General features: G+C 65.5%; 97 protein-coding genes, 5 tRNA genes and 2 pseudogenes (1 of these 104 cut by a window edge). 40 read left to right on the forward strand and 64 right to left on the reverse strand.

From position 1 onward, the window contains the following. The 4 genes and pseudogenes from NTCA1_RS14480 to NTCA1_RS14495 form a co-directional block, all read right to left on the reverse strand. Positions 1-528 (reverse strand): hypothetical protein (locus tag NTCA1_RS14480; RefSeq protein WP_159831039.1); only part of this gene is annotated, 528 nt, incomplete at its 3' end. Between the two features lie 57 nt (positions 529-585). Then, positions 586-1,530, reverse strand: a complete 945-nt coding sequence (gene thyA, locus NTCA1_RS14485; protein WP_255490484.1) for a thymidylate synthase — start codon at positions 1,528-1,530, stop codon at positions 586-588. Positions 1,531-2,186: 656 nt separating this feature from the next. Continuing rightward, positions 2,187-2,882, reverse strand: a pseudogene (gene thyA / locus NTCA1_RS14490) (thymidylate synthase); the annotation flags it as partial. 134 nt (positions 2,883-3,016) lie between these two features. After that, a tRNA-Pro gene (locus NTCA1_RS14495) sits at positions 3,017-3,093 on the reverse strand. Positions 3,094-3,459: 366 nt separating this feature from the next. Here NTCA1_RS14495 and NTCA1_RS14500 point away from each other — a divergent pair. Beyond that, a complete protein-coding gene (locus NTCA1_RS14500) occupies positions 3,460-4,083 on the forward strand; it encodes a hypothetical protein (RefSeq protein WP_159831040.1) in 624 nt (207 codons plus the stop codon). A 121-nt stretch (positions 4,084-4,204) separates the two neighbouring features. Here NTCA1_RS14500 and recG read toward each other — a convergent pair whose 3' ends face one another. Then, entirely contained in the window at positions 4,205-6,262 is a 2,058-nt protein-coding gene (gene recG / locus NTCA1_RS14505; protein ID WP_159831041.1) for an ATP-dependent DNA helicase RecG, read from the reverse strand. A 109-nt stretch (positions 6,263-6,371) separates the two neighbouring features. On the opposite strand from recG, the gene NTCA1_RS14510 reads away from it, so the two are divergent. The 3 genes from NTCA1_RS14510 to mfd all read left to right on the forward strand — a co-directional run bounded on the left by NTCA1_RS14510 (position 6,372) and on the right by mfd (position 10,861). Then, positions 6,372-6,797, forward strand: a complete 426-nt coding sequence (locus NTCA1_RS14510; RefSeq protein ID WP_086493603.1) for a host attachment protein — start codon at positions 6,372-6,374, stop codon at positions 6,795-6,797. Positions 6,798-7,005: 208 nt separating this feature from the next. After that, complete coding sequence (locus tag NTCA1_RS14515; RefSeq protein WP_086493634.1) at positions 7,006-7,287, forward strand: succinate dehydrogenase assembly factor 2; 282 nt, start codon at positions 7,006-7,008, stop codon at positions 7,285-7,287. 103 nt (positions 7,288-7,390) lie between these two features. Next, the gene (gene mfd / locus NTCA1_RS14520) at positions 7,391-10,861 is read left to right on the forward strand and encodes a transcription-repair coupling factor (RefSeq protein ID WP_159831042.1); all 3,471 of its coding nucleotides are present in this window, start codon (positions 7,391-7,393) and stop codon (positions 10,859-10,861) included. Positions 10,862-11,014: 153 nt separating this feature from the next. Here the strand turns inward: mfd and NTCA1_RS14525 are convergent, their stop codons facing one another. From NTCA1_RS14525 to NTCA1_RS14535, 3 genes are all read right to left on the reverse strand, one after another. After that, complete coding sequence (locus tag NTCA1_RS14525; protein ID WP_133083785.1) at positions 11,015-12,307, reverse strand: ATP-binding protein; 1,293 nt, start codon at positions 12,305-12,307, stop codon at positions 11,015-11,017. 189 nt (positions 12,308-12,496) lie between these two features. Further along, positions 12,497-12,571 (reverse strand) — tRNA-Asn (locus NTCA1_RS14530). Positions 12,572-12,704: 133 nt separating this feature from the next. Beyond that, on the reverse strand, positions 12,705-13,499 hold the full coding sequence (locus NTCA1_RS14535; protein WP_159831043.1) for an NAD kinase: 795 nt from the start codon (positions 13,497-13,499) through the stop codon (positions 12,705-12,707). A 151-nt stretch (positions 13,500-13,650) separates the two neighbouring features. Between NTCA1_RS14535 and NTCA1_RS14540 the strand changes: the two genes are divergently transcribed. After that, positions 13,651-14,991 carry a GGDEF domain-containing phosphodiesterase gene (locus NTCA1_RS14540; RefSeq protein WP_159831044.1) on the forward strand — a complete coding sequence of 447 codons (1,341 nt, stop codon included), beginning with the start codon at positions 13,651-13,653 and terminating at the stop codon, positions 14,989-14,991. Positions 14,992-15,160: 169 nt separating this feature from the next. Here NTCA1_RS14540 and secA read toward each other — a convergent pair whose 3' ends face one another. After that, complete coding sequence (secA, locus tag NTCA1_RS14545) at positions 15,161-17,899, reverse strand: preprotein translocase subunit SecA (protein ID WP_133083783.1); 2,739 nt, start codon at positions 17,897-17,899, stop codon at positions 15,161-15,163. Between the two features lie 104 nt (positions 17,900-18,003). Continuing rightward, positions 18,004-18,282, reverse strand: coding sequence for a hypothetical protein (locus NTCA1_RS14550; RefSeq protein WP_086493609.1), 279 nt, complete (start codon positions 18,280-18,282; stop codon positions 18,004-18,006). A 133-nt stretch (positions 18,283-18,415) separates the two neighbouring features. Between NTCA1_RS14550 and argJ the strand changes: the two genes are divergently transcribed. Genes argJ through NTCA1_RS14565 form a run of 3 tightly spaced genes read left to right on the forward strand, consistent with a single transcriptional unit; the run spans position 18,416 to position 21,119 of the window. After that, entirely contained in the window at positions 18,416-19,642 is a 1,227-nt protein-coding gene (argJ, locus tag NTCA1_RS14555) for a bifunctional glutamate N-acetyltransferase/amino-acid acetyltransferase ArgJ (RefSeq protein WP_159831045.1), read from the forward strand. 2 nt (positions 19,643-19,644) lie between these two features. Then, positions 19,645-20,283 (forward strand): glutathione S-transferase family protein, encoded by a 639-nt coding sequence (locus NTCA1_RS14560; RefSeq protein ID WP_159831046.1) that lies wholly within the window; start codon positions 19,645-19,647, stop codon positions 20,281-20,283. 23 nt (positions 20,284-20,306) lie between these two features. Next, a complete protein-coding gene (locus tag NTCA1_RS14565; RefSeq protein ID WP_159831047.1) occupies positions 20,307-21,119 on the forward strand; it encodes an inositol monophosphatase family protein in 813 nt (270 codons plus the stop codon). Between the two features lie 132 nt (positions 21,120-21,251). Here NTCA1_RS14565 and NTCA1_RS14570 read toward each other — a convergent pair whose 3' ends face one another. The 15 genes from NTCA1_RS14570 to NTCA1_RS14640 form a co-directional block, all read right to left on the reverse strand. Next, on the reverse strand, positions 21,252-22,031 hold the full coding sequence (locus tag NTCA1_RS14570; RefSeq protein WP_236549334.1) for a DUF4019 domain-containing protein: 780 nt from the start codon (positions 22,029-22,031) through the stop codon (positions 21,252-21,254). A gap of 96 nt (positions 22,032-22,127) precedes the next feature. Then, positions 22,128-22,763 carry a hypothetical protein gene (locus NTCA1_RS14575; protein WP_159831049.1) on the reverse strand — a complete coding sequence of 212 codons (636 nt, stop codon included), beginning with the start codon at positions 22,761-22,763 and terminating at the stop codon, positions 22,128-22,130. 171 nt (positions 22,764-22,934) lie between these two features. Continuing rightward, entirely contained in the window at positions 22,935-23,255 is a 321-nt protein-coding gene (gene trxA / locus NTCA1_RS14580) for a thioredoxin (protein ID WP_086493615.1), read from the reverse strand. Between the two features lie 81 nt (positions 23,256-23,336). After that, entirely contained in the window at positions 23,337-26,852 is a 3,516-nt protein-coding gene (addA, locus tag NTCA1_RS14585; protein ID WP_159831050.1) for a double-strand break repair helicase AddA, read from the reverse strand. Beyond that, a complete protein-coding gene (gene addB / locus NTCA1_RS14590; protein WP_159831051.1) occupies positions 26,849-29,875 on the reverse strand; it encodes a double-strand break repair protein AddB in 3,027 nt (1,008 codons plus the stop codon). The genes addA and addB overlap by 4 nt, the downstream gene beginning before the upstream one ends. Next, positions 29,868-30,593 (reverse strand): nucleotidyltransferase family protein, encoded by a 726-nt coding sequence (locus NTCA1_RS14595; protein ID WP_086493618.1) that lies wholly within the window; start codon positions 30,591-30,593, stop codon positions 29,868-29,870. Before NTCA1_RS14595 ends, addB begins: the two co-directional genes overlap by 8 nt. Continuing rightward, positions 30,590-31,579 (reverse strand): aminoglycoside phosphotransferase family protein, encoded by a 990-nt coding sequence (locus tag NTCA1_RS14600; protein WP_159831052.1) that lies wholly within the window; start codon positions 31,577-31,579, stop codon positions 30,590-30,592. Before NTCA1_RS14600 ends, NTCA1_RS14595 begins: the two co-directional genes overlap by 4 nt. 98 nt (positions 31,580-31,677) lie before the next feature. Next, on the reverse strand, positions 31,678-32,139 hold the full coding sequence (gene tsaE / locus NTCA1_RS14605; protein WP_133083773.1) for a tRNA (adenosine(37)-N6)-threonylcarbamoyltransferase complex ATPase subunit type 1 TsaE: 462 nt from the start codon (positions 32,137-32,139) through the stop codon (positions 31,678-31,680). Continuing rightward, entirely contained in the window at positions 32,136-34,502 is a 2,367-nt protein-coding gene (locus tag NTCA1_RS14610; protein WP_159831053.1) for a PAS domain-containing sensor histidine kinase, read from the reverse strand. Before NTCA1_RS14610 ends, tsaE begins: the two co-directional genes overlap by 4 nt. Before the next feature lie 206 nt (positions 34,503-34,708). Continuing rightward, complete coding sequence (gene ahcY, locus NTCA1_RS14615; protein WP_201282493.1) at positions 34,709-36,127, reverse strand: adenosylhomocysteinase; 1,419 nt, start codon at positions 36,125-36,127, stop codon at positions 34,709-34,711. Between the two features lie 148 nt (positions 36,128-36,275). Then, the gene (gene katG, locus NTCA1_RS14620; RefSeq protein ID WP_159831054.1) at positions 36,276-38,492 is read right to left on the reverse strand and encodes a catalase/peroxidase HPI; all 2,217 of its coding nucleotides are present in this window, start codon (positions 38,490-38,492) and stop codon (positions 36,276-36,278) included. Positions 38,493-39,002: 510 nt separating this feature from the next. Beyond that, a complete protein-coding gene (locus tag NTCA1_RS14625) occupies positions 39,003-40,538 on the reverse strand; it encodes an L-lactate permease (RefSeq protein ID WP_236549335.1) in 1,536 nt (511 codons plus the stop codon). Positions 40,539-40,547: 9 nt separating this feature from the next. After that, the gene (locus NTCA1_RS14630) at positions 40,548-41,558 is read right to left on the reverse strand and encodes a 2-hydroxyacid dehydrogenase (protein WP_159831055.1); all 1,011 of its coding nucleotides are present in this window, start codon (positions 41,556-41,558) and stop codon (positions 40,548-40,550) included. Positions 41,559-41,690: 132 nt separating this feature from the next. Next, positions 41,691-42,710 (reverse strand): L,D-transpeptidase, encoded by a 1,020-nt coding sequence (locus NTCA1_RS14635; protein WP_086493624.1) that lies wholly within the window; start codon positions 42,708-42,710, stop codon positions 41,691-41,693. 45 nt (positions 42,711-42,755) lie between these two features. Beyond that, on the reverse strand, positions 42,756-43,019 hold the full coding sequence (locus tag NTCA1_RS14640) for a GlsB/YeaQ/YmgE family stress response membrane protein (RefSeq protein ID WP_086493625.1): 264 nt from the start codon (positions 43,017-43,019) through the stop codon (positions 42,756-42,758). A gap of 427 nt (positions 43,020-43,446) precedes the next feature. Between NTCA1_RS14640 and NTCA1_RS14645 the strand changes: the two genes are divergently transcribed. After that, positions 43,447-46,158 carry an HAD-IC family P-type ATPase gene (locus NTCA1_RS14645; RefSeq protein WP_306439292.1) on the forward strand — a complete coding sequence of 904 codons (2,712 nt, stop codon included), beginning with the start codon at positions 43,447-43,449 and terminating at the stop codon, positions 46,156-46,158. Positions 46,159-46,320: 162 nt separating this feature from the next. On the opposite strand, the gene fabI is transcribed toward NTCA1_RS14645, so the two are convergent. The 5 genes from fabI to NTCA1_RS14670 are packed head-to-tail and all read right to left on the reverse strand — an operon-like array spanning position 46,321 to position 51,935. Further along, positions 46,321-47,097, reverse strand: coding sequence for an enoyl-ACP reductase FabI (gene fabI, locus NTCA1_RS14650; protein WP_159831056.1), 777 nt, complete (start codon positions 47,095-47,097; stop codon positions 46,321-46,323). Positions 47,098-47,125: 28 nt separating this feature from the next. After that, positions 47,126-48,334, reverse strand: a complete 1,209-nt coding sequence (locus tag NTCA1_RS14655; protein WP_159831057.1) for an ABC transporter permease — start codon at positions 48,332-48,334, stop codon at positions 47,126-47,128. Continuing rightward, the gene (locus tag NTCA1_RS14660; protein ID WP_159831058.1) at positions 48,334-49,086 is read right to left on the reverse strand and encodes an ABC transporter ATP-binding protein; all 753 of its coding nucleotides are present in this window, start codon (positions 49,084-49,086) and stop codon (positions 48,334-48,336) included. The genes NTCA1_RS14655 and NTCA1_RS14660 overlap by 1 nt, the downstream gene beginning before the upstream one ends. A gap of 11 nt (positions 49,087-49,097) precedes the next feature. Then, positions 49,098-50,426 (reverse strand): efflux RND transporter periplasmic adaptor subunit, encoded by a 1,329-nt coding sequence (locus NTCA1_RS14665; protein WP_159831059.1) that lies wholly within the window; start codon positions 50,424-50,426, stop codon positions 49,098-49,100. Next, positions 50,427-51,935 carry an efflux transporter outer membrane subunit gene (locus tag NTCA1_RS14670; protein WP_159831060.1) on the reverse strand — a complete coding sequence of 503 codons (1,509 nt, stop codon included), beginning with the start codon at positions 51,933-51,935 and terminating at the stop codon, positions 50,427-50,429. A gap of 174 nt (positions 51,936-52,109) precedes the next feature. On the opposite strand from NTCA1_RS14670, the gene NTCA1_RS14675 reads away from it, so the two are divergent. Next, positions 52,110-53,006 carry a LysR family transcriptional regulator gene (locus NTCA1_RS14675; protein ID WP_086493631.1) on the forward strand — a complete coding sequence of 299 codons (897 nt, stop codon included), beginning with the start codon at positions 52,110-52,112 and terminating at the stop codon, positions 53,004-53,006. Between the two features lie 191 nt (positions 53,007-53,197). Here NTCA1_RS14675 and NTCA1_RS14680 read toward each other — a convergent pair whose 3' ends face one another. Next, positions 53,198-54,187, reverse strand: a complete 990-nt coding sequence (locus NTCA1_RS14680) for an aldo/keto reductase (RefSeq protein WP_159831061.1) — start codon at positions 54,185-54,187, stop codon at positions 53,198-53,200. 308 nt (positions 54,188-54,495) lie between these two features. Between NTCA1_RS14680 and NTCA1_RS14685 the strand changes: the two genes are divergently transcribed. Beyond that, positions 54,496-55,350 (forward strand): aldose 1-epimerase, encoded by an 855-nt coding sequence (locus NTCA1_RS14685; RefSeq protein WP_159831062.1) that lies wholly within the window; start codon positions 54,496-54,498, stop codon positions 55,348-55,350. A gap of 4 nt (positions 55,351-55,354) precedes the next feature. Here the strand turns inward: NTCA1_RS14685 and NTCA1_RS14690 are convergent, their stop codons facing one another. The 4 genes from NTCA1_RS14690 to NTCA1_RS14705 all read right to left on the reverse strand — a co-directional run bounded on the left by NTCA1_RS14690 (position 55,355) and on the right by NTCA1_RS14705 (position 58,997). Beyond that, positions 55,355-55,909, reverse strand: coding sequence for a nuclear transport factor 2 family protein (locus NTCA1_RS14690; protein WP_133083764.1), 555 nt, complete (start codon positions 55,907-55,909; stop codon positions 55,355-55,357). An 11-nt stretch (positions 55,910-55,920) separates the two neighbouring features. Next, on the reverse strand, positions 55,921-56,787 hold the full coding sequence (locus NTCA1_RS14695) for an SDR family NAD(P)-dependent oxidoreductase (protein WP_159831063.1): 867 nt from the start codon (positions 56,785-56,787) through the stop codon (positions 55,921-55,923). 111 nt (positions 56,788-56,898) lie between these two features. Next, positions 56,899-57,615, reverse strand: coding sequence for a UTRA domain-containing protein (locus tag NTCA1_RS14700; protein WP_159831064.1), 717 nt, complete (start codon positions 57,613-57,615; stop codon positions 56,899-56,901). After that, the gene (locus NTCA1_RS14705; RefSeq protein ID WP_159831065.1) at positions 57,612-58,997 is read right to left on the reverse strand and encodes a formimidoylglutamate deiminase; all 1,386 of its coding nucleotides are present in this window, start codon (positions 58,995-58,997) and stop codon (positions 57,612-57,614) included. The genes NTCA1_RS14700 and NTCA1_RS14705 overlap by 4 nt, the downstream gene beginning before the upstream one ends. A gap of 84 nt (positions 58,998-59,081) precedes the next feature. Between NTCA1_RS14705 and hutI the strand changes: the two genes are divergently transcribed. The 4 genes from hutI to hutU are packed head-to-tail and all read left to right on the forward strand — an operon-like array spanning position 59,082 to position 64,289. After that, on the forward strand, positions 59,082-60,281 hold the full coding sequence (hutI, locus tag NTCA1_RS14710; RefSeq protein ID WP_159831066.1) for an imidazolonepropionase: 1,200 nt from the start codon (positions 59,082-59,084) through the stop codon (positions 60,279-60,281). Further along, positions 60,278-61,807, forward strand: coding sequence for a histidine ammonia-lyase (gene hutH, locus NTCA1_RS14715; protein WP_159831067.1), 1,530 nt, complete (start codon positions 60,278-60,280; stop codon positions 61,805-61,807). The genes hutI and hutH overlap by 4 nt, the downstream gene beginning before the upstream one ends. Next, positions 61,807-62,610 (forward strand): N-formylglutamate deformylase, encoded by an 804-nt coding sequence (hutG, locus tag NTCA1_RS14720; RefSeq protein WP_159831068.1) that lies wholly within the window; start codon positions 61,807-61,809, stop codon positions 62,608-62,610. Before hutH ends, hutG begins: the two co-directional genes overlap by 1 nt. 14 nt (positions 62,611-62,624) lie before the next feature. Next, positions 62,625-64,289: a urocanate hydratase gene (gene hutU, locus NTCA1_RS14725; protein WP_159831069.1), complete on the forward strand. Its 1,665-nt coding sequence runs from the start codon at positions 62,625-62,627 to the stop codon at positions 64,287-64,289. Between the two features lie 200 nt (positions 64,290-64,489). On the opposite strand, the gene NTCA1_RS14730 is transcribed toward hutU, so the two are convergent. Both NTCA1_RS14730 and NTCA1_RS14735 read right to left on the reverse strand, forming a co-directional pair. Next, positions 64,490-65,533, reverse strand: coding sequence for a patatin-like phospholipase family protein (locus NTCA1_RS14730; protein ID WP_159831070.1), 1,044 nt, complete (start codon positions 65,531-65,533; stop codon positions 64,490-64,492). 88 nt (positions 65,534-65,621) lie between these two features. After that, positions 65,622-66,371: an SDR family oxidoreductase gene (locus NTCA1_RS14735; protein WP_159831071.1), complete on the reverse strand. Its 750-nt coding sequence runs from the start codon at positions 66,369-66,371 to the stop codon at positions 65,622-65,624. A gap of 103 nt (positions 66,372-66,474) precedes the next feature. Here NTCA1_RS14735 and NTCA1_RS14740 point away from each other — a divergent pair, with 103 nt between their 5' ends. Continuing rightward, positions 66,475-66,855: a helix-turn-helix domain-containing protein gene (locus NTCA1_RS14740; RefSeq protein ID WP_086493464.1), complete on the forward strand. Its 381-nt coding sequence runs from the start codon at positions 66,475-66,477 to the stop codon at positions 66,853-66,855. Between the two features lie 122 nt (positions 66,856-66,977). Beyond that, entirely contained in the window at positions 66,978-67,646 is a 669-nt protein-coding gene (mtgA, locus tag NTCA1_RS14745; RefSeq protein WP_374705193.1) for a monofunctional biosynthetic peptidoglycan transglycosylase, read from the forward strand. Here the strand turns inward: mtgA and NTCA1_RS14750 are convergent. Further along, positions 67,637-68,035, reverse strand: coding sequence for a DUF1801 domain-containing protein (locus NTCA1_RS14750; RefSeq protein WP_159831072.1), 399 nt, complete (start codon positions 68,033-68,035; stop codon positions 67,637-67,639). The genes mtgA and NTCA1_RS14750 overlap by 10 nt on opposite strands. Positions 68,036-68,151: 116 nt before the next feature. Continuing rightward, a complete protein-coding gene (locus NTCA1_RS14755; protein ID WP_159831073.1) occupies positions 68,152-70,677 on the reverse strand; it encodes a TonB-dependent receptor in 2,526 nt (841 codons plus the stop codon). A gap of 346 nt (positions 70,678-71,023) precedes the next feature. On the opposite strand from NTCA1_RS14755, the gene NTCA1_RS14760 reads away from it, so the two are divergent. Beyond that, positions 71,024-72,016, forward strand: a complete 993-nt coding sequence (locus NTCA1_RS14760) for a cation diffusion facilitator family transporter (protein WP_159831074.1) — start codon at positions 71,024-71,026, stop codon at positions 72,014-72,016. Here the strand turns inward: NTCA1_RS14760 and NTCA1_RS14765 are convergent. After that, the gene (locus tag NTCA1_RS14765; RefSeq protein ID WP_159831075.1) at positions 72,013-72,870 is read right to left on the reverse strand and encodes a VOC family protein; all 858 of its coding nucleotides are present in this window, start codon (positions 72,868-72,870) and stop codon (positions 72,013-72,015) included. The genes NTCA1_RS14760 and NTCA1_RS14765 overlap by 4 nt on opposite strands. Before the next feature lie 184 nt (positions 72,871-73,054). Here NTCA1_RS14765 and NTCA1_RS14770 point away from each other — a divergent pair, with 184 nt between their 5' ends. Next, positions 73,055-73,636, forward strand: coding sequence for a nuclear transport factor 2 family protein (locus NTCA1_RS14770; protein WP_159831076.1), 582 nt, complete (start codon positions 73,055-73,057; stop codon positions 73,634-73,636). Between the two features lie 73 nt (positions 73,637-73,709). Here the strand turns inward: NTCA1_RS14770 and clpX are convergent, their stop codons facing one another. From clpX to NTCA1_RS14795, 5 genes are all read right to left on the reverse strand, one after another. Continuing rightward, a complete protein-coding gene (gene clpX, locus NTCA1_RS14775; RefSeq protein ID WP_086493470.1) occupies positions 73,710-74,972 on the reverse strand; it encodes an ATP-dependent Clp protease ATP-binding subunit ClpX in 1,263 nt (420 codons plus the stop codon). Positions 74,973-75,154: 182 nt separating this feature from the next. Beyond that, on the reverse strand, positions 75,155-75,823 hold the full coding sequence (gene clpP, locus NTCA1_RS14780) for an ATP-dependent Clp endopeptidase proteolytic subunit ClpP (protein WP_086493471.1): 669 nt from the start codon (positions 75,821-75,823) through the stop codon (positions 75,155-75,157). Between the two features lie 91 nt (positions 75,824-75,914). Next, a complete protein-coding gene (locus tag NTCA1_RS14785; RefSeq protein WP_159831077.1) occupies positions 75,915-76,565 on the reverse strand; it encodes a DJ-1/PfpI family protein in 651 nt (216 codons plus the stop codon). A 103-nt stretch (positions 76,566-76,668) separates the two neighbouring features. Next, positions 76,669-78,240, reverse strand: a complete 1,572-nt coding sequence (tig, locus tag NTCA1_RS14790; protein ID WP_086493473.1) for a trigger factor — start codon at positions 78,238-78,240, stop codon at positions 76,669-76,671. A 75-nt stretch (positions 78,241-78,315) separates the two neighbouring features. After that, positions 78,316-78,399, reverse strand: a tRNA-Leu gene (locus NTCA1_RS14795). A gap of 175 nt (positions 78,400-78,574) precedes the next feature. On the opposite strand from NTCA1_RS14795, the gene NTCA1_RS28495 reads away from it, so the two are divergent. Next, the gene (locus NTCA1_RS28495; protein WP_167381926.1) at positions 78,575-78,736 is read left to right on the forward strand and encodes a hypothetical protein; all 162 of its coding nucleotides are present in this window, start codon (positions 78,575-78,577) and stop codon (positions 78,734-78,736) included. A 149-nt stretch (positions 78,737-78,885) separates the two neighbouring features. Here NTCA1_RS28495 and sppA read toward each other — a convergent pair whose 3' ends face one another. Further along, positions 78,886-80,769, reverse strand: coding sequence for a signal peptide peptidase SppA (gene sppA / locus NTCA1_RS14800; protein ID WP_159831078.1), 1,884 nt, complete (start codon positions 80,767-80,769; stop codon positions 78,886-78,888). A 226-nt stretch (positions 80,770-80,995) separates the two neighbouring features. Here sppA and NTCA1_RS14805 point away from each other — a divergent pair, with 226 nt between their 5' ends. Continuing rightward, positions 80,996-81,976 carry an aspartate carbamoyltransferase catalytic subunit gene (locus tag NTCA1_RS14805; protein ID WP_086493474.1) on the forward strand — a complete coding sequence of 327 codons (981 nt, stop codon included), beginning with the start codon at positions 80,996-80,998 and terminating at the stop codon, positions 81,974-81,976. After that, positions 81,973-83,214 carry a dihydroorotase family protein gene (locus NTCA1_RS14810; RefSeq protein ID WP_159831079.1) on the forward strand — a complete coding sequence of 414 codons (1,242 nt, stop codon included), beginning with the start codon at positions 81,973-81,975 and terminating at the stop codon, positions 83,212-83,214. Before NTCA1_RS14805 ends, NTCA1_RS14810 begins: the two co-directional genes overlap by 4 nt. Positions 83,215-83,375: 161 nt before the next feature. Here NTCA1_RS14810 and NTCA1_RS14815 read toward each other — a convergent pair whose 3' ends face one another. Continuing rightward, positions 83,376-84,665 carry an SPOR domain-containing protein gene (locus NTCA1_RS14815; RefSeq protein WP_159831080.1) on the reverse strand — a complete coding sequence of 430 codons (1,290 nt, stop codon included), beginning with the start codon at positions 84,663-84,665 and terminating at the stop codon, positions 83,376-83,378. A 5-nt stretch (positions 84,666-84,670) separates the two neighbouring features. Further along, positions 84,671-85,396 carry a ParA family protein gene (locus NTCA1_RS14820; RefSeq protein ID WP_086493476.1) on the reverse strand — a complete coding sequence of 242 codons (726 nt, stop codon included), beginning with the start codon at positions 85,394-85,396 and terminating at the stop codon, positions 84,671-84,673. A gap of 303 nt (positions 85,397-85,699) precedes the next feature. Between NTCA1_RS14820 and NTCA1_RS14825 the strand changes: the two genes are divergently transcribed. From NTCA1_RS14825 to NTCA1_RS14845, 5 genes are all read left to right on the forward strand, one after another. Then, a complete protein-coding gene (locus tag NTCA1_RS14825) occupies positions 85,700-86,746 on the forward strand; it encodes an SPOR domain-containing protein (RefSeq protein WP_306439293.1) in 1,047 nt (348 codons plus the stop codon). A gap of 83 nt (positions 86,747-86,829) precedes the next feature. Then, entirely contained in the window at positions 86,830-88,152 is a 1,323-nt protein-coding gene (locus tag NTCA1_RS14830) for a DUF418 domain-containing protein (RefSeq protein ID WP_236549337.1), read from the forward strand. Between the two features lie 69 nt (positions 88,153-88,221). Next, the gene (locus NTCA1_RS14835) at positions 88,222-88,416 is read left to right on the forward strand and encodes a bacterioferritin-associated ferredoxin (RefSeq protein WP_086493477.1); all 195 of its coding nucleotides are present in this window, start codon (positions 88,222-88,224) and stop codon (positions 88,414-88,416) included. A gap of 113 nt (positions 88,417-88,529) precedes the next feature. Beyond that, positions 88,530-89,009, forward strand: coding sequence for a bacterioferritin (gene bfr / locus NTCA1_RS14840; RefSeq protein ID WP_086493478.1), 480 nt, complete (start codon positions 88,530-88,532; stop codon positions 89,007-89,009). 35 nt (positions 89,010-89,044) lie between these two features. Beyond that, positions 89,045-90,103 (forward strand): nitronate monooxygenase family protein, encoded by a 1,059-nt coding sequence (locus NTCA1_RS14845; protein WP_159831081.1) that lies wholly within the window; start codon positions 89,045-89,047, stop codon positions 90,101-90,103. Here the strand turns inward: NTCA1_RS14845 and NTCA1_RS14850 are convergent. Beyond that, complete coding sequence (locus NTCA1_RS14850; RefSeq protein WP_159831122.1) at positions 90,100-92,205, reverse strand: S9 family peptidase; 2,106 nt, start codon at positions 92,203-92,205, stop codon at positions 90,100-90,102. The genes NTCA1_RS14845 and NTCA1_RS14850 overlap by 4 nt on opposite strands. Positions 92,206-92,500: 295 nt before the next feature. Between NTCA1_RS14850 and NTCA1_RS14855 the strand changes: the two genes are divergently transcribed. Further along, positions 92,501-93,655, forward strand: coding sequence for an AI-2E family transporter (locus tag NTCA1_RS14855; RefSeq protein ID WP_086493480.1), 1,155 nt, complete (start codon positions 92,501-92,503; stop codon positions 93,653-93,655). Positions 93,656-93,696: 41 nt separating this feature from the next. On the opposite strand, the gene der is transcribed toward NTCA1_RS14855, so the two are convergent. Then, a complete protein-coding gene (der, locus tag NTCA1_RS14860; RefSeq protein ID WP_159831082.1) occupies positions 93,697-95,073 on the reverse strand; it encodes a ribosome biogenesis GTPase Der in 1,377 nt (458 codons plus the stop codon). Between the two features lie 175 nt (positions 95,074-95,248). Between der and NTCA1_RS14865 the strand changes: the two genes are divergently transcribed. Beyond that, positions 95,249-95,866, forward strand: a complete 618-nt coding sequence (locus NTCA1_RS14865; protein ID WP_086493482.1) for a CHAP domain-containing protein — start codon at positions 95,249-95,251, stop codon at positions 95,864-95,866. Between the two features lie 189 nt (positions 95,867-96,055). On the opposite strand, the gene NTCA1_RS14870 is transcribed toward NTCA1_RS14865, so the two are convergent. Then, positions 96,056-96,343 (reverse strand): DUF3297 family protein, encoded by a 288-nt coding sequence (locus tag NTCA1_RS14870; protein ID WP_086493483.1) that lies wholly within the window; start codon positions 96,341-96,343, stop codon positions 96,056-96,058. Between the two features lie 90 nt (positions 96,344-96,433). Here NTCA1_RS14870 and NTCA1_RS14875 point away from each other — a divergent pair. The 5 genes from NTCA1_RS14875 (at position 96,434) to NTCA1_RS14895 (ending at position 101,111) form a co-directional block, all read left to right on the forward strand. Next, positions 96,434-96,508 (forward strand) — tRNA-Val (locus NTCA1_RS14875). A 132-nt stretch (positions 96,509-96,640) separates the two neighbouring features. After that, on the forward strand, positions 96,641-97,921 hold the full coding sequence (serS, locus tag NTCA1_RS14880; RefSeq protein WP_159831083.1) for a serine--tRNA ligase: 1,281 nt from the start codon (positions 96,641-96,643) through the stop codon (positions 97,919-97,921). Positions 97,922-98,083: 162 nt separating this feature from the next. Beyond that, positions 98,084-98,848: a 5'/3'-nucleotidase SurE gene (surE, locus tag NTCA1_RS14885; RefSeq protein WP_086493485.1), complete on the forward strand. Its 765-nt coding sequence runs from the start codon at positions 98,084-98,086 to the stop codon at positions 98,846-98,848. Beyond that, the gene (locus NTCA1_RS14890; protein ID WP_236549338.1) at positions 98,845-99,972 is read left to right on the forward strand and encodes a LysM peptidoglycan-binding domain-containing M23 family metallopeptidase; all 1,128 of its coding nucleotides are present in this window, start codon (positions 98,845-98,847) and stop codon (positions 99,970-99,972) included. The genes surE and NTCA1_RS14890 overlap by 4 nt, the downstream gene beginning before the upstream one ends. Positions 99,973-100,031: 59 nt before the next feature. After that, complete coding sequence (locus NTCA1_RS14895; RefSeq protein ID WP_133083739.1) at positions 100,032-101,111, forward strand: TrkA family potassium uptake protein; 1,080 nt, start codon at positions 100,032-100,034, stop codon at positions 101,109-101,111. On the opposite strand, the gene NTCA1_RS14900 is transcribed toward NTCA1_RS14895, so the two are convergent. Beyond that, complete coding sequence (locus NTCA1_RS14900) at positions 101,103-101,495, reverse strand: DUF1761 domain-containing protein (RefSeq protein WP_086493487.1); 393 nt, start codon at positions 101,493-101,495, stop codon at positions 101,103-101,105. The genes NTCA1_RS14895 and NTCA1_RS14900 overlap by 9 nt on opposite strands. A 187-nt stretch (positions 101,496-101,682) precedes the next feature. Here NTCA1_RS14900 and rimO point away from each other — a divergent pair, with 187 nt between their 5' ends. Beyond that, positions 101,683-103,065 carry a 30S ribosomal protein S12 methylthiotransferase RimO gene (gene rimO, locus NTCA1_RS14905; protein WP_159831084.1) on the forward strand — a complete coding sequence of 461 codons (1,383 nt, stop codon included), beginning with the start codon at positions 101,683-101,685 and terminating at the stop codon, positions 103,063-103,065. A gap of 253 nt (positions 103,066-103,318) precedes the next feature. Here the strand turns inward: rimO and NTCA1_RS14910 are convergent, their stop codons facing one another. Continuing rightward, positions 103,319-103,558, reverse strand: a complete 240-nt coding sequence (locus NTCA1_RS14910) for a hypothetical protein (RefSeq protein WP_159831085.1) — start codon at positions 103,556-103,558, stop codon at positions 103,319-103,321. Positions 103,559-103,675: 117 nt separating this feature from the next. On the opposite strand from NTCA1_RS14910, the gene NTCA1_RS14915 reads away from it, so the two are divergent. Next, complete coding sequence (locus tag NTCA1_RS14915; RefSeq protein ID WP_133083737.1) at positions 103,676-104,437, forward strand: molybdopterin-binding protein; 762 nt, start codon at positions 103,676-103,678, stop codon at positions 104,435-104,437. Next, positions 104,427-104,975, forward strand: coding sequence for a hypothetical protein (locus NTCA1_RS14920; protein WP_159831086.1), 549 nt, complete (start codon positions 104,427-104,429; stop codon positions 104,973-104,975). Before NTCA1_RS14915 ends, NTCA1_RS14920 begins: the two co-directional genes overlap by 11 nt. Positions 104,976-104,984: 9 nt before the next feature. On the opposite strand, the gene NTCA1_RS14925 is transcribed toward NTCA1_RS14920, so the two are convergent. The 3 genes from NTCA1_RS14925 to rplK form a co-directional block, all read right to left on the reverse strand. Further along, positions 104,985-105,833, reverse strand: coding sequence for a TauD/TfdA family dioxygenase (locus NTCA1_RS14925; protein ID WP_086493491.1), 849 nt, complete (start codon positions 105,831-105,833; stop codon positions 104,985-104,987). 175 nt (positions 105,834-106,008) lie between these two features. Next, positions 106,009-106,710: a 50S ribosomal protein L1 gene (gene rplA, locus NTCA1_RS14930; protein WP_086493492.1), complete on the reverse strand. Its 702-nt coding sequence runs from the start codon at positions 106,708-106,710 to the stop codon at positions 106,009-106,011. 4 nt (positions 106,711-106,714) lie between these two features. Beyond that, positions 106,715-107,146, reverse strand: a complete 432-nt coding sequence (gene rplK / locus NTCA1_RS14935) for a 50S ribosomal protein L11 (RefSeq protein WP_086493493.1) — start codon at positions 107,144-107,146, stop codon at positions 106,715-106,717. 139 nt (positions 107,147-107,285) lie between these two features. Here rplK and NTCA1_RS14940 point away from each other — a divergent pair, with 139 nt between their 5' ends. Continuing rightward, entirely contained in the window at positions 107,286-108,059 is a 774-nt protein-coding gene (locus NTCA1_RS14940; RefSeq protein WP_236549339.1) for a GNAT family N-acetyltransferase, read from the forward strand. A 68-nt stretch (positions 108,060-108,127) separates the two neighbouring features. Here the strand turns inward: NTCA1_RS14940 and nusG are convergent, their stop codons facing one another. The 4 genes from nusG to NTCA1_RS14960 all read right to left on the reverse strand — a co-directional run bounded on the left by nusG (position 108,128) and on the right by NTCA1_RS14960 (position 111,099). Then, the gene (gene nusG / locus NTCA1_RS14945; RefSeq protein ID WP_086493494.1) at positions 108,128-108,664 is read right to left on the reverse strand and encodes a transcription termination/antitermination protein NusG; all 537 of its coding nucleotides are present in this window, start codon (positions 108,662-108,664) and stop codon (positions 108,128-108,130) included. A 30-nt stretch (positions 108,665-108,694) separates the two neighbouring features. Continuing rightward, entirely contained in the window at positions 108,695-108,889 is a 195-nt protein-coding gene (gene secE, locus NTCA1_RS14950; protein WP_086493495.1) for a preprotein translocase subunit SecE, read from the reverse strand. Between the two features lie 384 nt (positions 108,890-109,273). Beyond that, complete coding sequence (locus NTCA1_RS14955) at positions 109,274-110,803, reverse strand: hypothetical protein (RefSeq protein WP_201282494.1); 1,530 nt, start codon at positions 110,801-110,803, stop codon at positions 109,274-109,276. A gap of 220 nt (positions 110,804-111,023) precedes the next feature. Then, positions 111,024-111,099 (reverse strand) — tRNA-Trp (locus NTCA1_RS14960). A gap of 264 nt (positions 111,100-111,363) precedes the next feature. Here NTCA1_RS14960 and aat point away from each other — a divergent pair. Then, positions 111,364-111,891 (forward strand): annotated as a pseudogene (gene aat, locus NTCA1_RS28710) (leucyl/phenylalanyl-tRNA--protein transferase); the annotation flags it as partial. A 44-nt stretch (positions 111,892-111,935) separates the two neighbouring features. Here aat and NTCA1_RS14970 read toward each other — a convergent pair. The 4 genes from NTCA1_RS14970 to NTCA1_RS14985 are packed head-to-tail and all read right to left on the reverse strand — an operon-like array spanning position 111,936 to position 114,102. Continuing rightward, positions 111,936-112,589, reverse strand: coding sequence for a DUF2155 domain-containing protein (locus tag NTCA1_RS14970; protein WP_236549340.1), 654 nt, complete (start codon positions 112,587-112,589; stop codon positions 111,936-111,938). Positions 112,590-112,597: 8 nt separating this feature from the next. Beyond that, the gene (locus NTCA1_RS14975; RefSeq protein ID WP_086493497.1) at positions 112,598-113,005 is read right to left on the reverse strand and encodes an NADH:ubiquinone oxidoreductase subunit NDUFA12; all 408 of its coding nucleotides are present in this window, start codon (positions 113,003-113,005) and stop codon (positions 112,598-112,600) included. Between the two features lie 52 nt (positions 113,006-113,057). Next, complete coding sequence (locus NTCA1_RS14980) at positions 113,058-113,555, reverse strand: DUF192 domain-containing protein (protein WP_236549341.1); 498 nt, start codon at positions 113,553-113,555, stop codon at positions 113,058-113,060. A 1-nt stretch (position 113,556) separates the two neighbouring features. After that, on the reverse strand, positions 113,557-114,102 hold the full coding sequence (locus tag NTCA1_RS14985) for a regulatory protein RecX (protein WP_086493498.1): 546 nt from the start codon (positions 114,100-114,102) through the stop codon (positions 113,557-113,559). A 151-nt stretch (positions 114,103-114,253) separates the two neighbouring features. On the opposite strand from NTCA1_RS14985, the gene NTCA1_RS14990 reads away from it, so the two are divergent. Then, positions 114,254-115,081: the beginning of a fatty acyl-AMP ligase gene (locus NTCA1_RS14990; protein ID WP_159831088.1), read on the forward strand. The gene runs 933 nt beyond the window's last position; the window shows 828 of its 1,761 coding nt (coding positions 1-828); the start codon lies at positions 114,254-114,256; its stop codon lies off the right edge, out of view.

Consider the following 115,081-nt stretch of genomic DNA (forward strand, 5'->3'; position numbering starts at 1 on the left):
CGCAAAGACGGCGTGAATCACAACATACTGGTATTGCTCAACAACTTTCGGATCGGGCTCTAAGGCTTCCAACTCCTTTCGGGTAACCTCAGGTAAATATTCGCCACTAGCCACGAGAGCATCGAATTCTTCGAACATCTCCCGGATTTTGTCATTACGAACAAGGAATGTTCCGCCTTTAACGCCAAACGCATGGCAGAATTCTTTCCGGTCTACTTTTCCATTGCGAACGCCCAGCGAACCATCTTGTATACGGCCTTCAAGCCAACTGCGGATGGCTGGCAATTTCGCTTCAATATTGCTGCTTACAGCGACTTCGACTTCATATCGATCGGTCACTTGCTTTAGTCCGCGCTTTTCGAAGACGAATGCGCTGCACCCAATTGCCGCAGCATAGTGCTTTATATTGATCCTCCCGCGCTGCCCTAGAACCACGCCACCAGCAGCGACGTCGCGCTCGAGGATTTCCTCAAGTTTGGCAGAGTCGCGGGCGCAGGAATCCCCGCCCTGAAGCTGCGTGGGCAACATGCGGATCATTCTCCAAGAAGATCGCCCGCCGACGGCGGGCAGCGCGCGATCGCGCGCTTAGACGGCCACGTCGGCCTTAATGGCTGGGTGCGGATCGTATCCCTCAACCTCGAAATCATCGATACCATAGCCATCGATACTATCGGGCCGGCGGACGAGCCGCATTTTCGGGAATGGACGGGGCTGTCGCGTCAACTGCTCCCGAGCCTGATCAAGGTGATTCAAGTATAAATGCGCGTCACCAGCCATCCAAACAAACTCACCAGGCTGCAAATCAGCTTGCTGAGCCAACATGAGTTGTAGCGCGGTGGCGCCAACGAGGTTGAAGGGTAAACCTAACAATACGTCGACTGACCGTTGAAACATGAGACAGTTCAGTCGGCCGTCCGAGGTGACATGATACTGGTAGACCATGTGACAGGGAGGAAGTGCCATCTCGCCAAGCTCTGCCACATTCCACGCATGGAAAAGCATCCGACGGCTTGACGGGTTTGTCTTGAGCGAAGTGACGAGCTGGGAAATCTGGTCATATTCTTGGCCATCCGAGCCGGACCAGCGTCGCCATTGCTTGCCATAAACAGGTCCAAGCTCACCCCAGCGTGCGGCGAATTCATCGTCCTCGACAATACGGCGCTCGAACGCATCCTGGTCGATATCCTCGCCGGTTTCTCTGCGATAAGTCGCGAGCGGCCAGTCGGTCCAAATCCGCACATTCTCGCGCAGCAGCGCCTGGATGTTGGTCCCCCCCGATAGGAACCAAAGCATCTCTTTCGTCGATGTCTTCCAATACACCCGCTTTGTGGTGATGATCGGGGCAGTGCCGTCCGAAAGGTCAAATCGAGCCGTTGCGCCAAAAACCGAGCGCGTGCCGACGCCCGTACGGTCGATGCGCTCATCGCCATTGTCCAGAATGCGTTGCATCAGGTCGAGATATTGACCTTCTGCATGCTCACTTTGCCCTACCAACTTAACGCCTCCACAACCGAACACCCATCCAAGCAAGGGACAACCCCTGCGAAGACACGCTATCAAACCACCACCCTTAAGCCCAACGTCCGATCAATTGCACGTCGAGATTAAATTCCTCAACATCGAGCCCAAAACATCGAGCGAAATAACCTAAAATCGAACTTCAAATCGCAACAACCTCCAATACAACGTCCAATAACGACGTATTTTTAATTAAATAAACACCTTTTTATCCGACTGTGACCTGTGGCAACTTACTACAATATCGAAATAAACTCAACATCGTCGAAAAGTGCCGCCAAAGTCGAGGCTATATCTAGGCGCAGAGCGGATTTCCGGGCAGCAATCTGATTCTGACAGCTTGAATACTGCCGCCTTCAGTTGACGAGTGACCGCCACATCGCGAATCACGAGGCCGCGAATTATCTGACCATCAATCGGACGTTGGAGGACTACGCTAACTCTGACGGCATAATGAGCGGTAACGTCCGATTGCTGACGATCCGCGAACCACATCAGGGTTGACAATTGAATAATCTATCAATGGCGGCATATGGGTATGTGGGCTCACTCACCGGGTGAAGCGCTACACCACTCCGGGAAAGATACTCGAGCAAGATTCCTGAACAATTTCAGGCCTGACAGACACTCACTCACTCACCGCCTTAGTGCACTTCACCGGAAAATATTGAGAACCCAAGGCCCAGATCGCAGCTGCGCTGATAGAGCGCGCAGGACAAACGGCCATCGGCGACGTGGAACTGGTAGCTCTTGTGGCAGGGCGGCAGTGCCATCGAATCGAGTTCGGCCACGTTCCAGCCTTCGATGATGTGGCGCCGACTGCCCGGATTGTTCTTCAGGCTCTCGATCACCTGGGCGACCTGGTTCACCCCTTCGGCCCGCTTGCGGTAGAGACCCTCGCCCGCGTCTTCGTAGACCGGCCAGTCCACCCATTGCTTGCCGTAGACCGGGCCGAGATCGCCCCACTTTTCGGCAAAGGCGGCATCCTCGACAATCCGGCGCGAGAAATCGGCGCGCGCGATCGCCTCGCCCGTTTCCCGGCGATAGCGGTCGAGCGGCCAGTCGGTCCAGATTTCCACGCCCTGCGCGCAGAGCGGGCGGATGTTGGTCTCGCCGGTCAGGAACCAGAGCAGTTCGCGGGTGGCCGTCTTCCAGTAGACACGCTTGGTAGTGAGCAAGGGCATGGCCCCGCCGGACAAGTCGAAGCGGATCGTCGCCCCGAAAACAGAGCGCGTGCCGATACCGGTGCGGTCCACGCGTTCATCGCCCTCTTCCCAGATGCGGCGCATGAGATCGAGATATTGCCACTCCCAGTGCGGAGCGGTGATCGAGGCGGTGGAATCGGCAGTCAGGATTTCGGTCATGTCCGAAACCTAGCCTATCGCGCGGCCCAAGCAAAAGGCTGTCGGCAAGAAAGCCGCAAGGCAAATCGCAAAAGCCGAAAAGCAAAAAACCCAGCGTTTCCGCTGGGTTTCTATGCCTCACCCGAGGGTGAAAATGGTCGGGGAAAGAGGATTCGAACCTCCGGCCCCTGCCTCCCGAAGACAGTGCTCTACCAGGCTGAGCTATTCCCCGACCGGGTGGGCGTTCCGAAGACCGCCCTGGGCAGGAGCGCGCCTATATAGGGCGACTCCGGGGGGCGCAAGGGCCCAATCCGATTTTTGTTGTCTCCGCTCTTATGACGGGGAGCGAAATGGCGCGAAGAGCACCGTAATTCCTCATAATTTCCTGAAAAAGCAAAGTTTTCCACAGGCCACCTTGGTTCGCGACCGGGACGGATCGAGCATGTCCGATGCTCCGCGTCCTGCCGGAAAATTCCGCGAATAGCGTCGAATCGGCTTGGGCGAATCCCCCCACTACCCCTTTCGGCGACCACCCTTGCCCGTCCCTCACCGCTCCGGCACAAGATCCGCGAGGGACGCACAGCCGCAGGGAAAGTCGATGCCCCTTGATCTCCGTCGCCGTTTCTTACTGCCGCTTGCCGCCTCAAGCGCGGCCCTGTTCCTCGCAGCCCACGGCACGAATGCGGCGGCTTCCCGCCCGTCGCCGGGAGAGCGGGAGGAAACGGCTCTGGTCCCGATCACGCTTTCCGCAGGCATGAACCCGATCTCCGACATCGCCGGCACGGGGCGGGACGGCTCGATCGCGCAGCTCTGGCGGCAGAACAACAAGGTGCGCGGCCAGCATGTCTTTCTGGTCAAAGTGGGCGACGTGGCCGCGACGCTGGAAGGCCGGGATCAGATCATCGACGCGCCCGACGTGGGCGATGACATGATTCGCTCCGTCCGCTTCGCGCGCGGGAACCATGCCGGCCGCGCGACTCTCTATATGCTGATCGCCAGTCGCGACATCGGCCCCTCTCCCTATGACGCGGCAGTCACGCACATCCAGACTTTCGCGCTGGTGCCCCGTGGCAGTGGCGGCGGCGATGCCTTTGCCTTCGCGCCGGTGCGCGCGTTCGTCGCTGCGGCGAAGTATTGCCATGCGGATGCGGCGCTGCTGGCGGAACTGAATTTTCCGCTGTCGCCGCTCTATGCCGGGAGAGTTACGCCAACGGGGTGCTGAGGAGCGTGGCTACCGTCGTCCCGGACTTGCTTCGGGACCGCTGTCAGTTCTTTAGGCGCAAGCTCGCGGGCAAGGTGGGCCACGCCAGCGGTCCCGGATCAAGTCCGGGACGACGCAGGACTTACCCGCCGCGCAGCAATTGCACGCCCCAGTCGCGCTCGAACAGATAGAGCAGCAGCCGCGCGGCATCTCCGCGCGGTCCGGCCAGCCCGCCGTCGCGTTCGATCAGCAGGCGGGCATCGTCATGGGCGAGCGGCAGCAGCTTGGTGATCTGCTCCAGGCTGGCGATACGGAACGGCGTGTCGCCCGATTGCCGGGTGCCGAGCAGTTCGCCCCCGCCGCGCAGTTGCAGATCCTCTTCCGCCAGACGGAAGCCATCCTGCGTTTCCCGCATGAGGGCAAGGCGCTGGCGGGCGGTTTCGCTGAGTTGCTGGCCCCGCAGCAGGAGGCAGGTGGATTTCTCGCTGCCACGCCCCACGCGCCCGCGCAGCTGGTGAAGCTGGGCGAGGCCGAAGCGCTCGGCCTGTTCGATCACCATCAGCGTGGCATTGGGAACGTCCACCCCGACCTCGATCACCGTGGTCGCCACCAGCACCGAGGCCTCGCCACTGGCGAAGCGCTCCATCCCGGCATCCTTGGCATCGGGCTTCAACTGGCCGTGGACCAGCACGACGGTATCGCCGAACCGCTCCTTCAGCGTAGCATAGCGCGCCTCGGCTGCGGCCAGGTCGTCGTTTTCGCTTTCGCTGACCATCGGGCAGACCCAGTAGGCCTGCTGCCCCGTCTCGATATGCCGGGCGATGGCGCCGACCACGTCGCCCATCCGCTCCACCGAGACGACGCGGGTGTCGATCGCCTGTCTTCCCGGCGGCAGTTCGTCCAGCTTGGAGACTTCCATCTCGCCGTACTGGGCCAGAGTCAGGGTGCGCGGGATCGGCGTTGCCGTCATCGCCAGGGTGTGCGGGGTGCGCCGTCCCTTGCGGGCCAGCATAAGCCGCTGCCCGACGCCGAAGCGGTGCTGCTCGTCGATCACCACGAGCGCGAGATTGCGATAGGATACTGAGTCCTGAAAGATCGCATGGGTGCCGACGACGATATCTATGGAGCCGTCCACCAGCCCCATCAGGATCGCCTCGCGCGCCTTGCCCTTGTCGCGCCCGGTCAGCAGCGCGATCTCCACGCCGGTGCCCGCCAGCATCCGCGCCAGAGTTTCATGATGCTGGCGCGCGAGAATTTCCGTCGGCGCCAGCATGGCGGCCTGCGCTCCGGCCTCCACCGCGATCAGCATGGCGTTGAGTGCCACAACGGTCTTGCCCGCGCCGACATCGCCCTGAAGCAGGCGCAGCATCGGTGCCTGCTGCGCCACGTCGCCCTCGATCTCGCGGATCGAGCGCGCCTGGGCGCCGGTCAGGGCGAAAGGCAGCTTCAGCTTCGCCCGCAGCGACCCGTCGCCTTGCAGCGGCGTGCCGGACTGCTTGCGGTTGCTTTCGCGCACCAGCATCAGCGCCAGGGCATTGGCGAAAAGTTCGTCGTAGGCCAGCCGGTCGCGCGCCTGGGCGTGGACGCCGCGATGGACCTCGCGCACCGCCTCGTTCCAGGCCGGCCACTTCATCTTGTCGTAGAGGCCGGTCTCGATCCACTCGGGCAGCTCCGGCAAGGCCTTCAGCGCCTGCTGGACAAGGCCCGCCATGCGCCCCTGCGTGAGCCCCTCCGAGAGGGGATAGACAGCCTCGCAGAGCTGACCGACCGGGGCGGCGCTGCTTTCCGAGACATGTTCGGGATGCACCATCTGGAGCATCTGGCCGTACTGGTCCAGCCGCCCCGCAACCCATCGCGTCTCACCCACGGGAAGCTGTTTCTTCGCCGTATAGGACGCGCGGCCGAAGTAAGTGACCGTCAGGATATTGCCCGCGTCGTCCTCGGCGATCACGCGAAACGGCCCCCGCCCCGAGGGAGAGCGGTGTTCGCGCACGGTGAGCTTGACGATCACGTTCTCGCCCACGCTGGCATCGTCGAGATCGGTGACGGCGCGCCGCTCCACGAAGCGGTCGGGCAAGTGGTAGAGCAAGTCGCGGATGCGGGTGAGGCCGAGCTTTTCCAGCGGCCGCTTGAGCTTCGGTCCCACGCCTTCGAGGGAATCGGTCTCGGTGAACAGGCAATTCAGTGCTTCAGGCCGCATGGTCAGCCTCTTAGCGTGAGTGACACTCATTTCACCAGACTTGCCGGGAACGGATTTGCGGACAGCCACGTTGGCTTCAGTGTTCCCCACCCCAGCACAGGAGAAATGCATGCTTCTTCCGCACGGAACCGTGTTCGCGATCGTCGACGGTGAAAACTTCGAACTCTATCGCAACGCGGGTCGCGAAGCCGCCCCCAAGCTCACCGCGCTGGACACCCCCGATCTTGAGGCGACTAACTTCAGCGCGGGCTTCCGCCGCCGCGACGATGCGGTTTCACGCCATCAGGCCCGTACCGGCGACGGCAGCAACGATTCGCTGGACGAAAGCGCCCATGCCGCCGCCGTCGCGGGCTGGCTGAACCAGCAGGTGCTCGACCGGGAGATCGATCAGCTGGTCATCGTCGCCGATCCCCGCTCCCTAGGCGAGATGCGCCGTCACTATCACAAGGAACTGAAGAGCGCCCTGCTGACAGAAGTGCCCAAGACGATGACCGGGCGCCGCAGCGAGGAGATCATCAAGGTGTTCCAGAGGTAAGAGTCTGTTTGAAAATTCGCGAAATGCGAATTTTGCGGCACCGGCCCTCTCCCCCACCCTACCACCCGCAGGATACTACCGTTGGGTGGTAGGGTGGGGGAGAGGGCCGGTGCCGCACAAAAATGCCCCTCCGGGCATTTTTCAAACAGCCTCAGCCCAAAAACGCCAAAACTTGCTCATGACCGCGCCGCGCTGTAACGGCGCGGTCATGACCGAACTCACTCAACAGAGGCAGGCGCGGCTCGCCCGCCTGAAGTTCCGCGCCTGGCATCGCGGCACGCGTGAGGCCGACTATATGATCGGCTGCTTCTTCGATAAGTTCCACGCCCAGTGGTCCGAAGCCGAAATCGACCTTTTCGAAACGATGATCGAGGAGGAGGATGTCGATATTATGGCCTGGGCGCTCGGCACCCAGAGCATTCCCGAGACATATCGCGGCCCCCTTCTGGACCGCATGATGAAGCTCGATTACGTCGATATCCCGCGCTGATGCGTCGAGCTTTCGACAAGCCGGAAATCCGGTAGGCGCGGTGGATGACCCGATCTTTCAAACCCGCTCAGCCTGAGCTTGTCGAAGGCCCCGCAAGGCACGCATGACCGACTTCAACCGCATACTTTCGGCAACTTCGCCGCTTACCCTCGCCTCGGTAACGCGCGGCGCCCAGCCGCTGGTCATGGCGGACCTCGCCCGTGCTACGAAAGGCCGGGCGGTCTTCATTGCCGACAACGAAAGCGCCATGCGCGCCGTGGCAGAGGCCGCGCAGTTCTTCGCGCCGGAACTGGATGTCGTCGAATTCCCCGCCTGGGACTGTCTTCCCTACGACCGTGCCAGCCCCGCCCTTTCGGTCAGCGCCCGCCGTTTGGCCGCGCTGCACCGGCTCCAGCTGAAGCGTACCGGTCCACAGCTGCTGGTCACCACCGCCAATGCCGTGCTCCAGCGCGTGCTCACACCGTTCCGCATCCGCGAATCGGTGCGCCTGCTCAAGCCCGGCGCGGAAATCGGCCATGAAAGCCTGATCGCGCTGCTGCGCCGTCAGGGCTACCAACGCAGCGACACCGCGATTGACGCGGGCGAGTTCGCGGTGCGCGGCTCGCTGTTCGATATCGTGCCCTCGGGTCTGGAAGGCGGGTTGCGCCTCGACTTCTTCGGCGACGAACTGGAAACGCTGCGCCTGTTCGATACCGGCACCCAGCGCTCCACCGGCGTGGTGGCGGAGCACCTGCTTCTCCCCGCCAGCGAGGCGCTGGTGGACGAGGACAGCGTCAAGCGCTTCCGCAGCCGCTACCGCGAGATGTTCGGCGCCAATGCCACGGCGGACCCGCTCTATCAGGCCGTCAGCGACGGACGCCGCCTTGCCGGCATGGAACACTGGCTGCCGCTGTTCGAGGACCGTCTTGTCACGCTGTTCGACCACCTGTCGGACGACGACCTGCTGGTGATCGACAGCGCCGCGCTGGGCGCCACGGACGAGCGCTTCACCGACATTGCGGACTATCACAAGGCCCGCCTCGAAACTTCCGGCCAGAAGGCGGGATCCTACCGCCCGCTCGCCACCGACGCGCTCTATCTGGGGCGCGAGGAGTTCGAGCAGGCCGTTGCCGCCTTCCCGGTCCACCGCGCCGATCCCTTCGCGCAGCCGGAAAGCACCAAGGTCATCGACTTCGGCTTCGGCAATGCCCGCGATTTCACGCCCGAGCGCGCGCGCGGCGACAATGCCTATGAGGCCGCCGCCAAGCATCTCCACGCCGTCGCCAAGACCGGCCGCAAGGCGATCCTCGCCGCTTATTCGACTGGCAGCCGCGCCCGCCTCGTCTCGATTCTGGGCGAGGCACAGGGCCCGGAACCCAAGCTGGCCGAAACCTGGCAGGAAGCGCTCGGCCTTGCCGTCCAGGGCCGCTCCGCCGCGCTGGTGCTGCCGCTGGAGACCGGCTTCTCCAACGACTCCGTCGAAGTCGTCACCGAGCAGGACATTCTGGGCGACCGCCTTGTCCGCCGGAAGAAAAAGAAGAAGGATTCCGACGCCTTCCTCGCCGAACTGGCGGCGCTGACGCCGGGCGACCTGATCGTCCACATGGACCACGGCATCGGTCGCTACGAAGGTCTCCAGTCGATCCCGGTCGGCCAGTCGCCCCACGACTGCGTGATGCTGACCTATGCGGGCGGCGACAAGCTCTACATCCCGGTCGAAAACCTCGACGTGCTCTCCCGCTACGGCAGCGAGGCGGAAGGCGTCGCGCTCGACAAGCTCGGCGGCGAGGCCTGGCAGAAGCGCCGCGCGAAGCTGAAGGAACGCATCCGCGAGATCGCGGGCGAACTGATGAAGACTGCCGCCGCGCGCGCCCTGCGCGTCGCACCGGCGCTGCTGCCCGAAAAATCGAGCTACGACCAGTTCGTGGACCGTTTCCCCTGGCAGGAAACCGAGGATCAAGAACACGCCATCGACGACGTGCTCGGCGATCTGGCCGAGGGCAAGCCGATGGACCGCCTGGTCTGCGGCGACGTCGGTTTCGGCAAGACCGAAGTCGCCCTGCGCGCCGCTTTCGTCGCCGCCATGGCCGGCCAGCAGGTCGCCGTCGTCGCGCCGACCACCCTGCTCGCGCGCCAGCACTATTCGAGTTTCGCGGAACGCTTCAACGGCTTCCCGCTGGAAGTCGGCCGCCTTTCGCGCCTCGTGCCTGAAAAGGAAGCCAAGGCCACCCGCGAAGGCCTCACCGCAGGCACCATGGACGTGGTCTGCGGAACCCATGCGATCCTGGCGAAATCCGTCAACTTCAAGCGGCTCGGCCTGGTCATCGTCGACGAGGAGCAGCGCTTCGGCGTCAACCACAAGGAGCGCCTCAAGCAGCTTCGCACCGACGTCCACGTCCTGACGCTCACCGCCACGCCGATCCCGCGCACGCTTCAGATGGCGATGTCGGGCCTGCGCGAACTCTCGACCATCCAGACCCCGCCCGTCGATCGTCTTGCGGTGCGCACTTACGTGATGGAATGGGACGAGATGGTGATGCGCGAAGCCCTGCTGCGCGAACACCATCGCGGCGGCCAGAGCTTCATCGTCGTGCCGCGTATCTCGGACATGGCCGAAGTCGAGGAATGGCTGGCCAAGCATGTGCCGGAAGTTAAGGTCATCTCCGCCCACGGCCAGATGAGCGCGGGCGAAGTGGAAGAGCGCATGAGCGCCTTCTACGAGGGCAAGTACGAAGTCCTGCTGTCGACCACCATCGTCGAAAGCGGCATCGACATTCCGCGCGCGAATACGATCATCATCCACCGCGCCGACCGCTTCGGCCTGGCCCAGCTTTACCAGCTGCGCGGACGCGTGGGCCGGTCGAAGCTGCGCGCCTATGCCTACCTGACGACTCCTGCGGGCCGCGCTCTGTCGGAAGTCGCGGAAAAGCGCCTCAAGGTCCTGAGCGATCTCGATTCGCTGGGCGCGGGCTTCCAGCTGGCCAGCCACGACCTCGACATTCGCGGCGCGGGCAACCTTTTGGGCGACGAACAGTCCGGCCATATCCGCGAAGTCGGCTTCGAACTCTACCAGTCGATGCTGGAGGACGCGATCCTCGAAGCCCGCGCGGGCGGCGTCGGGCTGGAGAAGGATACCTCGGGCCTGTCTCCGCAGATCACGGTGGAAGCGCCAATCATGATCCCGGAGGACTATGTTCCCGATCTGGCCGTGCGCATGGCGCTCTATCGCCGCCTGAACGACGCGGACAGCAAGGACGAGATCGAATCGCTCTCGGCCGAAATGATCGACCGCTTCGGCCCGCTGCCGTCAGCCACGTCGAACCTCGTCCAGCTCATCCAGATCAAGCGGCAGGCGATCGAGGCACATATCGCCAAGATCGACGTCGGCCCGCGCGGCACGCTGGTCAGCTTCCACAACGACAGCTTCCCGAACCCGGCAGGCCTCATCGCCTATGCCGAACGCCTCCAGGGCACGGTCAAGCTGCGCCCGGACAACAAGCTGGTCCTGCAACGCGCTTGGGGCGATCCCAAGTCGCGCCTCAATGGACTGCTACAGCTTACGAAGGGTCTCGCGGCAGTAGCGCGAAAAGGCTGACATTGCGCCAATCCGCACCGTCATCCTGAACTCGTTTCAGGATCCATTTCCGACCATCAGCAGCCGTTTGATCGGCGAGATGGGTCCTGAGCCGAAGGCCAGCGAAGCTAAACGAGTTCAGGATGACGAGCGCTATTGGGACGCTTCCCCAGCCTACATCAACGGCACCTTGATCCGCGCGATCAGCCCACCACAGGGCGAAGTCGCGAAGGAAAGCTGTCCCCCGAAGCGCATCATCAGCCGGTGCGCGGTGGGAATGCCAAGGCCGAAGCCGGGCGTATCGCGGGTGCGCGCCTCATCCAGGCGGAAGAACGGCGTCAGCACGTCCTCGAAATGGCTGGGCGGGATGCCCGGCCCGGTATCCTCGACGTCGATGAACCAGTCCGCCCCTTCCCGCCGGACGGCGACTTCGGCGCGGCCGCCGAAGCGGATGGCGTTCTCGACCAGGGCGCCGGTCGCCAGGGCCAGCGGCTCAGGAAAGCTCTCGACCACGGCCTTTCCGGCCCCCGTCAGTCGCGCACGATCCTCATAGGGGGCGATGACACCGGCGACGAGTTCACCGAGATCGACTTTCTCGGCTTCGGAGGAAAGGTGCTGGGCGCGCAGATAGCCCTGCAGCGACGCGAGCAGCCCTTCCATTTCGTCGATGCTGGATTGCATGATCTCCGATATCTCGGGATCGTCGATCAGGTCCGTGGCGATCTGCTGGCGCGACAGCGGCGTGCGCAGATCGTGGCTGATCGCCTCGAACGATCGCGCCTGGTCCTCCAGCAGCCGGGCAATGCGCTCCTGCATGACGTTCATCGAATGGGCCAGGTTGCGCAGATCCTCCGGCCCGCTCTCGCGGATCTCGACCTGCTGGCCATGGCCGATGGCGTCGGCGGCCTGTGTCAGGCGCCTGAGGGGATTGGTGAGCAGGCGCAGCAGGACCAGCCCGATGGCGATGCAGGCCAGCGCCGTGCAGAGCATGAGGACGCTGGCGCGCAAGGCGATCGGCCACATCGAGGTTATGTCGCGCGAACGGAAATTCAGCCATTTGCCGTCGGCCAGACGCACAGAACCGACGAGATCGCTCTTGCCGCCCGAGGCATCCCTGGTGGCAAGGTTGAGCGGCCGCGTGGCGAGCGAAGGCTCCCACTCGATCACCTGCCCCGCGATGCGGCGCAGCGATTCGGAATCCATCATGCCGCGCACGGCCGGTTCAGGAGAGAATTCCGCCTTGAGGTGTCCCGTCGTCATGATCGGCGCGGCCAGATTGGGCTGGAGCGCGTGGATCCGATCGCTGACGACGATCAGCTCCGCGATTCGCCGCGCATGGTCGGCGCGAATCGTCTGCCGGTCGATCGATTGGTAGAACAGCAGGCTGCCGATCAGCTGCGCCACGCAAAGTGCGAGAAAGACGACGGCAGCCAGGACTGCCAGACGCGGGATGCTGATTCGGGCCACGTTTCCTCTCGCCGGATGCCCGATTGTTCTGTGCAATATGCCGGGGCGTCCTGAATGAGCGCTCTCACCGGATGAGGCGTTCGTCAATGCGCTGTCTGATCGGGAAACACTTTGACACTTGCGAAGTGTGTCAGGGCTCTCGCATCTAATGCGGAGCTACTTTCCCCTTCCGTTTAGGAAGGAAGAAAGTGGCTCCCCGAGTAGGATTCGAACCTACGGCCATTCGATTAACAGTCGAATGCTCTACCGCTGAGCTATCGGGGAGCAGCCTGTCAGTGTTTCCACCGCCGGGCAGGAGTGCGCCTATAAAAGGGGTCCTCAGGGTTGGCAAGCACTCTGTCATGAAAATGATGCAAAAACTTTTCCACAGGGTGGAGCCCTTGCCCGGCGCTTTTTCTCAAACCTGGAACTGCTCCGCGAAGATGCGCTCTTCCAGGGTGAAGCCCGGATCGAACAGCAGCGTCAGCTCCTTCTCGGCATTGGCGATGATGCGCACGGTCTTCACGTCGCGCACTTCCTTCTGGTCGGCCACGGCGGCGACCGGGCGCTTGCCGGGTTCCCGGATGCGGAATTCGACCTCGGCGCTTTCGGGCAGGATAGCCCCCTTCCAGCGACGCGGCCGGAACGGGCTGAGCGGGGTAAGCGCCAGCATGCGCGAGCCAAGCGGCAGGATCGGACCATTGGCCGAGAGGTTATAGGCCGTGGAGCCGACCGGCGTGGCGACCAGCACACCGTCTCCCACCAGTTCCTCCATCCGCACTTTGCCGTTGATCGTCACTTCCAGCTTAGCGGTCTGGCGCGTCTCGCGCAGCAGCGAGACTTCATTGATAGCGTAGTAAACGAAGCTGCGACCGTCATGACTGGTGGCGTGCATCTGCAGCGGGCGCACCGGCACCGGATGCGCCTCGGCGATGCGCTCGGCGATCGGCACCCCATCATGCGGCCCGTTCATCAGGAATCCCACGGTGCCCAGGTTCATGCCGTAGACCGGCTTGATCCTATCGCGGTCCAGCATCTCGTGCAGGACATGCAGCAGGAACCCGTCACCGCCGACCACCACGATCACGTCGGCTAGTTCGGGATCGACCCAGTCATGGGCGGCGCGCAGTTCGGCCGCGCCGCACTGCGCCTTGGCGCTGTCGGATACGATGAGGCCCAACCTTGGCTCGTCAGGCTTGGGCTCTTTAGTCATTGCAATCCCCGGCAAGAAGCGGCGCCTGCGCCCGGTGGCGAACGGGACGGAAGGAAATCTCCGGTTGCCGTCTCATTTTGAAGCCCTTTTCATGCCCCGGACCTTTCGAATTTTGCATCGTTTGGCAAGGCCTTTGGCTATAGCAGGGCCGATGGGCGAAAGACGCAAGAGCCTGCCGCGCGGCCATGCCCGGCGACTGGAAGACAGACTGACCGGCATTCCCGGGCTCGACGCCGTGCGCGAACGCATTGCCGGTTGGCGGAGCGATGCCGAAAGCGCGCCGCAGCAGGCCCATGTCCACGCCATGCTGCTGGCCCTGCGCCGCCTGGACACGATCAACATGGCCTACGGCGCCGAAGCCGGGGACGGCGCGCTGGAGGAAGTCGCGGGGCGGATTGCCCATTTTGCCGGAGAGGAACTCGACGGCCCCTGGCTGGTCGCCCGCGCCGGCGGCGGTTCCTTCGTGCTCGTCGCCAATGAGGCATGCAGCCGGGAGCGCTGGCATCTCGTGGCGGACCAGTTGGCCGACGCCATTTCCCGCCCGATCGCCCTGCCCACCGGCGTCCTGCGGCTCTCGCCCCGAATCGCCCTGATCCGCGCCCTCACCGACGAGAGCGTCGATTCGATGCTGGACCGCCTCGGCCATGCCCTGGCGGACTTGCAGGAGCAGTCCGCCACGCGCCTGGGCTGGGCGGACGGCGAGGTCACCGTGCCGGGCCGCTCCGCTGCGCAGCTCGAGGCCGACCTCCTCGGCGCCATCGACCGGGACGAGATCGAGATCCTGTTCCAGCCCCAGTTCAGCCTCTCCGACGACGCGCTGACCGGGGCGGAAGCCCTTGCCCGCTGGAACCACCCGGTGCTCGGCCGCATCGGCGCGGGCGCCCTCTTCGCCATTGCCGAGCGCGCCGATCACATCGGCCCGCTTTCACGCCATATCGCCGCGAAGGCGATGGCGGCGGCGGGCCAGTGGCCGGGCGAGCTTCGCCTTTCCATCAACGTCACCCCGGCCGACCTCGCCTTCGGCACTTACGTGCGCCAGATGCTCGACCTCGTGCGCGAGAGCGGCTTTCCGCCACGCCGCCTGACGCTGGAGATCACCGAGCAATCGCTGATCAGCGACATCAGCCAGACCGCGCAGATGATGGCGGAATTCTCCTCGCAGGGCATTCGCATCGCCCTCGACGACTTCGGCGCGGGGTTCTGCAACTTCCGTTATCTCAAGGTCCTGCCGATCCACTATCTCAAGCTGGACCGGACCATGATCGAAGGCGTCGGCACCGACCGCCGCGACGTGGCCGTGCTGCGCGCGATCGTGGCCATGGCGCGCGCGCTCGACCTTCAGGTCATTGCCGAGGGCATAGAGGAAGAGGAGCAGCGCGAAGTCGCCGCGCGCGAGGGCTGCGCCTATTATCAGGGCTTCCTGCGCGCGCAGCCGATGTCGGTGGCGATGTTCGCCAAGCTGGCGCGGGTCGGCGGCGAGAAGAGCGCATGACGTCGTCCCGGACTTGATCCGGGACCGCTGGCAGTTCTTCAGGCGCAACCTCTAGCGCGAGGCACTACTGTAAAAAGCAAAACGCGCGCTCCGGGCATTCCCGAAAGCGCGCGTTTCTCGGCCAGCGGTCCCGGATCAAGTCCGGGACGACGGCCTGTGTCAGGTGCCTTTACGCGAGAGCGCCGTGGCAGTGCTTGTACTTCTGGCCCGAACCGCAAGGGCAAGGTGCGTTGCGGCTGATCGGCAGGTCCGCGTAGGGATTCTCACCCGCGGCGCCTGCACCGACGGCGGCCTGCGGGCTGCCTGCCAGCGTGCCGAACAGTTCCGGCATGAAGGCCGAACCGTCGCCGTCGTTCGAATTGTCGAGGCCGGTCAGCGGATCGATGTGTCCGGTCAGGAAGTCCGGCAGTTCCGGGAGACCGGCAGGCTCAGGCATGCGCAGTTCGCTGACCGAGAGGATGCGGGTTACGTCCTCGCGGATCGAATCGAGCAGGCGTTCGAACAGGCTGAAGGCCTCGGTCTTGTACTCGTTGATCGGCGTCTTCTGGGCATAGGCGCGTAGGAACACCACCTGACGCAGGGCGTCGAGCGTGGAGAGGTGCTCCTTCCAGTAGTGGTCGAGGCGATCGAGCAGGATCGACTTCTCCACCTGGCGCCAGATCGCCGGATCGTCCTGCGCCATCTTCGCGTTCATGTGCTCGGTGGCCATGGCGGCGATGCGTTCCTCGACGAGTTCGGGATCGACCCCGTTCTCCTCGATCCAGGCCTCCAGCGGCACGTCGATCCCGAGGATATCCTGCGCCTTGGCCTTGAGCCCGTCGACATCCCAGTGTTCGGGATAGGAACCGGCCGGGCAGGCATCGGCCACCAGCGCGTTGACGGTGTCGTTGCGCATGTCGACGACGACTTCATCGACCGTTTCCGAATCCATGATGTCGGCGCGCTGCTCGTAGATGACCTTGCGCTGGTCGTTCATCACGTCATCGTATTCGACGACCTGCTTGCGCACTTCGTAGTTGCGCGCCTCGACCTTCTTCTGCGCGGTCTCGATGGCCTTGGACAGCCACTTCGAACCGATCGCCTCGCCATCGGCCAGATTGCTGTTCATCATCTTGGCGAACAGCGTGTCCGGGCCGAAGATGCGCAGGAGGTCGTCCTCCAGGCAGAGGTAGAACTTCGACAGGCCGGGGTCGCCCTGGCGGCCCGAACGGCCGCGCAGCTGGTTGTCGATGCGGCGACTTTCATGGCGCTCGGTGCCGATCACGCAGAGGCCGCCCGCGGCCAGCACGAGGCGCTTCTGCTCGGCCACTTCCAGCTTGATGCGCGCGATCGCCTCTTCACGCTCCGGCCCCTCGGGCATGTCGCGCAGTTCGTCCTCGACGCGGAATTCGACGTTGCCGCCGAGCTGGATGTCGGTGCCGCGACCGGCCATGTTGGTGGCGATCGTGACGGCACCCAGCGAACCCGCCTGCGCGACGATGTGGGCTTCCATCTCGTGGAAACGGGCGTTGAGCACCGAGTGCTTGACGCCTTCCTTGTTGAGGAAGTCCGAGAGCAGTTCCGACTTCTCGATCGAAACGGTGCCAACGAGGACCGGCTGGCCGGTTTCGTAGCGTTCGCGGATCAGCTTGGCGATGGCGCCGAACTTGTCATGCGTGTTCTTGTAGAACTCGTCTTCCTCGTCGATGCGCTGCACCGGCACGTTGGTCGGAATGGTGACGACGTTCATCTTGTAGATGTCGTAGAATTCCGGGGCCTCGGTGGCGGCAGTGCCGGTCATGCCCGAAAGCTTCGGATACATGCGGAAGTAGTTCTGGAAGGTGATCGAGGCGAGCGTCTGGTTCTCGGGCTCGATGCGGACGCCTTCCTTGGCCTCGACCGCCTGGTGCAGGCCGTTCGACCAGCGGCGACCGTCCATCATGCGGCCCGTAAACTCGTCGATGATGACGACCTTGCCGTCCTTGACGATGTAGTCGATGTCCCGCTTGAACATGAACACGCCCTTGAGGCTCTGGTCGAGGTGGTGGACCACCTGCGTGTTCTCGACGTCGTAGAGGTTCGAACCGACCAGCAGCCCGGCGGCTTCGAGCATGCGCTCGGCCTTCTCTACGCCGTCCTCGGTCAGGCTGATGTTCTTGGTCTTCTCGTCGGTCTCGTAGTCCTCGGGGAGGAACTGCTTAACGATCGCGTCGACCTGCATGTAGAGTTCCGACTTGTCGTCGGTCGGACCCGAAATGATCAGTGGCGTGCGCGCTTCGTCGATCAGGATCGAATCGACTTCGTCGACGATCGCGAAATTGAAGGGGCGCTGCACCATCTGGCTGCGCTCATGCTTCATATTGTCGCGCAGGTAGTCGAAGCCGAACTCGTTGTTGGTGCCGTAAGTGATGTCGGCGCCGTAAGCCTCGCGGCGTTCGTATTCGTTGAGGTTCGGCACGATCACGCCGATGGTCAGGCCGAGGAAATTGTGCAGCTTGCCCATCTGCTCCGCGTCGCGGCGGGCCAGGTAGTCGTTGACGGTGACGATGTGGACGCCCTTGCCCTCAAGCGCATTGAGGTAGGTGGCGGTGGTCGCGACCAGGGTCTTGCCCTCACCCGTGCGCATTTCCGCGATCTCGCCGCGATGGAGCACCATGCCGCCGATCATCTGCACGTCGAAATGGCGCATGCCGAACACGCGCTTCGAGGCTTCGCGCACGGTGGCGAAAGCTTCGGGCATGATCTGGTCGAGCGTGCTGCCGTTCGCCAGCATGTCGCGGAACTTGGCGGTCTGCCCGGCCAGTTCCTCGTCACTCATGGCCTCGAAAGCGGGTTCGAAGGCGTTGATCTGGGCGACGATCTTGTCGAGCGACTTGACGTAACGCTCGTTGGACGAGCCGAAAATGGACTTGGCGATGGCGCCGAACATGGCGGAAATCCCTGTTTTTCGTGAATGCGTATATCGGATGAGCGCGCCTGCGATACGCGCAGGCACGGGAAAGGTTTCGCGAACGTGCGAATGACGCAGCGCGCTTATTCGCGCGCGCGGTCTATCCCGGTGAGAACCGCGGGAAACACGCGCGAAACCGGCGCTGCTGCCAGAGGCGGCGCATGACGGCGGGTATTGCGCAATCCGGGTTCGGGGAGCTGGGCAAGGGCCACCGGGGCACGCGGCGCCTTGGCGGCGACGGCGGCTTCGGTCAGCACCACCTGCAGGCTGGACACCTGCGATGCGCGCGCGTCGGCAGGGCCGATTTGCGCGGCAAGACCCGTCAGGAGGGCCAGCAGGGTGAGTAGCAGGCGGTTTGCCATGGCGGATCAGATAAGGGGCCAAGGATGAATAGTCCACAACCCATCGCGCACCGTTGTATCTAGCGGCCGGATTTAGCTGGCCGCAGGGTCGTCCCGCGCTTGACCTGCCGCACCCACGCGCTACCCACCCGCCATGGCCTATACCACTTCCCCGCTCGCCTCGCCCTTCCCCGCCATGCCGCCGATCGCCGGCGTCACCCCGCACGTCGTGCGCGCCGGGTACAAGGACTGGGGCCGATGCGACCTGACTTATGTGGAGCTGGACGAAGGCACCGCCGTCGCAGGCGTGTTCACCAGGAACCTGTGCTGCTCCAGCGAAGTCGAACTCGGCCGTGACAACGTGAAGCAAGGCCTCGCCCGCGCGCTTGTGGTCAACGCGGGCAATTCCAACGCCTTCACCGGCTACCGGGGCCGGGAGGCTGTGGAGCAGATCATGGACCAGGTCGCCGCCCATATCGGCTGCCCGCGCGAACAGGTCTTCGTCTCGTCCACCGGCGTGATCGGCGTGCCCCTGCCCAAGGACAAGGCGCGCGAGGGCGTGGAGAAAGCCCTCACCGCACAGCCCTGCTCGTGGGAAGAGGTCGCCAACACCATCGCCACCACCGACACTTTCGCCAAGGGCGCGACGGCCACGGCGATGATCGGCGACACCAAGGTCACGCTCGCCGCCGTCATCAAGGGGTCTGGCATGATCGCGCCGGATATGGCGACCATGCTCGGCTACATCTTCACCGACGCCGCCGTGGAGCCTGCTTTCCTGCAGGAGTGCCTCTCCGCCGCGAACTTCCGCACGTTCTCGTGCATCACGGTCGATTCGGACACCTCCACCAGCGACACCGTGCTCGCCTTCGCCACCGGCAAGGCGGGCAACGCGCCGCTCTCGTCGATCGCCTCGCCCGGCGCCCATGCCTTTGCCGCCGCGATCCATGACGTCTGCCGCCAGCTTGCCCATCTCGTCGTGCGCGACGGCGAAGGCGCGCAGAAGTTCATCGAAGTGGCCGTCTCCGGCGCCGTCTCGGACGAAAGTGCCCGCAAGGTCGGCATGGCCATCGCCAACTCGCCGCTGGTGAAGACCGCCATCGCGGGTGAGGACGCCAACTGGGGGCGCGTCGTCATGGCCGTGGGCAAGGCAGGCGAACCGGCGGACCGCGACAAACTCTCCATCGGTTTCGGCGGCACCTGGGCCGCGCGCGAAGGCCTGCCGCTGGCCGACTATGACGAAGCCCCCGTCGCCGCCCACCTCAAGGGCCGGGACGTCACCATCGAGGTCGATCTCGGCCTTGGCGAAGGCGCCGCCACCGTGTGGACCTGCGACCTGACGCACGGCTACATCTCGATCAACGCCGATTACCGGAGCTGACGGTGGCCGGTCCGCAATTCACCATCTGGGGTCGCCTCAACTCCCACAACGTCAAGAAAGTCGCCTGGTTCGCCGAGGAACTGGAGCTGAACTACGTCCGCCACGATATCGGCGGCCAGTTCGGCTATACCGAGGAGTACCTCGCCAAGAACCCGAACCGGCTGGTGCCGATGATCGAGGACGGCAAGCTCGTCCTCTGGGAATCGAACGCGATCCTGCGCTACATGGCGGCCGAGTACGGCGGCGAGCGCTGGTTCCGGCACGACCCCATCGACCGCGCGCTGGCCGACCGCTGGATGGACTGGCAGATCACTTATGCCGACGCCCAGCGCCTGCCCTTCCTCTCGATGGCCCGTACCCCGCGCGAGCAGTGGGACATGCCCGCCATCGAACGCGACGTGAAAGCCTGCGCCGCCCACCTCGCCGTGCTGGAGCGCTACCTTTCCGAGAAGCCCTGGCTCTCCGGCGGACAGTTCGGCATCGGTGACATTCCCATGGGCGTCTATGCCTATACCTGGTTCAGCCTACCGCTCGATCAGTTCGGGCTGGAGCGACCGGAGTTCCCCGCGCTCACCGAATGGTACGCCCGCATCCGCGAGCGCAAGGGTTATGCCCAGCAGGTCATGATCCCTCTCACCTGACCCTTCGTTATAAGGCCTCCCGCATGATCACCCCTTCGCTCAATGCCGCAGTCGAAACGATCATGCGCGAGGTCTCACGCGATGTGATCCTGCCGCATTACCAGTCGCTGTCGAGCGAGCAGATCGTCAGCAAGGCGGTGAACGACGTCGTCACCGTGGCCGACCGCGAGAGCGAGGCGATCCTCACCGAACGCCTCACCGCCCTGCTGCCCGATGCCTCGGTGGTAGGCGAGGAAGCGACTTTCGCGGATGAAGGCGAACTGCTGAAGCTCAAGGACCGGCTCTGCTGGATCGTCGACCCGCTCGACGGCACCAACAACTTCGCCTCCGGCAAGGCCCCCTTCGGCATGCTCATCGCGCTGGCCGACAAGGGCGAAACGCTGGGCGGCTGGATCCTCGACTGCCTCACCGGCCGCTTCTGCCGCGCTTCCGCGAACGGCGGCGCCTGGGTGAACGAAGAACGCCTCACTGCCCGCGCCACCGGAGAACAGCCACCCGTCGCCGCGATCTCGCTGATCTTCACCGAGGAATCGCGCCGCGAGCGCCTGCGCGCCGAAGTCGCCCCGCATTACCGCATGGTCGACATCCCCCGCTGTGCCGCCGAGCAATACCCCCGCCTCGCGCTGGGCCAGAACGACGTCGCGGTGTTCGAGCGCACCCTGCCCTGGGACCACGCGGCAGGCGCCCTGTTCCTCAACGAAGCGGGCGGTAAATGCGCCCGCCCCGACGGCAGCGCCTACCGGGTGGACGAGATCGGCCGCACCGGGCTGATCGGCGCTGCTTCTCCGGCGCTGTTCGAAGACCTCGCCACGCGCCTGTCCGCGCTGGAGGATTGAGCACAATCGTCGTCCCGGACTTGATCCGGGACCGCTGGCCGTGAACAACCCATCACTCGGCAAGGCGCCCTGACGCGCTCTCGCGCCTAAAGTCTTGCCAGCGGTCCCGGATCAAGTCCGGGACGACGGAATTTATTCGATCGTAACACCCGCTACACGCCAACTGCCGTCCTGCCGCGAAAGAGAAACCGTCTCGACCGCATCTGCCTTGTTGGCGAAACTGGTGCGGAACTTCACCACCTCATAGCCGTAAGGGGGCGCAGGCAGGTTTTCCTGACGCAGAAACGTCCGCGAGATAACCGGCCCCAACGGCACGCGCACTTTCTCATTGGTCGCAGCCCATACCTGCAAGCTGTTCAGCTTCTGGAAGGCCGAGCCGGTTCCCTTGTAGCTTTCCTCCCAGCGCCCCTGATCGATGAGGGTCAGCCATTGGCGCGCCGTCTGCGCCACTTCCGAACTTTCCGCAGCGGCCGAAGCAGAACTGGGCACGGGCGGCGAGGTGGTCGAGACCTGAGACAGGGTGGTCAGCGCCAGAAGGCCAAGAGCGATCGACATGAGCAATACTCCGGTGATGATCCAGGGGCGGCGACGGGCTCGCCCCGCGCCGCCAGGCAGCGCCCCTGCCTGATCCACCTGAGAACGGGCCGCGTCTTCCCCGATTACCGTGTCCTCCAGAAAAATAGGGGGATGGGCCGGAACGCCTTCGCCTTCCGCGTCGAGCAGAAGGCGGGCTGCCTCGCGGCTGCTCGACACTGCCATCTTGCGCCGCGCTTCGCGCAGGCGTTCGTTGATCGTATGAACCGAAAGCCCCAGACTGCGCGCCGCAGACTTCGCATCATGACCGCGCACGATCAGGCGAAGGGTCTGCTTCTCCTTCTCGGTAAGCCCCCAGAGAAGTTCGTTCACCGGCATATTCATATCCGCTGGGCTAGGTTCGGCTCGGCGCCTTTGCTACCCCGAAAAATCTGTATCTCGGGGGAGAGAACGCCGGGATCGCGTCTCGCGGACCTAGGGCGCCTTGTCCGGCGCACAAGCGCCCGTCCGCTCGCCCTTGACCGACCACCGCATGATATCCGGCGCCGCCGTTGCCCGACCGTTCGACGTCGGAACAGGCATGCTTACCAGTGGTTCCCTGCGGTTCTCGAAATCGAGCTTCAGCGCCGAGGCGCCGTAACTTCCGGTAACCTGCATCTCAAGCCGCGTCTGGAAACTGCTTACCTTGCCCGTCGCCTCATCCCTGGAATTCGCATAGCCGCCCTGACAGGTCTGCGTCGCCCGCAATTGCCCGTCGCCAAAGCGGATCTTCAATGGGCGGCACAAAGTCGTTCCCGCAACCTGAGAACGACCGTCACCGACCAGCAGGCGCACGAAATCCTCGACTTGCGTATCGGCAAGGCAGAAGTGCCAGGCGCGATCCTTGCCCAATGCGACCGCGGTGTCGCCCAGGTCGATACTCTTGCCGGCCCGATAGGAGCGCGAAATCGTGACGAGCCAGTCCCCGCCCTGCATCGTCCTTCGCGCGCGAAGGCCTTCGACGACGATATCCTTCGGGGCGCCGCCATCCTTCGTTTCGGCGCCAACTTCCTGAGTCGACCAGACCGAAGCGGCCATGAGGAAAACCGGAACCGCACGGTACCACTGCATCGGCGGTCCTCCCTGCCGCTGCCTACGAACGGTTTGGAAATATGCGGGAATTGCCGACAATTGCAACGCTCTCACGCGCGGCGCGGCAAAAGCGCCGCGCAACGAAAAACCCCTCCCGCCTCGCGGCGGAAGGAGCTTTTGAATTCCGGCTCTAAAACCGGAAGCGAACCCTCAGAGTTCGCCTTCGATCCAGCCCTTGAGCGCGCTCTTGGGCGCGGCGCCGAGCTTCTGGGCGACCGGCTTGCCGTCCTTGAACAGGACCATCAGCGGAATCGACTTCACGCCGATCTCGGCCGGAATGCCGGTGTTGGCCATGATGTCCATCTTGGCGATGGTCACCTGTTCGGACAGCTCTTCGCTGATCTCTTCCAGGGCCGGGCCGATCATCTTGCACGGGCCGCACCAGTCGGCCCAGAAATCGACGAGCACCGGCTTGTCGGACTTCAGTACGTCCGCTTCGAAGCTGGCGTCGGTAACAGCGATAGTCGCCATGAATTGAAACTCCTCGGGTATCTCGGTTGAACGCAATCTAGGGACGAATTGCCCTGAGGCAACGCCTGCCCGGGCATAGCTTTACTGGGCCGGGGAAAAGTCCGGCTTGTGGGCGGCCAGCACGTCGGCAGGAACGGCGATCAGGCGGGGCACGGCGGTGTAGAGCAAGGCCACTTCCACGGTGCGGCCGGGAAAGGCCACTTCCAGCGCGGCGGCATAGGCCGCCATCTGGCGCAGCACCCCGCGCGGCACTTGCTCAAGCCGCTCGGGCGGACGACGCGCGGTCTTGTAGTCGACGAGGCGCACGCGCTCGGGCTCCACCACCAGACGGTCTATGGTACCCGCTACAACCTGCCCCCCGACAACTGCCGCCACCGGCACTTCGGCCAGGCTGGCAGGGCCGAACAGTTCGGTCCATTCGGGATGGGCAAGCACGGCCATGGCGCTGTCCAGCATGGCCTGACGCGACGGTTCCGGCAGATCGGCAGCATTGCGCGCCAGCCATTGCCAGCCCGCTTCCTCGCGTTCCTCCGCCGCGACTTGCGGCAGGCGTTCGAGCAGCTTGTGGACCAGCGTGCCGCGCCGCAGGGCATCGCGCCCGGCGCCGGGCGGAAACGGCGGATCGGGCGCATCGTCCTCGCCCAGCGCGGAAGGCGCCAGCGGTCGCGGCGGACGCGGTTCTGCAGGCGGCGTGCGCTCCAGCCAGCGCGGCAGCGGCTCGCGGAAGGGCAGTTCGACCGAGCGCACTTCGGCCGGCAGCGGCGGAGGCACGGGGCCGTTCTCGCAGCGCGTGCCCCAGATCGCGTCCTCGACCTCCGCTTCGGCCGGGAACAGGGCGCGCAGGCTGGCGTACCAGCTCTTTTCCGCCGGGCCGTCCCGGTCCCGCCGCCCAAGCGCGCCGCCCACGAACAGCGCTTCCTCGGCGCGGGTCATGGCGACATAGAGCAGGCGCCAGTGCTCCTGCTCGTCGCCCTCGCGATTGGCGGCGATCTGCGCGGCAATGCGGCCGACCTTCTCGTCCTTCGACAGCGGCGGCAGCGGCACCTTGCGGCGTTCCTCGCGCGGGTCGGCCAGATCGAAGCCGCGATCGCGCGCGGCCTCAGGGTTGCCAGTGGCATCGGCCAGAATGACGATCGGCGCCTGAAGCCCCTTCGAGCCATGGACCGTCATCACCCGGACCAGGCCCGACGCGGCATCCGCCTCGCGCTTCAGCTCTCCGTCTCCCGCATCGAACCAGGCAAGGAAGCCCGCGAGGCTCGGGGTATCGGTGGCGACATAGGCCTGCGCAGCATTGACCAGTTCGTCGATCGGGTCGTTCGCCTCGCTGCCGAGCCGCGCCACCAGCTTGCGCCGTCCCTGCCACGGACCGACCAGCAGCCAGTGCAGCATGTCCTGCGGCGGCGTGAAATCCGCGCGCCCCAGCAGGTCGCCAAGCTGTTCGAGCGCCGCGCCGATCTCCGGGCCGGACTGGGTGCGCAGATGCTCCCAGAGGCGCCGATGCCTGTCGCGGTAACCGAAGCGCAGCAACTGCTCCTGGCTCCAGCCCACCAGCGGCGAGACCAGCAGCGCGGCCAGATTGAGATCGTCGAGCGGCTGCACCGCGAAGCGCAGTGCCGCGATCAGGTCCTTCACCGCCAGCGGCGCGCCCAGGCGCAGGCGATCAACGCCCGCGACTGGCACGCCCGCCGCATGAAGCCGCGCAACGATCAGCCCGGCCAGTTCCTTGCGCTGGCGCACCAGCACCATGACGTCGCCCGCGCCCGCTCGGCGCTGCCCGCCCTTGCTCAGCGTGAAGCCTGGCCCCGAGGGATCGAGCCATTCGCGCACCTGCTGGGCGATACGCTCGGCCATCTGACGGTCGGGCCGGGAGAGCCAGTTTGGCTGCTGGCCGTCGTTGTCGTCGCCGTCTTCGAGCGGCTCGTCGTCATCCTCGCCGATCTGCTCGGATACCGGCTTCCACAAGGCGACATAGCCGGGGCGCTCCTGCCCAACGTGGCGCTCGGCGGGACGGTCGAGGCCGAAGCGGGCATGGCCGATCCCGGCAATGGCCTCGTCCACGAAATCGAGCACCGGCTGCGCGGTGCGGAAGCTGCGGTCCAGCCCGAGTTCCAGCAGCGGGCGCGCGGCGATCTCGCTGCGTAGCATGTCGGCATTGTCGGCGGCATCGCGCATCCGCCCCCGCACGCGGTCGGCGGCGCGGCGGAAATTTTCGGGGCTGGTGCCCTGAAAGCGGAAGATCGCCTGCTTGTAGTCGCCCACCACGAAGAGCGTGCGCAGCAGACTTTGGGGGTGGCCTTCGCGCTGCCCCTCACCCGCCCAGAACTCTTCCGCCATGGCGAAGACGATGTCCCACTGCGCGGCATTGGTGTCCTGCGCCTCGTCGACGAGAATGTGATCGAAACGGCGGTCGAGCTTGTAGCGGATCCAGTCGGCGGAGGCCTGCCCACGCAGCAGATCGGCGGCGCGGCGGATCTGGTCGTCGAAGTCGATCAACCCCTCGCGCTGCTTCGCCTCGTCCCAGGCGAGTGCAAAGGCACGGCCGAGGCGCAGCGCGGGAACCAGCCTCTCCGCCAACCCCAGCAGCGCCTTGGTCTCACGGATCTCCGCAAGACTCTCGCCTACGCGCAGGGCGTAGCCTTCGTAGTCGGGATCGCGCTTGGAAAGGTGGTTGAGGCTGCGGACGCTATCGTCCTTGGTGAAGAGCGCGGCGTGGAGATCGTCGATCCCCTCGGCCCGCTTCGCCGCACTCCAGGTGAGCCACGGCACCAGCACGTCGGTGGCCTTGTGCGCGGTGGCGGTGTTCCACTCGGCCAGCACTTCGCAGCATTTGCGCAGCGAACGCACGTCGAAGGCTTCATCGCCGCACATGTCCGCGAGCAGATCGTCGCCCGCCTCGTCCGGCAGCCCGAGCAGGCGCAGCACATGGCTGCGGATATCACCCGCCTGCCACGAGCCGGGGCCGAACCACGCCTCCCGCGCACCCGCGCAGCGTAGCAGGAAATCCACTACCGAATCCGGCCCGTGCCGCAGCGAAAGCTGGGCAATCGCGCCGAGCAATTGCGGGCCGTCGAAGGCATCCGTCTCGGCCGCCACAAGCAGGTCCGCGAGCACTTGCCGAGCCAGCAGGGCGCGTTCGCGGTCCTCCATCGGCCGGGTGCCGGGCACGAGCTGCGCTTCCAGCGGAAACGTCGCCAGCAGCCACTGCGAGAAGGCGTGGATCGTGTCGATCCTGAGCCCCCCGCCCGGACTGTCGAGCACGGCGGCGAACAGCGTGCGCGCGCGGGCACGGGTCTCGGGGTCGGTGGGCGCACCGATCGCATCGAGGCGCTGGAACAGCAGGGTGTCCTCCAGCCGCACCCATTCGGCCAGCGTGCCGTTGATGCGCGCGGCCATTTCCGTCGCGCCTGCCTTGGTGAAAGTAAGGCACAGTACCTGCGAAGGCTCGACACCCTCCTGCAACAGCAGGCGCAGCACGCGCGAGGACAGCACTTGCGTCTTGCCGGTCCCCGCCGAGGCCGAGAGCCACACGGTGTCGCGCGGGTTCACGGCCAACATCTGGTTGCCGTGCAGCGGATGGACGGCGGCCGGGCCGCTCATACCTCATCCTCCGCGCCCGCACGTTCCCCGCCCGCGTCTGGTCTGCTGCCGAGCGAGGTGATCCATTCGTCGAGACGCATCAGCTGGTCGTAGTCCGCATAAGAACCGAGTTCGGGATTGAGCCGCGCGGTGAACGGCTCGGTGCCGAGAATCCAGCGGTCGAGCGCGTCGTTCAGATAGCGCTCGGTCTCGGGCAGGAAGTCGTCCGGCTCGATCCCGGAGCGCCGCTTGCCGACCTTGAGCGGCGTGGTGGCATAGCCGAACCGGTTCTTGTCCTTGGCCATCGACCAGTATTCGAATTCGCCCGCCTCGCCCACGATCTCCCGGCCCTGCATGTCCTTGAAGCCCCCCGCCTGAGCGATCAGCGCGATCAGGCCGAGTTGCAGCGCGAAGCCTTCTTCCACGCGGCGCGGGGTCGGTGGCGAGCCTGTCTTGTAGTCGACCACTGCCAGCGAACCGTCAGGCAGGCGATCAATGCGATCGGCGCGGCCGTGGATGCGGATGTCGCGGTAGCGCATGTCGCCCCAGGCCTCGCTGGCCACGACCCGGCGGCCGGCGGTCTTGTGCGCCAGCACGAGTTCGCGGAACGTATCGAGCGCAGCGGAAAGGCGCGGCCACCAGAGCGCGCGCATCAGCGGATGCGCGTTCTTCTCAGTCAGCACGGCCTGTGCGATCGCGTGGAGCCCGTCCACCGGCTCGCCTGCCTTGTGCCAGTCCTCCAGGATCTTGTGCGCGACTTCGCCTTTCCACGCCGCGCTCGGCTCGGCATCCAGCGCGTCGAGCTTGCGCAGGCGCAGGATGGCATTGGCGTAGAATTCGTAAGGATCGCCGCGCAGGCGGTCCAGCCCGGTCACCGCCAGATCGACGCGGCGCTGGTCGGGCGAGGGCATGGGCTGCGGGCGCGGGTGGCCGGCCACCGGCGGCGCATCGTCGAGCATGCGCGCCAGACGCAGCACATCGCTTTCGACATGACGCTCCGCCTGTTCACCCAGCAGCGCCTTGACGCGCAGCACGAAGCGCGAGGGGATCACCGGCCCGCCCGCATCGCGCAAGGCCCAGCTCAACACGACTTCGGGCGCCCCCAGCGCGGCGGCAAGGTCGTGCGCGGCAAGGCCGATGCGGAAATCCGCGCCCGGTACCCCCAACGCGCGCAGCACGGCAGGCGGCAGCAGCGCGTCCTGCGAGGGCGAGGCAGGCCAGACGCCCTCGACGAGACCGCCGCAGATGACGAGATCCGCGCGGCTCATCCGCGCTTCCAGCAGGCCGTAGATCGATACGCGCGGATGGCCGCCCCAGGGTGGGCGCACCGAGACCCGGTCCATGGCGTCGCGCAGCATGGCGTGAAGCTCGCGCGGGTCAAACAGCGTCCCCGCCGAGCCTGCCGCGCCGCGCAGTTCCTCGACCATGGCGCTGAGGCTGCGGCCGTCGGCCTGCGCCCAGATCGCCTCGCCGCAGAGCGCTTCGGCGGCATCCACCAGCGCCGCGAGCATCGCTTCCAGCGGCTGACCTTCGGTGAGTGCGAAGAGCGGCGCCAGCACGGCCTCCACCGCACTCCACCATTCGCCCAGCTTCTCCTGCTCGGCGAGATCGGCCAGCGCCGCCAGACCCGCACCGGGGCGCGGACCGCGCAAGGCAAGATCGAGCTTGCGTGCGGACTCCAGCCAGCGAGCGCGGCCCTCGCCCCCACCTGCGAGCGGGTGAACCAGCAGCGCGATCAGCGGGACCGGCGCGGCCTGTTCGGCCAGCACTTCGGCCAAGAGCAGCATGAGCCGCCCCGCCGCCGTCTGAGCCAATGGGCGCCCTGCGGTATCGTCCGCCTCGATCCCCCAGCGCGTGAGGTGCGCGACCACGCGGCCCGCCAGACCACGATCCGGGGTGATAAGCGCGACGCGGCGCTCGGGCACTTCCAGCGCCTCGCGGATCAGCACCGCGATCGCCTGCGCTTCCTGTTCGGGGTGGGTGCTTTCCATCAGCCGCACGCCGGAAAGGCGCCGCTTTTCGGCAGGCAGTTCGACCCAGGCCGCCGAAGCACGCGGCGGCAGGAACAAGTTGGAGATCACCGTGCTGCGCTCGGCCGGCGAGGCGCCGTAGCCGGAGCGATGCCATGCGGAGACTTCCTCGCGAGCAATGCCCATCCGGTTCAGCAGCAGCTTGAGGTGGTACTGGGGATGCGTCACCGCATCGCCCCGGCCGAACGGCGGTTCGTCAGGGTTTTCCGGTTTTCCGGCAATGCCGAGTTCGTCCCAGACCTCGCCGGGAAGCGCCAGATCGAAGTCCGGCAGGACTACGGAACCACCCGGAAGTTCGCTGACCACGCGCAGCAATCTGGCCAGCGCGGGCGAAGCGCTGGTCACGCCCGCCGCAACCACGGGATATTGCGGCGGCACCGCGCGCCATTCCGCGGCGGCATGTTCGAATAGCCGGTTGCGGCGCTCCGGCGCGTCGATCTCGCCCCGCTCGGCAAGTTCCGCGATCCAGTATTGCTGCACCATCAGGAAGGTGCGGGTATTGTCGGTCCAGTGCCCGGCCAGGTCGCCGACGATGCCGATCACCCGCTCGCTCATCAGATCGATCGGGGCGATGCCTTCGACCAGCAGGCGGTCCATCGTGCGGCCTAGTTCCCAGGCCCGTCGCAGCAGGGCAGCACCCTTCCCCGCCTCCGCGCCTTCCACTTCGCGCAAGTAATGGGCAAGCCGCAGCCAGCGCCGGGTCAGATCGGCGGCGGGCGGAATATCGGCGGCCCCGAGCGGATCGAGCAGCGGCCCGAGCGTCTCGTCGAGATCGAGATCACCAACCACCGCCATGCGCGGCAGCAGCATGCCGGGCCTGTCGGTCGTGCCCGAATGGCGCACGAAAGCCTCGGTAACGGTGCGGACCGCGCGGCGACTGGGCAGCAGCAGGGTCAGCCGGGCGAGGCCCAGTTCACCTTCGGAATAGCGCGGCACCAGCCCCGCCACGAGGGCATCGGCGAAACCACGGTGCGCAGCAATGGAATAAACGCGCGGCCCGCCCCCTTCAGGCACGGGTCAGCCATTCCTCGGTGGGTCTGATGGCGGTCGGTTCGCCCACTTCGAACCACAGGCCGGTATGGGAAATGCCGAAGACACGGCCTTCCTCGATGGCGCGGTTCCACAGGATGTTGGTGGAGAACGGGCCTTCCGGCGCGTCACGCAGCAGGCGCTTCGAGACGATCTGGATGCCCGAAAAGATGAAAGGCGCAACCCGCCCCGGCTTGCGACGCGAGACGCGGCCCAGCGCGTCGAGATGGAAATCGCCCTCGCCGCGATAGTTCATCGCGCGCGGGTGCGAGACCAGCAGCAGCAGCGCGTCCATCGCCTCTGGATCCCAGGCGCGCGAGAGTTCGTGGAACACGTCCTCCGGCCCGTCGAGCCAGATATTGTCGCTGTTGAGGCAGAAGAAGGTATCGGGCAGCAGCGGCGCGGCCTTGACCATGCCGCCGCCGGTTTCGAGCAGCTGCGCGCGCTCGTCCGACACGGTGACCTCAGGGCCCTTGCGGCGCACCTTGAAATGGCCTTCCAGCGCATCGGCCAGGTAGTGGACGTTGACCACCGCCTTTTCCACCCCGGCGGCGTCCAGCTTGTCCAGCGCATGGTCGATCAGCGACTTGCCCGCCACGCGCACCAGCGGCTTGGGCTGGGTGGCGGTGAGCGGACGCATGCGCTTGCCGAGACCGGCCGCCAGCACCATGGCGGTGTCGCTGGCCAGTTTTCCCCCGTTCATACGGCGTAACTCCCGCCGTTGGCTTCGCGCAGATGGGCGGGGATATTCGCGTCGAACCAGCGCGCCACCGGCTCCAGCGCCGGGTGGGCGAGGTCGCGCTCGAGCAGAGCCCAGACGCGCGGGATCAGATCGAGATAGCGCGCCTTGCCGTCACGCCGCCAGAGGCGCACGAAAATGCCGATGATCTTGGTGTTCCGCTGCGCGCCGAGGCGAGCGTAGTCGGCCAGGAATGTCTCGGGATCGGCGCCGGTCGCCTGCAGGTAATGGTCGAACATTTCCGCTTCCAGTTCCGGCGAAACCTCGCGGCGGGCATCCTGAAGCAGGGACACGAGATCATAGGCGGGGTGGCCGATCAGGGCGTCCTGAAAGTCCAGCAGGCCCTGCTTTTCCAGCGCGCCGAGCAGCATGATGTTCTCGGCATGGTAGTCGCGCAGCACGGTCACTCCGGGGCGCTGGCGGGGCAGCAGCGCGCCCATCACCGATTCCCAGGCCGTCACGAAACCGGCAGTATCCACGCGCAGGTCCTGTGCCGAGCAGTACCAGTCCACGAACAGCCGCACCTCGCGCTGGTACTCGCTCATCGAATAGTCGAGGAAGGGACCGGGCGGCAATTCACGCAGCTGTGCCAGCACGTCTACGGCGCCGCGATAGACGGCGGCCTCGTCGTCCGGCCACTGGTCCAGATAGTCGCGCATGCGCGCATGGCCGAAGTCTTCCATCAGCACCAGGCCGCGCTCGGCCCGTTCTGCCAGGATGCGCGGGGCGCGGAGGCCATTGAGATCCAGCCAGTGCGCCGCGCGGAGGAAAGGCGTGGGATCCTCGGTGGGCGGCGGCGCGTCCATCAGCATGGCCGTTTCGCCATTGCCGCGCGTCACGCGGAAATAGCGGCGGAACGAGGCGTCCCCGGCCAGCGGTTCGACATGGGCGCCTGCCCAGCCGGCTTCGGCAAGGAAGGGTTCGAGATCGGCGGGAAGATTCGTGCTCATTTCGGCTCCCGCCCTAGAGCATTTTCAAGTCAGGTGGAAACACCTGACGACTGGGAAAATGCGACCAACAAACAACAGGGATCGCTGTTCTGATAAAATCAGAACGAAACGCGATCCCGCCAATCAGGGCCGGGCTCGACAATGGCGATCCGCCCCTCATCCGCAACTTCCAGCGCGATTGAGAGGCAGCCCGGCTCATGGGCGAACCCTCCGGCATGATCGGGCCACTCCGCGATCAGGGCCGCGCCCTGGCGATAGTCGTCGAGGCCGATCTCGTCGGCTTCTGACGGATCCTTCAACCGGTAGAAGTCCGCATGGACGAGCGGCAGGCGCACGCCCGGTCCGCCCGAGGCCGGGGGATCGTAGACTTCGATGATCGCGAAGCTGGGCGACGGCACTTCGCCCTCATGCCCGAGTGCGGCGATGATCGCGCGGGCGAGCGTGGTCTTTCCCGCGCCGAGGCCGCCGGTCAGCGCGATCACGTCGTCGGGGCGCAATTGGTCGGCAATGGCGCGGCCGAAGCGCTCCATCGCGGCGAGGTCGGGCAATGCAATGTTCACGGAAGCTCCACCAGAGCGCTGGTGCCCTTGCCGGGCTCGGAAACGAGACGCAGCGCACCGCCATGGGCCTCGACAAGCTGGCGGGCGAGCGGCAGGCCAAGGCCCTGGCTGCGCTCCACCGACTTGCCGTCGGCACTGGCCTTCATGCCGTCGAGCGCCAGCGCGATGCTGCGGCTGTCCATCCCCGCGCCCTGGTCCTGGACGAGGATCTGGAGCCATTCCCCCTCGCCCGACTTGCGGCGCCCGAGCTGGACGAGAATGTGCTGCCCCTGCCGCGAGGCCTCGATGGCATTGTCGACGAGATGGCCCAGCGCGCGCGCCAGCCGCTTGCGGTCACCCGAGATCGGCCGCAGCAGCCCATTGGCCTGGAGATCGAGCACCAGCCCCGCCTTCTGGAGACGCGCGGCGCGTTCCTCCACCACGGCGCGCACGAAAGGCATCGGATCGATTTCTTCGCGCTTGAGCGGCAGCAGCCCCGCCTCGCTCTGCGAAAGATCCAGCAGGCTGTCGATATGATCGCCCAGCGCCTCTACCGAAGTCAGGATCGCGCCGACATATTCGCGCCCGCTCTCGGACAGGTCGCCGCCGATGCCCGCTTCCAGCAGTTCCGCGAAGCCGCCGATCGACGTGAGCGGCGTGCGCAGTTCGTAGCTCATCTTGGCAAGGAAGCGCGTCTTGATCGTATCGGCCTCGATCAGGGCCGCATTGCTTTCACGCAGCGCCGCCTCGGCCTTCTGGGAATCGGTGATGTCGAGAACGGCGAGCAGCCCGTTCCCGTCCGGCAACGGAACGCCCGCGAATTCCAGCATGCGCCCGTCGGCCAGCGCGATGCGCCCGCCTTTCTGCCCCCGGTCGAGCGTGGCCGTGCGCACCACGCCGCCCACCGTCTCTGCCTCGGCCGGGCGCTTGAGGCGCGGCGCGATCTTCTTGAGCAGGTCCTGGATATGCGGATGGGTGTCGAGAAAGTCGCTGTCGAGCCCCCAATCGGCGGCAAAGCGGCGGTTCCAGATCTGCATGCGGCCGTCGGGCGCGAAGACTGCGATCGATTCGAACAAGCTGTCGAACGTCGCCGTCCGCGTGCGCAGCAGGGTGTCGCGCACGGCGGAAAGGCGCAGCTGCTCGGTGCGGTCCTCGGCGATGAGCATGAGGCCGCCGTCCGGCACCGGCTGGGCGACGATGCGCAAGTGCGTGCCGTCCGCGAGCGTCCAGGCCTCCTCGCTGGCGGTGCCTGCCGCGAACCAGGCCGCCTTCTCCCGCCGCCAGGCAGGAAAGTCCCGCGCTTCCGGCACGCGCCCGGCATCGCGGGCAGCGTCGAGCAGGCGCTCGAACGCGGGCAGATCCTGCAGGGCCTGGGCGGAGAGCTTGAACAGGCGCTGGAACGGCTGGTTGGCGAACGTGAGGCGCTTCTTGGCATCGAACTGGGCCACGCCTGCCGAAAGCTGGTCCTGAAGCGCGCGCTGGGTCTCGCGGAAAGCGCGGAACGAGCGCGACATTTCCTCAAGATCTTCGATATCGACGGCATAACCCGCCACCCCGTCCTCACCCAGCGGCAGGTCGCTGACGCGCATGGCGCGGCGCTGGCCGTTGATCGTGGTGGAGACGATGCGCTGGATCGGCGCGCCCTTGTCCGCCGCCACCCGCGCCACTTGCGCCGGGGTAAGGCCGTCGACGTTCTCGACCAGTTCGGTGCCGCTGGCGACCACGCCCTGGGCGCTGTCCCCTCCGACGGCGGCGACATAGGCCGAGTTCACCAGTTGCAACTCGCCGTCCGGGCGGCGGAACCACATCGGCATCGGCGCCGCCTCGATCAGCGAGACGAGCGCGGTGAAGTCCCCCCGCGCCCGCGAGGCTTCGTCGCGCAGGCGGGTGAGTTCGGTCTCGCTGTCGGAAAAATCGAAGACCCAGACCAGCGCCGCGCCGCCGGGCGAGACTTGCGGGTCGGCCAGATGGCCGCGCAGCGCCAGCGAGCGGGTCGAGCCGCGCGGCGTCAGCACCATGCGAAACGGCGTGGCGGTCTTCTGGGTGCGGCGCACCGCCTCGGTCAATTCTTCCAGCTTCTCCGTGGGAAGCCCGCGTTCGCCGCCGCGTTCGCCGGGATCGAGTTCGGAAAGGAACTGCGGCACGCCGTCCAGCCCCAGCCACTGGGTAAGGCGCGGACTGGCCTCGATTCGCCCGTCGGAGCGGACGAGCAGCGGCAGGGCGGGCGATTCCTCGACCATACGCCCGAGCCTGCGCGCCGAGCGAAGCTGGCTTTCCGCCCGCTTCTGGCGGCTACGCGCGGTGAGCACGGCCCAGGCCGCCGCCAGCATCCAGGCAGCGAGCAGAAGACCGATCAGGAGGGGTACGAGGCGATCCTGGTCCATTCACCCACGGCTATGAGGTGCGCAAGCCGTAAAGACAATGGGGAGAGCGCCATTGTCTGTGCGCTCGTCACATCCGTGACGAGCTTGCGGCACCGGCCCACGCCCCCACCCGACCTCCCGCTAGTGTATCCTGATGGGAGGTCGGGTGGGGGCGTGGGCCGGTGCCGCATCGGGAATGCCCGGATGGGCATTCCCGACCTGACAAATCAGTAGCGGTAGTGGTCCGGCTTGAACGGGCCGGCTTCCGGCACGCCGATGTAGTCGGCCTGCTTCTTCGAAAGCTTGGTGAGCTTCACGCCCAGCTTTTCGAGGTGCAGCGCGGCGACCTTCTCGTCGAGGTGCTTGGGCAGCACGTAGACGCGGTTCTCGTAGTCGTCGTTCTTGGTGAAGAGTTCGATCTGGGCGAGCGTCTGGTTGGTGAAGCTCGACGACATCACGAAGCTCGGGTGGCCGGTGGCGCAGCCCAGGTTCACCAGGCGGCCCTTGGCGAGGACGATGATCTGCTTGCCGTCCGGGAAAGTGACCAGGTCGGTGCCCGGCTTAACTTCCTTCCAGTCGTAGTTGTCGAGCGCCGAGATCTGGATCTCGCTGTCGAAGTGGCCGATGTTGCAGACGATCGCCTTGTCGCGCATGGCTTCCATGTGCTCGCCGGTGATGACGGCTTCGTTGCCGGTGGCGGTGACGAAGATGTCGCAGCGCTTCACGGCGTCTTCCATGGTGACGACTTCATAGCCTTCCATGGCGGCCTGAAGGGCGCAGATCGGGTCGATTTCGGTGACCATCACGCGGGCGCCGCCGTTGCGGAGCGAAGCGGCCGAACCCTTGCCGACGTCACCGAAACCGGCAACGCAGGCGACCTTGCCGGCCAGCATCACGTCGGTGGCGCGGCGGATCGCGTCGACCAGCGATTCCTTGCAGCCGTAGAGGTTGTCGAACTTCGACTTGGTGACCGAATCGTTCACGTTGATCGCGGGGAACGGCAGCTTGCCGTCCTTGGCGAGGTGGTAGAGACGGTGGACGCCGGTGGTGGTCTCTTCAGAAACGCCCTTGATGGCGTTGACCGAGCGCGAGAGGTAGCCCGGCTTGGCCTTGAGGAAGGCGTTGAGCGCGCGGACGAACTCGATTTCCTCGGCATTGGTGGGCTCGAACAGCGGCTCACCGGCTTCGACGCGCGCGCCCCAGAGCGCGAACATGGTGGCGTCACCGCCGTCGTCGAGGATCAGGTTGGCGGTGAGGTTGGGATCTTCTTCGGTCGACCAGTCGAAGATCTTGCCGACGTAGTCCCAGTAATCGGCCAGCGATTCACCCTTGATCGCGTAGACCGGGATGCCGGCGGCGGCGATGGCGGCGGCGGCGTGGTCCTGGGTCGAGTAGATGTTGCAGGTCGCCCAGCGCACGTCGGCGCCGAGCGCGACCAGCGTCTCGATCAGCACGGCGGTCTGGATCGTCATGTGGAGCGAACCGGTGATGCGGGCGCCCTTGAGCGGCTGCGACGCGCCGAATTCCTCGCGCAGCGCCATCAGGCCCGGCATTTCGGTCTCGGCGATGTTGATCTCGGTACGGCCGAAATCGGCGAGCGAGATATCGGTAATGGCGTAGTCGTGGGCGATCTGGGCAGTGGCCACGGGAAGCTCCTGGTACGTTGGACGTTACGCGAGACGCCGGACTGAGCCCGGCGCCTCGAATGCATCGTCCCTACCCCGTCAGCTTTCGCGAAGCAAATATAAAGATATCTTTATATGCTTCGCGAAAGTTGCGGTGAAGCACGCCCGCTCATGCCAGATCGAAGCGGTCCGCGTTCATCACCTTGCACCAGGCGGTCACGAAGTCCTTGAGGAATCGCGGCCCGGCATCCGATGCGGCATAGACCTCGCTGAGCGCGCGAAGCTGCGCGTTGGAGCCGAACACCAGGTCCGTCCGCGTCGCCGTCCACTTCGGCTGGTTGGATGCACGGTCGGTGCCGATGAAGGTCTCGTCCGCCTCGTCGTCCACCTGCTTCCACGCCGTGCCCATGTCGAGCAGATTGACGAAGAAGTCGTTGGTGAGTTGGCCCGGCCGGTCGGTAAGGACGCCGTCCGTCCGGCCGCCGTGGTTGGCGCCCAGCACACGCAGCCCGCCGACCAGAACCGTCATTTCCGGCGCGCTCAGGCCGAGCAGCTGGGCACGGTCGATCAGCAGCTCCTCCGTGGGCACCGTGAAGGAAACCTGGAGGTAGTTGCGGAAGCCGTCCACGCGCGGTTCGAGCACGGCGAAACCGTCCACGTCGGTCTGCTCCTGCGCGGCATCGGTGCGGCCGGGCACGAACGCGACGTCGAGCGGGGTTCCCGCGTCCGCCGCCGCCTTCTCGATGCCCACACTGCCGCCCAGCACGATCAGATCCGCAATCGAGACCTTTCGGCCCGAAGCACCGCCGTCGAAATCGGCCTTGATGCCCTCATATACCTCCAGGACTTTCGCCAGCTTCTCCGGCTCGTTGACGTCCCAGTCCTTTTGCGGCGCCAGACGCAGGCGGCCGCCGTTCGCGCCGCCGCGATGGTCCGACCCGCGATAGGTCGAGGCCGAAGCCCAGGCGGTGGAGACGAGCTGCGCGACGCTCAGGCCGGAATCGCGGATCCTGCCCTTGAGCGCAGCCACGTCCTCGCCGGTAATGACGGGGCCATCCGCCGCCGGTATCGGGTCCTGCCAGAGCAGGTCCTCCGCCGGGACTTCCGGGCCGAGATAGCGCGCCTTCGGCCCCATGTCGCGGTGGCAGAGCTTGAACCAGGCCCGTGCGAAGGCATCGCCGAAATAGTCGGGACTGGCGCGGAAACGTTCCAGGATCTGGCGATATTCGGGATCGACCTTGAAGGCCATGTCGGCCGTGGTCATCATCGTCGGCAGGCGGCGTTCGGGGCTGTGGGCGCCGGGGGCCAGGTCTTCCGGCCTCTGATCCACCGGCTGCCACTGCTGCGCCCCTGCCGGGCTGCGGACCAGTTCGTATTCGTAGTCGAGCAGCATGTGCAGATAGCTCATGTCCCACTTCGTCGGCGTCGGCGTCCAGGCGCCTTCGAGGCCCGAGGTGATCGTGTGATCGCCGAAGCCGCTTTCATGGCCGCTCTGCCAGCCAAGTCCCTGCTGGGCGATGTCCGCGCCTTCGGGCTCCGCACCCACCTTGGCGGCGTCGCCCGCGCCGTGGCACTTGCCGAAAGTATGGCCGCCCGCCGTAAGCGCGGCGGTTTCCTCGTCGTTCATGCCCATGCGCGCGAACGTCTCGCGAATGTCGCGGGCCGAGCCGATGGGATCGGGCTCGCCGCCCGGACCTTCGGGATTGACGTAGATGAGGCCCATCTGGATCGCCGCCAGCGGGTTTTCGAGCGCCATCTCCCGCTCCGGCTGGATGCGGGTTTCGGCACCCTGCCCCACCCATTGCTCCTCGGTGCCCCAGTAGACGTCCTTTTCCGGCTCGAAGATGTCCTCTCGCCCGCCGCCGAAGCCGAAAGTCGGCCCGCCCATGGACTCGATGGCGACATTCCCGGTCAGGATCAGCAGGTCCGCCCAGGAGAGCTTCGCGCCGTACTTCTGCTTGATCGGCCAGAGCAGGCGGCGCGCCTTGTCGAGATTGGCATTGTCCGGCCAGGAATTGAGCGGAGCGAAACGCTGATTGCCGGAAGAGGCACCGCCGCGCCCGTCACCGGTGCGATAGGTGCCCGCGCTGTGCCAGGCCATGCGGATGAAGAACGGGCCGTAGTGGCCATAGTCCGCCGGCCACCAGGGCTGGCTGTCGGTCATCAATGCGGTGAGATCGGCCTTGAGCGCAGCATAGTCGAGCGACTTGAAGGCCTGCGCATAGTCGAAGTGGCCACCCAGCGGGTTCGCGCCGCCCTGGGGCAGGATGTCGAGGGAAAGCTGGTTGGGCCACCAGTCGCGGTTGGTGCGGCCCAGGAGCGATCGTACCGGATCGCCATGCATCGGGCAGCCGCCCATGTTCCCGCTAGAGGTCTTCGCGTCCATGTCATTCTCCTTCCGGTCGGGTCCGCCCTGTTCTGCGGGCGGTTATTGTCATGTCGGCAGCATCTCCACGGGGCGGAGTCTCGCGCGATATGCTGCAACGATCAAGCGCAACCGCGCCTTCGGGGCGGCGCAAAATTCCGATCATCAATCGCGGCGAAAGTGATGAGAAAAAGCGGTGGTTTTTCCGCCTCCTGTCACTCTCGGTGGGCTGCTGGACAGGAGGCGGAAGTGGGATGGAAGATCGGAACCTTCCATTGCACGCCATGGGGGAAGGCTCGCGCCTTGCCGAATTCGCCGTTCGATCGCCCGGCGCAGGTGCGCCGTGATCATGCCGGAACCGCTATCACCCGAATTTATTACACAGGCAAGACACAATACTCAACATCATTTCATATTAATGCGCACTAATTAACCGCGCTATTATGACGCGAACAATTGCAGCATTGCACACAAGCACTGCAACACGGCTGAAATCGCGCAATAATTGCCCGCAGAATGCGGCACAATAATTCAGGATGGCCGCAAAGTACCGAGCGCCCAGTAGACGCCCAGCACGATCGCCCCGCCCGCCAGCGCGTAGGCCAGACAGATCGGCGCCGTGCGCGACAGGGCCTTGCCCTCGTGCCCCACCAGCCCCACCGTGGCCGTGCCCGCCACGATGTTGTGCGGCGCCATGATGTTGCCGATCGCCGATCCCAGGCTCTGTCCGGCCAATGCCAGCCAGTGGGGCAAGGTCACCGCATCGGCGGCGGCCACCTGGAAGTTGGCGAAGATGATGTTGGAAGCCGTGCCCGACCCGGTGACGAACGAGCCGAGCGCCCCCACCAGCGGCACCGCAAGCGGCCAGGCCTGTCCGAACAGCCCGGTGGCGCCGACCGCAAGGGCGTCGATCAACCCGCCATGCACCATGAAGCGCGCCAGCGTCAGGACCGAAACGAGCGCGATCGCCACTTGCGGCAGACGGCGCAGCGCCGCCCCCATCGACGCGGCGACAAGGCGCGGCCGCGACCGATTGCCCAAGGCCGTCAGGACGAAAGCCAGGAACAGCATGGTGCCGGGATGGTAGAGCGGCAGCATCTGGTCTCCGAAGGCCTGGCGGTAAGTCCATTCGATGTGGTGCGAACGCAGGGAGAGGCGCAGCGGATCGATCAGGCGGCTGGCCAGGATCAGCACGACCAGCACCATATAGGGCAGTCCGGCCCGCATCAGTGCCCCGGTGTCTGGCGCATCGTTGCCGCGCGCAGGCGGAGAGCCGCGCCGCAGCCAGACGACGAACAGCGCCCCGCCCAGCAAGGCGCCGCCCAGCGTCGGCAGTTCCGGCCCGGCCAGCCCGGCGATCAGTGCGGCGGCAGGAAAGAAGCAGGCTGCCGCCATGATAGCCACCTGCCACGAAGCCCTGGAACTGCCGGAAGAAACCGTCCGATCGGACCGCACCGTGCCCAGCTTCACCACGATCAGCGCCAGGGTCCAGCCGATGCAGGCGTGCAGCAGCAGGATCGCCAGCGACAGCCGCCGCTCGTCCACCGGCGCGGCGTCTGTCAGCGGGACCATCGGCGCGCCCACCGCGCCGAACGAGACGCCCACGACATGGCCGATCAGGGCCACCAGCAGCGCGCGCTCGGCAGGTACGCCCAGCGCCACCAGCATGGGCGCCACGATCGCCACCGGCGTCCCGAAGCCCGAGGCACCCTCCAGAAACATTGCGAAGAAATAGCCGACCAGCAGGGCGGTGGACGCCGGATCCGACGAGATCGAGGACAGCCAGTCGCCGATCACCCCGGTCGCTCCGGTACGGACCTGATATTCGTGAATGGACAGCGCCGGGAACACGATCCACAGGATGGTCGCCGCCGTGAACACCGCTTCCAGCAGCGGTCCGGCAAGGTCGGCGGGCGTATCTCCGAACTGGAAAGCGCCGACCGCCACGATCGCGGCAATCACTGCCGAAGCTGTGCCCGCCGCCGCCGCCGACCAGCGCAGCCCCGTCATCAGCCCGACGAGGGCCAGGATCGGCACGAGCGCGAGAACGGGAACCGTTGCCGCCACCGGGGCAGCCTATCCCCGGCGCTCTGACGGCACGGGATGAAGCGGCGCACCGCTCCGCTCGAAAGCGCTGATATTGTCGATCGTGGTTCCGGCGATCGCAGTCATCGCCTCGCGCGTGAAGAAGCCCTGATGCCCGGTGATGAGCACATTGGGAAAGGTCATCAGCCGCACGAAGACGTCATCGCGAATGACCTGGTCCGACAGGTTCTCGAAGAAGAGATCTTCCTCTTCCTCGTAGACGTCCAGCCCGACGTAGCCGACCTTGCCGCTCTTCAGGCCCGCGATGATCGCGCGGGCATCCATCACCGCGCCGCGGCTGGTGTTGATGAGCATGACGCCGCGCTTCATCTTCGCGATCGCCTCGCGGCCGATCATGTGGTGGGTTTCAGGCGTCAGCGGGCAATGGAGGCTGATCACGTCGCAGCGCGCCAGCAATTCGTCCAGCGGCACGTAGCGCCCGCCGATCGCGGCAAGTTCCGGCGTTTCGAAGGGATCGCTCGCCAGCACTTCGCAGCCGAAGCCCTTGAGGATGCGGGCGAGGTTGATGCCGATCTTGCCCGTGCCGATCACGCCTGCGACCTTGCCCTTGAGATCGAAGCCCAGCAGGCCTTCCAGGGCAAAATTGCCTTCGCGGACGCGGGCATAGGCCTTGTGGATCTTGCGGTTGAGCGTGAGGATCAGCGCCGCCGCATGCTCGGCAATGGCGTCGGGCGAATAGGCCGGCACGCGGCCGATCCGCAGCCCCAGTGCGTCGGCCGCGTCGAGATCGACATTGTTGAAGCCTGCGCTGCGCAAGGCGATCAGCCGGGTGCCACCCGCTGCGAGAATTTCCAGTTCCGCGCGCCCGAGCTGGTCGTTCACGAAAGCGCAGACACAGTCGTGATCCCTGGCAAGGTGCGCGGTTTGCGAATTGAGCCGGGACTCCAGATAGAACAAGGCATGTCCCGCCTTGGATTCATCGTTCGCACTGTCCAGGAATTCACGGTCGTATGGGCGGGTGCTAAAGACGGCAACTTTCAAGGAAGCACTCCTGATCTCAGGACAATTTCAGAGTATCACTGCATTTCGGCAGCACAACAGTCGCCGTCCGAATAGAAAGCCATGCCCGCTCCGGTCACCCCGGCGCTTGCACGATCTGTCCCGCAGGTAAGTTCAGGGGGTAGGCATGATGGCGTCGATCACCGTCAGGTGCTGCAAGGGTCCCTCGGACACCCGCGAGTTGGTGACGAGGATGGTCGTACCGGGCACCAGCTGCGCCTTCACCTTCTCGTAGAACGGGCGCGGCAGGCGCAGGCGGTTGATCACGGATTCGTCCACTTCCCGCCCTTCGTCATCGCCGTGCCCCGGCAGGCCGACGTAGATCCAGCGCGGCTTGCCGTCGCGCGTCGCCAGAGTGATGACATGCGATCCGGGATCGCTGTCGTTCACTTGCGCCACGCTGCGGCCGATCTCCACCCCGCCGCGCAGCACGACGATGCGCTGGTCGAGCTTGGAAACGATGATCGAGATCGGGCCGGAGGGCGAAAGCTGCGGGTTCCAGCGATATTGCTCGCCGCCGCTCAGCGGGGTGCGATCGACGGGCTTGCCCTGCGCATCGAAGGGCACGAGCAGGCTGTTGTCGCTGGAACGGACGTGGGTTTCGGCATCGCCTTCCACCACCACGGTAACGCCCAGTTTGGTGATGGCGAACAGTTCCTTCGCGAAACCGTATGGCAGGTGGACGCAGCCGTGGCTCTCGGGGTAGCCCGGCAGCCCGCCCGCATGGAGAGCGACGCCGTCCCAGGTCAGGCGCTGCTGATAGGGCATCGGCGCATTGTTGTACTTGCTCGACCGGTGCTTCGCGTCTTTCTGCAGGATGGTGAACACCCCGGTCGGCGTGGCGTGGCCCGCCTTCCCGCTGGACACCGTGGTCGCGGCGATCCTCACGCCGTTGCGGTAGACCACGCCGATCTGCCGCGACAGGTCCACATAGACCATGACCGGCCCGGAAGGAGAGACGTCCGGCGCCCAGACCCATTCGCCGGGCTTCAGATGCTCCATGCGCCGCGCGAATTCCGGCGGCGAGGTCGCCCGGGCGCCCTGCGCAACCGCCGGAGATGTTGGAAAGGCGCCGAGAAGCAGGCAAGACCCTAAGCACGACGCACCGAGCGCCGCCCGTTTGAATAGGCTCATCAAAAGTCCCGTAGAGCTTGGTTCAGCAAACTTCGGCCGATGTCTTCAGCGCACGCGGCCCCGCTGGACCAGATTGACGATCGCCAGGAGCACCACGGCGCCCAGAAACGCCACCAGCAGACCCACGATCGAGAATTCCTTCACCGAACCGGCGATCCCGAACTGGTTGGCGATCAGATTGCCGATCACCGAACCCACGCAGCCCACCACGATGTTCCAGAGTATGCCCATCGAGGCATCGCGGTTCATGACCAGACTGGCGAGCCACCCGGCAATACCGCCAACGATCAATGCAATAATCCAGCCCATGACGTTCTCCCGACCTGTTCCCGCAGATTACGGGAAAACTGCCCTGTAAGAATGACTGCTCAGAAATGACTGTGAAAATTCCGGCTTCGTATTCCGATTTCCAGAAAGTCTCTGGAACCGGCAACTCATCGATCATTTGCCTTGTGCGCGAAGAAAGCTGCGCCCGTCACTGCGAAAGGTCAACCTTTACATTCACGTCCGTTCCGGTCGGAAAGACGGTTCGAAAAATGGCGGAACCGGCATTCCATAAAACGAAACACAAGGTTGCGCTTGCCTTGGGCAAAGTCAAATGCCAAATCTTTTCACAGGATTAAGCCCATAGGCTGCGGGATTCGTTTCCACGCTTACTTGGAAACGGCGAATGCCGCCGCCCGAATTCAGATATCCGCCCGCAGATTCGGAGCGGACGCCGCGCGGTGACCGTCGCGTGACTGTCACCCTGTACGACGAACGCACGAAAACGGGGACCCTGATGCTATCCGAAGCCGCGCGCGACTGGCACGCCATGAGCAAGGACGCCGCCCTTGCCGCTCTCGATACTGCACCGGAAGGCCTTTCGGCAGGCGAAGCCGCGCTGCGGCTGGAGCAATACGGCCCCAATACCCTGCCCAGCCCCAAGGGGACGCCGCCGATCCTGCGCTTCCTGGCACAGTTCAACAATGCGCTGATCTATTTCCTGCTGGCCGCCGCGCTGGCGGCGCTGCTGCTGGACCATGCGGTGGACGCTGCGGTGATCGTGCTGGTCGTCGTGGTCAATGCCGTGGTCGGCTTCGTCCAGGAAGGGCGGGCCGAAAAAGCCCTCAGCGGCATGGAAAGCCTGCTTACCGACAAGGCCCATGTCCTGCGCGGCGGCATTCGCGACAGCGTGGATGCCGCCGCACTGGTGCCGGGCGACGTGGTCACGCTCGACGCCGGAGACCGTGTTCCGGCAGATCTGCGGCTGCTGCGCGTGCGCGGCGTCGCCGTCGAGGAAGCGGCGCTGACCGGCGAATCCGTCGCCTCGGAAAAGCACGAGGAACCGGCAGAGACCGCCGCATCGCTCGCCGACCGGGCTTCGATGGCCTATTCGGGCACGCTCGTCGCGCGCGGCCAGGCCACCGGCGTGGTGGTCGCCACCGGCAGCGCCACCGAGATCGGGCGCATCAGCAAACTGCTTCACGCCGTTCCCAGCATCACCACGCCGCTGCTGCGCCAGATCGACGCTTTCGCCAACCGGCTGACGCTGGCCATCTTCGCGGCGGGCGTCGCGCTTTACCTGTTCGCCATTACCTTGCGCGATTTCGACCGGGTGGACGCGCTGATTTCCGTGGTCGCGCTGGCGGTGGGCGCAGTGCCGGAAGGCCTACCCGCGGTCATCACCATCACGCTTGCCATCGGCGTGCAGCGGATGGCGGCACGCAAGGCGGTGATCCGCAAGCTCCCGGCCGTCGAGACGCTGGGCGCCACTTCGGTGATCTGCACCGACAAGACCGGCACTCTTACCCGCAACGAGATGATGGTGACGCGCGTGGTGGCCGGGGAAGACGAGTTCGCGGTCTCGGGCATCGGCTATGCCCCGGACGGCGTGATCACCGCGACCGCAGGCAGCGGCGATGCGGTTCCGCCGGACATCGTTCGCTGCGGCGCGCTCTGCAACGACGCGCATCTGAGACTCGTGGGCGGCATCTGGACGGTCACCGGCGACCCCATGGAAGGCGCCCTGCTCGCGCTGGCCCGCAAAGCGGGCATCGACGACGAGCGGCTCAGGCAGGAATGGCGGCGGATCGACGAGATCCCCTTCGATGCGACCTATCGCCTGATGGCCACGCTGTGCCGCACGGACGAGGGACGCTGCCTGGCCTTCGTCAAGGGCGCGCCGGAAGCCGTTCTCGCGCTCGGTGCCACCGACACACAGGCCTCGTCCTGGAATGCCGCGATCGACCGTGCCGCAAGCGAAGGCGAACGCGTGCTGGGCTTCGCCATGCGCGAGGTTCCCGGCGATACGCAGCGGCTCGACTTCGCGCTGCTGCAAGGCGCGACGATGCTGGGCGTCATGGGCTTCATAGATCCCCCGCGCGAGGAAGCGCGGCTGGCCATCGCCGAGTGCCGCTCTGCCGGGATCGCGGTGAAGATGATCACCGGCGACCATGCCGCCACCGCCCTCGCCATCGCCCGCCAGCTCGACCTCGCGGACGATCCCAAGGCGCTAACCGGCGCGCAGATCGAGGCGATGAGCGACGAGGAACTGGCAGAGGCGGTTCCCGCAACCGCCGTCTTCGCCCGCGCCAGCCCTGAGCACAAGCTGCGTATCGTGCGCGCGCAGCAGTCACGCGGCGCGATCGTTGCCATGACCGGAGACGGGGTGAACGACGCGCCCTCGCTCAAGCAGGCGGACGTCGGCACCGCCATGGGCGTCAGCGGCACCGAAGCGGCCCGTCAGGCTTCGGAAATGGTGCTGCTGGACGACAACTTCGCCTCGATCGTCGCCGCCGTGCGCGAAGGCCGCACCGTCTACGACAACATCCGCAAGGTCATCGCCTGGACCCTGCCGACCAATGGCGGCGAGGCGATCGCCGTCGTGCTCGCCATTCTCGTCGGCTTTGCGCTGCCGATGACAGCGACGCAGATCCTCTGGATCAATCTGGTCATGACCGTCACGCTGGGCCTCGTGCTCGCCTTCGAACCGCCCGAGCTCGGCATCATGCAGCGCCCGCCCCGCAAACGCGACGCGCCGCTGCTGTCCAGCTTCCTGCTTTGGCGGGTCGTGCTGGTATCGGTGCTGTTCGCGGCCGTCGTGCTCGCCGTATTCTTCGGCGCCCAGCGCATGGGCGACAGCGTGGAGGAAGCCCGCACGCTGGTCGTCAACATGCTGATCATCGCCGAGATATTCTACCTCTTCAACGTGCGCTACCTGCACATGCGCTCGCTGACGTTCGAAGGCACGAAAGGAACGCGGCCGGTGCTGATCGCCATCGCCTGCGTGATCGTGGCCCAGCTTGCCTTCACATATCTGCCGCCCTTGCAGGAGGTCTTCGAATCCCGCCCGATCTCCCTGCGCGACGGCCTGATCCTGCTGGTGATCGGCGCCGCGCTGTTCCTCCTGCTGGAGGCGGAGAAGATCGTGATGCGCAAGCTCGGCTGGTTCGAGGAACTGAATTAAAGGAGTCTTTGTTTGGTGCGCCTTCGACATCCGTCGAAGGCTAGCGGCACCGGCCCACGCCCCCACCCGACCTCCCATCAGGATACACTCGTGGGAGGTCGGGTGGGGGCGTGGGCCGGTGCCGCTAAAAATGCCCGAATGGGCATTTTTCAAACAAACTCCTTACCCGATGGTGTTGTAGCCGCTGTCGACGTAGACCGTCTGCCCGGTGACGAAGCGCGCTTTCGGCCCGAGCAGGAAAGCCGCCATATGGCCGATCTGCTCGATCGTCACCAGCCGGTGCAGCGGCGCCTTTTCGGCCGCCAGCCGGATCAGTTCGTCGAGATGGGACAGACCCGAAGCGGCACGCGTGCGCACCGGGCCGGTGGACAGTGCATTGACGCGAATGGCGGCAGGGCCGAGTTCGTCGGCCAGGTAGCGCACGCTGCTTTCCAATGCCGCCTTGACCGGCCCCATCAACCCGTAGCCCGGCACGACCTTTTCCGAGCCGTAGAAGCTCATCGTCAGGATCGAGCCGCCGCCTGTCATCAGCGGCTCGGCAAGGCGGGCCAGCCGGATCAGCGAATGGCAGGAGACGTCCATCGCCTTGGTGAAGCCTTCCACCGAGCTGTCCACCACGCGCCCGTGAAGATCCTGCTTGGGCGCGAAGGCCACCGAGTGAAGCACGAAATCCAGCCTGCCCCAGCGGGCTGCGATCTCCGCGAAAACGGCCTCCATCTCCTGCGGATCGGTCACATCCAGTGGCAGGAACAACGGGGCGTCCAGCGCCCGTGCCAGTGGCTCGACATGGGGGCGGGCTTTCTCGCCCTGAAACGTGATCGCCAGCTCCGCGCCTTCCGCGCGCAATGCCTCGGCACAGCCCCAGGCGAGCGACTGGTCGTTCGCCATGCCCACGATCAGTCCGCGCAAGGGCGCATCGGCATCAGTTCGCTCGGGCATTTGCCGCTCTCCTCATTCGTGACGGCCTTTATTCATGACGAAGCGCGTCGATCGGGTTGAGGCTGGCGGCGCGCCGGGCCGGGAAATAGCCGAAGATCACGCCGATCGCCGCCGAGACGGCAAAAGCGCCGAGGTTCACGGCGGGATCGAATATCCACGGCAGGTCCATCAGCGGTGTGGCGATGCCGACCACGACCTGGGCCAGCAGCAGGCCGATCACGCCGCCCAGGCACGATAGCACCACCGCCTCCACCAGGAACTGCAGCAGCACTTCGTTGGCGACGGCGCCGATCGCCAGACGAATGCCGATCTCGCGCGTACGCTCCGTCACCGAGACGAGCATGATGTTCATAATGCCGATACCGCCCACTACCAGACTGATCGCGGCCACGGCGGCCACGATCTGCGTGAGCATCGTCGTCGTCTGGGTCAGCGTATCGGAAATCTGCTTGGTATCGAAGATATTGAAGTCGTCGTCCTTGCCCTCGGTAACATGGCGGCGCTCGCGCAGCAGGCGGGTGAGCGTCTGCTGGACCTGCTCGCTGGAATAGTCGTCGTCCACGCCCACCAGGATCGTGCGGATCGAGGTGGAACCCAGGAAGCGGCGCTGCACCGTCTTGATCGGCATGATGACGATATCGTCCTGGTCCCCGCCGAACCCTGCCTGCCCTTTGGTGGTCAGGAGGCCGATCACGTCGCAGGAGACATCGCCGATGCGGAAGCGCTTGCCGATCGGATCGGCATTGCGAAACAGGTTGGTGCTCACCGTCGATCCGATGATGCAGACGGACTTGCCCGCCGATTCCTCATCCTCGTTGAACAGCCGCCCTTCCTGCAGCGGCCAGGGCTGGATCTTGAAATAGTCCGAGGTGGTGCCGTTGATCGTGGTGGACCAGTTGGCGCCCTCGTAGATCGCCGTGCCGCTGGACGAGGCCTGCGGCGCCACCGCCATGACTCCGCCCACCTGCTGGCGGATGGCGACGATGTCGGACGGGTCGAAATCGCGGGGAGACGGCCCGCCACCACCGCGCCCGAAGCCCTGTCCGGGGCGGACCTGGAGGATATTGGTGCCCAGCGCGGCGATCTGCTGCGTCACCGCCGCCGTCGTCGCCTTGCCCAGCGTCACCATCGAGACGACCGCGCCCACGCCGATGACGATGCCCAGCATCGTCAGCAGCGAGCGCAACATATGCCGCCGGATGGAGCGCAGCGCGAGAAGGAAGATCGTGCCCAGCATCAGCCCGTCACTCCCGCACCAGTATGGGCGCCAGTATGAGCACCATTGCCCTGTTCGATGCGGTCGATCAGGCCGTCCTTGAAGTGGACGATGCGCCGGGCATATTCGGCCATGTCCGGCTCATGCGTCACCATCAGCACAGTGATCCCGGAATCGCGGTTGAGCGCCGAGAGGAACTCCATGATCTCTACCGAGCGCTGGCTGTCGAGGTTGCCGGTAGGCTCGTCGGCCAGCAGGACTTCGGGATTGGTGACGATGGCGCGGGCAATCGCCACGCGCTGTTGCTGACCGCCGGAAAGCTCGCCGGGCGTATGCCCTGCCCAGTCGGCCAGCCCCACCTTGTCGAGCGCGGCCATGGCCTCCTTGCGGCGATCCTGCTTGGGATCGCCCCGGTAGAGCAAGGGTAGTTCCACGTTTTCCAGCGCGGAGGTGCGCGCCAGCAGGTTGAAGCCCTGGAACACGAAGCCGAGATAGCGCCGCCGCAGCAGCGCGCGCTGATCGCGGTCGAGACTTTCGACATGATGGCCATGGAACAGGAATTCGCCGGATGTCGAAACGTCGAGGCAGCCCAGGATGTTCATCATTGTGGACTTGCCCGAACCGGACGGCCCCATGACCGCCACGAAATCACCCGCCGCAATATCGAGATCGACGCCCTTCAGCGCGCGGAACGCGGTGGCGCCGGTGCCGAACACCTTGGTGATCCCGCGTAGCGAGATGATCGGCGAACGGTCGGGTTCGGTGCCGGTCACGCGCGGCGCCCTCAGCTTCCCGTTCCGGCCAGTTCGCCGGTGATCACCTGCATGCCGGGCCTCAGATCGCCGGAAACCACCTCGGTCTGCTGGCCGTTGGTGCTGCCCGTCACGATCTCCACCGCCTGCGGCTTGTTGTCGGCGCCCAGCACATAGACCGTCTGGCGGGTGCCGCGATCGAGCGTGGCGCTCTTGGTCGCGCGCTGGCCGCGGCGCGGCGGGCGGAAGCCGATGGCATCGGTCACGCCGCCGCTCTTTTTCTTGGCATTGCCTGAGGCCTGCGGCGAATAGGAAAGCGCCGCATTGGGAATCAGCAGCACCTGATCCTTGTCCGAAGTGACGATATCGGCCGTGGCGGTCATGCCGGGCCGCAGCTTCAGGTCCGCATTGGCGACGGAAAGGTCCGCCGCATAGGAAACCACCTGCCCGCTGGTGCTGGTAGACGTCGTGGAGGAGCTGGAGGAACTGGCCGAGGAGGCCGTCAGGTTGGACGCGATCTCCACCCGCGTGATCTTTGCCGGGAAAGTCTGGCCGGGAAAGGCATCGACGGTGAAATTGGCGCTCTGGCCTTCCTTGACCGTGCCCACGTCGGCCTCGTCGATCGCCACTTCCAGCTTCATTTCGCTGAGATCCTCGGCGATCACGAACAGGGTCGGGGTGTTGAACGAGGAAGCCACGGTCTGACCGGGATCGACCTGCCGCGCCAGCACCACGCCCGAAACCGGCGAGATTATCCGCGCCCGCGCCCGCTGGGTCTGATTCTGCGCCAGCGAGGCTTCGGCGGCGAGGACATTGGCCTGCGCGGTCTTGAGCGCGGCGGCAGCGCGCTGCATGTCCGCGCGGCCCGCCTGAAGTTCGGTCTTGGAGGGAACCTTGCCGCCGGAAAGACGCGCCACATCCTCCAGCCGCGCCAGCTGCGCCTGCGATTCCGACAGGGTCGCGCGGGCCTGCTCCACTTGCGCGCGATTGGCGGCAAGCTGGGCCTGCCCTTGCCGGATCTGGTCCTCGATTTGTTCGGGATCGATTTCCGCCAGTACTTGCCCTGCCTTCACTTGGTCGTTCACGTCGACCAGCACTTTCACGACTAGGCCGGAAAGCTGCGAGCCCACGGTGACCTGATTGGTCGGCGCCAGCTTGCCGGTGGCCGAAACACTGGTGACGAGCCTGCCTTTTTCCGCCTTGGTAGTCGCGAAGTTCTGCTTTTCGGTCGTGCCCAGGCAGCGGAACAGCAACAGGCAGAGCAGTGCCAGCACGATCAGCCCGGTCCAGAACACCCATTTGCGCTGCCAGACCGGCCTCTTGTCCGCGCCCAGAAATTCGTCGAGTTTTTCGTCGGCCATCTAGTTGGTTCCGCCTAGTTGGTTCTGGGCCTCTGAGTTCTTGGGCTCGGTAGCCAGCACAGTATAATCGGAAGTCGCGTCCCAACCGCCGCCGAGCGCGTCGTAGAGCGCGATCAGCGCGGTGGCGCGGTCGGAATGCGCCTGGACCAGCCCGTTGCGGGCGGAGATCAGCGCGCTTTCCTGCGTGTTGAGCGTCGTGAAATCGGTCAGGCCGCTGCGGTACTGCGCGCGGGCCAGCAATGCGGAATTGTTCGACGCGTCGAGCGCGACCGCGAACTGGCGCTCGCGCTCCTCGGCGGACCGCAAGGCCACCACGGCGTTCTCGATATCCTCCAGCGCCGTCAGCACCGAGGACTTGTAGGCCGCGAAGGCACCGTCGGCGGCGGCGCGGCTGGAACGGACTTGCGCGGAAAGCCGCCCGGCATTGAAGATCGCCTGGCTGATCCCGCCGAACAGGCTGCCGGTGATCGTGTCGAACAGGCTGCCGAAGCTCGACGCGTTGGTATCGAGGCTGCCGCTGATGGTGAGCTGGGGCAGCAGCTGCGCCTTGGCGACGCCGATCTGCGCCGTGGTGGCGGCAAGCTGGCGCTCTGCCGAGCGGACGTCCGGCCGCTGGCGCAGGACGTTGGCGGGAATGCCCGCGCCCACCTGCTCCGGCCCCTTGGGGATCGGACGGACCGCTTCAAGCAGCGGCTTCACCCCGCCCGGCGCCTGCCCGGTCAGCACCGCAATGCGCGAGACGGCGGCGTTGTATTGCTGTTCAATCTGCGGAATGCCCGCGGCGGTCTGCGCCCGGCTGGCGCGGGCCTGCTCCTGATCGACCGAGGACACCAGCCCGGCCATGACCCGCCACTCGGCGATCTGGAGATTCTCGTCCTGGATGGACAGGCTGGCGCGGGCATTGTCCAGCTGGGCCTGATAGGCGCGTGCCAGCACATAATTGCGCGCAACTTCGCTCTGCACCGTCAGCAAGGTGGTGGCATAATCGAAGCCCGAAGCCTCGAACTGCGCCCTGCTCGCCTCCACCGCGCGGCGATTGCCGCCGAACAGGTCGAGCTGATAGCTGGCATCCAGACCCAGCGCGAAGCTGGAATTGCCGCCGCCGCCGGTCTGGGTCACGGTGCCGTCCGGCAGGGTGATGACGGTGCCCCCGCCCTTCAGCGCCTCGCTGCGCCCGGCGCTGCCGGAGCCGCTGACGGAGGGAAATAGCGCGGCCCGGCTGATGATCAGGGATTCGCGCGCCTGCCGCAGCCGCGCTGCCGCCTGTTCCAGATCGAGATTGGCCGAAGCCGCCTGCTCCACCAGCCCGGTCAGCACCGGATCGTCGAAATTCCGCCACCAACGCGTCAGGTCTTCGACCTGCGGCGCGGCGGTGACCGACCACTGATCGGGTACGCCGAGTTCGGGGGCGCTGCGGGGCTTGTAATCGGGGCCTACCGCGCAGGAGGCCAGCAGGCCTGCCGCGAGCGGGACCAATAGGAAGCGATCGAATCCAGCTCGCAAAATCATCGGGCTCCAGGTGATCCCTCGACAGCGGCGAAGATGATCCGGTTTGCAGACAAAGGTCAAGAAGAACCTGCGGCAATTACAAAGTCTTGGCGGGGAATGATGTTCCCGATTCTTTTGTACAAGACCTTGCGTATGAGCGCGCAAAGGCCGCTCATTCATGATATGACCTCATCAATGCAACGCGAACACCTTGCCGACCTGGCCGCCTTCATCGCCGTAGCCGACGAGGGCAGCTTCACCCGCGCCGCCGCCAAGCTGGATTCCTCGCAATCGGCGCTGAGCCATACGATCCGGCGCCTGGAATCGCGGCTGGGCGTGCGCCTGCTTTCGCGCACCACCCGCGCGGTCTCTCCCACCGAGGCGGGCGAGCGCCTGCTCACTACCCTGCGCCCGGCCATGGACGAGATCGCGATGGGCATCGCCACCGTCAGCGAACTGCGCGACAAGCCCGCCGGCACGATCCGCCTTACCGCCTCCGAACATGCCGCCAATTCGGTGATCTGGCCTGCCCTGCGCGGCTTCCTGCCGCTCTATCCCGACATCAATGTAGAGCTGAACATCGATTCCGGCTTCGTGGACATCGTCGCCGAGCGTTATGACGCGGGGGTCCGTCTCGGCGAATCCATCGCGCGGGACATGATCGCCGTGCGCATCGGCCCTCTCGCCCGCCTGGTGCCCGTGGCCTCGCCCGACTACGTGGCCCGCCACGGCATCCCCGAAACCCCGCATGACCTGGCCGCGCACCAGTGCATCAACTTGCGCTTCCGCACGCGCGGCAGCATCTTCGCCTGGGAATTCGAGAAGGACGGCCGCGAGCTCAACGTGCGGGTCGACGGCCAGCTGACGTTCGACAGCATGGCCCTGATCCTGCAAGCTGCGCTGGACGGCGCCGGGATCGCCATGATGATGGACACTTACGCCCGGCCGCACATCGAATCCGGCGCGCTTGTCCCCCTGCTGGACGAATGGTGCCAGCCGTTCTCGGGCTATCACCTCTACTACCCCAGCCGCCGCCAGCCTTCGGCGGCGTTCCGCCTGCTGGTGGACGCCCTGCGCTATCGCGGCGAGTAAGAGCCCGTTTGAAAAATGCCCAAAAGGGCATTTTTTTGCGGCACCGGCCCGCGCCCCCACCCTACCACCCGCAGGATACTACCGTTGGGTGGTAGAGTGGGGGCGCGGGCCGGTGCCGCAAAATTCGCATTCCGCGAATTTTCAAACAGACTCTAAGGCCTTTCCTCCCCCGCGGGGGAGGAAAGGCAGGTTCAGCGTCCGGTCGTGGCCATGAGTTCGGGTGGGTAGCGATCGCCCTCCACCTGGATGGCATCGGCGGCGGCCTGAAGCCCGGCCAGTTCCGATGCCGACAGATCCACTTCGGCTGCGGCGATGTTCTCTTCCAGGCGGTGGAGCTTGGTCGTGCCCGGGATCGGCACGATCCAGGGCTTCTGCGCCAGCAGCCAGGCCAGCGCGATCTGCGCGGGCGTGGCGCCCTTGGCCTCGGCCACGGACTTCAGCAGGTCCACCAGCGCCTGGTTCTTCGCCATCGCCTCGGGCGTGAAGCGCGGCAGGCGGCTGCGGAAATCGCCCTCGCCCAGCTTCGTCTCGCTGCTCATCGCGCCGGTCAGGAAACCCTTGCCGAGCGGCGAATAGGGCACGAGGCCGATGCCCAGTTCCTCGCAGGCTTCGAGAATGCCGTTGGTCTCCGGCCCGCGCGTCCACATCGAATACTCGTTCTGGAGCACCGCCACCGACTGCACCGCATGGGCGCGGCGAACCGTTTCGGCGCCGGGCTCGGACATGCCGAAATGGCGCACCTTGCCTTGCGCGATCAGGTCCTTCACGGTGCCCGCCACGTCCTCGATCGGCACCTCGGGATCGACGCGGTGCTGGTAGAACAGGTCGATCACCTCGACGCGCAGCCGCTTCAGCGAGGCTTCGGCCACGGCGCGGATCTGTTCGGGGCGGCTGTTCAGCCCCTGCATCTGGCCATCGACGATGTTCATGCCGAACTTGGTGGCGATCACCACCTTGTCGTGAAGCCCCTCCAGCGCCTCGCCCACCATTTCCTCATTGGTGTAGGGGCCATAGACTTCGGCCGTATCGAAGAAAGTCACGCCGCGATCGACGGCAGCCCGGATGAGATCGACGCCTTCGCTTCGGGTGACTTTCGTCGCATAGCCGAAATCGAGACCCATGCAGCCGAAGCCTAGAGCCGATACTTCAAGGCCGCTGCGGCCGAGACTACGCGTTTTCATGAGGCGTTCTCCTTTGACAGGGCGGCGCCGGAATTCGGGGGGAGTTTCGGGTGACGGCGCCTGAGCAAAGATAAGCCTGTTCCTGCGGCGCGATTAGTCCCGCGATCAAGCACGCCGTAATGAACGGAACTCATCAATGGGGCGTTGGGGGCGCTGGCAAGACACCGGAAACGTCCGCAATCGCAGGAAATAACCGCTGGACCGAAAGGTTGCGGACTTGCCACCGGGCCTCTGTTAGCGCTACCCCAACTACCGCCGGCCCGGCCACCAAGACGGGCGGCGCGTCCCATGGGAGTGGACCGGAAGCGATGATCATCCTCGAAGCACACGGCTATCGGCTGGAACTGGCCCCCGAACGCGGCGGCGCCGTGCTGCGCCTGGACTGGCAGGGCGAGCCGCTGATGCGGCCCGTTTGCGGAGACACGATCTTCGACGTCGCCAGCTTCCCGCTGGTCCCTTTCTCCAACCGTATCGCGCGGGGCCGCTTCAACACCGGCCTGCGCAAGGGCACGATCGCACCCAATTTCCCCGGTAGCGACCATCCCCATCCGCTGCACGGCTTCGGCTGGCTGGCGGCATGGACGGTGGCGCAGCAGAGCGCGGAAACCGCCGTTCTCGAACATGCCTATCCCGGCGGCGAATGGCCCTGGCCCTACCTGGCGCGCCAGACGTTCGAACTCGGCGCGGAGGGGCTGAGCACCTCGCTTTCGGTCACCAACCTCGGCGATGCGGCCATGCCGGCCGGTCTCGGCTTCCACCCCTACTTCCCGCGCGACGAGAGCACCCTCTATCGCGGCCTGCACCGGGGCGAATGGTACAATACGCCCGATTGCCTGCCGAGTTCGCTCGACGAGCACGAGGAGGCGATCGACTGGTGGCAGGGCGAACCGGTCAGCACCCGCGCGGTCGATACCGCCTATACCGACCGCGAAGGCGCGCTCGAGATCGACTGGCCCGCGCGCGGTCTGGGCCTGACAATCTCCCCTTCGCAGCCGCTGACGACCACCGTGGTATTCTCGCCCGAGGGGCAAGACTATTTCTGCGTGGAGCCGGTCAGCCACGCCACCGATGCCATCAACCGCGCACCGGAAACCATGCTCTGGCTGGCGCCCGGCGAAACGGCCGACGTGGGCATGACGATCGCGGCGCGCACGCTCGCCTGACCGCTCACCAGCGGTCCACGTCGTCCTCCAGCGTCATCGGACGGCTATAGGAGACATCCGCCTGGTCGCGGCGCCCCTTGATGTAACCGCCCGCCCTGAACTGCGGCATGTCCAGGATCGAGGCATCCCCGGCGATCAGCAAGTCCACAGTGCAGCGCCGCAGGGCGATCCGCCAGACGCCGCCGCGCTTCTCCAGCCGGTCGACATAGCGGCCGTTGATGAAGCGCACCGTCCTGCCGTCGGGGTTGAGCAGGCCGACCAGCACATAGCTTTCGGCATGGGCGACATCGCCGTCGATCTCGCAGTTGTGCGTCGTGATGTTGTGCAGGCAGAGCTGGCACCCGCCCGCGTGGATCGCATTGGCCCAGGCGGCATAGTCCGGTCCCCGGTTGACCGCGGCAGCACCATGTTCGTCGATCCCGTCCGGGTGATAGGCGGCGGTGAGCAGGTCCACGTCGAACCGGTCATGACCGCGCGCATGGCTGTGTACGCAGTCCTCGATGGCGCGGCGATCCATCAGATAGGCAAGATCCTGCGCCATTTTCTCGATATCGGCCATGGTGCTCTCCTTCAGCGGATGACGGCAGGATGGAATACAGGCGGTTCCACGCCGTGCAGTTCCGCAGCGGTCGGCGGTACCCGGCCGCCATCGGTCAGCCCGTACTTCCGCGCGATCCCGGCGCCTACGAGCGTCGTGCCGCTCAAGTCCGCGAGGTCGGGATCGCGGTAGAGACGCCAGATCACCTCCCCGGTGAACTCAGGTGTCTCGCAATGCCCTTCGACATGGCCGAACCGTACGGGATCGGACGCGATCACGGCCTTGAGCCGGTCGGTCAGCAAGGCTCCCATCCACACCGACAGGACGGCGACGTTGCGGCCCGCGTGTCGGAAGTCCTGCGCCATGTCGAACGCCATCTTGTCCATGCCCGCCTTGTGTGCGCCATAGGCCGGGCCGAGCGCGTAATGCGCCGCGCCGGAAGCCGATGTGAAGACGATCAGGCCGTGATCCTGCCCGGCCATGATCCCGGCAGCGTGCCAGCCGGCGACGTACCCGCTGCGCAGGCCGACATCGATCAGGCCCGCCAGCTTGAGCGGCTTTTCCCAGAACTCGCCGGGCTCGGTCAGCTCGTCGTGAATGGCGGCGGCATTGTTCACCAGGATGTCGAGACGCCCTTCTTCGGCCAGGATACGCTCGAACAGCGCTGCCACCTGCTCGTCGTCGCCGTGATCGCAGGCGACCGCCACGCCCCTGCCACCCGCCTCCGTCACGGCGCGTGCCGTCTCGTGGATCGTGCCCGGCAGCGCGTGGTCTCCCGATCGCACGCTGCGTCCGGTGACATAGACGGTACAGCCATGTCGCCCGAGCGCCACGGCTATGCCCCGCCCCGCGCCCCTGCTCGCTCCCGTCACCAGCGCGATGGGTGCCCGATCCGCCATGCCTTCTCCCATGTCATTCGCGGGGCATCTGCGCCCGGAATATTGAACAGGTGTTTAGCATTGCCGTCTGACCAGGCAAGCACGCGCGCCAGCCATCCCCCGTGCGGTAAATCAGCCCTCCCGGCGCGCGCCGGGGCCGAAATGGGCGGTCAGTTCGTAGGCCCCGGCCACGAAGAGCTGGCGGACGTACGTGATCGGCTCGGCCCCGCGCCAGGTCTTGCGTTCGACGCAGAGGCACGGCGCGCCCACCTCCACGGCCAGCGACCGTGCCTGCGCCGCGCTGGCGCCGGTAGCGGTGATATGGGCGTCCGCCTCGGTCCAGGGGACATGCTCCAGCAGCCAGGCGCCGGGCGAGGCGCTGGTGAAATCCGCATCCGATATTTCCGGCACGGCAGCGACGTTCACGAAGCGGTGCTCCCAGGCGAACGGGGTACCGTCCGCGAAATGCACGCCTTCCAGTTCGAGCAGCGGCACCGCGCGGTCCACCTTCCATTCCAGCCGTGCCTGCGCGCCGGTCAGTTCGCGGCGCTGGCCGAGGTCGAAGCGATAGGCCTGCCCGCGCTCGGCCACTTGCGCGCCGAGGTCGGGGATATCCATGGCCATGGCGTGGACGCGCGGCCGGGCGACGAACGTGCCCGCCTTCTTGCGCCGGTCCACCAGCCCTGCGGTCGCAAGCGCGGTGAGCGCCTTGTTCACCGTCATGCGTGCGCAGTCGTAGTGTGCCATCAAGGCCTGCTCGGTCGGCAGGCGCGCGCCGGGGGCCAGCGCGCCGGAAAGGATACGCGTCTCGAAATCCTGACGGATGCGTTCGTGGAGCGGTAAGTTCACCCAATCAGCCTGCCCAAACTGTCCCTGTAACGCCGGACGACCGCATCCCGCGCAAGGTGACGGCCTCCGCTTACCACTTGCGCGCCGAAGCGCCAGACGCAATCCACGCCGCTGCGCCCGGCCCCGAAGACCAGCCCATCGAGCAGGCGATCGCTGCCCCGCAGCGCCAGCGAGGGATGATCGAGGTCCAGCGAGACGGCATCGAACGGCAAGCCGATGGAAAGGCCACTCTTTACACCCAGCGCCTGCGCACCGCCCTCCACCGCCTGACGCCAGAGCGTCTCGCCAGTGGAGCGCGTCTCACGGCTCGCGACGATATTGCGTCCACGATGCTGGAGTCGCTGGCCATATTCGAACAGGCGCAGTTCCTCGGTTCCATCGATCAGCACGTTCGAGTCGCTGCCCACGCCCCAGCGCCCGCCCTCGGCCAGAAAGGCGCGCGCCGGAAACAGCCCGTCGCCAAGGTTTGCCTCGGTGATCGGGCAAAGCCCCGCCACCGCGCCGCTGCGCGCGAGCCGCCGCGTCTCCTCCTCGGTCATGTGCGTCGCATGGACGAGGCACCAGCGAGGGTTCACTTCGGCATGGTCCAGCAGCCATTCCACCGGCCGCTGCCCGCTCCAGGCGAGGCAATCCTCCACCTCGCGCACCTGTTCGGCGATGTGGATGTGGACCGGCGCGCCCGGGACCATCGTTTCCAGCACGGATAGCTGTTCGGGCGAGACGGCCCGCAGACTGTGCGGCGCAAGACCCACCACCGCATCGTCCAGACCCGACACCGCCCGGCGCGCGCCGTCCAGCAGGCGCGCGAAGCCGTCGAGGTCATGGAGGAAGCGCCGCTGCCCTTCGCTAGGCGGCTGCGCGCCGAAGCCGGAATGGGCGTAGAATACCGGCAGCAGCGTCAGGCCCAGCCCGACCTCTCCCGCCGCCCGGGCGATCGCCGCGCTCATCTCGGCGGGATCGCCATAGGCCCGGCCTTCGGGATCGTGGTGCAGATAATGAAATTCGCCGACCCGGGTGAAACCGCTCTCCAGCATCTCCAGATAGGCCATGGCGGCCACCGCATGGAGGTCGTCCGGCGTCATCCGGTCGAGGAAACGATACATGACCTCGCGCCAGGTCCAGAAGCTGTCGTCCGTATCGCCGCGCTGCTCGGCCAGTCCCGCCATGCCGCGCTGGAAGGCATGGCTATGGAGATTGCCGAGGCCGGGGATCACGCAGGCATGGCGCTCGTCGCCCGCTTGTGCCGCCACGCCGCTCTCGATGGCGGAAATCCGACCATTTCGGAGTACGAAACGCACGCCGGAAGCCCAGCCGCCCAAAGTTCCGGAATGGTCCAGCAGCGCGCTCTGCGCGAAGATCGACCGGGCGGGGTTTTCGGCCATGGCGGGAAGCTCCTTCGCTATTTTGTCTATACATTAAAAACGACCGATGCAATAACCGGGACAACCAAGGAGGATCGACTCGTCATGCGCTGCGACAGGCTCTGGAAACATGCCCGTTTGGCCACGATGACGGGCGACCTGGTGGGCGTGATCGAACAGGGCGTCATCGCCTCGCGGGACGGCCTGATCTTGTACGCCGGTCCGGATGCTGACGCTCCTTCATTCGAAGCCGCCGAAGTGACTGACTGCGCGGGCCGCTGGATCACGCCGGGCCTGATCGACTGCCACACCCACCTCGTCTTCGGCGGGGATCGCTCGCGGGAATTCGAACTGCGGCTGGAAGGCGCTTCATACGAGGAAATCGCCCGGAACGGCGGCGGCATCGTCTCGACCATGAAGGCCACGCGCGCGGCCAGCGAGGACGAACTCGTCGCCTCCGCCCTGCCCCGCCTCGATGCGCTGATTGCGGAAGGGCTCACCACCGTCGAAGTGAAATCCGGCTACGGCCTCGACCTTGCCAGCGAACTCAAGATGCTGCGCGCGGCGCGGCGGCTGGGCGAAGCGCGCGCCGTTCGGATCGTCACCACCTTCCTCGGCGCCCATGCGCTTCCCCCTGAATTCACGGGAGATGCCGAGGGCTACATAGATCACCTCTGCGAGGTCATGCTCCCCGCCGTCGCCGAGGCGGGGCTTGCCGACGCCGTGGATGCCTTCTGCGAGGGCATCGGTTTCTCGCCCGCGCAGACCGAACGCCTGTTCCGCGCCGCCAGGGCGCAAGGGCTGCCGGTAAAGCTCCACGCCGAGCAGCTTTCCAACCTCCACGGCGCCGCCCTTGCCGCGCGCCATAACGCTCTCTCGGCAGACCATCTGGAGCACCTCGACAGTGCAGGCGTCGCCGCCATGGCCGCGTCCGGCACTGTCGCCACGCTGCTACCGGGCGCCTACTACTTCTGCCGCGAAACCGTGCTGCCGCCGGTCGCGGCCTTGCGCGAGGCCCGCGTGCCGATCGCGCTGGCGACCGACTGCAACCCCGGAACCTCGCCGCTGACCTCGCTGCTGCTGGCGATGAACATGGGCGCAACGCTGTTCCGCCTCACCGTGCCCGAATGCCTCGCCGCCGTGACGCGCCATGCCGCGCAGGCGCTGGGTGTTTCCCGCCATCTCGGCACGCTCGAACCCGGCAAGGCCTGCGACCTTGCGATCTGGGACATCGAGCGCCCGGCTGACCTCGTTTACCGCATGGGCTTCAATCCGCTCCATGCGCGCATCTGGAGTGGACAATGAACGATATCCTCCTCACGCCCGGTGACGTGAGCCTCGCCCAGTGGCGCGCGGTCTATCGCGGCGCGGGCGTGAAGCTCGACCCGGCCTGCGCCCCGCATGTGGCGACAAGCGCCGCCGCCGTCGCCCGCATCCTGGCCAAGGGCGAGCCGGTCTACGGCATCAATACGGGCTTCGGTAAGCTCGCCAGCGTCCGCATCGGCGACGAGGATCTCGCCACGCTCCAGCGCAACATCGTGCTCAGCCACGCGGCGGGCACGGGCGAGCCTTCGCCGGTGCCGGTGATACGCCTGATGATGGCGCTCAAGCTCGCCAGCCTCGCGCAAGGCGCCTCGGGCGTGCGGCCCGAGACCGTCGCCCTGCTCGAAGCGATGCTGGCCAAGGGACTGACCCCGGTCGTGCCTTCGCAAGGTTCGGTCGGCGCCAGCGGAGACCTTGCGCCGCTCTCGCACATGGCAGCGACGATGATCGGCGTGGGCGAGATCATGCTCGCAGGCGAGCGCCTGCCCGCCGCCGACGCCCTCGCCCGCGCGGGCCTCACGCCACTCGAACTCGGCCCGAAGGAAGGCCTCGCGCTACTCAACGGCACCCAGTTCTCCACCGCCAATGCGCTGGCCGGACTGTTCGAGGCGGAACTGCTGTTCCGCTCCGCCCTCGTCACCGGTGCGCTTTCGACCGAAGCGGCCAAAGGCTCCGACACCCCGTTCGACCCGCGCATCCACGCTTTGCGCCGCCATCGCGGCCAGATCGAGGTGGCCGATGCCCTGCGCGGCCTCATGGCCGGCAGCGCCATCCGCGCCAGCCATGTCGAGAACGACGCCCGCGTGCAGGATCCCTATTGCCTGCGCTGCCAGCCGCAAGTCATGGGCGCCGCGCTCGACGTGTTGCGCCAGGCCGCGACGACGCTGGAGATCGAGGCCAACGGCGTTTCCGACAATCCGCTGATTTTCCCGGAAGCCGACGAAGCGCTTTCCGGCGGCAACTTCCATGCCGAGCCGGTCGCCTTCGCCGCCGACATGATCGCGCTGGCGGTCTGCGAGATCGGCTCGATCTCCGAACGCCGCATCGCCATGCTGGTAGACCCGGCGCTGTCCGGCCTGCCCGCCTTCCTGACACCGCGCCCCGGCCTCAATTCGGGCTTCATGATCCCGCAAGTGACCGCCGCCGCGCTGGTCAGCGAGAACAAGCAGAAGGCCTATCCGGCATCGGTCGATTCGATCCCGACTTCGGCCAATCAGGAAGACCACGTTTCGATGGCCGCCCACGGCGCGCGCCGCCTGCTCTCGATGGTGGAGAATGCGACGGCCGTGATCGGCATCGAACTGCTCGCCGCCGCGCAGGGGATCGAATTCCACACCCCGCTTGCCTCCAGCACCTTGCTGGAAGCCGCGCGCGCAGTGCTGCGCGCCGAGATCCCCGCGCTCGACGACGACCGCCATTTCCACCCGGACATGGAAGCGGCCAACCGGCTGATCCGCTCCGGCGCACTGGCGGACACGGCGGCGGACCTGCTCCCGGCGATTTCGTGATGGAACCTTTCGTCCTCCATCGCGGAGACGCCCCGCTCATCGTCGCCTTCCCGCATGTCGGCGCCGATCTTGCGGACATCGGCCCGGCCTTCCGCTCGGAATGGCTGGCCCGGCGCGATGCCGACTGGTGGGTGGACGACCTCTACGCCTTCGCCCGCGAACTGGACGCGACGACGATTGCGGCGCGTGTTTCGCGCAGCGTGATCGACCTCAACCGCGATCCCTCCGGCGCCTCGCTCTATCCGGGGCAGGCGACGACGGAACTCTGCCCGACGACCACGTTCGACGGTGAGCCGCTCTACAAGGAGGAAGCGCCGGATGAGGCCGAGATCGCCCGCCGCCGCGCGCTCTGGTTCAATCCCTACCACGCCGCGGTTCGCTCGGAGATCGCGCGGCTGCGGAAGCTCCACGGCAAAGTCGTGCTCTACGACGCGCACTCGATCCGCAGCCATGTGCCGCGCCTGTTCGATGGCGAATTGCCGCAGTTCAACATTGGCACCAATCTCGGCCAGACCTGCGATCCGGCGCTTTCCGCCGCCGTGGTCGCAGTCTGCAAGGCGAGCGGGTTCAGCCACGTTCTGGACGGCCGCTTCCGAGGCGGCTGGACCACGCGGCATTACGGAGAGCCGGAAAACGGCGTCCATGCGATCCAGATGGAACTGGCCATTCGCGGCTACATGGACGAGCCCGAAGTGCCGAGCGAAGCCAACTGGCCCGTGCCGTTCTCGGCAGACCGCGCCGCCACCCTCACCCCGATCCTGCAAGACGTGCTGAAGGCGGCCCTCGCCTTCGCCCGCACCTGATTTAAGGAACCGCCATGACCCGCCTCGACAACAGCCGCGTCATCAAGCCTGCGACCGGCACCGAACTCAGCGCGAAGAGCTGGCTCACCGAAGCGCCGCTGCGCATGCTGATGAACAACCTCCACCCTGACGTGGCCGAACGCCCTGAGGAACTGGTGGTCTACGGCGGCATCGGCCGCGCCGCGCGCGATTGGGAGAGCTACGACAAGATCGTCGAGACCCTGCGCCGCCTTGAGGGCGATGAAACGCTGCTGGTCCAGTCCGGCAAGCCGGTGGGCGTGTTCCGCACCCATGCCGATGCGCCGCGCGTGTTGATCGCCAATTCCAACCTCGTGCCGGAATGGGCGAACTGGGAGCATTTCAACGAACTCGATAAGCGCGGTCTTGCCATGTACGGCCAGATGACCGCCGGTTCGTGGATCTACATCGGCACGCAGGGCATCGTCCAGGGCACCTACGAAACGTTCGTGGAGATGGGTCGCCAGCACTACGATGGCGACCTATCGGGCAAGTGGCTGCTGACCGCCGGGCTTGGCGGCATGGGCGGCGCGCAGCCGCTGGCGGCGGTCATGGCGGGTGCATCGTGCCTTGCCATCGAGTGCCAGCCCAGCCGCATCGAAATGCGCCTGCGCACCGGCTACCTCGACGTCGCCGCCTCTACCATCGAGGAGGCCATGGCGATCATCGAGAAGGCCAATGCCGAGAAGAAGCCGGTCTCCGTCGGTCTGCTCGGCAATGCTGCGGAACTGCTGCCGGAGATGTTCGCGCGCGGCATCCGCCCGGACCTGCTGACTGACCAGACTTCCGCCCACGATCCCGTCAACGGCTACCTCCCCGCTGGCTGGACCGTCGCCGAATGGATCGAGAAGCGGGAGCGCGAGCCCGAAGCGGTCGCCAAGGCGGCCAAGGCCTCCATGGCCGTCCATGTCCAGGCCATGCTGGACTTCCAGGCGGCGGGCGTGCCCACCACCGACTACGGCAACAACATCCGCCAGATGGCGAAGAACGAAGGCGTGGAGAACGCGTTCGACTTCCCCGGCTTCGTGCCCGCCTATATCCGCCCGCTGTTCTGCCGCGGCGTGGGGCCGTTCCGCTGGGCCGCGCTTTCGGGCGATCCCGAGGACATCTACAAGACCGACGCCAAAGTGAAGGAACTGCTGCCCGACCACGCGCACCTGCACAACTGGCTCGACATGGCGCGCGATAAGATCCAGTTCCAGGGCCTGCCCGCGCGCATCTGCTGGGTCGGTCTGGGTGACCGTCATCGCCTCGGCCTCGCCTTCAACGAGATGGTAGCGAAGGGAGAGCTGAAGGCCCCGGTGGTGATCGGCCGCGACCACCTCGACAGCGGCTCCGTCGCCTCACCCAACCGCGAGACCGAGGCCATGCGCGACGGTTCGGACGCGGTTTCGGACTGGCCACTGCTCAACGCCCTGCTCAACACCGCCAGCGGCGCGACCTGGGTTTCGCTGCACCACGGCGGCGGCGTCGGCATGGGCTATTCGCAGCATTCGGGCATGGTGATCGTCGCCGACGGCACCGAAGCGGCGGCCAGGCGTCTGGAGCGCGTACTGTGGAACGACCCGGCGACGGGCGTGATGCGTCACGCCGATGCCGGGTACGAGATCGCGCTGGATTGTGCGCGGGAGAAGGGTCTGGACCTGCCGGGGATTCCCTAAAGGTTGCCGTTGGAGTGAGGGGAGGCGCAAGCAAACGCCGCGCCCTCTCTCCACGTCATCCTGAACTTGTTTCAGGATCCATCGCGCCGAACAGACGGCCGTCAATGGTCAGAAATGGATCCTGAGCCGAAGGCCAGCGAAGCTAAACAAGTTCAGGATGACGCTGTTTCTTGGTCGAAGTGAGCGTCAGAAAAGGCACCCTACCCCGGCCCGAACCGGCTCGCCAGGTCGACAGTGCTTTCCTTGCCAAGGCTCTCAATCGAAGCCTCGCACCAGCGCCGCGCGGCGGCCTCCCCGGCGTCGCGCAAGGTCAGCAGGAGTTGCCGCACCGGCAGCATCTTGCTTTGCGCGGGCATGGCGGCCAGCGTCTCCTCGTCGTGGATCTCGTGGAAACGCATGCGTTCCACTTGCGCGATGAGGCCTTCTTTCGCCCGCGTCCGCCCGATCGAGGATTGCAGCAGGAACAGGCCCTGCATTTCCTTGCGCATGGACTGGTTGAAACCGATTTCGGTGATCCGGTCGACGATCCCAGCGGCATTGCGCGGCGTCTGGTCGCGGGCCTGGGGATTGACGGTTATCAGCAGGAGGTCATCGTTGGCACTTTCCAGCACCAGCGGCACGAGCGGCGGGTTGGCGCTGTAGCCGCCGTCCCAGTAGTCCTTGCCGTCGATCGTCACCGGCGGAAAATAGAGCGGCAGACAGGCCGAGGCGAGCAGCGCCTCGGTCGTCAGATCGTCCTTGCGGAAAATGCGGGCCGTGCCGCTCTGCGCATTCGTGGCGGAAATGAACAAGGGCGGCGCCTTGTCGCTGGCGATGGCCGCGAAATCGACGTGCTCCTCGATCACTTTGCGCAGGATATCCTGCATTTCGCGGCCCATCTCCGGGGAGCCATGCGTCATGCCGAGATCGCCGAACATGGTCGTCCACCAGGAGGACATCGCGCGGGTCGTCTCTGGGAAGGCCTCGATCATCGGGATCAGCGGCCCTGCCTCTCGGCCCGACTTGTTCAGTTCCTTCCAGAACGAGCGCAGCCGTTCGCGGGCCCCTTCCCGGCCGCCGGACACCAGGCCGGAAACCAGCACCGCCGCGTTCATAGCCCCGGCACTGGCTCCGCTGACCGCCCCCACCGCCAGACGCGGTTCCTGGAGCAGTCCGTCCAGCACCCCCCAGGTAAAGGCGCCGTGTGCGCCTCCCCCCTGAAGGGCAATATCGAGGATATGGAGAGGCTTGTCCGATGAGGCCATTCGAATGCTCACTCATGCTGCATTGCAACATTGCAATCCATAGCATCGGCAATTGTTCCTGAACAGCGCTCACCGGACAAATAGGCAATCAGTGCGCCGCCCCGTTCAGCGCCGCGAAGGTCTGGGCATAGCGCCCTTCCGCCTCGGCATTGCGCAGGAAGCCCAGCCGCTCCACGCCGATCAGTTCCGGTGTCGGAACTTTGGCGAAGAGGCGCATCACTTCGTCGATGAAGGCGTCCAGCGGCATGTAGCCTTCGCGCGTGGACTGCCCCGGCGTCAGCTCGGTCTGCACGGCAGGCGGCGCGAGTTCGATGACCTCCACCGCGCCCTTCAGCGCGAAACGGAGCGAGTCGGTCCAGGAGTGGATCGCCGCCTTGGTCGCCGAATAGACCGCCGCGCCCACCAGCGGCACGAAAGCCAAGCCCGAACTGACGTTGACCACGGCCGCGTCCGCCTGCTCGCGCAAGTGGCCGATCAGCGCATCGGTCATGCGGATCGGGCCGAGCAGGTTCGTCACCACGCATGCCTCCGCGCGGGACAGGTCGCGCGGGACCGAAACGTCCTCCAGCGGCATGATCCCGGCATTGTTGACCAGCACGTTGAGCGCCGGGAACCGCGCGAGGACATCTGCCGCGAAAGCCGCGATTGCAGCGGGATCGGCCACGTCGAGCGCGACGGCATGGATATTCTCCCGGCCTTTCGCGGTTTCCTCGAGACTGGCCAGCGTGCGCCCGGTGACGATCACGACATTGCCGGCATCATGCCAGCGCTGCGCCAGTTCGCGCCCGATGCCGGTGCCGCCGCCGGTGAGAAGAATGGTGTTGCCGCTGGTCTTCATGGAACTCGCTCCTGTGAGAAGAGATTGCGAGACGGGATGTAAACGGATACTCTCTTTTGGAAAGTAGGCACCCGAAAGTGCTGTAGTTACCCATGAGTGAGAAATGGAAAATCAGGCCATTACCCGTTACTCGAACGTGCCCGGCGTCGATGCGCTCGTCAACGAATTGATCGGACGCGTGGCGGACAAGTGGACCCTGCTGGTGCTGGAGGCTCTGGAGGAAAACGGCGAAACCCGCTTCAGCGCCCTCGCCCGTGCGGTGCCGGGGATCAGCCAGAAGATGCTCACCCAGACATTGCGCCAGATGGAGCGCAACGGCTTCGTCCATCGCACCGTCCATCCGGTCATCCCGCCCCATGTCGATTACCGGCTCACCCCGCTCGGACACAGTCTGGGCGAGGCCTTCTGCAGCGTCTGGCATTGGGCCGAAGCCAATCTCGAAAACGTCGCCGCCGCGCGGTCGGATTTCGACACCCGCGACTGATTTTTCGCAAGGCGCCGTGGAAACCCCATGCGCAGGCATCTTTTCCGCCGCCGCCGTTGTCGCTAGTCAGGAGGCCGGACGGCCGCACTTTCGCACTTTGCCGTCAACGGGGCTTCATTTCCTTGCTGCGCATCCTTGCCAAGACCGTCTTCGGGTTCGTCGCGATCAGCGTAGCGCTGACCCTGCTCTATCGCTTCGTGCCGCCGCCGATCACGGTGACGATGCTGGTGGACGGCAACGGCATCACCAAGGACTGGCAGCCGCTCAGCCGGATCGACCGCAACATGGTGGCCGCCGCGATCGCTGCCGAGGACGGCAAGTTCTGCACCCACAAGGGTTTCGACACCGATGCCATCGAGAAGGCCTTCGAGCGCAATGCCGCGGGCGGGCGCCTGCGCGGCGGATCGACGATCAGCCAGCAGACCGCCAAGAACGTCTTCCTCTGGCAGGGCGACGGTTGGACCCGCTATATGCGCAAGGGCCTGGAAGTCTGGTTCACGTTCCTGATCGAGAACCTGTGGGACAAGCGCCGGATCATGGAAGTCTACCTCAACGTCGCGGAGACCGGCATCGGCACTTACGGCGTCGAGGCCGGGGCGCAGCGCTACTGGGGCAAGTCGGCCTCGAACCTGACCAGGACCGAGGCGGGCCGCATGGCCGCCGCACTGCCCAGCCCCAAGACCCGCAGCGTCAAGAGCCCATCGGGCTTCACCCGCCGCTACGGCAACACCATCGCCGCCCGCATCGGCACGGTAAAGACCCAGGGCCTCGATTCCTGCGTCTACGACTGACGTTTTAGCGAAGGCTTCTTCGCAAGATTGAGGGCGATCGCCGCGCGGATCAGCGCGGTCAGCGCAGCCTCGTCCACCTCGTCGCCCTCGTGGAAATCGATGGCGCGGCGCTGGTTGCCGTCGAGGCTGGCGTTGAACAGGTGAGCGGGATCGCCCAGCGCCGCCCCTTTGGCGAACGTCATCTTCACCGCCGCCTTGTAGGTCTCCCCGGTGCAGACCATGCCGCCGCGATACCAGACCGGCACCCCGCGCCACTTCCACTCCTCGGTCACCTCGGGATCGGCCGCCAGGATCACCCGGCGCAGCCTCGCCAGCATCTCGCCCCGCCAGTCGCCGAGTGCCGCGATGCGCCCGTCAATCCGCTGCGACGGGGTCTGTTCCTCATCCATCGTATCCGCTCCCCTTTCCTTTGCATGGAAAGCTAGGCGCGGCGCGAACGACGGGCAAAGGAAAAGGGAGGAAGCCTGCGCTTCCTCCCTTCCCTGTTCCGTAATCGGAAGCGATCTTAGAAGCCGAAGCTGATCGAACCGATGAACGTGCGCGGGGTGCCGATGTAGGCGTTCGGCACGTTGGTCTGCGAGGTGCCTGCACCGTCGAAGCCGCCGACATAGAGCTTGTCGAACAGGTTGACGACGTTGAGCTGCAGGAAGGTCTTGTCGCCCAGGCCGATGAAGTCGAGCTTCACCTTCGCGTCGAGGTCGACGAGCGTGTAGGCCGGGGTCTTCTTGCCGTAGACCTGCGTGCCGGCGATCACGATCGGCAGGTTCTGGTCGTTGACGTAACGCGGGCCGGTACGCTTGACCTGAACGCCCAGTTCGACCGGACCGATGTTGCCGTTCGCACGCGTACCAAGGGTGTAGACCGGCGCACCGGCTTCACGCTTGCCCTTGGTGTTGGCGAAGACGCCGTCGTCGATCTCCACGTTCTCCTTGATCTTCGACTTCAGGTACGAACCGAAGAGGTAGAGCGAGAACTCGGGGATCGGGCGGACGGCGAAGCTGCCGTCGATGCCGTACTTGTCGACGCGGCCGAGGTTACGGTAGATCGTGACATCGAGGTCACGGTCATAAGCCGAAGCCAGACGGTTGGTGTAACGGGTGTACCAGCCGGTCAGCGACGCCTGGATGATGCCCGAAGTGTAACGGACGCCCAGGTCGAAGTTGTCGGTGGTTTCCGGCTTCGGGTTCGCGCCGGCTTCGTCACGATCGTACCAGAACGACTGGTAGAGGTTGTCCGTACCGGGGACCTGCAGGCCCTTCGAGTAGTTGAAGAACAGGCTTGCGTTGTCGGTCGCGTCGAAGACCACACCGGCGGTCGGCAGGACCTTGTTGTAGTTCAGGATGCGCTGCTGCGGCAGCTTGTAGCTGGGGTTCGCACCGGCATAGACGCCCTGGTCGGCACTGTTCGTGGTGAAGCAGTCGACGAAGCCCGATGCGCTGGTGGCGAGGCAGTAGTTGGTCAGGTTGCGCTTGAAGAACGGTGCGCGGATACCGAGGTTCAGGTGAACGCGGTCGTTCATGTAGTCGCCCGAGTATTCACCCGAAACCTGATGCAGGATCGCATAAGACAGGCGATCGCGCTTCTGCAGGATGTTGCCGTCGGCATCGGCCAGCGAGCTGTTCGAGAACACGTCCGAAGCGAAGCCGTTCGACTTGAGCAGGCTGGTCTCGCCGGTTTGGCGGTGACGACCGCGGTCGTACGAGTACGCCACGCGGACGCGGTTGAACTCGTTGATGTCATAGCGCAGCGAGGCGATGACGCCGATACGCCAGGTTTCGGTGTTGCTCGGCGCGAGGATGCGAACGGTGTCGAGCGTGTCGCCGTCGCCGTTCAGATCGACGCCGCCGAAGTAGGGCTTGCCGCCGATGTAGCCCGAAACCATCTGGGCCGCCGTGATGGCGCTGCGGGTGGCGTTGGCGCTCTGGGTGTAGAAGCCTTCACGCGCATCCACCGTGCCGCCGCCGTTGGCCTTGGTGTACTGGATGCTCGGATCGACGTTCAGGGTCAGCTTGTCGCTGAGCGTGAAGCGCGAGTTGATGCGGATGTTGCCGGTGTTCGACGGGTTGAAGCGATAGTCGTAAGCCGAACCGCAGCTGCTGGCGGGATCTGCGGTACCGTTCACGCCAGCAGGGATCTGGCACTCGGCAGTCTTGTAGAAGCGCTCGTCACGCGTCTTCGGGAAGCGGTTGGTCGCCGAATCCGAACCGACCACGCGGTCGTCGTCGAGGCGCAGCGGCACCGAGCCGAAGAAGTTGTTGCGGTTGCGGTTCCAGTGACCGGCGACCGAGATGAAGTCGCCGTTGCTGCCGATCGGCTGGTAGACCTTGGCGTTGAACTGGGTCTTGTCGATCTGGCCGATGCCGCCGTAGATCGTGTTGTTCACGGCCTTCGAGGCCGAGAAGAACGCCTTGGTGCCGGCCGAGGTGAACTCGCCGGTGTCGATCTCGCCGAACATGCGGAAGAAGCTGAAGTCACCGGCCGAACCCAGCAGGCGAACGCCGAAGTCGTCATAGGGGTTGCGGGTGCGGATGTTGACGGTCGAACCCGAAGCGGCGGCGGTCGGCGAGTCGACGTCGGTGGTGCCGAGGTTGACGTTGACCTGCTCGATGATTTCGGGGTCGATCTGCTGGTTCGAATAGAGCGCGTAGCCGCCGGTGTCGTTCAGCGGGATACCATCGACGGTCTGCGAGATACGCGAATCGTCGAAGCCGCGGATGGTCAGCGTACCACCGGCCGAACCGAACGGGTCGTTGTTCTGGAAGCTGACGCCCGGCATCAGGTTGATGGTGTCGTTGATCGTCTGGCCCGGAACCTGGGCCTGGATCACTTCCTGCGTCAGGACCTGCTTGGCCTTCGAGGTGTTCGGGATCTGCACACCGGCGACGCCGCGGTTCACCTGACCGGTAACGACGATGGTGCCTTCCTCGAAGTCGACCGAGCCGGTCGACTGAGCGAAAGCGGGAACGGCAAGGAATGCCGCGCCGACTGCGAGCGTGCTGGTCGCGGTCGAAAGAATGGATTGAAACTTCATCTTAGCCCCCTGGAAACCTTCAGAGTGGTTGGAACCGAATGCGGAAGAGGTTGCCCCGCCGCAGGTTTGCTGCGGCTGCTAAGAGCAGCGCAATATGACAATCTTCTGACGCAAGGGATTCATTTCCGATCTTCGTTGCGCAATTTTGTGACCCAAATTGCAGTCGTTTGCGGAAATTGGCCGATTTTTCTGAGTTTTCCGTGCTTTATGAGCCAATGTGACAATCGGTTGTGCGGCATAAATGTCACGCAGCGAGACTTCCATGCCGCCATGGGGAAAGTGGTCCCGACATGTAATGATACGTCATCGCTTGCTGTTAAGCTCCGGCGCATGCGATGAAATTGTCATGGCCGCCTCTCATCAGCATCACCACGACCAAGCCGGACATGGCCATGGTCACGGACATTCCCATGGGCATTCGCATGGCCACTCCCACGGGCACCACCACCATGGTCCGCCCGCCCCGGGGGACGTGGGCAAGGCCTTCGCACTTGCAGTAGGGCTCAACGTGGTCTTCGTCGTGGCAGAGGCGGCAGCGGGCTTCTTCAGCGGCTCGATGGCGCTGCTGGCCGATGCCGGGCACAATCTTTCCGACGTGCTTTCCCTGTTACTGGCCTGGGCCGCCAGCGTGCTTGCGGCAAGGCCGCCTTCAGAGCGCTTCACTTACGGATTGAAGAGCTCCTCGATCCTCGCCGCCATCGCCAATGCCGCCCTCCTATGGGTGGCGATCGGCGCCATCCTGGTCGAAACCGTGCGCCGCTTTGCCGAGCCTGCGCCGGTCATGGGCACGACCATGATTGCCGTCGCCGCCGTGGGCATCGCCGTGAACGCCCTTTCGGCGCTGCTCTTCGCCAAGGGCAGCAAATCGGACCTCAACTTGCGCGCGGCCTTCGTTCACTTGATGGCGGATGCCGCGGTTTCGGCCGGGGTGGTGATCGCGGGCGTGGTCATCCTGTTCACCGGCTGGCAGGCGATGGACCCCATCGCCTCGCTGGTGATCACGGCCGTCATCGCCTGGTCCAGCTGGGGCCTTCTGCGCGAATCGCTGCGCATGGGCATGATGGCCGTGCCCAAAAGCATAGACATCGCCGCCTTGCGCGCCTTCCTGACGCAGCTGCCGGGCGTCACCCGCGTCCACGATCTCCACGTCTGGCCGATGAGCACGACGGAAACCGCCCTGACGGCCCATCTCGTCATGCCTGGCGCGGTTCGCAGCGATGCCTTCCTGCACGAATTGGCACACGAACTGGAGCACCGCTTCGGCATCGGCCACCCCACCGTGCAGATCGAAACCGACGCCGAATCGCCCTGCGCGCTGGAGAGCGAGACGGTCGTCTAAGTTTCCAGGAATTCGTGCCGGGCACCCAGGAAATCGTCCGGCTCGATCGCCAGTCCTGCAGCTATGCAATGGACTTCGGTTAGCCTGAGGCCGAGCTTTCCGGTAAAATGGGCTTTGGCCCGCTCGGCATCGTCCACTCTCCACACCAGCGCATAGATGCCGTTCTGCGTCCTGTTCAGGAACGCTCCGAACGGTCCGCCCCCGGCCTCCTCCGGCTCCAGAAAAGCGACGCGCGTGTCGCCCACCTGCAGCAGGACGCGCCGCGCCGGCTGCGGCGAGACCACCCGCTCGTCCGCGAGGACTTCGCCATCGACGATCTCGGTAAAGAAGCGGAGCACCGCCGCCATGTCGGCGGTTACGCAAGCGATGTGGTCCAGTCCCGTCACCCGGCCGGCATGTCCAGCGCCGACCGCCGGGTTCCAGTTACCCCGATCGCGGGGATCGTTGGGCATGCCCAGCTCGCAGACTTCCAGCAGGACGCCCCCCGTCGACTCGGGCCGGACGAAGAAGAACACCCCATAGTCGCTGGCCACCGTGCATCCCGCTGCCCGGAATGCGTCACTGGCGGCCTTGCCGTCAGCAACCTTGATTTCGAAGGAGTGGAAGGCTTGCCCGATCCGCGCCGCCTGCCGGGCGAAGGGCTTGGTCAGGTCATCGGGATGGCGCGGCGCCATCGGTTCGACCATGTGATCGGTGACGTAAAGCAGCGCAGCGTCGCGGTCCTCGGCGGGAAAATAGTTCTCCGCAAAGACAAGGCCTCCCAGCGCGTCCTGATAAAGCGCACGGCAACGGTGGATGTCCGTGACGGCGTGGATCGTGTGGATGATACGCGATACCGCGATGCGCGCTGCCATTCTTGCTCCTCCTTCTCCGGGCCCCTCTCCCCGCCTCAAACACATAGCGTGGGGAAGACAGGCCGAACTGCCAAGCAGGTCCGCGACAATCGGCTACAATATCGTGATTGCGGCGTTACCCCGGTAGGCTAGATTTCCTGCCGCGAGCCATCGCTCGCGCAAGCGATATTGGGACACGACCCGGATGACCCGAACTTCCAACATATTTCTCGCCGCCGCCCTTGGCTGCATCCTTGCCCCTGCTCACGCCTGGGCCGACGCCAGAAGCGACATCGAGGCGCGCTACGAAGAGTTGCGCGTGGCCATGGAGAGCCGCGAAGGCGCGCGCATCAAGCCGTTGCTCGCCCCCGATTTCGTGCGAACCGACCTTGGCAACAACACCATGAGCGCGGACGAACTCATCGCCGGGCTCGCGAAGATCCCGGTCGATCCCGATCGCAAGTCGCAGACGACCGTGCAGTCGGTCTCGGTGAACGGCAAGACGGCCGAAGTGGTTCAGCAACAGGTGGCCAGCGACACCCGCCAGGGCCGCGACGGCAAGATGCACAGCTTCGGCACGACATCGCTTTCCCACGATACCTGGGTGCAGAGCGACAAGGGCTGGTTGCTGAAGACCACGCAGGCCCAGTCCACCACGATTACCCGTGACGGCGTCGCCATGCGCACGATCAAGAAGGGCGATCCGGTCCCGCAGGGACGCCGCGGCCGCATGGGGCCGGGCAATGGCGGCATGATGGGGCCGCCGCGCCCTATCGGCGACAACTGAGAACCAGCCAAAGAAAAAGCCCGCCCGGATAACCGGACGGGCTTTTTTCTCGTTAGCGACGGAGCGCTGAGCCTCAGGCGGCGGCTTCCGCCTTGTCGCCCTTGAGAACGCGGACCGGTTCCTTGCGGCCTTCGACCACGTCCTTGTCCACCACCACTTCGGCGATGTCGCCTTCGGTCGGCAGGTCGAACATGGTGTCGAGCAGCAGGCCTTCCACGATCGAACGCAGGCCGCGCGCGCCGGTCTTGCGGTCGATGGCCTTCTGGGCGATCGCCTCGAGTGCCTCGTCCGTGAAAGTCAGCTCGACTTCTTCGAGGTCGAACAGCTTGGCGTACTGCTTGATCAGCGCATTCTTCGGTTCGCGCAGGATCTTGACCAGCGCCTCGATGTCGAGGTCGTTAAGGGTCGCGATCACCGGCAGACGGCCGACGAATTCGGGGATCAGGCCGAACTTGAGCAGATCTTCCGGCTCCGCCTTCTGGAGCAGTTCGCCCACGCGGCGCTTGTCCGGGTCGGCGACATGGGCGCCGAAGCCGATCGAGCGCTTCTGGAGGCGGTCGGCGATGATCTTCTCAAGGCCCGCGAAGGCGCCGCCGCAGATGAACAGGATGTTGGTCGTGTCCACCTGCAGGAATTCCTGCTGCGGGTGCTTGCGGCCGCCCTGCGGCGGAACCGAGGCCGTGGTGCCTTCCATCAGCTTCAGCAGCGCCTGCTGCACGCCCTCGCCCGAAACGTCGCGCGTGATCGACGGATTCTCGGCCTTGCGGCTGATCTTGTCGATCTCGTCGATGTAGACGATGCCGTGCTGCGCCTTCTCGACGTTGTAGTCGGAAGCCTGGAGCAGCTTGAGGATGATGTTCTCCACGTCCTCGCCCACGTAACCGGCTTCGGTCAGCGTGGTGGCGTCGGCCATGGTGAAGGGCACGTCGAAGGTCTTGGCGAGAGTCTGCGCGAGCAGCGTCTTGCCCGAACCCGTGGGACCGACGAGCAGGATGTTCGACTTGGACAGTTCCACGTCGCCCTGCTTGCCGCTGTGCTTCAGCCGCTTGTAGTGGTTGTGGACAGCCACCGACAGAACGCGCTTGGCGCGCTCCTGCCCGATCACGTAGTCGTTAAGCGTCTCGCAGATTTCGCGGGGAGACGGCACGCCGCCGTCCTTCTTGCCCGCGATCCCGGCCTTGGTCTCTTCACGAATGATGTCGTTGCAAAGCTCGACGCATTCGTCGCAGATGAAGACCGTGGGTCCCGCGATCAGCTTGCGCACTTCGTGCTGCGACTTGCCGCAGAAGCTGCAGTAGAGGGTGCTTTTCGCGTCAGATCCGCTCAATTTCGTCATTTTCCGTCTTTAGGCCCATTTTAGGCGACTCGTCGAGTCTACCTTGGACGAGGCCGGTTTTGCAATCCTGAGACCGATATGGGTATCCCCATAAGCGTTGCAAAGGCCCAATACCCCTGCCGCGCGGTCGGAAGGCCGGAACCTGCCCCGATGAGGGACAGGTTCCAGCCTTGCCGTCATGCTCAGGCGTCGGCCGGCTTGTCCGCGTCGGGACGCGTCTCGAAGACCTTGTCGACGAGACCGAACGCCAGCGCTTCCTCGGCTTCGAGGAAGGTGTCGCGGTCCATCGCCTTCTCGATCTCGTCGAGCGACTTGCCGGTGTACTTCACGTAGAGATCGTTGAGGCGCTTGCGCATCCGCAGGATCTCGCGCGCCTGGATCTCGATGTCGCTGGCCATGCCCTGGGCGCCGCCCGAGGGCTGGTGGACCATGATGCGGGCGTTCGGCAGCGCGATGCGCATGCCCGGCTCGCCGGCGGCCAGCAGGAAGCTGCCCATCGAGGCGGCCTGGCCGATGCAGACCGTGGAAACGCGCGGCTTGATGTACTGCATGGTGTCGTGGATGGCCATGCCGGCCGTCACCACGCCGCCCGGCGAGTTGATGTACATCGAGATGTCCTTCGAGGGATTTTCCGACTCGAGGAACAGGAGCTGCGCGACGATCAGCGAGGCCATGTGGTCCTCGACCTGACCGGTCACGAAAACGATGCGCTCGCGCAGGAGGCGCGAATAGATGTCGAAGCTGCGCTCGCCGCGGCTGGTCTGCTCGACGACCATCGGCACCAGCGCGCCGGTGACGGGGTCGGTAGTGAACTTTCCTTGGGCGCCCGAAGCGCCAAACAGGTCGAGCATGGGAGTCCTCTTCTGGTTTGGACCGCCTATGTCGCGTGCCCCTGCGCGATGTTCAAGGGCTTTAACCCTTCAATCGATGCAGCAGGCACAACTATCGGGGGGCAACTGCCGGAGCCGAGGCCCTTCGATGCGCAGGTTCTCCATCCTTCAGGTAGGGCATGACCGCGGCCATGGCGCGTTCGACGCAAGCCTCCTTCTCGCCCACCGGCGCGACATAGTGCAGCGCCTCCGCCGCGTCCTCCGGCGAGCCGCCCCGCGCGATCACCCAGGCGGCCAGGTATTGCGAGGCGAGGCAACCGCCCGCCGTCGCGACATTGCCGTGGGCGATAAAGGGCCGGTCCACCACCCTCACCCCCGCCTCGATCACCCAGGGCCTGGTCGTAAGGTCGGTGCAGGCCGGAAGATCGCCAATGAGGCCGAGCTTGGCCAGCAGCAGCGTACCCGAACACTGCGCCCCGATCAGCTGCCGCCGGGGGTCCAGCCTGATTCGCGAAAGCAGCGCATCGTCCCGCGCGATCTCGCGCGTGAGCACCCCGCTGCCCAGCAGGACCGCATCGGCCTCGGCGGCGAATTCCAGCGGCTTCTGGCGCGTGATCGTCACGCCGTTCATCGAGGTGACCTGCGGCGACGGCGAGGTGATATGCGCGGCCCAGCCCCGCGATTTCATGCGATTGAGAATGCCCGAGGCCACGAACGAATCGAGTTCGTTGAAGCCGTCGAACGTGAGAACGGCGATCTGCATTGTCGTTTCCAAGGAGGGGCAGAAAAGTGGGACGGCCAAACGAAAACGGCCCGGTGCATCGCTGCACCGGGCCGTTTCGTGACGATCCGTCCGATGGAAGCGATCAGTCTTCCTTCTTGGCGGCAGCCTTCTTGGCCGGAGCCTTCTTGGCGGGCTTGGCTTCGGCCTCACCCTCTGCTGCCTCGTCGGCCTTCTTGGCGGCGGCCTTCTTGGCGGGTGCCTTCTTCGGCTTTTCCTCGGCAGCAGCTTCGGCAGCAGGCGCTTCCTCGGCGGCTTCTTCCTTCTTGGCGGCAGCCTTCTTCGCCGGAGCCTTCTTGGCCGGCTTCTTGGCTTCCACCGTCTTCTCGCCGTCGGTGTCGGCTTCGATCGCGGCCTGCAGCTCGTCGCGGGTCACTTCACGCTCGGTGACTTCGGCCTTCTCGATCAGGAAATCGACGACCTTGTCTTCGTAGAGCGGCGCGCGCAGCTGGGCAGCCATCATCGGGTCCTGCTGGACATATTCGAAGAAGCGCTGACGGTCTTCCGGGCGGTACTGCTGAGCGGCCTGCGAGACCAGCATCTGCATTTCCTGCGCGGTCACCTCGACGCCGTTCGACTGGCCGATTTCCGACAGGAGCAGGCCCAGACGCACGCGGCGCTCGGCGATCTTGCGGTAGTCGTCCTTCTCGGCCTCGATCTCGGCGAGAGCGGCAGCCGGGTCTTCCTCGTGGCTGGCTTCGTGGGTCAGCTGCTGCCAGATCTGCGAGAATTCGGCTTCCACCATGGTCGGCGGCACGTCGAAGTCATGACCGGCGGCAAGCTGGTCGAGCAGCTGGCGCTTCATGGCGGTACGGGTCAGGCCGGCAGTTTCCTGCTCGAGCTGGCCCTTGAGCAGGCCCTGGAGCTGCTCCAGACCTTCGAGGCCCAGTTCCTTGGCGAAATCGTCGTCGATCTTGGTTTCGGCAGGCGCCTTCACTTCGTGGGCGACGATGTCGAAGGTGGTTTCCTTGCCGGCGAGGTTCGCGGCGGGATAGTCCTCGGGGAAGGTCACCGTGATGGTGCGCTCTTCACCGGCCTTGATGCCGCCGAGCTGCTCTTCGAAGCCGGGGATGAAACGACCGGCGCCGATGACCAGCGGCGCCTTCTCGGCCTTGCCGCCTTCGAACTCGACGCCGTCGAGCTTGCCGGTGAAGTCGATGATGACCTGGTCGCCGTCAGCAGCGGCGCCGTCCTTGGTTTCGAAACGCTGCTGCTGAGTGGCGATACGCTCGACCGCTTCGGTCACGGCGTCCTCGGCAACCGGCACGACCAGCTTTTCGAGCTTGAGACCGTCCAGCGAGGGCGCGGCGATCGTCGGCAGCACTTCGAGGCTGACGGTCAGCTCCGCATCCTTGCCCTGCTCGTAGCCTTCGCCGAGGGCGACGTCGGGGTTCATGGCGGGACGCAGGGCGTGGTCGGCGACCAGCTTGTCCATGGCTTCGCGGATGGTGGCGTTCAGCGCGTCCTGGTGGATCGCTTCGCCGTGCATCTTCTTGACGAGGTTGGCGGGAACCTTGCCGGCGCGGAAGCCGGGCATCTTCACCTGCGGGGCGATCTTCTGGATTTCGCCTTCGACGCGGGCCGTGATGGTCGTGGCGGGAATGGTCACCGTGTAGGCGCGCTTCAGGCCTTCGTTGGTGGTTTCGACGATCTGCATTTCAAATGCCTTCCTGTGCAATTCAACAGGCCTGTCGGCCGATTCTCGCGACTCATCCCCCCCAGGGCGGCGTAATGGTGCGGGCGAAGGGACTCGAACCCCCACATCTTTCGATACTGGTACCTAAAACCAGCGCGTCTACCATTCCGCCACGCCCGCAAAGATGAAGCCTGAAACTCAAGGGACGTGCCCTTATAAGGACACGCGGAAAAGGGCAAGCGCCGCGAGTCGCGCCTGTGCATGTCGCATGCATGTCGAAAGCGGCCCATCCGCAACTTGTCGCGCGGTTTCGGGTTTAGATCAAAGCCCCCTAAGCAACCGCGAGACATGTATCATGGCCACCCAGCCTGCCGACAATCCCGGCGACACCCCCGACGAAACCCCGGTTCTGCCCACCGATCCGGGCGTTCCGGCCCCGCCGACGGAAGTGCCCGAAACCGGCCCCGACTTCGATCAGCCGGAAAGAGGCCCGGTCGAATTGCCGCCGCCGGATTGACCTCCAGCGGCGCGTTGATTGTCTGAAAATCCGCTGCAGGCGGATTTTGGCGGCACCGGCCCACACCCCCACCCGACCTCCCACAAGTATATCCTGAATGGCAGGTCGGGTGGGGGTGTGGGCCGGTGCCGCGCCTTAATCTTCAGATTTCACTCTTTCCCGAACAGCCGCGCGAGACTTTCCAGCATCGAAAGTTCGCGCGGCCCCGGCGCTGCGGCATGTCCAGGAATCACCGGACATTCCAGGCAATAGGCCTGGGTCCCGCGCGTCCTGAACATCGCACCCACCTGGTCGGCCACCCGCGCGAACTGGTCCTGGCGGCGCAGCGCCACGAAGCTTGCGAAATCGAAGGCCGCTGCCGGTTCCCCGGCGGAATCCGAGGTCAGCCCGCTCAGGAACTGCGAGAACGAATCCTCCTCGTCCTTGAGGTAGACGGCCTGCCACTTGCCATTGCCGACCCCGCCGAGGCGCGCGGCCTCCGCCAGTGCGGCGTCGAGATTGCCGATCTTGTCCACCAGACCGATTCGCTGCGCCTCCCGGCCCGGCCAGACCCGGCCTTGCGCGATCGAATCGAGCTTTTCCGGCGTCATCCGGCGCGCGGCGGCGGAAAGACCCACGAACTTGCGGTAGGTATTCTCGATCGAGGCCTGGAGCATGCCTTCGACTTCCGGCGAAAAACCGCCGAGAATATCTGGCTGCCCCGAAAGCGCGGTGGTCTTCACGCCGTCGCTGGTCACGCCGTAGTCGGCCAGGGTCTTCTCGAAACTGGGCACGACCGCGAAAACGCCGATCGAGCCGGTGATCGTCTCGGGCTGGGCGAAGACCTGCTGGCCGGGGGTCGAGACCCAGTAGCCGCCGCTGGCTGCCATGTTGCCCATCGACACGACGATGGGGATCTTGCGGGCCTTGTAGCGCTCGATCGCGCGGCGGATGCGCTCTGCCGCCATGGCCGAGCCGCCCGGCGAATCGACTCGCACCACCAGAGCCTTGAAACCTTCGTCGATGTTCTCGTCGAGCAGGTCGGCGATGCGGTCGCCGCCCGCCTTGCCTGGGCCGGCATCGCCGTCGACGATCTCGCCAGCAATGGTGACGACGCCGATCTTCGCGCCATCGCCCTTCTCGGGATTGGCGGCCAGCCACGCCGCGAGGCGATTGGCCTTGTAGGGCAGATCACCGTTTTCGTCCTTGCCGGCGATGTCCGCCACGCGCTTCTGAAATTCAGTGCGGTCGCCGATGCGGTCCACCAGACCGGCCGCCTTCGAACCTTGCGCAAAGTCGCCGCCGGAGGCCTTCGCCCAGGCCATCGGATCGCCGGTCATCCGGTCGAGCTGCGCCTTGGGCCGGGCCTGGGCGACGTCCGCCTTGTAGCCGCTCCACAGCGCCCCGTAGATGTCCTCATAGGCCTCACGCGCAGCGGGGGACATGTCGTTGCGGAGATAGGGCTCTACATAGCTCTTGTAAGTGCCTGCCCGGTAGACGTGGGCATTCACCTTGAAGCGATCGAGCAGCCCCTTGAAATAGACCTGGTTGCCGCCGGGCCCGACCACGAAGGCCCCGCCCATCGGATCGACCCAGACTTCGCTGGCATGGGCGGCAAGCTGCACCCCGTCGTCGGCATAGGCATTGGCGAAGGCGAGCACCGGCTTGCCAGCCTTGCGCACCGCGTCCAGCGCCTTGCCGATCTCCTCAATATGCACCATGCCCGCGCCCACGAAGCGGGACATGTCGAGCACGACGACCTTGATCCGCTTGTCCGTCGCGGCCAGCCGCAGCGCCCGTTCGACGTCGCGCGCCTGGAATTCCCCGGCCGGAGCTTCCGCGCTCATCAGCAGGCCGATCGGATCGACCTTGCTCTTCTCCTCGACGATGCTGCCGTTGAGATCGAGCAGCAGCGCGCCGTCCACGATCTTGCCGGGGCCCGGCCGCGAAGACAGCGCGGCGTAGAGCAGCGCAAAGAACAAAAGCAGGAAAATCAAGGCCAGGGCGTCCTTCACACCCACCAGCAGCTTCCAGATCTTGCGCGCGAACGTCATGAATTCACCAGCCTTTCCATCCCCAGCCATAACCGGCGAAAGGCGGCCCGGCCAGAGGGGGAAACCTTGCGCCCTATCTCGGGGCCTTCGACAGGCTCAGGCTGAGCGGGTGGAGAGCTTCGATTCTCAGGAGGACGCGCGCGCAGTCCCAAACCCCTGCCTGCGCAACAAACACCCAACAAACCACTTGAGCCGACTCCGCCCCGTGCCTAAGGCCTTGTCTTCGATGACAGCTCCAGAATTCATTTACCCGGAAGGCTCCGCAGCCTTCCCGCACCGCAGCCTCGTGGGCATCGGCGGCCTGGCCCCGCACGAGATCATGTTCCTCCTCGACGAGGCCCAGCAATGGGTGGAGCTCAATCGCGGCACGCAGAAGCGGCGCGACCTGCTCTCCGGCCTGACGATCATCAACGCCTTCTTCGAAAACTCCACGCGCACGCTGCTGAGCTTCGAAATCGCGGGCAAGCGCCTCGGCGCCGACGTGGTGAACATGGCCGTCGCCACGTCCAGCGTGAAGAAGGGCGAAACGCTGATCGACACGGCGATGACGCTCAATTCGATGCGCGCCGACGCCATCGTCATCCGCCACGCCAGCTCGGGCGCAGTGCATCTGATCTCCAACCTCGTCGATTGTCCGGTGCTCAATGCCGGTGACGGCCAGCACGAGCACCCGACCCAGGCCTTGCTCGACGCACTGACCATCCGCCAGAACAAGCGCGCCTTCAACGGTCTTCGCGTCACCATCTGCGGCGATATCCTGCACAGCCGCGTCGCCCGCTCGAACATTCTCGCGCTCAATTCGCTGGGCGCCGAAGTGCGCGTCTGCGCGCCGCCCGCCCTGCTGCCCGCCGATATCGAGCGCATGAACGTCAAGGTCTTCCACGATTTCGACGCGGCGCTGAAGGGCGCCGACGTGGTGATGATGCTGCGTCTCCAGCTCGAACGCATGGAGGGCCAGTTCATCCCCTCGCCCCGCGAATACCGCCATCTCTACGGCCTTTCGCTGGAGCGCCTCGCCAAGGCGGAAGGCAATGCCCTCGTCATGCACCCCGGCCCGATGAACCGCGGCATCGAGATCGACAGCAACGTGGCCGACCTCGTCGGCCGCTCGCAGATCACCACCCAGGTCGAAATGGGCGTCGCCATGCGCATGGCCTGCCTGGATGTCCTGACCCGAAGAGGCCGCGGGGTGGAGGGCTGGTCATGAGCAACAACACGCCCCTGACCCTGACCGGCGGCAAGCTGGTCCTGCCCGACGGCACCATCGTCACCGGCGCGCTGCGCAGCGAAGGCGGCTTCATCACCGCCGTCGGCGCGGACGTCGCGCCCCAGCCCGGCGATGAAGTCCACGACGCGCGCGGCAGGCTGATCGCCCCCGGCCTCGTCGATATCGGCGTCTTCGCCATCGACAAGCCCGCCTTCCACTTCGGCGGCATCACCCGCGCGGCGCTCATGCCCGACCAGAACCCGCCGCTCGACGTGCCCGCGCGCGTCCGCTTCGCGGCCCAGTCGGGCAAGCCGGACCTCTGGGTTCACCCGCTGGCCGCCGCGACGCAGAACCTCGAAGGCAAGGCCCTCGCCGAAATCGCCCTGATGCGCGATGCGGGGGCGAAGGCCGTCACCACCGGACGCCAGTGGATCGGCGATTCGGGCACGATGCTGCGCCTGCTCCAGTACACCGGCATGCTCGGCATGGTCGTGCTGACCCATCCCGAGGACGCCGGGATCAGCGGCAAGGCCGTCGCCACTTCCGGCGAGATGGCCACCCGCCTCGGCCTGCCTGCCGCCCCTGCCGAAGCCGAAGCCCTCGCCATCTCGCGCGACATCGCGCTGGCCGAACTCGCGAATGCGGCCATCCACTTCCGCAAGGTGACGACCGCCAAGGGCCTCGACCTGGTGCGCCGCGCCAAGGATCGCGGGCTGAAAGTCACGGCAGGCGTCACGCCCGCCTATTTCATGCTCTCCGACCTTGCGCTGGCGGGCTTCCGCACTTTCGCCCACCTCTCCCCGCCGCTGCGCTCGGAAGATGACCGCAAGGCGGTGATCGCCGCCATCGGCGACGGCACGATCGACGTCATCGCCTCCGGCCACGACCCGCGCGGCCCCGAGGACAAGCGCCTGCCCTTCGCGGATTCCGCGCCGGGCATGGCGGGGGCCGAAACCCTGCTGCCGCTGACGATGAACCTCGTGCGCGACGGGGTGATCTCGCTCTCGCGCGCCTTCGAACTGATCGCCACGAACCCGGCGAAGCTGCTCGGCGTCAATGCGGGCAGGCTCGAAGTGGGGGCAGAGGCGGATATCGCCGTTGTCGATGCCGACCGTCCTTGGATCGTCGATTCGGACAAGATGGCCGCCGCTGCCGGGAACACGCCGTTCGACAAGCAGCCCGTCCAGGGCCGCGTGCTGGCCCTGTTCAAGGGCGGCGTGGCGGTGAAAGCCAAGTAAGCGCGATCCGGGCAGGGCTGGCCTCGTTTCCGGCCCCCTGCCCGCTAACGCTTTCAATTTTTTAACTTCCCATAAACCAAAAAAGACGGCCCCTGTCCGAAGACAGGAGCCGTTCAGGTTCACATGGAACTCATGAGCGAGGCAATGACCTCGCGGAAACTCTATAGCTCTGCGCGGCGGGTCTGGTTCGTTCGGACACCACCGGGCAGCGGACGCTGCTGCGCGTAAGCCAGACAAGGTTTACCCCCCTGGCGCAGGCTTGAACAGACCGACTGTGCCGTGCGCTGGTCGAAACCGCCCGCCGCAACGCGGTAATAGGTCTGCCCGTTCACTTTCGCCTCGGTAATGCGCAGGTCATGGCCTTTCAGTGCCGGACTGCCCGACTGGATGATTCCCCAGGCCCTGCGAGCCGCATCCATCGTGCTGAACGAGCCGAGCTGGACCAGATGCGTGCCTGAAGCCGCCATCCTGACCGGAGCGGAAGCCTTCGCCGCGACCTGCTTCGAAACGGCCGGTTTCGGCGCAATCGGTTTCTCTAGGACAGGCTGCGGCACCGGATGGGCTGCGGCCATCTGCACAGGTGCCGGAGCTGGCTCATCCTCGGGCTGATAGGCACCCCAGAAGCTCTCCCCGCTCTTCACAGGCGGCAATTCCGCTTCCTGCGCCGGGGACGGATCGGGGGCCGTTGCCGGAGCAGGCACTTCGGCGCGGGCGAACTGCGGCGCGGCGGCGCCGTTCAATGCCAGCATTGCCGGTTGGCCCGGGTCGCCGCGCAGCGGCGCGCCGATCAGGCCCGCGATGCGCGCCCGCGACTGGTCGGGCCTGGCCGCCCGCGCCCACTCGCCGAGACGGGCATCAAGCTCTTCGCCGGACAGGTCCTGTGAAGCGATCAGCCTCGCCTCGCGCCAACGGCCGTCGAGGGCATAGGCATAGGCAAGGTTCTGGCGCGCCTTCGGCGTATTCTCACCACCGCGCACCGCATCGGTCAGGATATCCACGCCGCTTGCGGGACGTCCCGCAAGCGCAACCGCCAGACCGAAGTCGGCGGCCGGAATCTGGTTCTGGAAGCGCTGGAGCACCGCCAGCGCCTCGGCCCCGCGACCGGCGCCGATATAGGCGAGCGCAGTGCCGAGAGCGGTACGCGGGCTCTGGTCGCCCAGCGAGACGGCATCCTCGAAAGTCGTGGCCGCCGAATCGAAGCGGCCGATGGCGAGATAGCCTTGCGCCAGCGCGGCCCGCGCAGAGGCGTCACGCGGAGAGCGGCTAACGCGCTGCTCCGCCCGCGCGATATCCTTGCCCCCCGTCCCGTCTTGTCCCATCTCATCTTGCGAGACGGGCGCTGCGGAATGCGCGAATGGTCCCTGCCCGGCGCAGCTCACGAGAAGCACCGCAGCCATGGCCGTGCAGATCGCCAGTCCCGCGCCGCGGGGTTGAAAGTAGAGATACTTCATGAAGGTCACGATCCCGCAACGCGGCGGCCGAAGCCGCCGACCGGGCGCGAGGCACCGGGGATCACCGGCTGCCCGGTCAGTTGCGGCGCCGAAAACACGGTGCGGCGGAAATTGCGTTCGAGACGATCCGAGACATAGTTCCACAGCGCGGTGACTTCCTGCGCGGAACGACCGCCGGGATCGACTTCCATGACCGTGCGGCCATCGATCATCGAGGCCGCGAAATCGGTCCGCTGATGCAGCGTCACCGGCGCGACGGTGCCGTGCTGCGAAAGCGCGACGGCGGCCTCTGCGGTGATCCGGGCCTTGGGCGTGGCCGCGTTGACCACGAAGATGAGCGGCTTGCCCGAGCGCTCGCAGAGATCGACGGTGGCGCCCACGGCGCGCAGGTCATGCGGGCTCGGGCGGGTCGGCACGACGATCAGTTCGGATACCGCGATCACGCTCTGGATCGCCATGGTGATCGCAGGCGGCGTGTCGATCACCGCCAGCTTGAACCCCTGCTGGCGCAGAACCTGGAGATCGGCGGCAAGACGGGCCACGGTGGTCTGGGCGAAAGCGGGATAGTCCGCCTCGCGCTCGTTCCACCAGTCGGCCAGCGAGCCCTGCGGATCGATGTCGATCAGGACGACGGGACCGGCTCCGGCACGCTGCGCCTGCACGGCAAGATGCCCCGAAAGCGTGGTCTTGCCCGAGCCGCCTTTCTGAGATGCCAATGCCAGTACGCGCAACGTCGTTACCCCCCGAGGAGCCTGCGTCCGAAAAAATCGGCGGCTCACAAGGGGCTGGATCGCAGATCGTTCCTAATTTAGAGTTAATCGAAACGAGGCTTCCTGACATGTCCGCCTCGTCCTTCGACGGCCGCCGCCAGCCTCTTCGGCGGGTTTTCGTTTACCATCGGGGTTAACGCGAATTTTGCCCTTCACTGCGCATCTTTCGGGAACACCGGGCCGTTCCGCTTCAAGTCCTGCTTACCATATTCAGATCCGGCCGATGAAACCCGGGACCTGACCCAGAAAGACGAGGCCACGCGAGTGCCGAACAATCGAAGCCCCTTCTTCGGCCCCCTGCCCACGGGATTCGCCCTGGCGGCATTCGGCGCGCTGCTTGTCACCTCGCCCGCGCTGGCCGATGTGAAGGCCGGTGTCGATGCCTGGTCGGCAGGCAACTATGCCGCCGCGATCCAGCAGTGGAAGCCACTGGCGGACAAGGGCGACGCCGATGCGCAGTTCAACCTCGCGCAGGCCTACAAGCTGGGGCGCGGCGTGCCGGTCGATCTCGACAAGGCGGAAGCGCTCTACGGCAAGGCGGCGGCGCAGGGGCATGTCCAGGCCTCGGACACTTACGGGTTGATGCTGTTCCAGCGCGGCGAGCGGCAGAAGGCCATGCCCTATATCCGCAATTCGGCGGCGCGGGGCGATGCCAGGGCGGAGTATCTGCTGGGCGTGGCCCACTTCAACGGTGACATCGTCGAGAAGGACTGGGTGCGCGCCTATGCCCTCGTCAGCCTTGCCCAGCGCGCGGGCCTGCCGCAGGCCGCCGGGGCCCTATCCCAGATGGACGCCCATATTCCGCTGGAAGACCGCCAGAAAAGCGTCGCGCTCGCCGCGCAGCTTTCGGCGCAGGCCGATGCCAATCGCGCCAGCCAGACCGCAGGGGCGGAACTCGGCTCAGGCAAGGTTGCGCCGCCGCTTTCGCCTCCACCGCGCCTTGCCGTAGCACCGGACAGCCCGGCAAGAGCGGGCGCGGACTACACGGTTCCGCAAGCAGCGTCTCCGCGCGCGGCACCTCAGGCCAAGCCCTCACCCGCACGCAAGCCCGCCCCCGCGCCGGAGCGCCCAGCGGCAGCCACGGGCGGCGCCTGGCGGCTGCAACTCGGCGCCTTCGGCGTCCCCGGCAATGCCGAAAGGCTCTGGGCAACACTGTCGAAGCGCCCGGAAATGGCGGGCAGCAAGCGCCAACTCGTGCCCGCAGGCAAACTGACCAAGCTCTATGCCGCCGGATTCGCCAGCAAGGCCCAGGCCGACAGGGCCTGCTCCGCGCTCAAGGCATCGGGCCAGGAATGCATCGTCACCTCGTGATTTTCGCCTGAGGGCTGGCGACCACAGGTCGTCGTGGACGCGGCACGTCCGATCCCTTATTCTCCCGGACAGGGAGAAGAGGCATGGCGAAAGCGATCACGGGCGAGAACGCCCGGACGGTTCGACGCGTATCGAGTATATCGGAGACGGGTGCGCCGCCAGACGCCGGAGCGAACGGGGGCAGCCGCCTGCTTTCACTCGACCTCACGCGCGGCGTTGCCATACTCGGCATCCTGGCCATCAACATCTCAGGCTTCGCGGGACCGAGCCTCGGCTCGCTGACGCCCCATGTCCCCGCCCCGGTAGGCCTGCCGGACGAGGCTGCCTGGGCCTTCGGCTTCCTGTTCTTCGAAGGCAAGATGCGCGCGCTCTTCGCCATGCTGTTCGGCGCAGGAATCGCGCTCCAGTGCGAGAAGATGGACGCACGGGGACGCGAGGGAGACGTCCTGCAGGTCCGCCGCCTCGCCTGGCTCATGCTCTTTGGCATGGCGCATTATCTGCTCCTGTGGTGGGGGGACATCCTGTTCGTCTACGCCTGCTGCGGGATCGCCGTGCTCTTCGTGCGGCGACTGCCCTGCGCGGTGCTGCTCGGCATTGCGGCGGGCGTGATCGTGACCGCCACGGCCATCAACCTCTGGACCGCGCTGCCGCTGGCGGCGGCCGAGGAAGCCGTGCGACTGGGCACTGCAAGCCTGTCACAGCAACAGGCCGTGGCGGCGCGACTCGATCTCTATCAGGCAAATACCCTGGCCCAGAGCGCGCTCTACCACGCCGGTTTTCTCGATATCGCGCTTGCCAAGCTGCGCGGCGACCCCTTGTGGCTCTTCACGGTCACGGCCCACGCCTGGAGCGAAGTGCTGCCGCTGATGTTGCTGGGCGTGGTGCTCCTGCGCAGCGGCTTCTTCGAGGGGCACTGGCCTGTCACCACGATGCGCTGGCTGCGAATCGGGGCTACGATCGCGGGACTCGCGCTCACGCTCGCAGTGCTGGCCTGGGCCTGGCCGCGCCATTTCCCGCCGATCGCCATGGCCGCGCTGCTCGGCTACGGTCTCTGGCCTGCCCATCTGCTGACCGCGCTCGGCTACGCCGCGCTGCTCGTATGGACGGCGCCCGGTCTTGCCCGAACCCGCATCGGCAAGCGCCTGATCGCGGCAGGGCGGCTCGCTTTCAGCAACTACATCGGCACCAGCCTGCTCATGTGCGCCCTGTTCTACGGATGGGGCCTCGACCTGTTCGGAAAGGCTAGGCCGCTGGACCAGTGGGCTTTCGTCCTGGTCGGCTGGATGGTCATGCTCGGCTGGGGCGAAGCATGGCTGATTCGCTATCGCAGAGGCCCGCTGGAGCTGGCCTGGCGGTCGCTGGTCGAGCAGAAACGCCTGAAAAACCGCGTCCCGGCAAGCGCTTGATGACTATTTGAAGAACGCTATTGCGATCCATTTGCAGTTGCATATGATGGTCATCAAGAGGATCGCACCATGTACGTTTGTATCTGCAATGCCATTCGTGAGACCGACCTGCGCACCGTCGCCCGCTGCTGCCGCGGCGATGCAACAGCGCTCTACGGGGCTCTCGGACATGCACCGCAGTGCGGACAGTGCCTGGACGATGCCGAAGATATTATCGCCGAGGAATCGGCAAGCGCCAACGCGCCCCTAAGCGCGGCAGCCTGACCCTGTAACAAGGCGGGTTACACCTGGCTTCGGCCGGGTGTTTTCGCGTGTCCGCTTGCCATGTGTGGCTGAAAAGGCCATAAGCTCGCCCGAACAGATTCAGGAGCTTTCCCATGAAGGGCGACCAGAAGGTCATCGATTATCTCAACAAGGCGCTCTTCAACGAGCTGACCGCGATCAACCAGTACTGGCTGCACTACCGCATGCTCGACAACTGGGGCATCAAGAAGCTGGCCGAGTACGAGCGCCACGAATCGATCGACGAGATGAAGCACGCCGACGTCCTGGCCGATCGCATCCTCTATCTCGACGGTCTTCCCAACTTCCAGGCCCTGGGCAAGCTGCGCGTCGGCGAAAGCGTCGAGGAAATCCTCAAGGCCGACCTCGCACTCGAATATGATGCGATCCCGATGCTCAAGGAAGCCATCGCCCACTGCGAGACCGTGCGTGACTTCGTCAGCCGCGAAATCTTCGCCCGCATCCTCGAAAGCGAGGAAGAGCACGTCGACTTCCTCGAAAAGCAGTTCGACATGATCGAACGCATGGGCATCCAGAACTACTGCCAGCTTCAGAGCAAGCCGGCGGAAGACTGATCAAGTTAAGACTGGCAAGAGGCGCGCGAACGGAGATGGACTTTGTCGCGCGCCTCGGCCTTTCGATACCGCTGATACAGGCGCCGATGGCGGGCACGTCCACGCCCGCGCTGGCCGCCGAAGTCTGCAATGCCGGAGCGCTCGGTTCGCTCGCCCTCGGCGCCGTCGGCCCTGAAGAGGCCCGCAGGCAGATCGCCGATCTGCGCGGCCAGACCGACCGCCCCTTCAACCTCAACCTCTTCGTCCACGAAGCGCCGCGCACCGATCTCGCGCGCGAGCAGGCCTGGCTGGACGCTCTTGCACCGGCCTTCGCCGCATTCGGCGCCAGCCCTCCCCCCGCGCTCGAAACGATCTACCAGAGTTTCGCGGGTCATGCGGAGATGCTCGATGTCGTGCTGGAGGCCCGCCCCGCTGTCGTCAGCTTCCATTTCGGCTTGCCCGATTCCCGCGCAATTGCAGCACTCAAGGCGGCAGGCTGCCTGCTGCTGGGCAGCGTCACCAGCCTTGCCGAAGCCGAACTCTCGCTGGCTGCCGGGATCGACGTGGTCGTAGCGCAAGGCTGGGAAGCGGGTGGCCACCGCGGCCTGTTCGATCCCGACGCGGCCGACGACCGGCTCGGCACCCTGGCGCTGACGCGTCTGCTTGCCCGCTGGGGCAAGCTGCCGGTGATCGCGGCGGGCGGCATCATGGACGGTGCAGGCATCCGCGCGGCCCTGGATCTCGGCGCCGTCGCCACCCAGCTCGGCACGGCTTTCGTCGCCTGCCCGGAAAGCAGCGCCGATGCCGGTTACCGCGCGCTGCTGGCCTCGGACGCAGCGCTGCATACCACGATGACGCGCGCCATTTCCGGCCGTCCCGCACGCTGCCTTGCCAATCGCTTCACGCAGCTGGGCGAGCGCGCCGATCTGCCGCCCGTCCCCGACTATCCGCGCACCTACCATGCCGGAAAGGCGCTCAACGCCGCCGCAAAGGCGCAAGGCGAACCGCTCTACGGCGCGCAATGGGCGGGACAGGGCGCGCCGCTGTCCCGGCCCATGGCGGCGGCGGAGCTGGTCGCCCTGCTCGCCGCCGAACTGGCGCTTACCCGGCCTTAGTCAGTCTTGGCCGGAGTCTTGTCGGTCCGGTACTTGTCGAACCACGCCAGGATGGCCGAAGCCTTGGCAGCCGACTGCGAGGGCCGTGCCGCGATGCCGCCATGACTCGCGCCCGGCACTTTGACCAGCGCCGTGGGCACGCCGCGGATCTGGAGCGCGGCGTAATACTGCTCCGCCTCGCTCACCGGGGTGCGGAAGTCTTCCGATCCGACCACCACCATCGTCGGCGTCTTCACATTGCCCACAAGGCTCAGCGGCGAACGGCGCCAGTATTCCATGGGATCCTCCCAGGGCTTCTTGTCGAACCAGTAGCGCGAGGTGAAGGGCGTCGCGTCCATGGTCAGTGCCTCGCTGATCCAGTTGATCACGGGCTTCTGCGTGACGGCCGCCTTGAACCGGTCGGTCTTGCCCACGATCCACGCCGTCAGCACGCCGCCGCCCGATCCTCCGGTGACGAAGAGGTTGTTCGGGTCGGCCACGCCGTCCGCGATGGCGGCATCGACGCTGGCCATCAGGTCGTCATAGTCGGTGCCGGGATAGGCCCGGTCGATCAGGTTGGCGAATTCCTCCCCGTAAGAGGTGCTACCGCGCGGGTTGGTGTAAAGCACTGCATAGCCGTGCGCCGCATAGAGCTGATAGTCGGTGGCGAAGCCCGGCGCATAGGCGGTGTTCGGCCCGCCGTGGATTTCCAGGATCAACGGCGCCTTCTGCCCCGGCGCCAGGCCCGGCGGCGTCACCAGCCAGGCATCGATTGCGCGGCCGTCCGGTGCGGTCACGGCAAGCTTGCGCACGGGCGCCAGCGCCTTGGCATCGAGCCATGTGCCGTTGAGATCGGTCAGCTTGCGCCCTTCCCCGCCGCTACTCACCCAGAGATCGGCCGGACGCTGCGCCGTGCCCGAAGTATAGGCCACGCGCCCGCCGCTCGAAACGCTGAAGGCCCCGCCGGTATAAGGCCGGTCGAAGTGATCGCCCGGGCTCAGCCCTTCGACCACGTTCCTGATCCCGCCATCCAGGCCGACGCGCGCGACATAAGTCTTCGCGTGATCGTCGTACTGCACCATGATCGCGGAATTACCGGCCCATTCAAGCGCGTCGATCGACTTGTCGAAGCTGCCGGTCAGCAGGCGCGAACCCGTGCCGTCACTGTTCATGACGTAGAGATCGGAGTTTTCGTAGGAGCGGTTGACGTCGTCGAAACCCAGATAGGCGATGTGCCTGCCGTCCGGCGAGACTTTCGCTCCAGCATCCGGGCCATTGCGCGACGTTAGCGCGGTCACTGCGCCGCTGGCGAGATCGAGCGCGTAGACTTCCGAATTGTTGATGTCGCGCTGCCAGTTTTCATGGCGATTGGCGCCGAACAGGATGCGCTTGCCGTCCGGCGTCCAGGACAGCGGGCCGCCATCGTCGAAGTCGCCGAAGGTGAGCTGGCGCGGCGCGCCGCCTTCGGCGGAGACGAGGAAGATGTGGTCGTAACCGGGCTGCGCATAGCCGCCGCCGTCGAAGCGATACGTCACCCGGTCGATCACCTGAAGCGGCTCGGCCCATTGCGCGCCTTCGGGGCGATTGGCAGGCTGCGCGCCCATCTTCGGCGCCTCGCCCGGAACCCGCATGGTATAGGCTATCTGCCGCCCGTCCGGCGACCAGGAAAGCGCGCCCGGACTGTCCGGCAGGCCGGTAACCTTGATTTTCGCGCCGCTGTCCAGCCAGAGCACATAGAGCTGCGGCGCGCCGCTGCCGTCGCTCGATACATAGGCCAGACGCTTGCCGTCCGGCGACCAGCGCGGCGAGAAATGCGCCCCGGCCCCGGTCACGAGCGGGCGCTGCGCGCCGCTGGCGACATCGACCATCCAGATCGAGGGGACCACCTTGTCGGTCATCACGTCGGCAGCGGAACGGACATAGGCGATACGGCTGCCGTCGCGGGAAATCTGCGGGTCGGTGACGCCCGAAAGCTTGAACAGATCGTCCGGCGTAAAGCCGCGCTCGGGGCCTTTCACGGCGTCCTTCGCGGGCGCCTCGGCGGAGGCGACGGCGGACGAAACCGACAGGGCGGCACAGGAAAGCGCAAGAACGGCGCGAAGGGTGAACGCGCCCGAAGAAATTTGACGCAAGACGGCAGAGCTCCTGCTCGAATGGAGGATGGCCCTGTCTTGCGCAGACTTCGTGAAAAATCCAGTCACCTCGGCCACCAGCCTTGCCTCTGCGAAAAACGTGGTAAGAGGATGTTTGAAATCCGCCGCAGGCGGATTTTGGCGGCACCGGCCCACGCCCCCACCCGACCTCCCATCTAGGATACACTCAGTGGGAGGTCGGGTGGGGGCGCCTGAGTCCAATGGGGCCGGTGCCGCACAAAAATGCCCTCTTTGGCATTTTTCAAACAAGCTCTAAGAGGCGCAGATGGAGCATCCCGAGCGCCCCCCCTATACGATCGAGGACTATGGCTTCGGCGTCCTCGTCATCATCGTCACCGCTGCCTTCGTCTGGCTGCTGCTGCCCTATTTCGGGGCGGTGCTCTGGGGCGTCGTCGCCGCGATCCTGTTCCAGCCGCTGACGGCGAAGCTGGCGGCCCGGCTCGGCGGCCGCAAGAGCCTGGCCGCCAGCCTCATGCTGCTGGTGCTGCTGGCGCTGTTCATCATTCCCACGATCCTGCTGGGCATCAGCCTCGTCCAGGAAGTCTCGAACCTCTATGAAAAGGTCCGGCTCGGGGAGATCGATATCCCGCGCATGATGGAGCAATTGCGCGCCGCGCTGCCGGAATCGGTGGAGCGCCTGATCGACCGCTACGGCCTTGCCGATTTCGAGAACCTGCGCCGCCAGTTCGGCGCGGGCATCGCCAATGCCCTGCAAGGCCTTGCCGCAAGGCTGCTCTCGGTGGGCCAGGGCGCGCTGAGCTTCCTGGCGGCGCTCGGCGTCATGCTCTACCTCATGTTCTTCCTGCTGCGCGACGGCGACCGCTACGGCGCGCTTATCCGCGACGCCATGCCGCTGCGCCCGCACCTGCGCGACCGGCTCGTGAACAATTTCGTGATCGTGGTTCGGGCCACGATGAAGGGCACCGTCGTCGTTGCCGTGGCGCAGGGACTTGTGGGCGGCACGATCTTCTCGTTGCTGGGAATTCCGGGCTCGCTGCTCTGGGGCGTGTTGATGGGGTTCTTCTCGCTGCTTCCAGCGGTCGGCACCGGACTCGTCTGGGTCCCCATGGCCGCCTACCTGCTGGCGACCGGCCAAGTCTGGCAAGGCGGCGTGCTCACCTTCTGCGGCCTTTTCGTGATCGGCATGATCGACAATATCCTGCGCCCCATCCTGGTCGGGCGGGACACGCGCATGCCGGACTTCGTGGTGCTGATCGCGACCCTGGCGGGCCTGCAGATCTTCGGGCTCAACGGCTTCATCGTCGGCCCGGTGATCGCCGCGCTGTTCATCGCCGTCTGGACGCTGATGCGCGAGATCAAGAACAGCGACGGCATGCTGGAACCCGACGCCATCGAAGTGGAGGAGCAGCAGAGCGACGCGCCGCTGCTGGATGCGGAAACCGCAGCCCATCCGTCCTGACAGAAAAAAGGCCGCCGGAGAGATCTCCGACGGCCTTTTTCCTACTTCGCAAAGGGGTTCTTCGGCATGCGCAGATTGAGCCGGATCGGCACGGCCTCGAAGCCCAGTTCGCGGCGGATGCCGTTGATCAGGTAGCGGCGGTAGCTTTCCGGCAGCAGGTCCAGACGCGTACCGAACAGCACGAAGCCCGGCGGGCGGGTCTTGGCCTGGGTGATATAGCGCAGCTTGATGCGCTTGCCGCCCGGCGCCGGCGGCGGGTTGGCCGAGAGCGCATCGTCGAACCAGCGGTTGAGCGCGGCGGTCGGCACGCGCTTGCTCCAGGCCTCGCGGATCGAGAAGCCGGTGGCGATCAGATCGTCGATGCCCTTGCCGGTGCGGGCCGAAACCGCCAGCAACGGCACCCCGCGCACCTGCGCCAGACCTTCGTCGAGAGCGCCGCGAATGCCGTTGAACAGGCCGGACGGGCCTTCCGCCACGTCCCACTTGTTGATCGCGATGATCAGGGCGCGGCCTTCCTCCAGCACCTTCGAGGCGATGGTGAGGTCCTGATGCTCCAGCCCACGCGTGGCGTCGAGCAGCAGCACGACCACTTCGGCGAAGTCGATCGCGTGGCGCGCGTCGGCCACGGCCATGCGCTCCAGCTTCTCGGTACCGTTGGCGCGCTTGCGCATGCCCGCCGTGTCGATCAGGCTGACCTGGCGCACGTCCTGCGTCTTGGGATCGGTCCATTCCCAATCCACGGTGATCGAATCGCGAGTGATCCCCGCTTCCGGCCCGGTCAGCAGGCGGTCTTCACCGAGGATGCGGTTGATCAGGGTGGACTTGCCCGCGTTCGGGCGGCCTACGATGGCCAGCTTGAGCGGACGGCGCAGCAGCGCTTCATCGTCCTCTTCCTCGGGGAACTCCGGCTCTTCGGGCTGGAGCGGTTCGAGGTGCGGCAGCAGCGATTCGAACAGGTCGGCAATGCCCACGCCGTGCTCGGCCGAGAACGTGATCGGCTCGCCGAGGCCCAGCGAATAGGCTTCAAGCACGCCGCTCTCTCCGGCGCGGCCCTCGGCCTTGTTGGCCAGCACCACGACCGGCACCGTCGAGGCGCGCAGCCACTGGCCGATTTCCTCGTCCAGCGGGGTGAGACCGGCCCGCGCGTCGACCACGAAAAGCGCGACATCGGCGGTTTCCAGCGCCGCCTCGGTCTGCTTGCGCATACGGCCGGGCAGCGTCTCGTCCTCGTCGTCTTCCCAGCCTGCCGTATCGACGATCTGGAATTTCAGGCCGAGCAGTTCGGCGTCTCCGAAGCGGCGGTCACGCGTGACGCCGGGCTGATCGTCGACGAGCGCGAGTTTCTTGCCGACGAGCCGGTTGAACAGCGTGGACTTGCCGACGTTCGGTCGGCCGATGATGATGACCTGGGGTAACATGCTATAACTCGATAAGGGATTCCGGCCCCTAGACGAATTCCGCGCAAATGGGAACTTTCGCATTTCCTGCGCTGTTTTTGCCCCGCAGCAGGATCGATCCGGGAACAAATTCCTACTTCGCGATTAACCATCCCCCGAAGGATTCTCACAAGCAGACAGGGCCGAATTGAGGGGCATGAAAGGTTACCGGATCGCAATCATGCTGGGGCTGGCCGGGGCGACGATCGCGCCTGCCATGTTTAATACTGCCAGCGCCCGCACCGCCATCGAAGAGGCACGCGCCTCCATAGACGACGATCGTTCGGCAGCGAACGGCCCCGACTATCTCGAATGCGTGCCTTATGCCCGCCAGCTTTCGGGCATCCAGATCTTCGGCGATGCACATACCTGGTGGAAGCAGGCCTCGGGCCGCTACGCCACCGGCCATGCCCCCAAGGTCGGCGCGGTCATGGCGATGGAGCCTTATGCCGGATCGCAGCTCGGCCATGTCGCCACGGTCAGCAAAGTGGTCGATTCGCGCACGATCCTCGTCAGTCATGCCAACTGGTCCCCGATCGAGGGCCAGCGCGGGCGGATCGAGAAGAACGTCACCGTGCTGGACGTCTCCCCCGCCAACGACTGGAGCGAAGTGCGCGTCTGGTACGAACCGATCCACAATCTCGGCAACACGCACTGGCCGGTTTCGGGCTTCATCTACAACAGCAAGGCTGGAAAGACGGCAAAAACGACTGCGACCAGCAAAAAGGGCCGCCAAAGCGACCCTATCGGCGACATCATCGCCGGAAACTACTGAGCACCCTTAAAACCCATCGTCACCCTGAACTTGTTTCAGGGTCCATCTCGCCGCTCAGGCCTACGGTTGAGGTTCATAGATGGACCCTGAGCCGAAGGCCAGCGAAGCTAAACAAGTTCAGGGTGACGATGTGGTTGAATGCAGATCTCCCGTCATCGCCCCTATAACGAGGCAATGACGCTCAGGATATCAGGCCTTGGCGACCGGCGCGTCTTCGCCGAGATCCTCGTACCAGGCCTCGACCGGACCGGCGAGCTTCACCGTCAGCGGATTGCCCTTGCGGTCCAGCGTCTTGCCGGCCTGTACGCGCACCCAGCCTTCGGAAATGCAATATTCCTCGACATTGGTACGCACGGTGCCCTTGAAGCGGATGCCGACGCCGCGCTTCAGCTTGTCCTCGTCAAAGAACGGGCTGCTGGGGTTGATGGCGAGGTGATCGGGCGGCACGTCCGCGCCGGATTTGGTCTCTTCGGTCATGCCCTCGCGATTTAATTGCAGATGGCCGCTTGTCAATTCGATCCGACTCATCTAGAGGCGCGCTTCCCCGACGGACACGGTCCGCACGGCGGGCGCGTAGCTCAGTGGTAGAGCACACCCTTCACACGGGTGGGGTCGCAGGTTCAATCCCTGCCGCGCCCACCATCTCCTTCCCGCGAGATGGCCCGGCCTGACAATCAGGCCTCCCGACATTTTCCCCAAGATCGCCGTTTTCCGCAAGGCCAACCGCCGCCTCGAATCTTGCGCCTTCCGGCGTGAGACGGCATAGCGCGCGCCATGCACGATATCCGCCTGATCCGCGAGAATCCCGAAGGATTCGACGCCGGCCTCGCCCGCCGTGGGGTAGCCCCCGTGGCCGCCGACATCCTCGCCCTCGACGAGCAGCGCCGCTCGGTCGCGACGCGCATGCAGGAAGCGCAGAATCGCCGCAACGAAGCCTCAAAGTCGATCGGCAAGGCCATGGGCCAGGGCGACACCGCCACCGCCGACGCGCTCAAGGCCGAAGTGGCCCAGCTGAAGGACACGCTCCCCACCCTCGAAGCCGAGGAAAAGGACCTGACCGCGCAGCTTCAGGGCGTGCTGGCCGGCCTGCCCAACATCCCCGTGGCCGAAGTGCCCGAAGGCGCGGACGAGACCGAGAACCTCGAAGTCGCCAAGTGGGGCACGCCCGGCACTTACGCGTTCACGCCCAAGGAACATGCCGACCTCGGCCCCGCGCTCGGCCTCGATTTCGAGACCGGCGCCAAGCTTTCGGGCGCGCGCTTCACGTTCCTCAAGGGCCAGATGGCCCGCCTGCACCGCGCCCTCGCCCAGTTCATGCTGGACACCCAGACGGCCACCAACGGCTACATGGAATGCATCGTGCCGCTGCTGGTCAAGGACGAGGCCGTGTTCGGCACGGGCCAGCTTCCCAAGTTCGCGGAAGATCTGTTCAGGACCACCGACGGCCGCTGGCTGATCCCCACCGCCGAAGTCTCGCTGACCAACGCGGTGCAGGACGAGATCGTCGATCTCGAAGCCCTGCCGCTGCGCATGACCGCGCTCACCCCCTGCTTCCGCTCCGAAGCGGGTTCGGCAGGCCGCGACACGCGCGGGTTCATCCGCCAGCACCAGTTCGAGAAAGTCGAACTCGTCACCGTCTGCCAGCCCGACCAGTCGGAAGCCGAGCACGAGAAGATGGTCGCTGCCGCGGAATCGATCCTGCAGGCGCTGGAGCTGCCCTATCGCAAGGTGCTGCTCTGCTCGGGCGACATGGGCTTCACCGCCAACAAGACCTTCGACCTCGAAGTCTGGCTGCCCGGCCAGGGCGCCTACCGCGAGATCAGCTCGGTTTCGAACTGCGGCGATTTCCAGGCCCGCCGCATGAACGCGCGCTTCAAGCCGGAAGGCTCGAAGAAGACCGAGTTCCTGCACACCCTCAACGGGTCGGGGCTCGCAGTCGGCCGCACGCTCGTGGCCGTTCTGGAGAACTACCAGCAGGAAGACGGCTCCGTGCTGGTGCCCGAGGCGCTCAAGCCGTGGATGGGCGGGATCGAGAAGCTGGAGCCCTGCTTCTGAGAGGGCTTCGACAGGCTCAGCCTGAGCGGGGTTGAGAGGACTTCCTCCAATCCCGGCCAGCCTGAGCCACCGCTTCGGCTTATCTTGAGCCGCCCCCTCCGCTCATCCTGAGCCTGTCGAAGGATGAATGGGCCAAACGCCCGGCCAATTGAGAGAGACACCATGCGCATCCTGCTCACCAACGACGACGGCATCAACGCTCCCGGCCTCTATGTGCTGGAAAAGATCGCCGCGCAGCTTTCGGACGATATCTGGATCTGCGCGCCGAGTGAGGAACAGTCGGGCGCGGGCCACTCGCTGACGCTGACCCGTCCGGTGCGGATGCGCGAACATGCGCCGAAGCGCTTCTCGGTTACCGGCACGCCCACCGATTCGGTGACGATGGGCCTCAGGAAGGCCCTGCCCGGCCCGCCCGACCTGATCCTCTCCGGCGTCAATCGCGGCGCCAACCTGGGCGACGACGTGACTTATTCGGGCACCGTCTCGGCCGCCATGGAAGGCGCGCTGGCGGGCATCCGCTCGATCGCGCTCAGCCAGGTCTATGCGGGCGAAGGCTTAGGCAACAACGTCAGCTTCTCGGCGGCCGAGGAATGGGGCGCCAAAGTGCTCAAGCCCCTGATCGACGCGCCTTTCGCGCCGCGCACGCTGATCAACGTGAACTTCCCGCCGCTCGCAGGCGCCGACGTGAAGGGCATTCGCGTGGTCCGTCAGGGCTTTCACGACTATGCGCGCGGTTCTGTGGTGGAAGGCATGGACCCGCGCGGCTTCCCCTACTTCTGGTTCGGCCTCCACGGCATCGAGCACACGCTCGGCCACAACACCGATCTGGAGGCGATTGCCGAAGGCTACATCGCGGTGACGCCGCTCCAGCTGGACCTCACCCACGACGCCTCGCTGGCACAGATCGCGAGCCGCTACGAGGCATGATGCGAAAGTTCCCGTTTCTGCTGGCGGCGCTTGCGCTGCCGGCCCTTGCGCTGCCCGTCATGTCCGAGGCCGCAGCACCGGGGCGTGAGGCCGCGCATGTCGTGGAAGCGGGGGAAACGCTCAACGGCATCGCTAACCGCGCGGGCGTCTCGCCCGAAGCGCTGGCCAAGGCGAACGGGCTGAAGCCGCCTTATGTGGTCAAGCTCGGCCAGACGCTGACGATTCCGCGTGCCAAGGCGGCACCGACGAAGGCGACACCGGCCAAGGCGCGTGCGAACGAGGCCGATCCCGCCGCTCCGGCCAAGCGGGCCGCCGCCGCCGCCAACTCGACCGCGAAGGCTGCCATCGCCGCCGCCAAATCGCCAGAACAGGGCAACGCGCCGGAAGAGGAAAGCGTCCACGTCGTCCAGCCCGGCGAGACGCTGGGCAGCATCGCCCTTGCCGCCAAAGTGCCGCGCATACTCATTGCCGAAGCCAACGGTTTGCAGCCGCCTTACGCGGTGCGCCTCGGGCAGAAGCTGCAGATCCCCCGCACCCGCCGCCACACCGTGAAGGCGGGCGATTCGGGTTTCTCGATCTCCTACAAGTATGCGGTGCCCTGGGAGCAGATCGCCCTGGCCAACGGCCTCGACGCCGCCGCGCCGGTCAAGCCCGGCCAGTCGCTGCTGATCCCGACTTTGCTCGACCCGCCTGCGGTACCGATCGCTGCCCCCACGCCCGCGCCCACACCGTCTGCGACCAGCAAGCCCGCCCGCTTTGCCTGGCCCGTGAACGGCCCGATCCGCCGCGGTTTCCAGACCGGCACCAACCACCACGACGGTATCGACATCACTGCCGCCGAAGGCACGATGGTCCGTGCCGCCGCAGCGGGCACGGTGCGCTTCGCAGGGATGGAAAAGGAACAGTTCGGCAATCTCGTCGTGCTAGACCACGGCGACGGATGGTTCACCGCCTATGCCTTCCTCAGCCGGGTGACCGTGAAGGAAGGCGCCAGGGTCGCCGCCGGAGAGCGCGTCGGCCTAGTCGGCCATACCGGCCTTGCCAAGGGCAACGAACTGCACTTCGAAGTCCGCCAGGACGGAAAGCCGGTCGATCCGCTCGGAGACTTGCCCAAGGTTCGGTAAGGGTCTGTTTGCAAAACGCTCTTGCGGGCGTTTTGCAAACAAGGTCTAACTCGGCGGGCATGTCGAAGAGGCGATCCTCGCACCACCTGTTCCGCCGCCCCGCGATCAAGCCCCTGCGCCGCGCGCTGGCGGTTCCGGTCTGGGCCGATGTAGCCCTGCGGCTCGGCGGCGCGTTCCTGCTGATCTTCATCGTCATCATGGTCCACTGGAGCGACCGGGCGGGCCTCAACGACGTTCACGACGGGCAGGTCAGCTTCCTCGACGTCGTCTACTTCACGATGATCTCGATCACCACGACCGGCTTCGGTGACATCGCCCCGGTCAGCGATCGCGCGCGGCTGATAGAGGCCGTGCTGGTCACGCCGATCAGGCTTGCCGTCATCACCATCTTCGTGGGCACCGCCTACAACTTCATCATCAAGCGCAGCTGGGAGACATGGCGCATGAAGCGCATCCAGGAGAGGCTGGAAGACCACATCGTCGTGCTCGGCTTCGGCGTCAGCGGTTCGGAAGCGGCGAAGGAGCTGATCGAGCGCGGCACCGACCCGGCCTGCATCGTGGTCGTCGATCCCGTGCAGGCGCGCCTTTCCCAGGCCGAGAAGCTCGGCTGCAACGTGCTCCAGGGCGATGCCACGCGCGACGAGGTGCAGAACGCCGTGCGCGTGGGCACGGCGCGCACGATCCTGGTTTCGGCGGGGCGGGACGATACATCGGTGCTGATCGTGCTGACTGCCCGCCATCTAGCCCCGACAACGCCGATCACCGTCGTGATCCGGGCCGACGACAACGAACTGCTCGCGCGCCAGGCCGGGGCCAACAACGTCATCAACCCGGTCCGCTTCACCGGCCTGCTGCTGGCCGGCTCCGCCGAAGGCCAGCATGTGGCCGACTACTTCTCCGACCTCGCCTCGGTGGCGGGCCGCGTCCAGCTGGTGGAGCGGCCGGTCGAGCCTTCCGAAATCGGCCTGTCGCTCGACCGGCTCGCCAGTGGCGGCAAGGGCCTCAGGATCTACCGGGGCGAACGGTCGATCGGCTTCTGGGAAGACGAGGCGAAAGTCCTGGCGGCCGGAGACATCGTCGTCGAGATCCTGCCGACGGTAACGAAAGACCGGCCGCCAGCTGGAGAAGATTCAGCCTAGCAGCCAGAACACCAGGCCCATGGCGAGATAGGCGACCAGCCAGAACAGGCAGTCCATCGCCCGGCGCATCGGTTCGGCTCGGTAGCGCACATGGGTCAGCCAGATCGCCGGCAGCACGAAGGCGATCGCGACGCCGCCCGTCTGCATGAAATAGAGCCAGGGCTTGGCCGCCAGCGTTTCCGCACCGATCCGCGCGAAATTGTGGCCCAACATGACAGAGCTGATCAGGAACACGAAACAGACGAGGCCGTAATTGCTCGCCCGCTCGGACTTGCCGGGCGAAAGGCTGCGTCCGTCCTGAAACGGCGGGCCGTTCCAGACGATCCCCAGAACGACGGCCAGCGCCGCTGCAAGAAACACCGCCAGCCAGTTCACCGGACCCATTGCCACGCTCCTTATGCGAATGGCCTTTCCCAAACGGCCATTTTCCAACAGGTTCTTCCTTGCGCAGGGTCTTCCCCAAGGTGCAAGGGCGCTATGGGTATGCGAGGCGAATAGATGCGAATCATTTTCACATGATTCGTTTTTCGTGACTCTCGGCCGCAATGCGCGTATCGGGCGCGCCATTCCTATGGCTATCGAAATCCCCTCTCCGCCCAAGGTCGGCATGGTCAGCCTCGGCTGCCCCAAGGCGCTTGTCGACTCCGAACGCATCCTCACCCGCCTGCGCGCCGACGGCTATACGATGAGCCCGGACTATGCCGGGGCCGATGTCGTGCTCGTCAACACTTGCGGATTCCTTGATTCCGCGAAGGAAGAGAGCCTCTCCGCGATCGGTGAAGCCATTGCCGAAAACGGCCGCGTCATCGTCACCGGCTGCATGGGCAACGAGGCCGACGTGATCCGCGCCCGCTTCCCGGACGTGCTGGCCGTCACCGGTGCGCATCAGTACGAAGCCGTGGTCGAGGCCGTGCACGAGGCCGCCCCGCCTGAGCTTTCGCCTTACGTCGATCTCATCCCGCAGGCCTACGACGAAGCTGGCGTGAAGCTGACGCCGCGCCACTACGGCTATCTGAAGATCTCGGAAGGCTGCAACCACGCTTGCTCTTTCTGCATCATCCCCAGCCTGCGCGGCAAGCTGGCGAGCCGCCGCATCGACGCGGTGCTGCGCGAGGCGGAAAAGCTGGTTCAGGCAGGGACCCGCGAACTTCTGGTGATCAGCCAGGACACTTCGGCCTATGGCGTCGATGTGCGGCATGAGACGCGCATGTGGAAGGACCACGAGGTCCGCACCCACATGACCGACTTGGCGCGCGAACTTGGGCAGCTCAGCGATTCGCAGGGCCGCAAGCCCTGGGTGCGCCTGCACTACGTCTACCCCTACCCCCATGTCGACGCGGTGATCCCGCTCATGGCGGAAGGGCTGATCACGCCTTATCTCGACATTCCGTTCCAGCACGCGGCGCCTTCGGTGCTCAAATCGATGAAGCGCCCGGCCAACGAAGCCAAGGTGCTGGACCGCCTGCACAAATGGCGTGAAATCTGCCCGGATATCGCCATTCGCTCCAGCTTCGTGGTCGGCTTCCCGGGCGAGACGGAAGCGGACTTCCAGTACCTGCTCGACTGGCTGGACGAAGCCCAGCTCGACCGCGTCGGCGCTTTCCGCTTCGAGCCGGTCGAAGGCGCCAGCGCCAACGACCTGCCCGGCGCTGTGCCGGAAGAGGTCAAGGAAGAGCGTTACGCCCGCATCATGGAGAAAACGGCCGCGATCAGCGCCGCCAAGCTCCAGGCCAAGGTCGGCCGCATCCTGCCCGTCATCATCGAAGAAGTGGGCGAGCCGGACGAGGATGGCGACATCGGTGCAACTGGCCGCTCGCAGGCCGACGCCCCCGAAATCGACGGCAACGTCTTCCTTCGCGGCGCCGGCAAGGACCTGCAAGTCGGTGATATCGTTGACGTTCTCATCGAAGATGCCGACGAGCACGACCTCTACGGCGCCTTTACCGAAGTGTGAGCGGATTGGGCCCGGTTGTACGTTATGCAACATAGCCCAATCTTTTCGCATTTGCGGCGAATCGTCCGAAACAGCATATGGAGCAGGCCTTTCAGGCATCCTCTCCCAAAAACTTTTCAAGGGCTGGTCTTCGGGACCGGCCTTTTTTTTGCGCGTCACTGGCGGCCTGGGCTTTGTTTCCTTCGCGCGCGACGGCTGATGCCCGCTTCCTGCCTTACCCGCGCCGTCCCTCCGCACACCTCCCCCTTCTTCGTCATTGCGAGCGTAGGGAAGCAATCCAGAGCGGCTCGGCGCAATTCTGGATTGCTCCGCCACGCTCCTGAGTGACGAGGATGAGCCACACCAACAGCGCGCGGCATGCAATTACGGCAACGCCGCAACCCCTCGAAAACCGCGCAAAACCGACATGTTGCACGTTACGCAACACCACCTCATTTTTTCGCATTTGCAGCAAAACATGTCCGCAGTCATAAGGATCCTGCCTTTCAGGCATCCTCTCCCAAAAACTTTTCATAGGGCTGGTCTTCGGATCGGCCCTTTTTTTTGCCCGTTTTCCAGCGAAAAGCCGCCGCGACTGGCAGAGGGCGCCGCTTTGTCCTAGCCATGCGGCATGGCCGAATCGTCGCGAATCTACACCGCCGCCCTTGTCGTCATTGGTGACGAGATCCTCTCCGGTCGCACGCACGACAAGAACATCGCGCAAGTGGCGACCTGGCTTCAGGTGCAAGGCATCCGCCTCAAGGAAGTGCGGGTGGTGGCGGACGACACCGCCGCCATCGTCGAGGCGGTGAACACACTGCGCGCACGCAACGACTACCTGTTCACGACAGGCGGCATCGGCCCGACGCACGACGACATCACCGTGGACGCCATTGCCGAAGCGCTCGGCGTACCCGTGATCGTCCACCCCGAGGCTCGCGCTATCCTCGAAACCTATTACGAAACGCGCGGCGGCCTCACCGAAGCGCGGTTGCGCATGGCGCGCACCCCGAACGGTGCCAGCCTCATCCCCAACCGCTACACCGGCGCGCCCGGGATCCGCTACGAGAACGTCTTCATCATGGCCGGGGTGCCCAGCATTACCGCAGGCATGCTCGACGCGCTCTCCGGCCAGCTCGAGGGCGGCGCGCAGCTCCTTTCCGAAACGATCGGCTGCTGGGTCGGCGAGAGCGAAGTGGCGACATTGCTGCGCGAGACCGAAAGGGCCTACGAAACCTGCCAGATCGGCTCCTACCCGTTCTGGGGCGAAGGCCGGACCGGTGCCAACTTCGTGATCCGTTCGGTCAGCGCCGAAGATCTCGCCGCCTGTACCCGCGCGCTGGTCCTGGGACTGGAGGCCATGGGCCGCCCGGCAGTGCCCGGTGGCATCTGAGATCGCCGCCTTACTGACGCTGATGGCTTCCACATTGCCCAGCCCCACGCTCGAAGCGTTCGAGGCGGTGCTCAGCCGGCACGACAGCGCGACTCTCGCGCTGGAAGAGTGGTGCGGCGTGCGCGACTTCGCCCCGCGCCCTGCCAGCGTGACGGCGCAACTGGTGACGAGCGAGGACGATGTCCCCCTCCCCACCGGAATCCCAGCGAAACTCGCCCTCTCGAAGGACGAGACCGCCACCTTGCGCAACGTCAGGCTGAGCTGCGGCGCCCGCATCCTGTCAGTGGCCTGGAACTGGTATGTTCCCGAGCGCCTGACGCCGGACATGAACCGATTGCTCGGATCGAGCGACGTTCCCTTCGGCAAGGCCGTCGCTTCGCTTCGCTTTCGGCGCGAACCGCTGGCCGTAACCGCGGGTCCCGCCGCCAACTGCCCGGCAGGCACGATCTCGACGCATCAGGCCATGCTCTACCTGCCCGACGGCAGGCCGCTGGCCTATCTCGTGGAATGCTACACCGCAGCCAACCTCGCCCCCTGAGGTTGCCTTTCAGGCAGCCACCGCCTCGGTTCCGGCGATAGAAGTGCGATGCATCATCCGGCCGGTCGACTTGTCATAAGGAATAGCCCGGTGCATCGCGCCGGTATTATCCCAGATCACGAAATCGCCCTTGGTCCACTTGTGGCGGAGCGAGAACGCGGGCTGGGCGGCCCACTCCTGAAGGCGGATCAGCATCGCGCGGCCCGCCGGCACTTCCATGCCGACGATGTGATCCGCCGTTGTCCCGATCACCAGTGACTTCCGGCCGGATTCGTGGGTCCAGACCAGGGGATGTTCCTTGACCAGACCGATGCCGAGAACCCGCTCACGGTGCTTCTCGGGAATGGCGTCCGCGATCGGCGAGAGGCTCGCCCGCACGGAATGCACGGCCTTGAGCCCCTCCAGCGCCTGCTTCTCTTCGGCAGGCAGCCCTTCGTAAGCTGCATATGTGCTGGCGAACTCCGTCTCCCCTCCAACGGCCGGAGCGATGCGGCAGGACAGCAGCGTCGCGAAAGGCGGCGGCATGTCCACGGTGATCCCGTCCATGTGCCAAAAGAACGTGCCGAGTACATATTCGGGCTGCGGATTGATCTTCTCATCCAGGGTTACCTGGTAGACGTCCTCGTCGTTGGACTGGACGTTGTTACGGGCGGTGAGGCGCACCTTTTCACCCATTGCGCCGGTAATCGCGAGCTGTTCGGCATCGGTAAGATCGAGTTCGGGAAACACGACGACCGTGCGCTCCTCCACCTTGGCGCGGATCGCCCGCGCGGCTTCGGGCGTGAAGATATCCGCGCGGTCGTCCCAGACGACGCGAGAGCCGATGTGTTCCTTGATGTCCTCGAATCGAATGGCCATGGCGGCACGCTCTCCAGCTTATATTTTGAACAGTTGTTCAGCGCCGAATACACCCGCCGGAGACGAGGTGCAAGGCGCGGACTCATGCCTGCGGATCGCCGCAACGAAAAAGGGCCGGAGGTTTCCCTCCGGCCCTTCTATCCGTTTCGCCGATCCCGAGGGATCAGACGCCCAATCAGGCGCCGGCGATGTCGGTCGTGTCGATCTTCAGGCCCGGGCCCATCGACGACGACAGCGAAATCTTGCGAACGTACTTGCCCTTGGAGCCCGAGGGCTTGGCCTTGACGATCGCATCGACGAACGCGTTGAAGTTGGTCAGCAGGTCGGCATCCGAGAACGACATCTTGCCGATACCGGCGTGGATGATGCCCTGCTTTTCGACGCGGAACTCGATCTGGCCGCCCTTGGCGTCCTTCACGGCCTGCGTGACGTTCGGGGTCACGGTGCCGAGCTTCGGGTTCGGCATCAGGCCCTTGGGGCCCAGCAGCTTGCCGAGACGGCCGACGACGCCCATCATGTCCGGGGTGGCGATGACGCGGTCGTAGTCGAGGTTGCCGGCCTGCATGTCGTCCATGAGGTCTTCCGCACCGACCTTGTCGGCACCGGCGGCGAGAGCTTCGGCAGCCTTGTCACCCTTGGCGAACACGGCGACGCGAACGGTCTTGCCGGTACCGGCCGGGAGCGAGACCATGCCGCGAACCATCTGGTCGGCGTGACGCGGGTCGACGCCCAGGTTCATCGCGACTTCAACGGTCTCGTCGAACTTGGTGGTCTTGACGTCGCGCAGGGTCTGAAGCGCGTCCGCAACGGGGTAGAGCTTCATGTTTTCGCCGAGCTTTTCGGTCAGCGACTTCTGCTTCTTGGTCACCTTGGCCATGGAATCAGCCCTCCACCACTTCGAGGCCCATCGCGCGGGCCGAACCTTCGATGATCTTGGTGGCGGCTTCAATGTCGTTGGCATTGAGGTCGGCCATCTTGACCTGGGCGATCTCGGCAAGCTGCGAACGCTTGACGGTACCGGCCTTCACCTTGCCGGGCTCCTTCGAGCCAGACTTGATGCCGACGGCCTTCTTGATGAGGAAGGTAGCAGGCGGGGTCTTGGTGACGAACGTGAAGCTGCGATCCGCATACACCGTGATGATGGTGGGGATCGGCATGCCCTTTTCGAGCTCCTGCGTGGCGGCATTGAACGCCTTGCAGAATTCCATGATGTTCACGCCGCGCTGACCCAGCGCAGGGCCGATCGGCGGGGACGGCGTGGCGCTGCCGGCGGAAACCTGCAGCTTGATGTAACCTTCGATCTTCTTGGCCATGTGGCCACTCCTTTCACACTTTCGCACCTGCCGGGCAGATGCTCATGTTTAGCGGTCTTACGGACGCCGGGGCATCCTCCCGCAGGGAATCGGCACGGCACAGGGCCGCTCCGAAGGGCGCGCCCCTAAACCATATCGCATGAAAAGGAAAGAGCCGGATTCGGCCTTTCGCTCCGGGATCGCCGCCGCCATATCCCCCGGCGACATGACGGAAAACCCACTCGACAACTTCATCTGGTCCGCCCTCTCCACGGAGCAGGCCTCTTTCTCCATCGGCAGTGATCGCGCCCGGCGCTTCGATCCGGCGATCGGCCCGCTTGCAGGCCTGCGCGACCTGTCACCGGAGAGCCTCGCCGCCTTTGGGCAACTGGTTCAGACGACCGGCACGGCGGCGCTCGGCCTCACAGGCGTTACAGAGGACGTTGCCGTCCCCGGCACGCAGGTCCTGCGCGGCGCCGAAGGCGTGCAGATGGTCTTCGACGGCAACGCGGACGCCCTCTCGGAAATCGAACGGGCTTCGGAAGACCCGCGCATCCTACCGCTAAGCGAAAGCGACTACCCGGAGATGCTGGAACTGGCCCTGCTCACCGAACCCGGCCCCTTCGCCGAGCGCACCGGCGATCTCGGGCAGTTCTGGGGTGTTCGCGAGAACGGCCGCCTGCTGGCCATGGCGGGCCAGCGGGTCCGCACGGCGAGCCATGTGGAAGTCAGCGGCGTCTGCACCCATCCCGATGGGCGCGGCAAGGGCTATGCGGCCCTGCTCTCCCGCCGCGTGGCCGGTGCAATCCTCGGAGAAGGCCGGTGCCCCCTGCTGCACAGCTATACCGACAACGAGACGGCGCTGGCGCTCTACCGGAGGCTGGGCTTCGTCGAACGCACCCTTGTGCGCTTCACGATATACGGGCCGGAATGAGTCGGGGAGCCCCGCTCCCAAACCCTTTCGCACAAACAAAAAGGCCGGGCGTTGGCCCGGCCTTTCGATCACTTGCTGAGTTCGACGTGCTCGAAGTCGAGCTCGACCGGCGTGGCGCGGCCGAAGATCGAGACCGAGACCTTGACCTTGTTCTTGTCGAAATCGAGTTCCTCGACGATGCCGTTGAAGCTGGCGAAAGGCCCATCGAGCACCTTCACCGAATCGCCGATCTCGTAATCGATGTTGACGGTCTTGCGCGGCGCGGCGGCAGCGGCTTCGGCAGCACCGAAGTAACGGGCAGCCTCGGTCTCGCTGATTGCCTGCGGCTTGCCGCTGGAACCCAGGAAGCCGGTGACCTTCGGGGTGTTCTTGACGAGGTGGTAGACGTCGTCGTTCAGTGCGAGCTTGGCCAGGACGTAGCCGGGCATGGTCTTGCGCTCGACCTGGACCTTCTTGCCGCGCTTCACTTCGGTAATGGTCTCGTGCGGGACCTGCACGTCCTCGACAAGCTGCGAAAGCCCCATCCGCTCGGCTTCCGAGAGGATGGATTCCTTCACCTTGTTCTCGAAACCGGAATAGGCGTGGATGATGTACCAGCGGGCCATGGTTCTCTCTTCGTAAGCTAGTTCAGGCGATCAGAGCAGCGACAGGATCGAGCTGACGACCCAGCCGAACAGTGCATCGATCCCCAGGAAGAACACCGCGAGGAAAACGGTCATGATGCCGACGAAAATGGCCGTGGTCACCGTCTCCTGGCGCGAGGGCCAGTAGATCTTGGAGGTTTCCGTACGAACCTGACGGATGAATTCGCCGGGACTGGTCTTGGCCATGACTGTCGTTCTCGCGTCTCTTGCCTGCTGCCTGAGCAGAAAAATAAGTCTCGTCTTCCGGCTAGGGCTCATCGCCGCCCCGGCCGAGGCCGGGAGGGGCAGATGCGATCCTCATGTCGGAAGGAACCGCCGACTTAGCCCCGACCCGCTCGATTTGCAAGGAGGCTTTGTTGAGCGCGCTCGTCGTTGATGCGCCCGTCATTGCGGCACCGGCCCACGCCCCCACCCACCACCCGCAGGATACTACTGTTGGGTGGTGGGTGGGGGCGCCTAAAGACAACTGGGGCCGGTGCCGCAAGCCTTCGACGAATGTCGAAGGCGTACCCAACAGAAGACTCCGCCGGTGCCGCCAAAAATCCACCTACAGGCGGATTTTCAAACTCCCTACGACCCCGGCGCCGAAGGGTCGGCCAGACGCGCCAGGAAGGAATTCTCGCTGGAATAGAGAATGCGCGCCCCGTCCGGCAGCGCCACTGGCTTGATCCGGCCGATGTACCACAGATACTCGGCATGACGGGCGGGACCGAACTTGCGCAAGTCGATATGCTGGCGCGGCGAGTAGAGGATGCGCTGGCTGGGGTCGGCGAAGCGGTACGACAGGTCCCGCATCGACAGCATATGCACGTCGGGCAGCGCGAAGTTGGAGTTCTCCATCGCACTGCGGCGCACCACCGCATAAGAGCCGAAGTGCTCGAACGGGCCGAAGCGCCACTGGATGCGCGGTATGGCAACGGCCGTGGCGACGCGGGCGCCCTCCGGCACCTGGTCGAGCGCGGCGATCAGCTGGCGCGCGGTCTGGGCGTCCTGATACCAGACAACCGTGGTTACCGCCGTGCGCGACACGAACAGCGAGGCCGCGGCAATCACCATCCAGCGCCGGAACGGCAGGTCGATCGCGAGGCAGGCGACCAGCAGCGCGGTCGTGCTCAGGCGGTAGTCGGCATAGTCGCCGCCGAAGATCTGGCGCGGCACGATCAGCGTCAGCACCAGCAGGATCAGCGCGGCCCAGCCGAAGCGGCCGTCGATGCGCTTGCGCAGCAGTGCCCAGCCGAGCACCACCATCACGAGATCGAGGCTGATGATGTCGAAGTAGAAGTCGAAGCTGCGCATCGCCTTGTAGAGGATGCCCCACTTGTATTCGAGCACGTAGCGCCCGTAGGACACCTTCGAGTTCGACCCGACGCCCATCAGCATCGGGAAAAGCGGGAAGATCAGCGGCCAGGGCATCACGAACGGGCGCCAGTCCAGCCAGCTGCGACGGCGGCTCCATTCGTATCCGAACAGCATCACACCCATCACGCCCCAGCCCGAGACGTGGCAGAGCCAGACCACGAAGCTGATCGGCACCATCGGCATCCAGCGCCAGGGCTTGCCTTCCAGCCTTACCCAGAGGGCGAAAGTGAAAAGGCCAAGCGCGATCGACAGCGAATAGTTGAGGAAGCCCATCAGCAGCGAGGGCGACCAGATCATCGCGAAGGCAAGGATCGGGCCCACGCCCAACTTGCGGCCGAGCGAGCGGCAGGCCGCGACGATCGACAGGCCGGTGAGGAAGGGAATCATCGCCACGATGATTCGGCCTGCCTGCTCCAGCCCGAAGATCGGCGCCATCGGCACCATCAGCAGTTCGACGCCGAGATTGCCGGTCCATTCCCAGTTGAAAACGAAATAGCGGGTCAGATAGGGATCGGCCCCGTGATCGAGCGCGACCTTGTAGCCGGCCAGATGCGAGGGATAGTCCGTCATCTGCGGCGCCCAGGCGACGAGCGCGGGCAAGGCGGCCACGGCCGACAGCACCACGCCCAGAACGAGCGCCTTGTCCTGCCCCAGCAGCTCGGCAAGACGCTGCCACAGGCTGCGCCATCTGCCGTTGTTCAGTCCGATCTGTTCCGCTTGCGGTTGCGCGGTTCCGTGCATCAGCGCCTGTATCTTTCCCGAGAAAGCCCCCGAACGATTTTGGTCCGGGCCTTCGACCAGGGTCGCAAGATGCCCGATTCGCCAAAGGCGGCTCTCTAATCGCAGTGCCGCGAATGACAAGGGAGACACGGTATCGCGCTTCTCCGTTTATCGCAATTGCAGCACGTAACGCGAAACGCCCGCTTCCGATCTAATCGGTAGCGGGCGTTTCATGAAATGCTGGCAGGAGTGGAGGGACTCGAACCCACGGCCCTCGGTTTTGGAGACCGATGCTCTACCAACTGAGCTACACTCCTGCGGGCGAGGTGGCCTCTAGAAGGAGACGGCGGGGATTACAAGAGGGTTGCGCGGCATTACGCAAGATAATTCGCCTACTTGCATTTTCCCTTGGGAAAACCCCAGATAACATGGAGAAACGCGCCGCTTTCGCGGATCGGGAGGGCCGGATACCCTGCCCCGGAACCTCTGCTCCGCGGCCGTTTTTCTACAATTGTCAGGACTTCATCGCCCGGATCATGCACGCACCCCGAACCCCGACCATGATCGAACCCGACCTGCTGATGCTGGCCTATCGCAGCGGCATCTTCCCCATGGCAGACAGCCGCGACGACCCCGAAATCTACTGGATCGAGCCGCGCCTGCGCGCCATTCTTCCGCTCGGCGGCTTTCACCTGTCGCATTCTCTGGCCCGCACCTTGCGGCGGGGGCGATTCTCGGTGACCTGCAATGCCGCCTTTTCCGACGTCATGGAGGCCTGCGCAGCACCGCGCCATATCCGTCCCGGCAGCGATGATGAGGGCGGAAGCTGGATCAGCCACCGCATCCAGGCGAGCTACGAGAATCTGCACCATCTTGGACACGCCCACTCGATCGAAGTGTGGCAGCAGGACGGAAACGGCGCGCCGCTGCTGGTCGGCGGCCTATACGGCGTGGGGTTCGACCGGGTGTTCTGCGGCGAGAGCATGTTCTCGCGGGCGACCGATTCGTCGAAAGTCGCGCTGGCCTATCTGGTCGCCGCGCTGCGGCTTGCCGGGGCCAGACTGCTGGACTGCCAGTTCATGACGCCCCACCTCGCCTCGCTGGGCGCGATCGAGATGCCACAGAAGCGCTACCTGGCGCTGCTGCAGCAGGCTCAATCCTCGGAAGGTGCCTCGGGGCTGGCGACGGGTGCGGGCGCGGCCGAAGGGCTGGCGGTCGGCGACGGCGCAGCCGAAGGCGGGGCGCCTGCATTGCCGGATGCCTTTGCGGCGCTTCTGGCGGAAGCCGCCGCGGCAGGAAGCGCTTCCTCGCCGGGGAAAGTCATCGCGCAGCTTTTGACCCAGACGTCATAGACCGGGTGTTCGACGACGTTGAGCGCGGGCGAATTCTTGAACAGCCAGCCGGAGAACACCTTGCGCCAACCCAGCCTTTCGGCGGCGCTGCGGCGTTCTTCCACGAAAGCCTGGACGAAAGCGCCCTCTTCCTGAGGCTGCTCCCAAGGAAGCGACTTCTCGCAAGTGGCGACCTTGACGACGAGATTGCCGATCCGGCGCGCCTCGCCCGGCTTCATCACCAGGTCCTGCGTCAGGTTGTTGCGCTTGTTGAGTACGCCCAGCGTGACGACGCGGTCCTTGTTGGGCGTGCCGATCTGCTGGCCCTTGGCGGCCTGGGCCGGTCCGGCCTGCATCCCGGCGATCGCGTCCGGGACGCTGGTGTCCTGCACTTCGGGTGCCGGCTCGCCCTTGCCGCACCCCGCAAGGAGCGGCAGCAGGACAAGGACCGGCGCGAAGGCGGTAAATCGCGTCACGGAAGCGCTCAGGCTTCCGGCGACCAGGCTTCGTAGTCGCCCGTGGCAGCGGCGCGCTTGCCGCCCCGCTCCAGCGCGCCCTGCGGACGATAGGCGGTGACAGTGCCGGTGGCATTGGGGGTGTAGTCCACTTCCCAGATGCGCGCAGGGGCCAGGTGGCTTTCCGGCACGCCGTCATAGGAGTGATGCAGCCAGCCATGCCATTCGGACGGCACGTTGCTGGCGTCGTTTGCGCCCGCATAGATCACCCAGCGGCGTTCGTACCCTTCGGTGGTCCGCACTTTGGCGGACTTCGAGCGGTAGTACTTGTTGCCCTGCGCGTCGGTGCCGACATGCTCGCCGTTACGCGAGCTCCAGAGCGAGGTGCCGATGGTGGCGCCGTCCCACCAGGTGAAGATCTTGGACAGGATTCCCATGAGCCGCGCGTTAGCGCCCTTCTCTCGGGATGCCAAGCGCTTTACCTGCAATTCACGGTGCTTTCCACGAGACCTTGTCGCCTGCCGCGATCCCAAGCTGCGCGGCGCGCCCGCCGATGAGTTCCAGAACGGCGATCGCCGGGCCGTCCGAAGCCACCGGCGTTTCGTCATAAGGCTGGGCGTTCGCGCCGATGTTGATGATCCTGTGGTCCGGCCCGATGAAGATGATGTCGAGCGGGATGACGGTATTCCGCATCCAGAACGCCGCCTTGCGCGGGGTCTTTTCGGGAAAGACCATGCCCTCATCCGGGCCCAATTCGGTTCGGAACATCAGGCCCTTGGCCTGCTCCACGTCGCTGCGGGCCACTTCCACGGCGAAACGGTGGGCATTGCCGCCCGATTCGATCGTAAGCGCCACCACCGGCAGCCCGGAAACCGGATGAACCGAGACGGGCGGCGTCGCCTCGCCTGCCGAAACCCCGCTTTCCTGCGAACAGCCGGTCAGCCCCGCCGCCATCAACAGCAGCGCGGCAAGCGTGGTCCTGTGCATTCTAGTAATCCTCCCGCGCGGATTCGACCCATTGCTCCGCCGATTCCACATCGTCCGCTTCCAGAATCCGGCGCGCGACCTCCATCCGGTGTCCGGCCCGCAGCATCGCCGCCATCTGCTTCTCGCGGGTCGGGCGATCGGGCGTCTCCATAGCAAAGGGCCCGAACCGCCGCCTGCGCGCGAGAACCAGCGCCGCGCCGCGTTCCGCCGCCTCGTCGGGGCGGACTTCCTCGCGAAGATCCTCGTCCAGCCCGGCATGGCCGAGCGCCTCCCCCACACGCCGCGCACCGTAGCCGCGCCGCAGCAGGCTGCCCGCCTTCATCCGCGCCCAGCCCGCATCGTCGACATAGCCGAGTTCGACATAGCGGGCGATCAGCCGCCCCAGATCCGGCGCCTGCTCCTCGCCCCACCCCCGCTCGCGCAATTTGCGCTGCAGATAATCGCGCAGCTTGCCTTGCGTCGTGGCGAAACGCGCGACATAGGCCAGCGCCAATTCTTCCAGGCGGGCTTCGGTAAGTGGTTGCGGATTGTGACGCTTCACGGACATCTTGCCCTATTCGTGCCACACTCGGCTTGGATTGGGGAGAGCGCACGGAACCACGTCGTGCGGATTTGCTGGCTCCGGTACCTTGAAAACCGGATGGCAGCGCGGGGTTCCGGTGAGAATAAACGGTACAACAACAACGGGTTAGAACGAAATGAACGACACCATCAACGTGGTGCCGCAAACGCGCGAAGCACTTGTCGCCACGCCCAACGATGACGCACTTGCCCGCCGCTTTGCCGATTTCGACACCTTCGGCGATGCGCTCGACTATGCGGCGCAGGGCCAGCGCGGCTTCAATTTCCACGATCCGCGCGGCACGCTGAAGCAGGTCTATCCGTTCAGCCAGCTGCGCGCGGATTCGCTGAAGGTGGCCCATGCGCTGGTCGCGCGCGGGGTGAAAGCGAACGACCGCGTGGCGCTGATCGCCGAGACCGGCCCGGACTTCGCGGCCCTGTTCTGCGGCGTCGTCTATGCGGGCGCCTGGCCGGTGCCGCTGCCCCTGCCCACCAGCTTCGGCGGCAAGGACAACTACATCGAACAGCTCACCGTCCAGCTTTCCAGCTCGGATCCGATGCTGCTGGTCGGCCCCGACGAAATCGCCGAGATGACAGCGAAGGCCGCGGACCGTCAGGGCTGCGACCATGCCACCTGGGCCGATTTCGCGGCAAAAGACGCGCCCGAAGTCGAACTGCCCAAGGCCGGCCCGGACGATATCTGCTACCTGCAGTATTCCTCGGGATCGACGCGCTTCCCGCACGGCGTCGCCGTCACCCACCGCTCGCTCATGTCGAACCTTGCCGCGCACAGCCACGGCATGGAACTGACCGACGGCGATCGCTGCATCTCCTGGCTGCCCTGGTATCATGACATGGGCCTGGTCGGCTGCTTCCTTTCGCTGATCGCCAACCAGGTCTCGGGCGACTACCTCAAGACCGAGGACTTCGCCCGCCGTCCGCTCGCCTGGCTCGACATGATCACG

This window comes from Novosphingobium sp. TCA1, from assembly GCF_009811895.1.
Lineage (GTDB): Bacteria > Pseudomonadota > Alphaproteobacteria > Sphingomonadales > Sphingomonadaceae > Novosphingobium > Novosphingobium panipatense_A.

Bases quoted from the DNA above. Each gene is read 5' to 3' on its own strand.
- NTCA1_RS14735 (WP_159831071.1), bottom strand. From the start codon at position 66,371: ATGAAGACCAGCGGCAACACCATTCTTCTCACCGGCGGCGGCACCGGC.
- NTCA1_RS14870 (WP_086493483.1), bottom strand. From the start codon at position 96,343: ATGACCGAAGAGACCAAATCCGGCGCGGACGTGCCGCCCGATCACCTC.
- NTCA1_RS14830 (WP_236549337.1), top strand. From the start codon at position 86,830: ATGGCGAAAGCGATCACGGGCGAGAACGCCCGGACGGTTCGACGCGTA.
- NTCA1_RS14835 (WP_086493477.1), top strand. From the start codon at position 88,222: ATGTACGTTTGTATCTGCAATGCCATTCGTGAGACCGACCTGCGCACC.
- secA (WP_133083783.1), bottom strand. From the start codon at position 17,899: ATGTTCGGCGCCATCGCCAAGTCCATTTTCGGCTCGTCCAACGAGCGT.
- NTCA1_RS14635 (WP_086493624.1), bottom strand. From the start codon at position 42,710: ATGAGCCTATTCAAACGGGCGGCGCTCGGTGCGTCGTGCTTAGGGTCT.
- NTCA1_RS14925 (WP_086493491.1), bottom strand. From the start codon at position 105,833: ATGGCCATTCGATTCGAGGACATCAAGGAACACATCGGCTCTCGCGTC.
- NTCA1_RS14985 (WP_086493498.1), bottom strand. From the start codon at position 114,102: ATGTCCGTGAAGCGTCACAATCCGCAACCACTTACCGAAGCCCGCCTG.
- rplK (WP_086493493.1), bottom strand. From the start codon at position 107,146: ATGGCCAAGAAGATCGAAGGTTACATCAAGCTGCAGGTTTCCGCCGGC.
- tig (WP_086493473.1), bottom strand. From the start codon at position 78,240: ATGCAGATCGTCGAAACCACCAACGAAGGCCTGAAGCGCGCCTACACG.
- NTCA1_RS14910 (WP_159831085.1), bottom strand. From the start codon at position 103,558: ATGCCTGAAAGGCAGGATCCTTATGACTGCGGACATGTTTTGCTGCAA.
- NTCA1_RS14770 (WP_159831076.1), top strand. From the start codon at position 73,055: ATGACCCGAACTTCCAACATATTTCTCGCCGCCGCCCTTGGCTGCATC.
- NTCA1_RS14540 (WP_159831044.1), top strand. From the start codon at position 13,651: ATGGGCGAAAGACGCAAGAGCCTGCCGCGCGGCCATGCCCGGCGACTG.
- addA (WP_159831050.1), bottom strand. From the start codon at position 26,852: ATGAGCGGCCCGGCCGCCGTCCATCCGCTGCACGGCAACCAGATGTTG.
- fabI (WP_159831056.1), bottom strand. From the start codon at position 47,097: ATGCCCGAGCGAACTGATGCCGATGCGCCCTTGCGCGGACTGATCGTG.
- NTCA1_RS14705 (WP_159831065.1), bottom strand. From the start codon at position 58,997: ATGGCCGAAAACCCCGCCCGGTCGATCTTCGCGCAGAGCGCGCTGCTG.
- NTCA1_RS14955 (WP_201282494.1), bottom strand. From the start codon at position 110,803: ATGCACGGAACCGCGCAACCGCAAGCGGAACAGATCGGACTGAACAAC.
- argJ (WP_159831045.1), top strand. From the start codon at position 18,416: ATGGCCTATACCACTTCCCCGCTCGCCTCGCCCTTCCCCGCCATGCCG.
- secE (WP_086493495.1), bottom strand. From the start codon at position 108,889: ATGGCCAAGACCAGTCCCGGCGAATTCATCCGTCAGGTTCGTACGGAA.
- rplA (WP_086493492.1), bottom strand. From the start codon at position 106,710: ATGGCCAAGGTGACCAAGAAGCAGAAGTCGCTGACCGAAAAGCTCGGC.
- NTCA1_RS14785 (WP_159831077.1), bottom strand. From the start codon at position 76,565: ATGCAGATCGCCGTTCTCACGTTCGACGGCTTCAACGAACTCGATTCG.
- recG (WP_159831041.1), bottom strand. From the start codon at position 6,262: ATGCGGCCTGAAGCACTGAATTGCCTGTTCACCGAGACCGATTCCCTC.
- NTCA1_RS28495 (WP_167381926.1), top strand. From the start codon at position 78,575: ATGGCCACCCAGCCTGCCGACAATCCCGGCGACACCCCCGACGAAACC.
- NTCA1_RS14750 (WP_159831072.1), bottom strand. From the start codon at position 68,035: ATGGATGAGGAACAGACCCCGTCGCAGCGGATTGACGGGCGCATCGCG.
- sppA (WP_159831078.1), bottom strand. From the start codon at position 80,769: ATGACGTTCGCGCGCAAGATCTGGAAGCTGCTGGTGGGTGTGAAGGAC.
- hutG (WP_159831068.1), top strand. From the start codon at position 61,807: ATGGAACCTTTCGTCCTCCATCGCGGAGACGCCCCGCTCATCGTCGCC.
- NTCA1_RS14655 (WP_159831057.1), bottom strand. From the start codon at position 48,334: ATGCTGGGCACGATCTTCCTTCTCGCGCTGCGCTCCATCCGGCGGCAT.
- NTCA1_RS14865 (WP_086493482.1), top strand. From the start codon at position 95,249: ATGAAAGGTTACCGGATCGCAATCATGCTGGGGCTGGCCGGGGCGACG.
- NTCA1_RS14975 (WP_086493497.1), bottom strand. From the start codon at position 113,005: ATGGGAATCCTGTCCAAGATCTTCACCTGGTGGGACGGCGCCACCATC.
- NTCA1_RS14675 (WP_086493631.1), top strand. From the start codon at position 52,110: ATGCAACGCGAACACCTTGCCGACCTGGCCGCCTTCATCGCCGTAGCC.
- NTCA1_RS14755 (WP_159831073.1), bottom strand. From the start codon at position 70,677: ATGAAGTTTCAATCCATTCTTTCGACCGCGACCAGCACGCTCGCAGTC.
- NTCA1_RS14515 (WP_086493634.1), top strand. From the start codon at position 7,006: ATGACCGAACTCACTCAACAGAGGCAGGCGCGGCTCGCCCGCCTGAAG.
- NTCA1_RS14760 (WP_159831074.1), top strand. From the start codon at position 71,024: ATGGCCGCCTCTCATCAGCATCACCACGACCAAGCCGGACATGGCCAT.
- NTCA1_RS14805 (WP_086493474.1), top strand. From the start codon at position 80,996: ATGACAGCTCCAGAATTCATTTACCCGGAAGGCTCCGCAGCCTTCCCG.
- NTCA1_RS14695 (WP_159831063.1), bottom strand. From the start codon at position 56,787: ATGGCGGATCGGGCACCCATCGCGCTGGTGACGGGAGCGAGCAGGGGC.
- clpX (WP_086493470.1), bottom strand. From the start codon at position 74,972: ATGACGAAATTGAGCGGATCTGACGCGAAAAGCACCCTCTACTGCAGC.
- NTCA1_RS14595 (WP_086493618.1), bottom strand. From the start codon at position 30,593: ATGAACGGGGGAAAACTGGCCAGCGACACCGCCATGGTGCTGGCGGCC.
- NTCA1_RS14730 (WP_159831070.1), bottom strand. From the start codon at position 65,533: ATGGCCTCATCGGACAAGCCTCTCCATATCCTCGATATTGCCCTTCAG.
- NTCA1_RS14940 (WP_236549339.1), top strand. From the start codon at position 107,286: ATGAAAAGGAAAGAGCCGGATTCGGCCTTTCGCTCCGGGATCGCCGCC.
- NTCA1_RS14900 (WP_086493487.1), bottom strand. From the start codon at position 101,495: ATGGGTCCGGTGAACTGGCTGGCGGTGTTTCTTGCAGCGGCGCTGGCC.
- NTCA1_RS14570 (WP_236549334.1), bottom strand. From the start codon at position 22,031: ATGCCGGTGAACGAACTTCTCTGGGGGCTTACCGAGAAGGAGAAGCAG.
- NTCA1_RS14915 (WP_133083737.1), top strand. From the start codon at position 103,676: ATGGCCGAATCGTCGCGAATCTACACCGCCGCCCTTGTCGTCATTGGT.
- hutI (WP_159831066.1), top strand. From the start codon at position 59,082: ATGCGCTGCGACAGGCTCTGGAAACATGCCCGTTTGGCCACGATGACG.
- bfr (WP_086493478.1), top strand. From the start codon at position 88,530: ATGAAGGGCGACCAGAAGGTCATCGATTATCTCAACAAGGCGCTCTTC.
- katG (WP_159831054.1), bottom strand. From the start codon at position 38,492: ATGGACGCGAAGACCTCTAGCGGGAACATGGGCGGCTGCCCGATGCAT.
- NTCA1_RS14610 (WP_159831053.1), bottom strand. From the start codon at position 34,502: ATGGACCAGGATCGCCTCGTACCCCTCCTGATCGGTCTTCTGCTCGCT.
- NTCA1_RS14740 (WP_086493464.1), top strand. From the start codon at position 66,475: ATGGAAAATCAGGCCATTACCCGTTACTCGAACGTGCCCGGCGTCGAT.
- NTCA1_RS14550 (WP_086493609.1), bottom strand. From the start codon at position 18,282: ATGGCAAACCGCCTGCTACTCACCCTGCTGGCCCTCCTGACGGGTCTT.
- NTCA1_RS14575 (WP_159831049.1), bottom strand. From the start codon at position 22,763: ATGCAGTGGTACCGTGCGGTTCCGGTTTTCCTCATGGCCGCTTCGGTC.
- NTCA1_RS14855 (WP_086493480.1), top strand. From the start codon at position 92,501: ATGGAGCATCCCGAGCGCCCCCCCTATACGATCGAGGACTATGGCTTC.
- serS (WP_159831083.1), top strand. From the start codon at position 96,641: ATGCACGATATCCGCCTGATCCGCGAGAATCCCGAAGGATTCGACGCC.
- NTCA1_RS14680 (WP_159831061.1), bottom strand. From the start codon at position 54,187: ATGAAAACGCGTAGTCTCGGCCGCAGCGGCCTTGAAGTATCGGCTCTA.
- trxA (WP_086493615.1), bottom strand. From the start codon at position 23,255: ATGGCGACTATCGCTGTTACCGACGCCAGCTTCGAAGCGGACGTACTG.
- hutH (WP_159831067.1), top strand. From the start codon at position 60,278: ATGAACGATATCCTCCTCACGCCCGGTGACGTGAGCCTCGCCCAGTGG.
- nusG (WP_086493494.1), bottom strand. From the start codon at position 108,664: ATGGCCCGCTGGTACATCATCCACGCCTATTCCGGTTTCGAGAACAAG.
- rimO (WP_159831084.1), top strand. From the start codon at position 101,683: ATGGCTATCGAAATCCCCTCTCCGCCCAAGGTCGGCATGGTCAGCCTC.
- der (WP_159831082.1), bottom strand. From the start codon at position 95,073: ATGTTACCCCAGGTCATCATCATCGGCCGACCGAACGTCGGCAAGTCC.
- NTCA1_RS14670 (WP_159831060.1), bottom strand. From the start codon at position 51,935: ATGATTTTGCGAGCTGGATTCGATCGCTTCCTATTGGTCCCGCTCGCG.
- NTCA1_RS14810 (WP_159831079.1), top strand. From the start codon at position 81,973: ATGAGCAACAACACGCCCCTGACCCTGACCGGCGGCAAGCTGGTCCTG.
- surE (WP_086493485.1), top strand. From the start codon at position 98,084: ATGCGCATCCTGCTCACCAACGACGACGGCATCAACGCTCCCGGCCTC.
- NTCA1_RS14980 (WP_236549341.1), bottom strand. From the start codon at position 113,555: ATGCACAGGACCACGCTTGCCGCGCTGCTGTTGATGGCGGCGGGGCTG.
- NTCA1_RS14640 (WP_086493625.1), bottom strand. From the start codon at position 43,019: ATGGGCTGGATTATTGCATTGATCGTTGGCGGTATTGCCGGGTGGCTC.
- NTCA1_RS14500 (WP_159831040.1), top strand. From the start codon at position 3,460: ATGCCCCTTGATCTCCGTCGCCGTTTCTTACTGCCGCTTGCCGCCTCA.
- NTCA1_RS14690 (WP_133083764.1), bottom strand. From the start codon at position 55,909: ATGGCCGATATCGAGAAAATGGCGCAGGATCTTGCCTATCTGATGGAT.
- NTCA1_RS14565 (WP_159831047.1), top strand. From the start codon at position 20,307: ATGATCACCCCTTCGCTCAATGCCGCAGTCGAAACGATCATGCGCGAG.
- NTCA1_RS14685 (WP_159831062.1), top strand. From the start codon at position 54,496: ATGATCATCCTCGAAGCACACGGCTATCGGCTGGAACTGGCCCCCGAA.
- mfd (WP_159831042.1), top strand. From the start codon at position 7,391: ATGACCGACTTCAACCGCATACTTTCGGCAACTTCGCCGCTTACCCTC.
- NTCA1_RS14815 (WP_159831080.1), bottom strand. From the start codon at position 84,665: ATGAAGTATCTCTACTTTCAACCCCGCGGCGCGGGACTGGCGATCTGC.
- NTCA1_RS14895 (WP_133083739.1), top strand. From the start codon at position 100,032: ATGTCGAAGAGGCGATCCTCGCACCACCTGTTCCGCCGCCCCGCGATC.
- clpP (WP_086493471.1), bottom strand. From the start codon at position 75,823: ATGCTCGACCTGTTTGGCGCTTCGGGCGCCCAAGGAAAGTTCACTACC.
- NTCA1_RS14535 (WP_159831043.1), bottom strand. From the start codon at position 13,499: ATGACTAAAGAGCCCAAGCCTGACGAGCCAAGGTTGGGCCTCATCGTA.
- NTCA1_RS14765 (WP_159831075.1), bottom strand. From the start codon at position 72,870: ATGGCAGCGCGCATCGCGGTATCGCGTATCATCCACACGATCCACGCC.
- NTCA1_RS14600 (WP_159831052.1), bottom strand. From the start codon at position 31,579: ATGAGCACGAATCTTCCCGCCGATCTCGAACCCTTCCTTGCCGAAGCC.
- NTCA1_RS14665 (WP_159831059.1), bottom strand. From the start codon at position 50,426: ATGGCCGACGAAAAACTCGACGAATTTCTGGGCGCGGACAAGAGGCCG.
- hutU (WP_159831069.1), top strand. From the start codon at position 62,625: ATGACCCGCCTCGACAACAGCCGCGTCATCAAGCCTGCGACCGGCACC.
- NTCA1_RS14845 (WP_159831081.1), top strand. From the start codon at position 89,045: ATGGACTTTGTCGCGCGCCTCGGCCTTTCGATACCGCTGATACAGGCG.
- NTCA1_RS14510 (WP_086493603.1), top strand. From the start codon at position 6,372: ATGCTTCTTCCGCACGGAACCGTGTTCGCGATCGTCGACGGTGAAAAC.
- NTCA1_RS14890 (WP_236549338.1), top strand. From the start codon at position 98,845: ATGATGCGAAAGTTCCCGTTTCTGCTGGCGGCGCTTGCGCTGCCGGCC.